100 protein-coding genes and 1 pseudogene (2 of these 101 only partly in view) are annotated in these 115,343 nt (G+C 59.4%); 64 read left to right on the top strand and 37 right to left on the bottom strand.

Going from position 1 to position 115,343, the window contains the following annotated elements; translation table 11 throughout:
* A protein-coding gene (locus AB4N91_RS03290; RefSeq protein ID WP_077749886.1) for an SDR family oxidoreductase crosses the window boundary here: on the top strand, positions 1–659 show its 3' portion. Its footprint begins 100 nt before the window's first position; only the last 659 of its 759 coding nucleotides appear in the window; the start codon falls outside the window, past its left edge; the stop codon is at positions 657–659.
* A 125-nt stretch (positions 660–784) separates the two neighbouring features.
* Here AB4N91_RS03290 and apbC read toward each other — a convergent pair whose 3' ends face one another.
* Complete coding sequence (apbC, locus tag AB4N91_RS03285) at positions 785–1,879, bottom strand: iron-sulfur cluster carrier protein ApbC (RefSeq protein ID WP_010457651.1); 1,095 nt, start codon at positions 1,877–1,879, stop codon at positions 785–787.
* A 326-nt stretch (positions 1,880–2,205) separates the two neighbouring features.
* On the opposite strand from apbC, the gene metG reads away from it, so the two are divergent.
* The 8 genes from metG (at position 2,206) to AB4N91_RS03245 (ending at position 9,014) form a co-directional block, all read left to right on the top strand.
* On the top strand, positions 2,206–4,257 hold the full coding sequence (gene metG / locus AB4N91_RS03280; RefSeq protein WP_010457653.1) for a methionine--tRNA ligase: 2,052 nt from the start codon (positions 2,206–2,208) through the stop codon (positions 4,255–4,257).
* Between the two features lie 143 nt (positions 4,258–4,400).
* On the top strand, positions 4,401–4,970 hold the full coding sequence (locus AB4N91_RS03275) for an electron transport complex protein RnfA (protein ID WP_010457655.1): 570 nt from the start codon (positions 4,401–4,403) through the stop codon (positions 4,968–4,970).
* On the top strand, positions 4,967–5,983 hold the full coding sequence (rsxB, locus tag AB4N91_RS03270) for an electron transport complex subunit RsxB (protein WP_083375854.1): 1,017 nt from the start codon (positions 4,967–4,969) through the stop codon (positions 5,981–5,983). Before AB4N91_RS03275 ends, rsxB begins: the two co-directional genes overlap by 4 nt.
* On the top strand, positions 5,970–6,953 hold the full coding sequence (locus tag AB4N91_RS03265; RefSeq protein WP_460112117.1) for an RnfABCDGE type electron transport complex subunit D: 984 nt from the start codon (positions 5,970–5,972) through the stop codon (positions 6,951–6,953). The genes rsxB and AB4N91_RS03265 overlap by 14 nt, the downstream gene beginning before the upstream one ends.
* Positions 6,950–7,561: an RnfABCDGE type electron transport complex subunit G gene (locus AB4N91_RS03260; protein ID WP_102594580.1), complete on the top strand. Its 612-nt coding sequence runs from the start codon at positions 6,950–6,952 to the stop codon at positions 7,559–7,561. Before AB4N91_RS03265 ends, AB4N91_RS03260 begins: the two co-directional genes overlap by 4 nt.
* Positions 7,554–8,063, top strand: a complete 510-nt coding sequence (locus AB4N91_RS03255; RefSeq protein ID WP_169857908.1) for an Rnf-Nqr domain containing protein — start codon at positions 7,554–7,556, stop codon at positions 8,061–8,063. The genes AB4N91_RS03260 and AB4N91_RS03255 overlap by 8 nt, the downstream gene beginning before the upstream one ends.
* A 25-nt stretch (positions 8,064–8,088) precedes the next feature.
* Positions 8,089–8,727: an endonuclease III gene (gene nth / locus AB4N91_RS03250; protein WP_083375850.1), complete on the top strand. Its 639-nt coding sequence runs from the start codon at positions 8,089–8,091 to the stop codon at positions 8,725–8,727.
* A 107-nt stretch (positions 8,728–8,834) separates the two neighbouring features.
* Complete coding sequence (locus tag AB4N91_RS03245) at positions 8,835–9,014, top strand: PA3496 family putative envelope integrity protein (RefSeq protein WP_010457665.1); 180 nt, start codon at positions 8,835–8,837, stop codon at positions 9,012–9,014.
* Between the two features lie 95 nt (positions 9,015–9,109).
* Here the strand turns inward: AB4N91_RS03245 and AB4N91_RS03240 are convergent, their stop codons facing one another.
* A complete protein-coding gene (locus AB4N91_RS03240; protein ID WP_010457667.1) occupies positions 9,110–9,736 on the bottom strand; it encodes a response regulator transcription factor in 627 nt (208 codons plus the stop codon).
* Positions 9,737–10,334: 598 nt separating this feature from the next.
* Here AB4N91_RS03240 and AB4N91_RS03235 point away from each other — a divergent pair.
* Positions 10,335–10,904, top strand: a complete 570-nt coding sequence (locus tag AB4N91_RS03235; protein ID WP_010457670.1) for a hypothetical protein — start codon at positions 10,335–10,337, stop codon at positions 10,902–10,904.
* A gap of 183 nt (positions 10,905–11,087) precedes the next feature.
* Here the strand turns inward: AB4N91_RS03235 and AB4N91_RS03230 are convergent, their stop codons facing one another.
* Positions 11,088–12,305: an argininosuccinate synthase gene (locus tag AB4N91_RS03230; RefSeq protein ID WP_007898502.1), complete on the bottom strand. Its 1,218-nt coding sequence runs from the start codon at positions 12,303–12,305 to the stop codon at positions 11,088–11,090.
* A 129-nt stretch (positions 12,306–12,434) separates the two neighbouring features.
* The gene (locus AB4N91_RS03225) at positions 12,435–13,343 is read right to left on the bottom strand and encodes a flagellar protein MotY (protein WP_010457676.1); all 909 of its coding nucleotides are present in this window, start codon (positions 13,341–13,343) and stop codon (positions 12,435–12,437) included.
* A gap of 157 nt (positions 13,344–13,500) precedes the next feature.
* On the opposite strand from AB4N91_RS03225, the gene pyrC reads away from it, so the two are divergent.
* Both pyrC and rnt read left to right on the top strand, forming a co-directional pair.
* Positions 13,501–14,547: a dihydroorotase gene (gene pyrC, locus AB4N91_RS03220; protein WP_010457678.1), complete on the top strand. Its 1,047-nt coding sequence runs from the start codon at positions 13,501–13,503 to the stop codon at positions 14,545–14,547.
* Positions 14,544–15,221 carry a ribonuclease T gene (gene rnt, locus AB4N91_RS03215; RefSeq protein ID WP_008155580.1) on the top strand — a complete coding sequence of 226 codons (678 nt, stop codon included), beginning with the start codon at positions 14,544–14,546 and terminating at the stop codon, positions 15,219–15,221. The genes pyrC and rnt overlap by 4 nt, the downstream gene beginning before the upstream one ends.
* A 75-nt stretch (positions 15,222–15,296) precedes the next feature.
* On the opposite strand, the gene AB4N91_RS03210 is transcribed toward rnt, so the two are convergent.
* Positions 15,297–15,899, bottom strand: coding sequence for a peroxiredoxin (locus AB4N91_RS03210; RefSeq protein WP_010457682.1), 603 nt, complete (start codon positions 15,897–15,899; stop codon positions 15,297–15,299).
* Between the two features lie 315 nt (positions 15,900–16,214).
* On the opposite strand from AB4N91_RS03210, the gene AB4N91_RS03205 reads away from it, so the two are divergent.
* Together AB4N91_RS03205 and bfr are read left to right on the top strand one after the other, a co-directional pair.
* Positions 16,215–16,433: a bacterioferritin-associated ferredoxin gene (locus AB4N91_RS03205; RefSeq protein ID WP_007943567.1), complete on the top strand. Its 219-nt coding sequence runs from the start codon at positions 16,215–16,217 to the stop codon at positions 16,431–16,433.
* 199 nt (positions 16,434–16,632) lie between these two features.
* Entirely contained in the window at positions 16,633–17,106 is a 474-nt protein-coding gene (gene bfr / locus AB4N91_RS03200) for a bacterioferritin (protein ID WP_010457685.1), read from the top strand.
* A 221-nt stretch (positions 17,107–17,327) separates the two neighbouring features.
* Here the strand turns inward: bfr and grxD are convergent, their stop codons facing one another.
* The 5 genes from grxD to AB4N91_RS03175 all read right to left on the bottom strand — a co-directional run bounded on the left by grxD (position 17,328) and on the right by AB4N91_RS03175 (position 20,982).
* On the bottom strand, positions 17,328–17,669 hold the full coding sequence (gene grxD / locus AB4N91_RS03195; RefSeq protein ID WP_010457686.1) for a Grx4 family monothiol glutaredoxin: 342 nt from the start codon (positions 17,667–17,669) through the stop codon (positions 17,328–17,330).
* A 97-nt stretch (positions 17,670–17,766) separates the two neighbouring features.
* Entirely contained in the window at positions 17,767–19,875 is a 2,109-nt protein-coding gene (locus AB4N91_RS03190) for a molybdopterin oxidoreductase family protein (RefSeq protein WP_200666909.1), read from the bottom strand.
* Positions 19,876–20,009: 134 nt separating this feature from the next.
* A complete protein-coding gene (locus AB4N91_RS03185) occupies positions 20,010–20,303 on the bottom strand; it encodes a hypothetical protein (RefSeq protein ID WP_077749897.1) in 294 nt (97 codons plus the stop codon).
* Between the two features lie 156 nt (positions 20,304–20,459).
* Positions 20,460–20,795 (bottom strand): hypothetical protein, encoded by a 336-nt coding sequence (locus AB4N91_RS03180; protein WP_138739082.1) that lies wholly within the window; start codon positions 20,793–20,795, stop codon positions 20,460–20,462.
* Entirely contained in the window at positions 20,776–20,982 is a 207-nt protein-coding gene (locus tag AB4N91_RS03175) for a hypothetical protein (RefSeq protein ID WP_010457690.1), read from the bottom strand. Before AB4N91_RS03175 ends, AB4N91_RS03180 begins: the two co-directional genes overlap by 20 nt.
* A gap of 448 nt (positions 20,983–21,430) precedes the next feature.
* On the opposite strand from AB4N91_RS03175, the gene argF reads away from it, so the two are divergent.
* A complete protein-coding gene (gene argF, locus AB4N91_RS03170) occupies positions 21,431–22,351 on the top strand; it encodes an ornithine carbamoyltransferase (protein ID WP_010457691.1) in 921 nt (306 codons plus the stop codon).
* The gene (locus tag AB4N91_RS03165) at positions 22,348–23,457 is read left to right on the top strand and encodes an ABC transporter ATP-binding protein (protein ID WP_010457692.1); all 1,110 of its coding nucleotides are present in this window, start codon (positions 22,348–22,350) and stop codon (positions 23,455–23,457) included. The genes argF and AB4N91_RS03165 overlap by 4 nt, the downstream gene beginning before the upstream one ends.
* A gap of 56 nt (positions 23,458–23,513) precedes the next feature.
* Here AB4N91_RS03165 and AB4N91_RS03160 read toward each other — a convergent pair whose 3' ends face one another.
* Together AB4N91_RS03160 and ybaK are read right to left on the bottom strand one after the other, a co-directional pair.
* A complete protein-coding gene (locus AB4N91_RS03160) occupies positions 23,514–24,296 on the bottom strand; it encodes a PhzF family phenazine biosynthesis protein (protein ID WP_010457693.1) in 783 nt (260 codons plus the stop codon).
* Between the two features lie 15 nt (positions 24,297–24,311).
* Entirely contained in the window at positions 24,312–24,782 is a 471-nt protein-coding gene (ybaK, locus tag AB4N91_RS03155) for a Cys-tRNA(Pro) deacylase (protein WP_010457694.1), read from the bottom strand.
* A gap of 371 nt (positions 24,783–25,153) precedes the next feature.
* Here ybaK and AB4N91_RS03150 point away from each other — a divergent pair, with 371 nt between their 5' ends.
* The 4 genes from AB4N91_RS03150 (at position 25,154) to glpD (ending at position 30,291) form a co-directional block, all read left to right on the top strand.
* Entirely contained in the window at positions 25,154–26,005 is an 852-nt protein-coding gene (locus AB4N91_RS03150) for an MIP/aquaporin family protein (protein ID WP_010457695.1), read from the top strand.
* Between the two features lie 75 nt (positions 26,006–26,080).
* Positions 26,081–27,586 (top strand): glycerol kinase GlpK, encoded by a 1,506-nt coding sequence (glpK, locus tag AB4N91_RS03145; protein ID WP_077749900.1) that lies wholly within the window; start codon positions 26,081–26,083, stop codon positions 27,584–27,586.
* Between the two features lie 94 nt (positions 27,587–27,680).
* A complete protein-coding gene (locus AB4N91_RS03140; RefSeq protein ID WP_010457697.1) occupies positions 27,681–28,436 on the top strand; it encodes a DeoR/GlpR family transcriptional regulator in 756 nt (251 codons plus the stop codon).
* 316 nt (positions 28,437–28,752) lie between these two features.
* Positions 28,753–30,291 (top strand): glycerol-3-phosphate dehydrogenase, encoded by a 1,539-nt coding sequence (gene glpD, locus AB4N91_RS03135; protein ID WP_010457698.1) that lies wholly within the window; start codon positions 28,753–28,755, stop codon positions 30,289–30,291.
* A 61-nt stretch (positions 30,292–30,352) separates the two neighbouring features.
* On the opposite strand, the pseudogene AB4N91_RS03130 reads toward glpD, so the two are convergent.
* Positions 30,353–31,241, bottom strand: a pseudogene (locus tag AB4N91_RS03130) (LysR family transcriptional regulator).
* Positions 31,242–31,346: 105 nt separating this feature from the next.
* Here AB4N91_RS03130 and AB4N91_RS03125 point away from each other — a divergent pair.
* From AB4N91_RS03125 to AB4N91_RS03070, 12 genes are all read left to right on the top strand, one after another.
* Positions 31,347–32,714: an MFS transporter gene (locus tag AB4N91_RS03125; protein WP_200666913.1), complete on the top strand. Its 1,368-nt coding sequence runs from the start codon at positions 31,347–31,349 to the stop codon at positions 32,712–32,714.
* On the top strand, positions 32,695–33,105 hold the full coding sequence (locus AB4N91_RS03120) for a DUF4440 domain-containing protein (RefSeq protein WP_083375845.1): 411 nt from the start codon (positions 32,695–32,697) through the stop codon (positions 33,103–33,105). The genes AB4N91_RS03125 and AB4N91_RS03120 overlap by 20 nt, the downstream gene beginning before the upstream one ends.
* Before the next feature lie 288 nt (positions 33,106–33,393).
* A complete protein-coding gene (locus AB4N91_RS03115; protein ID WP_042933025.1) occupies positions 33,394–34,320 on the top strand; it encodes a glutamate/aspartate ABC transporter substrate-binding protein in 927 nt (308 codons plus the stop codon).
* Positions 34,321–34,512: 192 nt separating this feature from the next.
* On the top strand, positions 34,513–35,259 hold the full coding sequence (locus AB4N91_RS03110) for an amino acid ABC transporter permease (RefSeq protein ID WP_010457703.1): 747 nt from the start codon (positions 34,513–34,515) through the stop codon (positions 35,257–35,259).
* The gene (locus AB4N91_RS03105) at positions 35,259–35,930 is read left to right on the top strand and encodes an amino acid ABC transporter permease (protein ID WP_010457704.1); all 672 of its coding nucleotides are present in this window, start codon (positions 35,259–35,261) and stop codon (positions 35,928–35,930) included. The genes AB4N91_RS03110 and AB4N91_RS03105 overlap by 1 nt, the downstream gene beginning before the upstream one ends.
* Complete coding sequence (locus tag AB4N91_RS03100; protein WP_010457705.1) at positions 35,927–36,661, top strand: amino acid ABC transporter ATP-binding protein; 735 nt, start codon at positions 35,927–35,929, stop codon at positions 36,659–36,661. Before AB4N91_RS03105 ends, AB4N91_RS03100 begins: the two co-directional genes overlap by 4 nt.
* A gap of 161 nt (positions 36,662–36,822) precedes the next feature.
* A complete protein-coding gene (gene aauS / locus AB4N91_RS03095) occupies positions 36,823–38,724 on the top strand; it encodes a two-component sensor histidine kinase AauS (protein ID WP_077749905.1) in 1,902 nt (633 codons plus the stop codon).
* A 44-nt stretch (positions 38,725–38,768) separates the two neighbouring features.
* Positions 38,769–40,049: a two-component response regulator AauR gene (gene aauR, locus AB4N91_RS03090; RefSeq protein ID WP_229801794.1), complete on the top strand. Its 1,281-nt coding sequence runs from the start codon at positions 38,769–38,771 to the stop codon at positions 40,047–40,049.
* A gap of 8 nt (positions 40,050–40,057) precedes the next feature.
* The gene (locus AB4N91_RS03085) at positions 40,058–40,387 is read left to right on the top strand and encodes a GlpM family protein (RefSeq protein ID WP_169857921.1); all 330 of its coding nucleotides are present in this window, start codon (positions 40,058–40,060) and stop codon (positions 40,385–40,387) included.
* A gap of 266 nt (positions 40,388–40,653) precedes the next feature.
* Positions 40,654–41,574, top strand: coding sequence for an arginase (locus AB4N91_RS03080; RefSeq protein WP_460112115.1), 921 nt, complete (start codon positions 40,654–40,656; stop codon positions 41,572–41,574).
* The gene (locus tag AB4N91_RS03075) at positions 41,571–41,945 is read left to right on the top strand and encodes a DMT family transporter (RefSeq protein ID WP_083375843.1); all 375 of its coding nucleotides are present in this window, start codon (positions 41,571–41,573) and stop codon (positions 41,943–41,945) included. The genes AB4N91_RS03080 and AB4N91_RS03075 overlap by 4 nt, the downstream gene beginning before the upstream one ends.
* A 10-nt stretch (positions 41,946–41,955) precedes the next feature.
* Positions 41,956–42,354, top strand: coding sequence for a DMT family transporter (locus AB4N91_RS03070; RefSeq protein WP_010457712.1), 399 nt, complete (start codon positions 41,956–41,958; stop codon positions 42,352–42,354).
* A 154-nt stretch (positions 42,355–42,508) separates the two neighbouring features.
* On the opposite strand, the gene AB4N91_RS03065 is transcribed toward AB4N91_RS03070, so the two are convergent.
* Positions 42,509–43,270, bottom strand: coding sequence for a MipA/OmpV family protein (locus tag AB4N91_RS03065; RefSeq protein WP_145308519.1), 762 nt, complete (start codon positions 43,268–43,270; stop codon positions 42,509–42,511).
* 220 nt (positions 43,271–43,490) lie between these two features.
* Here AB4N91_RS03065 and AB4N91_RS03060 point away from each other — a divergent pair, with 220 nt between their 5' ends.
* The 6 genes from AB4N91_RS03060 to AB4N91_RS03035 all read left to right on the top strand — a co-directional run bounded on the left by AB4N91_RS03060 (position 43,491) and on the right by AB4N91_RS03035 (position 50,915).
* Positions 43,491–44,189, top strand: a complete 699-nt coding sequence (locus AB4N91_RS03060) for an MtnX-like HAD-IB family phosphatase (protein ID WP_010457714.1) — start codon at positions 43,491–43,493, stop codon at positions 44,187–44,189.
* Positions 44,182–45,576: an aspartate aminotransferase family protein gene (locus AB4N91_RS03055; protein ID WP_010457715.1), complete on the top strand. Its 1,395-nt coding sequence runs from the start codon at positions 44,182–44,184 to the stop codon at positions 45,574–45,576. Before AB4N91_RS03060 ends, AB4N91_RS03055 begins: the two co-directional genes overlap by 8 nt.
* The gene (locus tag AB4N91_RS03050; RefSeq protein WP_460112114.1) at positions 45,573–46,466 is read left to right on the top strand and encodes an alpha/beta hydrolase; all 894 of its coding nucleotides are present in this window, start codon (positions 45,573–45,575) and stop codon (positions 46,464–46,466) included. Before AB4N91_RS03055 ends, AB4N91_RS03050 begins: the two co-directional genes overlap by 4 nt.
* Before the next feature lie 174 nt (positions 46,467–46,640).
* Positions 46,641–47,768 carry a GNAT family N-acetyltransferase gene (locus tag AB4N91_RS03045; protein WP_460112113.1) on the top strand — a complete coding sequence of 376 codons (1,128 nt, stop codon included), beginning with the start codon at positions 46,641–46,643 and terminating at the stop codon, positions 47,766–47,768.
* On the top strand, positions 47,765–49,537 hold the full coding sequence (locus AB4N91_RS03040) for a sensor histidine kinase (RefSeq protein WP_460112112.1): 1,773 nt from the start codon (positions 47,765–47,767) through the stop codon (positions 49,535–49,537). Before AB4N91_RS03045 ends, AB4N91_RS03040 begins: the two co-directional genes overlap by 4 nt.
* Entirely contained in the window at positions 49,527–50,915 is a 1,389-nt protein-coding gene (locus tag AB4N91_RS03035) for a sigma-54-dependent transcriptional regulator (RefSeq protein WP_077749832.1), read from the top strand. The genes AB4N91_RS03040 and AB4N91_RS03035 overlap by 11 nt, the downstream gene beginning before the upstream one ends.
* Before the next feature lie 158 nt (positions 50,916–51,073).
* Here the strand turns inward: AB4N91_RS03035 and AB4N91_RS03030 are convergent, their stop codons facing one another.
* The gene (locus AB4N91_RS03030; RefSeq protein WP_083377272.1) at positions 51,074–51,739 is read right to left on the bottom strand and encodes a DsbA family oxidoreductase; all 666 of its coding nucleotides are present in this window, start codon (positions 51,737–51,739) and stop codon (positions 51,074–51,076) included.
* Positions 51,740–52,272: 533 nt separating this feature from the next.
* Between AB4N91_RS03030 and AB4N91_RS03025 the strand changes: the two genes are divergently transcribed.
* Positions 52,273–52,641, top strand: a complete 369-nt coding sequence (locus tag AB4N91_RS03025; protein WP_010457721.1) for a DUF6124 family protein — start codon at positions 52,273–52,275, stop codon at positions 52,639–52,641.
* A gap of 323 nt (positions 52,642–52,964) precedes the next feature.
* Positions 52,965–53,912, top strand: coding sequence for an IS110 family RNA-guided transposase (locus AB4N91_RS03020; protein WP_042932411.1), 948 nt, complete (start codon positions 52,965–52,967; stop codon positions 53,910–53,912).
* A gap of 44 nt (positions 53,913–53,956) precedes the next feature.
* Here AB4N91_RS03020 and AB4N91_RS03015 read toward each other — a convergent pair whose 3' ends face one another.
* Both AB4N91_RS03015 and metE read right to left on the bottom strand, forming a co-directional pair.
* Positions 53,957–54,976, bottom strand: coding sequence for an alpha/beta fold hydrolase (locus AB4N91_RS03015; RefSeq protein ID WP_010457723.1), 1,020 nt, complete (start codon positions 54,974–54,976; stop codon positions 53,957–53,959).
* Between the two features lie 247 nt (positions 54,977–55,223).
* Positions 55,224–57,536: a 5-methyltetrahydropteroyltriglutamate--homocysteine S-methyltransferase gene (gene metE / locus AB4N91_RS03010; protein ID WP_010457724.1), complete on the bottom strand. Its 2,313-nt coding sequence runs from the start codon at positions 57,534–57,536 to the stop codon at positions 55,224–55,226.
* A gap of 107 nt (positions 57,537–57,643) precedes the next feature.
* Here metE and metR point away from each other — a divergent pair, with 107 nt between their 5' ends.
* Positions 57,644–58,561 carry a transcriptional regulator MetR gene (gene metR, locus AB4N91_RS03005; protein ID WP_010457725.1) on the top strand — a complete coding sequence of 306 codons (918 nt, stop codon included), beginning with the start codon at positions 57,644–57,646 and terminating at the stop codon, positions 58,559–58,561.
* Positions 58,562–58,682: 121 nt separating this feature from the next.
* On the opposite strand, the gene AB4N91_RS03000 is transcribed toward metR, so the two are convergent.
* The 4 genes from AB4N91_RS03000 to AB4N91_RS02985 all read right to left on the bottom strand — a co-directional run bounded on the left by AB4N91_RS03000 (position 58,683) and on the right by AB4N91_RS02985 (position 61,867).
* Complete coding sequence (locus AB4N91_RS03000; RefSeq protein ID WP_010457726.1) at positions 58,683–59,180, bottom strand: GNAT family N-acetyltransferase; 498 nt, start codon at positions 59,178–59,180, stop codon at positions 58,683–58,685.
* Positions 59,181–59,182: 2 nt separating this feature from the next.
* A complete protein-coding gene (locus AB4N91_RS02995; RefSeq protein WP_010457727.1) occupies positions 59,183–59,821 on the bottom strand; it encodes a LysE family translocator in 639 nt (212 codons plus the stop codon).
* 24 nt (positions 59,822–59,845) lie between these two features.
* Complete coding sequence (locus tag AB4N91_RS02990; protein WP_460112111.1) at positions 59,846–60,280, bottom strand: NUDIX hydrolase; 435 nt, start codon at positions 60,278–60,280, stop codon at positions 59,846–59,848.
* Between the two features lie 207 nt (positions 60,281–60,487).
* Positions 60,488–61,867, bottom strand: coding sequence for an HD domain-containing phosphohydrolase (locus AB4N91_RS02985; RefSeq protein ID WP_460112110.1), 1,380 nt, complete (start codon positions 61,865–61,867; stop codon positions 60,488–60,490).
* A gap of 259 nt (positions 61,868–62,126) precedes the next feature.
* Here AB4N91_RS02985 and AB4N91_RS02980 point away from each other — a divergent pair, with 259 nt between their 5' ends.
* From AB4N91_RS02980 to AB4N91_RS02960, 5 genes are read left to right on the top strand one after another with little or no spacing between them, the layout of a single operon-like run.
* Positions 62,127–64,421, top strand: a complete 2,295-nt coding sequence (locus AB4N91_RS02980; protein WP_460112109.1) for a putative bifunctional diguanylate cyclase/phosphodiesterase — start codon at positions 62,127–62,129, stop codon at positions 64,419–64,421.
* Positions 64,421–66,295, top strand: a complete 1,875-nt coding sequence (locus AB4N91_RS02975; RefSeq protein WP_083375836.1) for a putative bifunctional diguanylate cyclase/phosphodiesterase — start codon at positions 64,421–64,423, stop codon at positions 66,293–66,295. Before AB4N91_RS02980 ends, AB4N91_RS02975 begins: the two co-directional genes overlap by 1 nt.
* Before the next feature lie 44 nt (positions 66,296–66,339).
* Complete coding sequence (locus AB4N91_RS02970; protein WP_460112108.1) at positions 66,340–67,299, top strand: cytochrome-c peroxidase; 960 nt, start codon at positions 66,340–66,342, stop codon at positions 67,297–67,299.
* Complete coding sequence (locus AB4N91_RS02965) at positions 67,296–69,107, top strand: DAHL domain-containing protein (RefSeq protein WP_460112107.1); 1,812 nt, start codon at positions 67,296–67,298, stop codon at positions 69,105–69,107. The genes AB4N91_RS02970 and AB4N91_RS02965 overlap by 4 nt, the downstream gene beginning before the upstream one ends.
* Positions 69,104–70,510: an ATP-binding protein gene (locus AB4N91_RS02960; RefSeq protein ID WP_010457738.1), complete on the top strand. Its 1,407-nt coding sequence runs from the start codon at positions 69,104–69,106 to the stop codon at positions 70,508–70,510. Before AB4N91_RS02965 ends, AB4N91_RS02960 begins: the two co-directional genes overlap by 4 nt.
* Positions 70,511–70,634: 124 nt before the next feature.
* Here the strand turns inward: AB4N91_RS02960 and AB4N91_RS02955 are convergent, their stop codons facing one another.
* Together AB4N91_RS02955 and AB4N91_RS02950 are read right to left on the bottom strand one after the other, a co-directional pair.
* Entirely contained in the window at positions 70,635–71,960 is a 1,326-nt protein-coding gene (locus tag AB4N91_RS02955) for an APC family permease (RefSeq protein ID WP_077749822.1), read from the bottom strand.
* 223 nt (positions 71,961–72,183) lie between these two features.
* Positions 72,184–73,005 carry a carbon-nitrogen hydrolase family protein gene (locus AB4N91_RS02950; protein ID WP_077749821.1) on the bottom strand — a complete coding sequence of 274 codons (822 nt, stop codon included), beginning with the start codon at positions 73,003–73,005 and terminating at the stop codon, positions 72,184–72,186.
* 124 nt (positions 73,006–73,129) lie between these two features.
* Between AB4N91_RS02950 and AB4N91_RS02945 the strand changes: the two genes are divergently transcribed.
* Both AB4N91_RS02945 and AB4N91_RS02940 read left to right on the top strand, forming a co-directional pair.
* Complete coding sequence (locus tag AB4N91_RS02945) at positions 73,130–73,930, top strand: helix-turn-helix transcriptional regulator (protein WP_059406091.1); 801 nt, start codon at positions 73,130–73,132, stop codon at positions 73,928–73,930.
* Positions 73,931–74,107: 177 nt separating this feature from the next.
* Positions 74,108–75,727, top strand: coding sequence for an FMN-binding glutamate synthase family protein (locus AB4N91_RS02940; protein ID WP_010457746.1), 1,620 nt, complete (start codon positions 74,108–74,110; stop codon positions 75,725–75,727).
* 50 nt (positions 75,728–75,777) lie between these two features.
* Here AB4N91_RS02940 and AB4N91_RS02935 read toward each other — a convergent pair whose 3' ends face one another.
* Positions 75,778–76,152 (bottom strand): GtrA family protein, encoded by a 375-nt coding sequence (locus AB4N91_RS02935; protein ID WP_460112106.1) that lies wholly within the window; start codon positions 76,150–76,152, stop codon positions 75,778–75,780.
* Positions 76,153–76,271: 119 nt separating this feature from the next.
* A complete protein-coding gene (locus tag AB4N91_RS02930) occupies positions 76,272–77,777 on the bottom strand; it encodes a glucosyltransferase domain-containing protein (protein WP_077749814.1) in 1,506 nt (501 codons plus the stop codon).
* Between the two features lie 249 nt (positions 77,778–78,026).
* Between AB4N91_RS02930 and AB4N91_RS02925 the strand changes: the two genes are divergently transcribed.
* Positions 78,027–79,154: an OpgC family protein gene (locus AB4N91_RS02925; RefSeq protein WP_010457751.1), complete on the top strand. Its 1,128-nt coding sequence runs from the start codon at positions 78,027–78,029 to the stop codon at positions 79,152–79,154.
* 111 nt (positions 79,155–79,265) lie between these two features.
* Here AB4N91_RS02925 and AB4N91_RS02920 read toward each other — a convergent pair whose 3' ends face one another.
* Entirely contained in the window at positions 79,266–80,687 is a 1,422-nt protein-coding gene (locus AB4N91_RS02920; protein ID WP_010457753.1) for an amino acid permease, read from the bottom strand.
* A gap of 625 nt (positions 80,688–81,312) precedes the next feature.
* Between AB4N91_RS02920 and AB4N91_RS02915 the strand changes: the two genes are divergently transcribed.
* The 3 genes from AB4N91_RS02915 to AB4N91_RS02905 all read left to right on the top strand — a co-directional run bounded on the left by AB4N91_RS02915 (position 81,313) and on the right by AB4N91_RS02905 (position 90,381).
* Positions 81,313–81,771 carry an REP-associated tyrosine transposase gene (locus AB4N91_RS02915; RefSeq protein WP_221107247.1) on the top strand — a complete coding sequence of 153 codons (459 nt, stop codon included), beginning with the start codon at positions 81,313–81,315 and terminating at the stop codon, positions 81,769–81,771.
* Positions 81,772–82,041: 270 nt separating this feature from the next.
* Positions 82,042–85,158 (top strand): transglycosylase domain-containing protein, encoded by a 3,117-nt coding sequence (locus AB4N91_RS02910; protein WP_460112105.1) that lies wholly within the window; start codon positions 82,042–82,044, stop codon positions 85,156–85,158.
* Between the two features lie 150 nt (positions 85,159–85,308).
* The gene (locus AB4N91_RS02905; protein ID WP_460112104.1) at positions 85,309–90,381 is read left to right on the top strand and encodes an NEL-type E3 ubiquitin ligase domain-containing protein; all 5,073 of its coding nucleotides are present in this window, start codon (positions 85,309–85,311) and stop codon (positions 90,379–90,381) included.
* 43 nt (positions 90,382–90,424) lie between these two features.
* On the opposite strand, the gene AB4N91_RS02900 is transcribed toward AB4N91_RS02905, so the two are convergent.
* From AB4N91_RS02900 to AB4N91_RS02880, 5 genes are all read right to left on the bottom strand, one after another.
* Positions 90,425–91,690 carry a hypothetical protein gene (locus AB4N91_RS02900; protein ID WP_010457759.1) on the bottom strand — a complete coding sequence of 422 codons (1,266 nt, stop codon included), beginning with the start codon at positions 91,688–91,690 and terminating at the stop codon, positions 90,425–90,427.
* The gene (locus AB4N91_RS02895; protein WP_042933024.1) at positions 91,687–92,175 is read right to left on the bottom strand and encodes a CS1 type fimbrial major subunit; all 489 of its coding nucleotides are present in this window, start codon (positions 92,173–92,175) and stop codon (positions 91,687–91,689) included. Before AB4N91_RS02895 ends, AB4N91_RS02900 begins: the two co-directional genes overlap by 4 nt.
* Positions 92,176–92,180: 5 nt before the next feature.
* Entirely contained in the window at positions 92,181–92,921 is a 741-nt protein-coding gene (locus tag AB4N91_RS02890; RefSeq protein WP_311096556.1) for a molecular chaperone, read from the bottom strand.
* A gap of 38 nt (positions 92,922–92,959) precedes the next feature.
* Positions 92,960–95,482 (bottom strand): TcfC E-set like domain-containing protein, encoded by a 2,523-nt coding sequence (locus AB4N91_RS02885; protein WP_077749809.1) that lies wholly within the window; start codon positions 95,480–95,482, stop codon positions 92,960–92,962.
* Between the two features lie 114 nt (positions 95,483–95,596).
* On the bottom strand, positions 95,597–96,088 hold the full coding sequence (locus AB4N91_RS02880; protein ID WP_145308475.1) for a CS1 type fimbrial major subunit: 492 nt from the start codon (positions 96,086–96,088) through the stop codon (positions 95,597–95,599).
* 510 nt (positions 96,089–96,598) lie between these two features.
* Between AB4N91_RS02880 and AB4N91_RS02875 the strand changes: the two genes are divergently transcribed.
* Entirely contained in the window at positions 96,599–97,177 is a 579-nt protein-coding gene (locus AB4N91_RS02875; protein ID WP_010457769.1) for a PadR family transcriptional regulator, read from the top strand.
* Positions 97,174–97,956, top strand: coding sequence for a siderophore-interacting protein (locus AB4N91_RS02870; protein WP_460112103.1), 783 nt, complete (start codon positions 97,174–97,176; stop codon positions 97,954–97,956). Before AB4N91_RS02875 ends, AB4N91_RS02870 begins: the two co-directional genes overlap by 4 nt.
* Positions 97,957–98,129: 173 nt before the next feature.
* On the opposite strand, the gene AB4N91_RS02865 is transcribed toward AB4N91_RS02870, so the two are convergent.
* Both AB4N91_RS02865 and AB4N91_RS02860 read right to left on the bottom strand, forming a co-directional pair.
* A complete protein-coding gene (locus AB4N91_RS02865; RefSeq protein WP_077749807.1) occupies positions 98,130–98,780 on the bottom strand; it encodes a Pr6Pr family membrane protein in 651 nt (216 codons plus the stop codon).
* Between the two features lie 2 nt (positions 98,781–98,782).
* On the bottom strand, positions 98,783–99,013 hold the full coding sequence (locus AB4N91_RS02860) for a VF530 family protein (RefSeq protein WP_007903672.1): 231 nt from the start codon (positions 99,011–99,013) through the stop codon (positions 98,783–98,785).
* 283 nt (positions 99,014–99,296) lie between these two features.
* Between AB4N91_RS02860 and AB4N91_RS02855 the strand changes: the two genes are divergently transcribed.
* The 10 genes from AB4N91_RS02855 (at position 99,297) to cmoB (ending at position 111,739) form a co-directional block, all read left to right on the top strand.
* Complete coding sequence (locus tag AB4N91_RS02855; protein WP_077749806.1) at positions 99,297–100,679, top strand: carbohydrate porin; 1,383 nt, start codon at positions 99,297–99,299, stop codon at positions 100,677–100,679.
* Between the two features lie 210 nt (positions 100,680–100,889).
* Positions 100,890–103,301, top strand: a complete 2,412-nt coding sequence (locus tag AB4N91_RS02850; protein WP_460112102.1) for a glucose/quinate/shikimate family membrane-bound PQQ-dependent dehydrogenase — start codon at positions 100,890–100,892, stop codon at positions 103,299–103,301.
* Positions 103,302–103,787: 486 nt separating this feature from the next.
* Positions 103,788–104,165 (top strand): DUF6124 family protein, encoded by a 378-nt coding sequence (locus AB4N91_RS02845; protein WP_460112101.1) that lies wholly within the window; start codon positions 103,788–103,790, stop codon positions 104,163–104,165.
* Positions 104,166–104,636: 471 nt separating this feature from the next.
* Entirely contained in the window at positions 104,637–105,014 is a 378-nt protein-coding gene (locus AB4N91_RS02840) for a DUF6124 family protein (protein WP_460112100.1), read from the top strand.
* A 741-nt stretch (positions 105,015–105,755) separates the two neighbouring features.
* On the top strand, positions 105,756–108,173 hold the full coding sequence (lon, locus tag AB4N91_RS02835; protein WP_010457788.1) for an endopeptidase La: 2,418 nt from the start codon (positions 105,756–105,758) through the stop codon (positions 108,171–108,173).
* A gap of 158 nt (positions 108,174–108,331) precedes the next feature.
* Entirely contained in the window at positions 108,332–108,805 is a 474-nt protein-coding gene (locus tag AB4N91_RS02830) for a hypothetical protein (protein WP_077749324.1), read from the top strand.
* Positions 108,806–108,932: 127 nt separating this feature from the next.
* The gene (locus tag AB4N91_RS02825; RefSeq protein ID WP_077749325.1) at positions 108,933–109,325 is read left to right on the top strand and encodes a protease inhibitor I42 family protein; all 393 of its coding nucleotides are present in this window, start codon (positions 108,933–108,935) and stop codon (positions 109,323–109,325) included.
* 2 nt (positions 109,326–109,327) lie between these two features.
* Positions 109,328–109,963 (top strand): lysoplasmalogenase, encoded by a 636-nt coding sequence (locus tag AB4N91_RS02820; RefSeq protein ID WP_042933023.1) that lies wholly within the window; start codon positions 109,328–109,330, stop codon positions 109,961–109,963.
* Positions 109,964–110,006: 43 nt separating this feature from the next.
* Complete coding sequence (gene cmoA, locus AB4N91_RS02815) at positions 110,007–110,786, top strand: carboxy-S-adenosyl-L-methionine synthase CmoA (protein WP_460112099.1); 780 nt, start codon at positions 110,007–110,009, stop codon at positions 110,784–110,786.
* Positions 110,783–111,739, top strand: coding sequence for a tRNA 5-methoxyuridine(34)/uridine 5-oxyacetic acid(34) synthase CmoB (cmoB, locus tag AB4N91_RS02810; RefSeq protein ID WP_010457799.1), 957 nt, complete (start codon positions 110,783–110,785; stop codon positions 111,737–111,739). Before cmoA ends, cmoB begins: the two co-directional genes overlap by 4 nt.
* 125 nt (positions 111,740–111,864) lie before the next feature.
* Here cmoB and tadA read toward each other — a convergent pair whose 3' ends face one another.
* From tadA to ptsP, 4 genes are all read right to left on the bottom strand, one after another.
* Entirely contained in the window at positions 111,865–112,362 is a 498-nt protein-coding gene (tadA, locus tag AB4N91_RS02805) for a tRNA adenosine(34) deaminase TadA (protein ID WP_077749326.1), read from the bottom strand.
* Positions 112,362–113,738 carry a multicopper oxidase family protein gene (locus AB4N91_RS02800; protein ID WP_083375818.1) on the bottom strand — a complete coding sequence of 459 codons (1,377 nt, stop codon included), beginning with the start codon at positions 113,736–113,738 and terminating at the stop codon, positions 112,362–112,364. Before AB4N91_RS02800 ends, tadA begins: the two co-directional genes overlap by 1 nt.
* A gap of 123 nt (positions 113,739–113,861) precedes the next feature.
* Positions 113,862–114,152: a PTS transporter subunit EIIB gene (locus tag AB4N91_RS02795; RefSeq protein ID WP_010457805.1), complete on the bottom strand. Its 291-nt coding sequence runs from the start codon at positions 114,150–114,152 to the stop codon at positions 113,862–113,864.
* A 2-nt stretch (positions 114,153–114,154) separates the two neighbouring features.
* Positions 114,155–115,343, bottom strand: partial view of a phosphoenolpyruvate--protein phosphotransferase gene (gene ptsP, locus AB4N91_RS02790; protein WP_169857887.1) — the 3' portion only. It continues 1,346 nt past the right edge of the window; the window shows 1,189 of its 2,535 coding nt (coding positions 1,347–2,535); its start codon lies off the right edge, out of view — the gene reads right to left on this strand; its stop codon occupies positions 114,155–114,157.

The raw sequence follows: 115,343 nt of genomic DNA, 5'->3' as shown, positions 1-115,343 counted from the left end.
TGGTGGACCTGAACCAGGAAAAGCTCGACGACACCGTCGCGGCGTGCAAAGCCAAGGGCGTAGAAGCTCGGGCTTACCTGTGCAACGTTGCCAACGAAGAGCAAGTGACGCACATGGTCGCCCAGGTGGCCGAAGATTTCGGCGCGATTCATGGATTGATCAACAACGCCGGCATCCTGCGCGACGGCCTGCTGCTGAAGGTCAAGGATGGCGAAATGACCAAGATGAGCCTGGCCCAATGGCAGGCGGTCATCGACGTCAACCTGACCGGCGTGTTCCTGTGCACCCGTGAAGTCGCGGCAAAAATGGTCGAGCTGAACAACAGCGGCGCGATCATCAATATCTCCTCGATCTCCCGCGCCGGCAACGTCGGCCAGACCAACTACTCCGCCGCCAAGGCTGGCGTGGCCGCGGCAACCGTGACCTGGGCCAAGGAACTGGCACGTTATGGCATTCGCGTGGCTGGCATTGCACCGGGCTTTATCGAAACCGAGATGACGTTGGGCATGAAGCCTGAAGCGCTGGAGAAGATGACGGCCGGGATTCCGCTCAAGCGCATGGGCAAACCGGAAGAGATCGCCCATTCGGCGGCGTACATTTTCGAGAACGACTACTACACCGGCCGGATTCTGGAAATGGATGGCGGGCTGCGGATCTAAGGCCTCATAGATCAATGTGGGCGCTAGCCTGCTAGCGATTGAGCGGGTTCAGCCAACTTATTTGTTGAATGTGAATCCGCTATCGCTAGCAGGCTAGCTCCCACAGTTAGTTGTGTTTCAGGCCATCAATCGTCGCTGATGGTGATGTTCGGCATCGCCGGCGACACCGCTTCCTGCAACACAATCCGCGCGCCGACGTGGCGGGCGAGTTCCTGGTACACCAGGGCAATCGGGCTGTCAGGTTCGGCGATCACCGTAGGCTTGCCGCCATCGGCCTGTTCGCGGATAGCCATTGCCAGCGGCAACGACGCCAGCAGTTCGACGCCATACTGGTTGGCCAGCTTCACCCCTCCGCCCTCACCAAACAGATGCTCGGCATGCCCGCAGTTGGAGCAGATGTGCACGGCCATGTTTTCCACCACACCGAGCACCGGGATGTTGACCTTGCGGAACATCTCCACGCCCTTGCGTGCGTCCAGCAATGCCAGATCTTGCGGCGTGGTAACGATCACCGCGCCAGCCACCGGGACTTTCTGCGCCAGAGTCAGCTGGATATCACCGGTGCCTGGTGGCATGTCGATGACCAGGTAATCCAGATCGCCCCAGGCGGTTTGCGTGACCAGTTGCAACAATGCGCCGGAAACCATCGGCCCACGCCAGACCATCGGCGTATTGTCGTCGGTCAGGAACGCCATCGACATCACTTCAACGCCATGGGATTCAATCGGCACGAACCATTTCTGATCCTTGACCTTCGGTCGGGTGCCTTCGGGGATGCCGAACATGATGCCCTGGCTCGGACCGTAGATGTCCGCGTCGAGAATCCCGACCTTGGCGCCTTCACGGGCCAGGGCCAGCGCGAGGTTGGCGGCGGTGGTGGACTTGCCCACGCCGCCCTTGCCGGACGCCACGGCGACCACGTTCTTGACGTTGGCCAGGCCCGGGATTTGCGCCTGGGCCTTGTGCGCGGCGATCACGCTGGTGATGTCAACGCGAGCGCTCGTCACGCCGTCGAGGCCTTCGATCGCCATTTGCAACATTTGCGACCAGCCACTCTTGAACAGACCGGCGGCGTAGCCCAGTTCCAGTTGCACGCTGACGCGATCGCCCTGGATGTCGATGCTGCGCACACACCCGGCGCTGACCGGGTCCTGGTTCAGATAAGGGTCGGTGTACTGGCGAAGGACGGCTTCCACCGCTGCGCGATTGACGGCGCTCATGGGCAACTCCGATAGCAAGACTGGAAAATCAGGGGGGTATCCTACGCCGGACATACATTTGTGGCGAGGGAGCTTGCTCCCGCTCGGCTGCGAAGCAGTCGCAATCAGGCAGACGCACTCCTTGCGCCGAAAACGGGTTGGAGGGTTTGGGGCGGCTTCGCCACCCAGCGGGAGCAAGCTCCCTCGCCACAGAAGCATTTTCACGCTCATACTGCCGGTGCACAGGTTTGGGCATTCGATGCAACCGGAAACAGGCTGACGGGGTGAAAAATATGCGCCAGCGCTTTATAGTGGCCGACCTCCGTTTCATCAAGTAGCCGAGCCCCATGTCCGAGCCACGCAAGATCCTCGTCACCAGCGCCCTGCCCTATGCCAATGGTTCGATCCATCTTGGCCACATGCTGGAATACATCCAGACCGATATGTGGGTGCGCTTCCAGAAGCACCGCGGCAACCAATGCATTTATGTCTGCGCCGACGACGCCCATGGTTCGGCCATCATGCTGCGCGCGGAAAAGGAAGGCATCACCCCGGAACAACTGATCGCCAACGTCCAGGCTGAACACAGCGCCGACTTTGCCGAGTTCCTGGTGGACTTCGACAACTTCCACTCCACTCACGCCGAAGAAAACCGTGAGCTGTCGAGCCAGATCTACCTCAAGCTGCGCGACGCCGGGCACATCGCCCAGCGCTCGATCACTCAGTACTTCGACCCCGAAAAGAAAATGTTCCTGGCCGACCGCTTCATCAAGGGCACCTGCCCGAAATGCGGCACTGAAGACCAGTACGGCGACAACTGCGAAAAATGCGGTGCAACCTACGCACCCACCGACCTGAAGGATCCGAAGTCGGCGATCTCTGGTGCCACTCCGGTGCTCAAGGATTCCCAGCACTTCTTCTTCAAGCTGCCGGATTTCCAGGAAATGCTGCAAGCCTGGACCCGCAGCGGCACCCTGCAAGAAGCCGTGGCGAACAAGATCGCCGAATGGCTGGATGCCGGCCTGCAACAGTGGGACATCTCCCGCGATGCGCCGTACTTCGGCTTCGAGATCCCCGACGAGCCAGGCAAATACTTTTACGTCTGGCTGGACGCGCCGATCGGCTACATGGCCAGCTTCAAGAACCTCTGCGCCCGCCGTCCGGAACTGGATTTCGACGCGTTCTGGGGTAAGGACTCCACCGCCGAGCTGTACCACTTCATCGGCAAGGACATCGTCAACTTCCACGCTCTGTTCTGGCCAGCGATGCTCGAAGGCGCCGGTTTCCGCAAGCCGACCGGCATCAACGTGCACGGCTACCTGACCGTCAACGGTCAGAAAATGTCCAAGTCCCGTGGCACCTTCATAAAGGCCCGGACTTACCTGGACCACCTGTCGCCGGAATACCTGCGCTACTACTACGCGGCGAAGCTGAGCCGTGGCGTCGATGACCTGGACCTGAACCTCGAAGATTTCGTGCAGAAGGTCAACTCCGACCTGGTCGGCAAAGTCGTCAACATCGCCAGCCGTTGCGCCGGTTTTATCCACAAGGGCAACGGCGGTGTGCTGGTGGCCGGCAACGCCGCACCGGAACTGACCGAAGCGTTCCTGGCCGCAGCGCCAAGCATTGCCGAGGCCTACGAGGCGCGCGACTTCGCCCGTGCCATGCGCGAGATCATGGGCCTGGCCGACCGTGCCAACGCCTGGATCGCCGACAAGGCACCGTGGTCGCTGAACAAACAGGAAGGCAAGCAGGACGAAGTCCAGGCCATCTGCGCCCTGGGCGTGAACCTGTTCCGCCAACTGGTGATATTCCTCAAACCGGTGCTGCCGCTGCTCGCCGCCGACGCCGAGGCGTTCCTCAACGTCGCGCCGCTGACCTGGAATGACCACGCGACCTTGCTCAGCAACCATCAACTGAACGAGTTCAAGCCGTTGATGACCCGTATCGACCCGGTAAAAGTCCAAGCCATGAGCGATGCATCGAAAGAAGACCTGACCGCCAGCGCAACCGACACCGGCAATGCCGCGCCGGCCGGCAATGGCGAACTGGCCAAGGATCCGCTGTCGCCCGAAATCGATTTCGACGCCTTCGCCGCGATCGACCTGCGCGTTGCCTTGATCGTCAAGGCCGAACACGTGGAAGGTGCCGACAAGCTGCTGCGCCTGACCCTCGACATCGGTGACGAGCAACGCAACGTGTTCTCCGGGATCAAGAGCGCTTACCCGGATCCGTCCAAGCTCAATGGCCGTCTGACCATGATGATCGCCAACCTCAAGCCGCGGAAAATGAAGTTCGGCATCTCCGAAGGCATGGTGATGGCAGCCGGCCCTGGTGGAGAAGAAATCTACCTGCTCAGCCCCGATAGCGGCGCCAAGCCGGGTCAGCGCATCAAGTAAGTTTCTGCGCTAAATCGATCCCACAGTCGTGCCTGGCGCGACTGTGGGATTTTCATATCAGGCCCCACCCTCCGTCCTTCCCGGATAATGCCTAAGCTTTTTAGAACGCTCTGTTAAAAAGCCCTCTTTCTACCGGCACAATCATGACCGAGATGCTGCTTACGCTTATCAGCGCCGCCCTGATCAACAACCTCGTGTTGCACTGGCCGCTGGGCGTCGATCCGCTGCTGGGCAGCGAGCGCGATCAGGTTCATGCATTGGGCATTGCGACGACGTGTCTGATGCTGATGGTCGGCATACTGGGCTACCCGGCTTATCACTGGCTGCTGGTGCCGCTGGAACTGACTTCGCTGCGTCTTTTCGTGTTCCTGCCATTGAGCGTATTGCTGATCGGTCCGCTGCTGAAAGCGCTTTCCCGGTTACTTCCAAAGCTTGCGTTTGATGGCCTCTGGCCGTTGCTGCTGGGCAACGCGGGTGTGCTGGGGCTGGCATTGCTCAACGCTCAGGACGACAAAGGATTCTTCCACGCCACCGCCCTGTGCCTCGGTGCAGGACTGGGGTTCTGGCTGGTGCTCAGCCTGTTCAGCGACTTGCGCCAGCGCACAATCGAAAATGATATTCCCCTGCCCTTTCGCGGCCTGCCGATCGAACTGATCGGTGCCGGACTGATCGCAGTGGCTTTTCTCGGATTCAGCGGGCTGATCAAAACATGAGTCTGATTCAACGCATCGACGCCCTCTTGCCGCAGACCCAATGCGGCAAGTGCGGCCACCCCGGATGCAAGCCTTACGCCGAAGGCATCGCCAGCGGCGAGCCGATCAACAAGTGCCCGCCAGGGGGCAGCGAAACCATCTCGGCGCTGGCCGAGTTGCTGCAAGTGCCGGTGCTGGAACTGGACGTCAGCCGCGGCTCGGCACCGGCGCAGATCGCTTACATCCGCGAAGCCGAATGCATCGGTTGCACCAAATGCATCCAGGCGTGTCCGGTGGATGCCATCGTCGGTGCTGCCAAATTGATGCACACGGTGATCATCGACGAATGCACCGGTTGCGACCTGTGTGTCGCGCCGTGCCCGGTGGATTGCATCGAAATGCGGCCACTGCCCTTGGCCACGGTGCTGCCGATTGTAGGTGGCCTGGCGTTCAGCCTTGAGGAACAACGGGCGCGCACCGCCAAACGCAATCATGCGCGGCGTCGCTTCGAACAGCGCAACGCCCGTTTGCGCCGCGAGGAAGAGCAGAAACTCGCCGAACGTCAGGCCCGCGCTCAACGCGCCACGCCGCAAAACGAAGTGCCGACGCTCGACCCGGTTCAGGCTGCGCTTGAGCGGGTGCGTGCGCAGAAAGCGGCAAACGCCGATGCGGCGTTGAAAAAAGCCAAGATCGACCTGGCGATGAGTCGTGCGCAACTGAACAAGTCGCTCAAGGCGTTCGGGCATCCGCCGACCTTCGAGCAGCAGTCGCAATTGATCGTGCTGCAACAGCAATTCGAGATGGCAGAGCAAGCCTTGGCCAAGCTGGAAAGCAGCGCGCCGCCCATCCCCGCACCGGCACCCGCCGCGCCAGCGAAGGATGCCGAGCTGAAACGGGCGAAGATCCAGCTGGCCATGCGCCGCGCCGAACTCAACAAGGCGCGAACCGGCGAAGCCGCAGCTGAACAGATTGCAGCGCTGGAACGCGCGGTGATGGACGCCGAGCGTCAGGTGGATGCCTATGTCGCCCCTTGAATCGGTGGACGAACGCCTTCAGCAGGCCATGAAGCTGGTGTTGCTGGCCACGGTGCCGGGCATGCTGGCGTTGTTCTGGTTGTATGGCTGGGGCGTGTTGATCAACCTGATTTTGACGGCTGTTACCGCATTGGCGGTTGAAGCTGCGGTGCTGCACCTGCGCAAGCAATCGATCAAGCCAACGTTGAGCGACGGCAGCGCGTTCGTCAGCGCGACGTTGCTGGCCTTGGCCTTGCCGCCTTATTGCCCGTGGTGGCTGACGGTCAGTGCGGCGGCATTCGCCCTGCTCGGTAAACACCTTTATGGCGGGGTTGGCAAAAATCCGTTCAACCCGGCGATGCTTGGTTTTGCCCTGGTGCTGGTTACGTTTCCCCAACAGATGATCCTCTGGCCGTCGGCCCACGGCATGAGTCTGCTCGGTGGCTTGCAACAGGTCTTCGGCTTCGGTCAGGCGCCAGATGCCTGGGCCCAGGCCACGGCGCTGGACAGCCTGCGAATCAACAAAAGCCTGACCATGGATGAACTCTTCGCGAGCAATCCGGCGTTCGGCCATTTCGGCGGACGCGGTGTGGAATGGGTCAACCTGGCCTTTCTCGCTGGCGGCGCGTTTCTTCTGCAACGGCGGGTGTTCACCTGGCATGCACCGGTCGGCATGCTTGCCAGTCTGTTCATCATCAGCCTGTTGTGCTGGAACGGTTCGGGCTCCGACTCCCATGGCTCGCCGCTGTTTCACCTGCTCACCGGCGCGACCATGCTGGGCGCGTTTTTTATTGCCACCGAGCCGGTGTCCGGCGCGAAAAGCCCCGGTGCCCGACTGTTGTTCGGTGCCGGCGTGGGATTACTCACCTACCTGATTCGTACTTGGGGCGGATACCCCGACGGTGTAGCGTTTGCCGTGTTGTTGATGAACCTTGGCGTCCCGGCGCTGGAGCGGTTAGTCGCGTCCAGGCAGGAGCAGATGGCCCCATGAACCGAGCGACGAGCGTTGTGATGCTGGTGTTGCTGGCCGGGTTGGGAATTGGCGTGACGTACGTCGTGCAGCACGCCAGCGAACCGCGTATCAGTGCGCAACAGCGCTTGATCGACAGCCGCAACCTGCTGGACCTGCTACCGCCAGACAGCTACGACAATCAGCCGTTGGACCAGCCACTCGCCCTCGAAAACATCCGGCTGCCCAACAGCACGCTGCTGGGCGGCTATTTGGCGACCAAGGCCAGCCAACCGAGCGCGGTGTTGCTGCGCAGCCAGACCTTGGGCTACGAGGGCTCCATCGAGCTGCTGATCGCCATCGGCGCCAACGGCAAGTTGCTGGGGGTCAAGACCCTCAAGCAATCGGAAACCCCAGCCCTGGGCGGCAAGATCGCCGACTGGCCCAATACCTGGCTTCAGGTGTTTACTGGCAAGTCGCGAAACGACCCCGGCGACACCGGCTGGGCCTTGAAAAAAGACCAGGGTCAATTCGATCAGATAGCGGGCGCGACCATTACTTCACGGGCGGTAATCAGCGCCGTTCATGACGCGTTGCGTTTCTTCGACGAACACCCGCAACAGCTAATCGGGAGCAGTGCGCATGAATAAAACATCGACACTGCGCAACTCTCTGATGCTTGCGCCTCTGATCGGCGCTACGCAGGCCTGGCCGACCGCTCTCGGCCTGTGGCTGATGTTCTTCTTAGTGATCAATGCATATGACCTCAGCATGGCCGCCTTGCGATCACGGCTGATCCCGTCCACCCGCTTGCTTGCCAGCATCCTGTTGGCCGCCACGTTGACCAGTTGCGCGGAACTGGCCGCGCAGGTCGGGTCACTTCAATGGCATCAGCACGCGGGGATCTATGCAGGATTGATCGCCTTGCAATGTGTGGTGCTGGAGCACAATGGTTTTTTCCAGGAACCGCGGCTTGATCGCCTGCGTTTGTGTGGCCTGTTTGGCGCGCTATTGGTGGGGCTAGGCCTGCTGCGCGAGGTGATCGGCAATGGCGGTCTGCACCTGGCCACGCTGGTCCCTGGCGGATTCATTCTCTTGGGACTGCTGATCGCCGCCTGGCAGGCCTGGCACCGACCGACTCCCTCACACTGACCGACTTCGAGGAAACGCACTGTCCATGAATGCCGCAAAACGTCTGGAAATTTTCCGCAGGTTTCACGAAGACAACCCGGAACCGAAGACCGAACTGGCCTATTCCTCGCCGTTCGAATTGCTGATTGCGGTCATTCTGTCCGCCCAGTCGACCGATGTCGGTGTGAACAAGGCCACCGCCAGACTCTATCCGGTGGCCAACACGCCGGCGGCGATCTATGCCTTGGGCGTCGAAGGGCTGTCGGAATACATCAAGACCATCGGCCTGTTCAACAGCAAAGCGAAAAACGTGATCGAAACCTGTCGTTTGCTGGTTGAGCGCCATGGTGGCGAGGTTCCGCAAACCCGAGAGGAACTGGAGGCGCTGCCCGGCGTCGGCCGCAAGACCGCCAACGTGGTGCTCAATACCGCTTTCCGGCAACTGACGATGGCCGTGGATACCCACATTTTCCGAGTCAGCAACCGCACGGGCATTGCACCGGGCAAAAACGTGGTCGAGGTGGAGATGAAGCTGATGAAGTTTGTCCCCAAGCAATACCTGCTCGATTCACACCATTGGCTGATCCTTCATGGACGCTACGTTTGCCTGGCCCGCAAGCCTCGTTGCGGGAGCTGCCGGATCGAAGACCTGTGCGAATACAAGCAAAAGACCTCGGACGATTGAGGCAGTATTAGTTTTATTGATCCATCGATTGAAAAAATCTTTTTTACCCGCCGGGAGTTTGTCGATATAAGGAGCGCCAAAGGCAGTCTTAGCCTGGAGTTAACCTTATGAGCACTGGCAAAGAGCAATTGGACGTAGAAGACGACTTCACACCTGTTGAGACCGATGACGCTGAACCGGTGGTTGAAGTGGCGAAGACCAACCTGAGCAAACGCCGCACCATCGACAATCTGCTGGAGGAGCGTCGACTGCAAAAGCAGTTGGCCGATTACGATTTTGACCTTTGACACCTGAAAGCCTCCCGAAACGGAGGCTTTTTACTGGGTGCTGCCCGCCCCCCGATGAACGCCCTTTCATCACGCCTCGTCAATCGCCAGTGCGCTCATACCAGTCCATTACGTTGAGCGAGTTCGATCAGATCAACCAATGAGCGAGCATTGAGCTTCAACAACAGGCGTGTCTTGTAAGTACTGACCGTTTTATTGCTGAGGAACATGCCATCGGCAATTTCCTTGTTTGTCTTTCCTCGAGCCAACTGTTGCAACACCATCATTTCGCGCCCGGACAGACGATCCACCATATCGGCTTCACTGGCATTCCCGAGACTGGAACGAACGGTATGCAGCGCTTGATTCGGAAAGTAGCTGTAGCCCGAAAGCACGGCCTTTATCGCACTGAGCAATTCAGTGAGATCCTGTTGTTTGCAGACATACCCAGCGGCCCCCGATTGCATGCAACGCATGGAAAAATGCCCGGGGGCCTGAGAGGTCAGGATCAGCACTTTAAGAGGCATCGCTGTTGTGGTCAGACGCGCAATGACTTCCAGCCCGTCCAGCTTCGGTATCCCAATATCCAGAATGACAATATCCGGCATAAGTTCGCGGGCAAGTTGTAACGCATCCACACCGTTATCTGTTTCTGCAATGACTTCGTAGCCATGACGTTCCATCAGCATACGTACCGCAAGACGAATGACGGGGTGATCATCCACGATCAGCACTTTATTCATGGGCAAGTCCAATTTCGCTGTTCGAATTTTTAGAGCCCGCACAATAGCCTAGTCGTTTCATCCGTGGCATGCCGCCCCCCTCGGCCACCCGCAGCGAAAGACATTCCCTACAAACAAGCAGGACATGTCTTACAAAAATCAGACGAATACTGTGTGTCTTAAATTTTATCGCCCCGGCGGCACGGTGCTTTCAAAATTGTTTTTGTATCGATTTACATCAGGAAATCAAAGAAACCAGAGGTTGACCGAAGGATCCGACAGACGCTGACGATTGAGCTACGCTAAAAAACAACCGATATTTTCAGGCGAACATTCACACTCGCTCGTTAAAAATCAAGACGTGACCACTAATCAAATTACAACAACCCTTACACCAGGCAACACTTCAGAAACAGCAATAAACGCCACACTTACCAAAACAACAATAACAAAAATACCCGAGGCGCAAATAATACAGCTACTATGACCCCCGTTAACAAACTCACTAAAAGGACACCACCAAAACAGCAGACCGCCTTCCCGACTCCGGCAACTTACCAACACCCGAAACCTCTCCATAAATTGATCGAGAACAGACAATCTTCCATGAGCAAACAACATGAACAAACTCAAAATAAGAATTTCCAACCCCATGACAATCATTGCGATATTTGCAACACTGTCTGAAACTTCGGCTGCTATCTCCCTTCCATTTCTCGACAATAAGGAACGAGAGATCTATATCTGGTTCCTTATCAGCTTTCCCTTTTATTTGCTCTTCCTATTCTTCGCCACACTCAACTTCAACTATCGATCGCTTTATGCGCCCTCTGATTTTGAGAAAGGCAAGCATTTCATCAAGGCCATGACCGATGCCGATCACGCGCAAGTCAATACACCCGAGCATTTGATTGAGCACCCCTTACGCTCATCGGTGTTGCTAAAGGATCTGCACATCGTCGATGCACGATGGATGAGCAACAAAATGGACTTCAACACTTTGATGGAAAAGATCCAGCAACCACAGGAAAACCCTGCGCGCGTGATCGTGTTCCTAACCTGTACTGATTCAGAGGCGTTACTGAAGGAAGGCGCACACAAGCATTCGAAACAAACAAAGAAACGCAACAGCACTACGTTCTGGGTTGCCTACAATTTGAGCTCACATGGCATGACGACGATGGCTTGAACGCCAATAGCAGAAGACCGATTGCGACGGGCAGTCGGAGAGTAAAGCAGACGAAAGCTTATTTGTAACAACAACAAGAAAGTTGATACATGATACCCGGTAGGAAAAATCCCTCTTTCAGAAATGTGGCCTTGTCACTGACAAGGCCACATTTCCATTACCGTCGTTGCAGCTTCAAAGATCTCAGAAAAGCTTCCGGCCTTTGTTTGCAGCAATGCGCATGCGCAAGGCGTTGAGCTTGATGAAGCCCGCTGCGTCGGCCTGGTTATAGGCGCCGCCGTCTTCTTCGAAGGTCGCGATGTTGGCATCGAACAACGATTCGTCGGACTTGCGACCGGTGACGATCACATTGCCCTTGTACAGCTTCAGGCGCACAACGCCGTTCACGTGTGCCTGGGACGCATCGATCATCTGCTGCAGCATCAGACGCTCAGGGCTCCACCAGTAACCGGTGTAGATCAGGCTGGCGTATTTAGGCATCAGCTCGTCTTTGAGGTGAGCCACTTCGCGGTCCAGAGTGATCGATTCGATCGCACGGTGAGCGCGCAGCATGATGGTGCCGCCAGGAGTTTCGTAGCAACCACGGGACTTCATGCCCACGTAACGGTTCTCGACGATGTCGAGACGGCCGATACCGTGTTCGCCACCGATACGGTTCAGGGTCGCCAGCACGGTGGCCGGGGTCATTTCGACGCCGTCCAGTGCCACGATGTCGCCGTTGCGGTAGGTCAGTTCCAGGTACTGCGCCTTGTCAGGAGCCTTCTCCGGGGAGACGGTCCATTTCCACATGTCTTCTTCGTGCTCGGTCCAGGTGTCTTCCAGCACGCCGCCTTCATAGGAAATGTGCAGCAGGTTGGCATCCATCGAGTACGGGGACTTTTTCTTGCCGTGGCGCTCGATCGGGATATTGTGCTTTTCAGCATAATCCATCAGCTTTTCACGGGAGAGCAGGTCCCATTCGCGCCAAGGGGCGATCACTTTCACGCCAGGCTTCAGTGCGTAGGCGCCCAGTTCGAAACGAACCTGGTCGTTACCCTTGCCGGTGGCGCCGTGGGAAATGGCGTCAGCGCCGGTTTCGTTGGCGATTTCGATCAGGCGTTTGGCGATCAACGGGCGAGCGATGGAAGTACCCAGCAGGTACTCGCCTTCGTAAACGGTGTTGGCGCGGAACATCGGGAAAACGAAATCGCGCACGAATTCTTCGCGCAGATCGTCGATGTAGATCTCTTTCACGCCCATGGCCTGAGCCTTGGCGCGTGCAGGTTCAACCTCTTCGCCCTGACCCAGGTCAGCGGTAAAGGTCACCACTTCACAGTTATAAGTATCCTGCAGCCACTTGAGGATCACCGAAGTGTCCAGGCCGCCGGAATACGCCAGAACGACCTTGTTTACGTCCGCCATGCCATCACTCCACGGGGTTCTACGGAAAGCCGTGAAGTCTACCGGTCATACGGAATAATTTACAGAGGCGCGACAGCTTATGACGACGAAGCGACAGATTCTGTCGAGCGAGCGACGAATTCAGCAAACTCAGGATGTCGCCGAAGAGCTTCCCGGCGTCGTGGTTTGAGGCGCGACTTTCTCGGTCGGTGCCACCCGCTCCAGGCGAACCGCAACCCGGCGATTCTTCGCGCGGTTGGTGGCGCTGGTGTTCGGCGCCACAGGGTAGCGCTCACCGTGGAAACGCAGGGTGATCTGCGATTCCTGGATGCCATTGGCCTTGAAATAGTCCATCACCGCCAACGCCCGGCGGCGTGACAGCTCGCGGTTGGTCAGGCGATTGCCGCTGTTGTCGGAGTGCCCGTCGAGTTCGATGTGATTGACCGTCGGATCCGCTTTCATGAACTCCAGCATCACCTGCAACTGCGCCTTGGCTTGCGAATCAAGATCAACGCCTTCACCCGGGAAACCGATCTCGGACTGTTTGACCTGCTCGAAATTCTTCGGCAGCAGTTTCGCCACGCAACCCTGGTAGTCGTTGAAGGCCTTGCTGAACTTGACCGGCAACAGGCGCACTTCAGAGACGCGGCCATCACCAGAGGAATGCCGGATGACCGGACTGCGGCCGTCCATCAACCCGCTGATCAGGCGACCGGCCTGAACTTGCGAACTGTTGAACAACACGTTGCCGCTGCCGATTCTCACCGATCCCAGATTGATGTCGCCACGTCCCGGTTGCCACGGCGCAGCCGCCGCCAGCAGGGTTGCTGAACCGCCACCGATCATCGCGTTGTAGGCTTTCAGACGAAACGTCGCCTGCTCGCCGGCTCGGCGCACGAATTCACCCGAACCGAAATCGGTAATCGGTTGAGTCAGGCGGCATTCGAACTTGTCACCTTCGACCGTCCACTCGATGCTCTCCAGACGTGTCTGGAAAGTGAGCGCCATCGCAGGGAGGCTGGCAAACACACTGAGCAAGGCTAAATAACGCTGGCGCACGGGAGGCTCCACTGGCTTCTACAACAAAAAGACCGACACACATATTTACGGCATACCTGTTGGATATCGGAAGCTTCCTGCAAAACTTGATAGCGAGTGCCTGAGAGAGTCTTTTCCGGTAGCATTCCCCAGAGTTTGACCCGCCTGGAATCCCCTCATGTCCGACCGCCTGACCCTGCTGCGTCCCGACGACTGGCATATTCATCTTCGCGATGGTGCTGTGTTGACCAATACCGTTGCGGATGTCGCGCGCACCTTTGGTCGCGCCATCATCATGCCCAACCTGGTACCTCCGGTGCGTAACGCCGCTGAAGCCGACGGCTATCGCCAGCGGATTCTCGCTGCACGTCCGGCCGGCAGTCGTTTCGAACCGTTGATGGTGCTGTACCTGACCGACCGCACCCAGCCCGACGAAATTCGCGAGGCCAAGGCCAGCGGTTTCGTTTACGCCGCCAAGCTGTACCCGGCCGGCGCGACCACCAACTCGGACTCGGGTGTCACCAGTATCGACAAGATCTTCCCTGCACTTGAGGCCATGGCCGACGTCGGGATGCCCTTGCTGATTCACGGTGAAGTCACCCGCGGCGATGTCGATGTGTTCGACCGCGAAAAAATCTTCATCGATGAGCATATGCGTCGTGTGGTCGAGCGTTTCCCGACGCTCAAAGTGGTGTTTGAACACATCACCACCGCGGACGCCGTGCAGTTCGTCAACGAGGCTTCGGCCAACGTTGGCGCGACCATCACCGTGCATCACCTGCTGTACAACCGCAATCACATGCTGGTGGGCGGGATTCGGCCGCACTTCTATTGCCTGCCGATCCTCAAGCGCAACACCCACCAGGAAGCCCTGCTCGACGCAGCCACCAGCGGCAGCAACAAGTTCTTCCTCGGCACCGACTCGGCGCCTCACGCCCAGCACGCCAAAGAAGCGGCCTGCGGCTGTGCCGGTTGCTACACCGCTTATGCGGCGATCGAGATGTACGCCGAAGCCTTTGAACAACGCAACGCGCTGGACAAGCTTGAAGCCTTCGCCAGCCTCAACGGCCCGCGCTTCTATGGCCTGCCGGTGAACACCGATCGCATCACCCTGGTCCGCGATGAGTGGACCGCCCCAACCAGCCTGCCATTTGGCGAGCTGACCGTAATCCCGCTGCGCGCCGGTGAAAAACTGCGCTGGCGCCTGCTGGAGGAACACGCGTGAGTGAAGACCATTTCGACGACGAACAGGACGGTCAAGGCGGCGGAGGTGGTTCGCGCCACCCCATGGCTGAGCGCTTCCGTGGGTACCTGCCAGTTGTTGTCGACGTTGAAACCGGTGGTTTCAACTCTGCCACTGACGCCCTGCTGGAAATCGCCGCGACCACGATCGCCATGGATGAAAAAGGCTTTGTGTATCCCGATCACACCTATTTCTTCCGCGTCGAACCTTTTGAAGGCGCGAACATTGAAGCCGCGGCGCTGGAATTCACCGGGATCAAACTCGATCACCCGCTGCGTATGGCGGTGAGCGAAGAAACGGCCCTGACCGATATCTTCCGTGGTATCCGCAAGGCCCTGAAAGCCAACGGCTGCAAACGGGCAATTCTGGTTGGGCACAACAGCAGCTTTGACCTGGGTTTCCTCAACGCCGCTGTCGCACGCCTGGACATGAAACGTAACCCGTTTCACCCATTCTCCAGTTTCGATACCGCGACCCTCGCTGGCCTGGCTTACGGTCAAACCGTACTGGCCAAGGCTTGCCAGGCGGCGGACATCGACTTCGACGGTCGTGAGGCTCACTCGGCGCGCTACGACACCGAAAAGACGGCCGAGCTTTTCTGCGGCATCGTCAATCGCTGGAAACAAATGGGCGGCTGGGAAGACTTCAACGACTGATCCCGGTCGCTGAATTTCTCCCGACCATAAAAAAACCGGCCTCAGTGGCCGGTTTTTTTATGCCTCGAACGTGCCTTACAGCGCAGCAGCGTTCTCGGTCAGGTAAGCCGCGACGCCTTCGGTCGAAGCAGTCATGCCTTTGTCGCCTTTTTTCCAGTTGGCAGGGCAGACTTCGCCGTGCTCTTCGTGGAATTGCAGCGCGTCGACCAGACGGATCAGCTCTTCCATGTTACGGCCCAGCGGCAGGTCGTTGATGATCTGCGAACGGACAACGCCTTTGTCGTCGATCAGGAACGCGCCACGGAAAGCCACGCCGCCTTCGGACTCAACGTCGTAGGCCTTGGCGATTTCGTGCTTCATGTCGGCAGCCATGGTGTAACGAACCTGGCCAATACCGCCATTGTTCACCGGGGTGTTGCGCCATGCGTTGTGGGTGAAGTGCGAATCGATCGACACCGCGACCACTTCAACGTTGCGCGCCTTGAAGTCAGCCATGCGGTTGTCCAGAGCGATCAGCTCGGACGGGCAAACGAAGGTGAAGTCCAGTGGGTAGAAGAACACCAGGCCGTATTTGCCTTTGATGGCCGAGGACAAGGTGTAGCTGTCAACGATTTCGCCATTGCCGAGGACGGCAGGTACGGTGAAGTCCGGGGCTTGTTTGCCTACGAGTACGCTCATTGAATATCTCCTGGTCTATATATCGTGAAGAACTGGGTTCGTGTCAGCCTGCCACCCTCAGGCGACAGCCCTGTGACACGCCCCCCTTCGCAAGGACCGACCATCATACACGGCGTTTTTGGGCTGTCCTCAACGGTTTTTCAACCGCGCGTCAAATTGGTCGTCGCGACAGGTGATGGCAGAAGCCCGGATGAAAACCGTTCGTCAGTCATACTCGCTTATAACGCGAAGCTTTCAGAAAGCACTTTGACAATCATTCTCGTTAACATTAAGATCCATCGCAACTGAGTCACCACCAGCGACGGTTCTTAGCTTATGTATGTCTGCCTCTGCACTGGCGTCACCGACGGTCAAATCCGCGATGCAATCTATGAAGGTTGCTGCAGCTACAAAGAAGTCCGCCAGGCCACTGGCGTAGCCAGCCAATGCGGTAAATGCGCCTGCCTTGCCAAGGAAGTGGTGCGTGAAACCCTGACCAAATTGCAATCGGCCCAGGCTGCGATTCCTTTCCCTGTAGAATTTACTGCCGCGTAACTACCCTATTCCAAAGAACCGGACTTGATGTCCGGTTTTTTTATGTCTGAAAATCAACTGCTTACGCTCCAGACGCGGAACACAAACATTCTTATTCCGATTAATTTTCATTTAAGTTTCAATAACTTAGGTTTGACAGTCTTAGTTGTGCGGCTCAAACTCCGCCTTATTGACAGCTAATACAGGGCAGGACCCCATCATGAAAGGCGACATTACAGTCATCCAGCATCTCAACAAGATCCTTGCCAATGAGCTGGTCGCGATCAATCAATATTTTCTGCATGCGCGCATGTACGAAGATTGGGGTCTGAACAAGCTCGGCAAGCACGAATACCACGAATCCATCGACGAGATGAAACACGCGGACAAGCTGATCAAGCGCATCCTGTTCCTCGAAGGCCTGCCGAACGTCCAGGACCTGGGCAAGCTGCAGATCGGCGAACACACCCAGGAGATGCTCGAATGCGATCTGCGTATTGAGAAAACTGGTCATGCCGACCTCAAGGTTGCCATCGCTCATTGCGAAACCGTGGGTGACTTCGGTAGCCGTGAATTGCTCGAAGATATCCTTGAGTCCGAAGAAGAACACATCGACTGGCTGGAAACTCAACTGGGCCTGATCGATAAAATCGGTCTTGAGAACTATCTGCAATCGCAGATGGGCGAAGAGTAAGTTAGCGCCCGCTAAACTCGAGACAATAAAAAGCCCCGCACTCTTTTATAGAGGCGGGGCTTTTTAATGCCCTTTGTCTCGTCCTGAACAAGGTTTGCACCTGTTTCAGGACGAAACATCTGCAGGAGCGAAGCTTGCTCGCGAAAGCGGTAGTCCAGTCAACTTATGTGCTGAATGTTGTACCGCTTTCGCGAGCAAGCTTCGCGCCTACAGGTACCGGGTCAGGCTTCGGTCTTGTTCGCAGCAGCCGCTTCAACGGCAGCCTTGATCGTGGCCTGCAGCGAACCATCAGCCGACATTTCAGTCATGATGTCGCTACCGCCGACCAGCTCACCACCGACCCACAGTTGCGGGAAGGTTGGCCAGTTGGCGTATTTTGGCAGGTTGGCGCGGATTTCCGGGTTCTGCAGGATGTCCACGTAAGCAAACTTTTCACCACATGCCATCACGGCCTGCGCGGCTTTCGCGGAGAAGCCACACTGCGGGGCATTCGGCGAACCTTTCATGTAAAGCAGAATGGTGTTGTTAGCAATCTGCTCTTTAATCGTTTCGATGATATCCATGGAGCACCTCGGCTGAACTTTCCGACTCAGAGGTCGGCACGGTGGCGCATTGTAACGGAAACCCGAGCGCCATGCTCGGTCTCCCCGACAGACACAATCAAGCCGCCGCCACCGTCACCGGAACACCGTTCAACGCAGCATTCCCCGACAACTCGTCGAGCTGACATTCATCGGTCAGGTCGTTGGCGCTGGAGCCCGGTTGACTACTGGCGATCGTCATCTGCACGCCGGGCCGTGCATGCCCCCAACCGTGAGGAAGACTGACCACGCCTTTCATCATGTCCAGGCTGGCGAGCACTTCCACTTCGATCACACCGACCCGCGAACTGACCCGCACGCGCTGCCCGTCACCGAGTCCACGACTGGCCAGGTCATCCGGGTGCATCAACAATTGATGGCGCGGCTTGCCCTTCACCAGACGGTGATAGTTGTGCATCCACGAGTTGTTGCTGCGCACATGGCGACGACCAATCATCAGCAATTCGTCGGCAGCCGGTGCTTGCAGCGCGGCGAAACGGGCAAGGTCAGCGAGAATCGCAGCCGGCGCGGCCTGGACTCGCTGGTTGGCGGTTTTCAGGCGTGGCGCCAGGTTCGATTTGAGCGCGCCCAGATCGACGCCGTGCGGGTGATCGAACAGCGTCGCCAACGAAAGCTTGTGCGCCGAGGCATCGCCATAAAGCCCCATCCGCAGCCCACGATCGATCATCTGCGCCGGTGCAATGGTCGGTTTCAGCTCCTTGCCGGTCTTCGCCGCAAAAGCCTGGGCCAGTCCGACAAAGATCTCCCAGTCATGCAATGCACCTTCGGGCTTGCCCAGGATCGCCCGGTTGAAACGGGTGACATTGCGCACCGCGAACATGTTGAACGTGGTGTCGTAGTGGTCGTTTTCCAGTGCCGAAGTCGACGGCAGGATCAGGTCGGCATAGCGCGTGGTTTCATTGATGTACAGGTCGATGCTGACCATGAACTCCAGACCGTCCAGCGCCTGTTCCAGTTGCCGGCCATTGGGTGTGGACAGCACCGGATTGCCGGCCACGGTGATCAGCGCACGAACCTGCCCTTCCCCGCCCGTCAGCATCTCTTCCGCCAGGGCCGACACCGGCAACTCACCGCCGTACTCGGGACGCCCGGACACCCGGCTCTGCCACAGATTGAAATGCCCACCCGACGTCGAAGCCACCAGATCCACCGCAGGTTCAGTGCACAAGGCACCGCCGACGCGGTCGAGGTTGCCGGTGACCAGGTTGATCAGTTGCACCAGCCAATGACACAGCGTGCCGAAGGCTTGGGTCGAGACGCCCATCCGGCCATAGCAGACCGCTGTCGGCGCCGCCGCGAAATCACGGGCCAACTGACGAATCTGTTCTGCCGGCACCGCGCACAAGGGGCTCATCGTGTCGGCAGTGAATGTGCTGATCTCCTGACGGACTTCATCCAGACCGTCGACCGGCAAATGGCTGTCGCGGGTCAGACCTTCTGCGAACAAGGTATTGAGCAACCCGAACAACAGCGCCGCATCGCCACCGGGGCGCACGAACAGATGCTGATCGGCTATCGCTGCCGTTTCGCTGCGGCGCGGATCGACCACCACCACTTTGCCGCCCCTGGCCTGAATCGCCTTCAGGCGCTTCTCCACATCGGGCACGGTCATGATGCTGCCGTTGGAGGCCAGGGGATTGCCCCCGAGGATCAACATGAAATCGGTGTGGTCGATGTCCGGAATCGGCAGCAGCAAGCCGTGGCCGTACATCAAATGGCTGGTCAAGTGATGAGGCAACTGATCGACCGAGGTCGCGGAAAACCGGTTGCGGGTTTTCAGCAGGCCCAGGAAATAATTGCTGTGGGTCATCAAGCCATAGTTGTGCACGCTGGGGTTGCCTTGATAAACCGCCACCGCATTCTGCCCGTGATGCTCCTGAATCGCCGCCAGGCGTTCAGCGACCAGGCTGAAGGCGTCTTCCCACTCGATAGGTTGCCATTCGCTGCCCACTCGCAGCATCGGCTGACGCAGGCGATCCGGATCGTTCTGGATGTCTTGCAGGGCAACCGCCTTGGGGCAGATGTGCCCACGACTGAACGTATCCAGCGGGTCACCCTTGATTGAGGTGATCTGCACGCCATTGCCTTCGACCTCGGAGGTCTCGATGGTCAGGCCGCAGATGGCTTCACACAGGTGGCAGGCACGGTGATGGAGAGTCTTGGTCATGGCCAGTCTCTGTTTTGTTCTGGGCGGGCAATATCAGCCGCGGGAACAAAACTATGGCGCCTGACCCGCGACTGCGCCAGCGACGTTCGTCTTGTGAATCGACGACCATCAGGCTAGCCGATGGCCGTGCACGATCAATTCGGCGGCAACCTGGGCGGCGGCGCCTGCAACTGGATCTCTTGAATGGTTTCGATCTGTTCCTGGGCGATATGTACGCCGGTGAGCTCGCCGATCAGTCGCCAGTGTTCGTCGAGCCCGGTACTAATGGTTGCCATGCGATCGATCATGCGTCGACCGGCTGCTTTGGTCACTTCGTCTTCACTGCGCATCAATTCGAAGGACATCGACGTCATGGAAGCGGTGAGGTGGGTCAAGGAGCGGGCCGTGAGGCCGAGTAAATCCATTAAAAGCTGTTCTTTCGATTCCATTCCGAAGGCTTCCTGCGTCACTCGTGAGTTAGTTATAACCCAGCACTTTGTATTAGCAAACGTTTCATCCAGAACACGGTGACAACCGGCGCCTTGAACAACAGACAAGACACGAAACGACCTCGTCAAAACCTGCGTTCGACCACACAGACAGGCTCACTGAGGCTGAGAAATCTTCGACGCCTTCTTTTTGAGCGGTGAGGCCAAGGCCGTCCAGATTCCGCCGACCGCCAGCCAAAGCATCACGCCGGACCCGATCAGGATGATAGCTTTCTGGTTTGCCAGGATGCCCAGCTGATGAGGCTCGGCTTGATAGACCTGCAACGCGATATCAATGACGCTCACCACTGTGAACCACGCGACCACCAGGGCAGCTCCATGCTTCAGGTCCGGCGTCGATCGCGCGAGTAGCGAAGCTCCCAGGTAGATTCCAATTGCGACCAATCCTCCCACTACCAAAAACTGGGTCGAATCAATCTGCAATCGCGTCATCCCTGAAATTCTTCACGCCGATAAAAGCGCCGACGATGGCGCCCACCACTGCGCTCGGAACGCCTGGATAAATCGTGCTTGCGATAATCGCGAAGCCCATGACCGTAGAAATGACAGCCATATCGAAGGCCGGCGAAACACGACGAAGGCGCGTCAGACCAGTGTGTCCGGGTTTATTGATCGCCATACAGCGCTCCCTCCCTGGGAGTGTTTGACTTTACGCAGTCGAGAATCCGCAATGAGGCGGATAATACCTGAGCGCAATCCGAAACCCGGCACCTGAAAACGTAACAGCAAACAACTCCGCGAGCTTGTAAGGGGCCCGGAGGGCGCTGTTCAGCGGGTCTTCCATTCTTCGCCGGATATCGAGCCAGATCACGGCAGTTATTGCAATCGAGCTTCGGCACCGTGTACAAATGCTGCTCACAAACTCGCAACGCGGATCGCGTTGTATCGCTTGAAACATGTTGGAAACCGTAAAAAAAGCCTCCTATTGGAAAAACGCGACATTTAATGTCAATATCGCGCCTCCCCCTATTTCGTCGCCCCGTGCGGCTTACGCCGCAGGTCTCGCCCGTTTTTCAGTTAAACAAGGCTTTGAGTATCTGCGGTCTGTTGCAAAAAGGTAGTCAATGATGAGCGCAAGGCACTTTCTCTCCCTGATGGATTGCACGCCCGAAGAGCTGGTCAGCGTGATCCGTCGAGGCGTTGAGCTCAAAGACCTGCGTAACCGCGGCGTACTGTTCGAGCCTCTGAAAAACCGCGTGCTCGGGATGATTTTCGAGAAGTCCTCGACCCGTACCCGCATTTCGTTCGAAGCCGGCATGATCCAGCTCGGCGGCCAGGCCATCTTCCTGTCGCCGCGCGACACGCAACTGGGCCGCGGCGAGCCGATCGGCGACTGCGCCATCGTGATGTCGAGCATGCTCGACGCCGTGATGATCCGCACCTTTGCCCACAGCACCCTGACCGAATTTGCCGCCAATTCCCGCGTTCCCGTGATCAACGGCCTGTCCGATGACCTGCATCCGTGCCAGTTGCTGGCCGACATGCAGACGTTCCTCGAACATCGCGGCTCGATTCAGGGTAAGACCGTGGCCTGGATCGGCGACGGCAACAACATGTGCAACAGCTATATAGAAGCGGCGATCCAGTTCGACTTCCAGTTGCGCATCGCCTGCCCTGAAGGGTTTGAACCCAACCCGCAGTTCGTGGCCATGGCCGGCGATCGCGTGACCATTGTCCGCGATCCGAAGGATGCCGTGCGCGGCGCCCATCTGGTGAGCACCGATGTCTGGACCTCCATGGGCCAGGAAGAAGAAACCGCCAAGCGCCTGAAGCTGTTCGCGCCGTTCCAGGTGACTCGCGCCCTGCTCGACCTGGCGGCCGAGGATGTGCTGTTCATGCACTGCCTGCCGGCCCACCGTGGCGAGGAAATCAGCCTCGACGTGCTTGATGACAAGCGCTCGGTCGCCTGGGACCAGGCGGAAAACCGCCTTCACGCACAAAAGGCCCTGCTCGAGTTCCTCGTCGAGCCGGCGTATCACCACGCATGAGCCCTCCATTACTGCTTAACCTGCGCAACCTCGCCTGCGGCTATCAAGACCAGCGCGTCGTGCAGAACCTCAACTTGCATTTGAATGCCGGTGACATCGGTTGCCTGCTGGGCTCCTCGGGCTGCGGCAAGACCACCACGCTACGGGCGATTGCCGGTTTCGAACCGGTGCAGGAAGGTGAAATCACCCTCGCAGGCGAGACCATCTCCCGCGCCGGTTTCACCCTTGCCCCGGAGAAACGCCGGATCGGCATGGTGTTCCAGGACTACGCGCTGTTTCCGCATTTGAGCGTGGCCGAGAACATCGCCTTCGGGATCCGCAAGCACCCGCAAAAGGATCGTGTCACCGAAGAGTTGCTGGAGCTGGTCAACCTGAAAAACCTCGGCAAGCGCTTTCCGCACGAGTTGTCCGGTGGTCAGCAGCAGCGTGTCGCACTGGCCCGCGCACTGGCACCGGAACCGCAATTGCTGTTGCTCGACGAACCATTCTCCAACCTCGATGGCGAACTGCGACGCAAGCTCAGCCATGAGGTGCGCGACATTCTCAAGGCCCGTGGCACCAGCGCGATTCTGGTGACCCACGACCAGGAAGAAGCCTTCGCAGTGAGCGATCATGTCGGGGTGTTCAAAGAAGGTCGGCTGGAACAATGGGACACGCCCTACAACCTGTATCACGAACCACTGACGCCGTTTGTGGCCAGCTTCATTGGCCAGGGTTATTTCATTCGCGGCCAGCTGAGCAGCCCCGAGTCGGTGCAGACCGAGTTGGGTGAGTTGCGCGGCAATCGTGCCTACACCTGGCCCGTGGGCGGTGCGGTGGATGTGTTGCTGCGTCCGGACGATATCGTTTATGCACCCGACAGCGGTTTAAAGGCGCGGATTGTCGGCAAGTCGTTCCAGGGGGCCTCGACGTTGTACCGTTTGCAGCTGCCGACCGGGGCGCAACTGGAGTCGATTTTCCCGAGCCATGCCGATCATCAAGTCGGTGCCGAAGTGGGTATTCGAGTCGCGGCTGAACACCTGGTGTTGTTCCAGGCATCGGGCAGCACGGCTGCGCAGATTCCAGTGGTAGAGTCCGGTGTCCGGCGCTACAGCACCGCCAGCTAATACACACGGACAAAAAATGTGGGAGCGTGGCTGCTCACTCCCACATCAAATTTGGGTTAACCGAGAATGAGTGTTCCGCTCGCAACCAGCGTCGCATTCCCGCCAATCTTCACCCGGTCCCCTTCCAGTCGGCAGAACAACGCCCCGCCTCGCTTCGAGCACTGATAAGCGCTGAGACTCGTCTTGCCCAACCGCTTCGACCAATACGGAATCAAGCTGCAATGGGTCGAACCGGTCACCGGGTCTTCATTGATGCCGATTGCCGGGGCAAAGTACCGGGACACGAAATCATGCTGACTCCCCTTGGCGGTGACGATTGCACCCGGCCACGGCAGCTTGGCCAGGGCGATCATGTCTGGCTGGCAGTTGAGCACGGCCTGCTCGGACTCCAACACCACGAACAACTCGTTGGAACCCAGAACATCGACCACTTCGACGCCCAAGGCGCGCTCGACATCCAGGGTCACGCCCACTTCAGATGGCACGACGGCCGGAAAATCCAGCCACAAGCGCCCGTCCTCGCGGCTTACGCTCAACGGGCCGGACTTGCAGATGAAGTCCAGGCGCTCGACCGGCTCCTTATAGATGTCAAACAACACATGCGCGCTGGCCAGGGTCGCATGGCCGCACAATGGCACTTCGGTCGTCGGGGTAAACCAGCGAATGTGCCAACCCTGCCCTTCACGCACCACGAAGGCGGTTTCGGCGAGGTTATGTTCGGCGGCAATCTTCTGCATCAACTCATCGGCTAGCCACGCCTCGAGCCGATACACCATGGCCGGGTTACCACTGAACGGACGATCACTGAACGCATCGACTTGATGAAATTCAAGCTGCATAACCTTCTCCCTGATTCAGGCGCGGCCGATATCGGCAAACTTGGCCTGAGTGTGTTCGGCCAGCACCGCCGGCGCCAATTCAACCTCAAGACCGCGCCGGCCGGCGCTGACGAAGATGGTCGCAAAGGGCTGAGCGGAGTTATCGATAAACGTGCGCAAGCGCTTCTTCTGCCCTAACGGACTGATCCCGCCCAACAGATAACCCGTCGCGCGCTGCGCAGCGGCAGGATCGGCCATTTCGGCTTTTTTCACGCCCGCCGCGTGAGCCAGATGCTTCAAGTCCAAAGTTCCGACGACCGGCACCACCGCTACCAGCAACTCACCTTTCTCACTGGCTGCCAGCAATGTCTTGAACACCTGCGCCGGGTCGAGTCCCAGCTTCTCCGCGGCCTCCAGCCCATAGGACGCAGCCTTTGGATCATGTTCATAACTGTGCACGCGATGTTCGGCTCGAACTTTTTTCAACAAATCCAATGCGGGGGTCATGGCAGCTCCAGAGTGGGCGGCAGTAGAAAAATCCTGCGCTGGATTCTAGGACATTGGTCGGCAAAAGGCTCTATTGCGCCACTGTTTCAGCGGCTTGACGGCACAGGCTGCCGTTCGTCCGTGCCTGGCCGGACGCGTGAACAATACGATCATTCACATGACTAATAGTTGAATTGTGACCGACAGTTCACTTTCGACCTTTGACAGCAGCGTTTCTTGTCTATATTTTTTCGAATCTGAATACTGTACGAATGTGTCATCGCAGCACCCCAGTAGCAGGCCGAGAACAGGATGGGGATTCTGCCTCGGTGGAAAACGCGCTTTGGCCATGATGAAAGAAGCGCCAGACAACAACAAAAACGAGGTTTTCAATGACAACTGCTTTACAACAACCGTCGCTCTCAAGCCAATGCATGGCCGAGTTTCTGGGCACTGCACTGCTTATCTTTTTCGGCACCGGTTGTGTTGCCGCTCTCAAGGTCGCGGGTGCCAGCTTTGGCCTGTGGGAAATCAGCATCATCTGGGGCGTCGGCGTGAGCATGGCGATCTACCTGACCGCCGGGGTTTCCGGGGCTCACCTCAATCCCGCCGTGAGCATCGCACTGAGCATTTTCGCCGACTTCGAAAAACGCAAACTGCCGTTCTATATCCTCGCTCAAATTGCTGGCGCGTTCTGCGGCGCATTTTTGGTCTACACGCTGTACAGCAATCTATTCTTCGATTTCGAACAAACTCACCATATGGTCCGTGGCACCCAGGCGAGCCTCGAATTGGCGTCGGTGTTCTCCACCTTCCCTAACCCGGCCCTGTCCACCGCCCAGGCTTTCCTGGTGGAAGTCATCATCACCGCCATCCTGATGGGCGTGATCATGTCCCTGACCGATGACAACAATGGCCTGCCAAAAGGGCCGCTGGCACCGCTGCTGATTGGCTTGCTGATCGCCGTGATTGGCAGCTCGATGGGCCCGCTGACCGGTTTCGCGATGAACCCGGCGCGTGATTTCGGTCCGAAGCTGATGACTTTCTTCACCGGCTGGGGTGAAATTTCCCTCACCGGCGGCCGCGATATCCCGTATTTCCTGATTCCGATTTTTGCACCGATTGTCGGTGCCTGCCTCGGCGCTGCCGCGTATCGCGGGCTGATTGCCCGTCATCTGCCCAGCGCCACACCTGCTACACAGGACGTAACACCGGCCATTGACGGCAAACCAAGAACTTCTTGATACCGTAGGCGCGTGATCCTGCCCATAAGATCACGCGCCGGACCTCTCTTCCTTTTTTCGTCCAAGGCAATCGACATGACCGACATTCAGAATAAGAACTACATCATTGCCCTCGATCAGGGTACGACCAGCTCCCGCGCGATCATTTTCGACCGCGACGCGAACGTGGTCTGCACCGCCCAGCGCGAATTCGTCCAGCATTACCCGCAAGCCGGTTGGGTCGAACACGACCCGATGGAAATCTTCGCCACCCAAAGCGCCGTGATGGTCGAAGCCCTGGCTCAAGCCGGCCTGCATCACGACCAGGTCGCGGCCATCGGCATCACCAACCAGCGCGAAACCACCGTGGTCTGGGACAAGACCACCGGCCGCCCGATCTACAACGCGATCGTCTGGCAGTGCCGCCGCAGCACCGAGATTTGCCAGCAGCTCAAACGCGACGGCCACGAGCAATACATCAGCGAGACCACCGGCCTGGTCACCGACCCGTACTTCTCCGGCACCAAGCTCAAGTGGATCCTCGACAACGTCGAAGGCAGCCGCGAGCGTGCGCGCAACGGCGAACTGCTGTTCGGCACCGTCGACAGCTGGCTGATCTGGAAATTTACCGGCGGCAAGGTCCACGTCACCGACTACACCAACGCCTCGCGCACCATGCTCTTCAACATCCACACGCTTGAGTGGGACACGAAGATGCTGGAGATACTGGATATTCCGCGCGAGATGCTGCCGGAAGTTAAATCTTCGTCCGAAATCTACGGCCACACCAAAAGCGGCATCGCCATCGGCGGCATCGCTGGCGACCAGCAGGCCGCCCTGTTCGGCCAGATGTGCGTCGAGCCGGGCCAGGCGAAAAACACCTACGGCACCGGCTGCTTCCTGCTGATGAACACGGGCGACAAAGCCGTGAAGTCCAAGCACGGCATGCTCACCACCATCGCCTGCGGCCCACGTGGCGAAGTGGCTTACGCGCTCGAAGGCGCAGTGTTCAACGGTGGTTCGACCGTTCAGTGGTTGCGTGACGAACTGAAGATCATCAACGACGCCCACGACACCGAATACTTCGCCAACAAGGTCAAGGACAGCAACGGCGTGTACCTGGTGCCAGCCTTCACCGGCCTCGGCGCGCCTTACTGGGACCCGTATGCCCGTGGCGCCCTGTTCGGTCTGACCCGCGGCGTGCGTGTGGATCACATTATTCGTGCAGCCCTGGAGTCGATTGCCTACCAGACCCGCGACGTGCTGGACGCCATGCAACAGGATTCCGGCGAACGTCTGAAATCCCTGCGCGTGGACGGCGGCGCGGTTGCGAACAACTTCCTGATGCAGTTCCAGGCCGACATCCTCGGCACTCAGGTCGAGCGTCCGCAAATGCGCGAAACCACTGCACTGGGCGCCGCTTACCTGGCCGGCCTGGCGTGTGGCTTCTGGGGCAGCCTGGATGAGCTACGCGGCAAGGCGGTGATCGAACGCGAATTCGAACCGACCCTGGACGAAACCGCCAAGGAAAAACTCTACGCCGGCTGGAAAAAAGCCGTCAGCCGCACCCGCGACTGGGAACCACATGAAGGCGCTGAATAAGCCAACCTGAGTACTCGTATCGGTATGTAACTGGTAGGGAGCAGATTCCTGCGGCATCATGGGCAAATTTTGCACGGCAGCCAAAGGAAGCCCCATGAATCTGCCTCCCCGTCAGCAGCAAATCCTCGAACTGGTCCGCGAACGCGGCTATGTCAGCATCGAGGAAATGGCTACGCTGTTCGTCGTTACACCGCAAACCATCCGCCGCGATATCAATCAGCTCGCGGAAGCCAATTTGTTGCGTCGCTACCATGGCGGCGCAGCCTACGATTCCAGTGTCGAGAACACCGCCTACGCCATGCGCGCCGACCAGATGCGCGATGAGAAGCAGCGTATCGGTGAAGCCATTGCGGCTCAGATCCCGGATCACGCCTCGCTGTTCATCAATATCGGGACTACCACCGAATCGATTGCCCGGGCGCTGCTCAACCACAACCACTTGAAAATCATCACCAACAACCTGCACGTGGCCTCGATGCTCAGCGCCAAGGACGACTTCGACGTTCTGCTGACGGGCGGCAATGTGCGGCGCGACGGTGGCGTGGTCGGCCAGGCGAGTGTCGATTTCATCAACCAGTTCAAAGTCGACTTTGCCTTGGTCGGCATCAGCGGTATCGATGAAGACGGCAGCCTGCTGGACTTCGATTATCAGGAAGTGCGGGTATCCCAGGCGATCATCGCCAACGCCCGGAAGGTCATTCTGGCGGCTGACTCCAGCAAATTCGGGCGCAACGCCATGATTCGCCTGGGGCCGATCAGCCTGATTGATTGCCTGGTCACCGACCAACAACCTTCGCCGGCGCTGGCGCAACTGCTGAGTCAGCACAAGATTCGGCTGGAAGTCGTTTAACCCTCTCCAAACAGCGCGCTCCCTTGTGGCGAGGGAGCTTGCTCCCGCTGGGCTGCGAAGCAGCCCTGAAACCGGTAATCGTTGTATTTCAGGAAGAGCGTGTCGTCTGATTTGCGTCTGCTGAGCAAGCTCCCTCGCCACAAAAGCCTCCACCCCCCTCATTTAATGTTCGTATATTTTCCTTTTTCGGTCCTTCGATCAGTATTTTCAATCGAAGTTGACTGGCTGTGGGCGGCTTTATGGGCTACCATTTTCGCAAATGAACATTAATGTTCGAATTCCAATACAGAAAATCAAAAGAGCCCGAGGCCAGCCGATGCCCACTTCTACCTTGCCTACGCCCCCTCTCGCTGAGGTCTACGACATCGCCGTCATCGGTGGTGGGATCAATGGCGTTGGGATCGCAGCGGATGCCGCCGGTCGCGGCCTTTCGGTGTTCCTTTGCGAAAAAGATGACCTGGCCAGCCACACTTCGTCGGCCAGCAGCAAGCTGATCCACGGCGGCTTGCGCTACCTCGAACATTACGAATTCCGCCTGGTACGCGAAGCCCTCGCCGAACGCGAAGTGCTGCTGGCCAAGGCGCCGCACATCGTCAAGCAGATGCGCTTCGTGTTGCCGCACCGTCCGCACCTGCGTCCAGCCTGGATGATCCGCGCCGGCCTGTTCCTGTATGACAACCTCGGCAAGCGGGAAAAACTCGAAGGCTCGAAAAGCCTGAAGTTCGGTCCGGACAGCCCGCTGAAAAGCGAAATCACCAAAGGCTTCGAATACTCCGATTGCTGGGTCGACGATGCGCGCCTGGTGGTGCTGAACGCCATGGCCGCCCGCGAGAAAGGCGCCCACGTTCACACCCAGACCCGCTGCGTCAGTGCCCGTCGTACCAAGGGCCTGTGGCATCTGCACCTGGAGCGCGCCGACGGCAGCCTGTTTTCGATCCGCGCCAAAGCGCTGGTGAACGCCGCCGGCCCTTGGGTCGCCAAGTTCATTCGTGATGACCTGAAGATGGAATCGCCCTACGGCATTCGCCTGATTCAGGGCAGCCACCTGATCGTGCCAAAACTGTATGAAGGCGAACACGCGCACATTCTGCAAAACGAAGATCAGCGCATCGTCTTCACCATTCCGTACCTCAATCACTTCACCCTGATCGGCACCACCGACCGCGAGTACACCGGCGATCCGGCCAAAGTGGCGATCACCGAAGGCGAAACCGATTACCTGCTGAAAGTGGTCAACGCCCACTTCAAGAAGCAGATCAGCCGCGACGATATCCTGCACAGCTATTCCGGTGTCCGTCCGCTGTGCAACGACGAATCCGACAACCCGTCAGCCGTCACCCGCGACTACACCCTGGCGCTCTCGGGCACTGGCGAAGAAGCGCCGTTGCTGTCGGTGTTCGGCGGCAAGTTGACCACCTACCGCAAACTGGCCGAGTCGGCGCTGGCACAATTGGCGCCGTACTTCACGCACATCAAGCCAAGCTGGACTGCCAGCGCCACCCTGCCGGGCGGCGAAGACATGACCACCCCGCAGGCGCTGAGCTCGCTGATTCGCGACAAGTTCGACTGGGTTCCGACTGAAATCTCACGCCGCTGGGCAACCACCTATGGCAGCCGCACCTGGCGCATGATGGAAGGCGTGCAGAACCTCAACGACCTGGGCGACCACATCGGCGGCGGTCTCTACACCCGCGAAGTCGATTACCTGTGCAGCGAAGAGTGGGCAACCACCGCCCATGACATTCTGTGGCGCCGCAGCAAATTGGGCTTGTTCACTACCCCGGCGGAACAGCAGAAACTGGTGGATTACCTGAGCAAGGTCGAGCAGAACCGCAGCAAGATCGAAGCGGCCTGATCGCCATCCGTTTAAATGAAAGCCCCTGAATCCGACGATTCAGGGGCTTTTTTGCAGGCGCTCATTGCGCCAGATGCAGCAACAGGAAATCAATGAACGCCCTCGTTTTGTGGGGCAAATGAGGGCTGTTGGGAAACACCACGTTGACGGACTGCGAAGGCAGCGAATAGTCGGGCAACAGGCGAATCAGCCGCTCGCTGGCGATGTCGTCCTTGACCATCCAGGCGGGCAGCACCGAGACGCCCAGCGACGACAACGTCATGGAGCGAATGGCCGTGGGAAGAGTTGGATTCAAACTGATTGATCCCGTTGATCTCGACAGCCCCTGATTGCGGATGACGCAACGTCCACTGGGTCGGTGCCTGCAGGTTGCTGTTGGCGATCCACGGCACCGAGTTCAGGTCCTGAGGCGTTTGCACCGGGTGACGGGCAAGAAACGTCTGCGTAGCCACCAGGACAATTTCATAATCCGCCAGCTTACGGCTCTTGAAAGCCGAGTCTGCCAAGTTGCCCAGACGAATAACCAGGTCTAACTTTTCCGCCACCAGATCATTGAGTGAAGAATTAAAGTCATAGCAAAGTTTTATTTCCGGATAGCGCTCTATAAATTGCGGTATCAACGGAAGGATATAAGCCTCGCCGTATTCTATGGTGGAACTGAACCGCAACTTGCCGGTGACACGATTATGACCTTTCAATACATTATCGAAGGCACTATCGATGTCCGCGACAATACCTTTGAACGATTCATAAAAATCCTGACCTATTTCCGTGAGGGAGATATTTCGGGTATTTCGAATCAACAACGTCGCGGACAGCACATCCTCCAGCGCCTTGACATGCAGGCTGGCCATGGCCTTGCTGATATTCAGGTAATTGGCGGCCTTGGTGTAAGAACCAAAATCGACCACCGCCAGAAATGTCTGTACCCGATTAAGATGAGTGTGCATAGCAATAGAGCTCACTGTTCAATCCCGTCAAACATTGTTTCAAGGATAGTCGTATCGACAGTTCAAGTCCATCGCCCCTATGCTTTGTGACAAAGGGGAAACAACATGACCTATCGCTACAAAGTTGCACTGATATTTCTCATCGGCTTTTTTATAGACTGCATTAACATCTTTATATCGGCGGTCGCACTACCGACTCTATCGGCGGCGCTGCACGTTAGTACTTCAGACGTTGCCTGGGTGGCTAACGCTTATATTCTGGGGCTGACACTGATCATCCCGGTCAGCACCTGGCTGGCCGGTCGTTTTGGCAGTCGGGAAATCCTCACCGCCTCGATGATCGTGTTCACAGCCTCCGTGTGGATGTGCGGGCTGGCCGACAGTTTCAACGAGCTGGTGATCTGGCGCTTCGTCCAGGGGATGGGCGGCGGTCTGTTGATTCCAGTCGGCCAGGCACTGACTTTCAACCTGTTCAAGGGTGAGCAGCGGGCGAAAATATCCACGTTGGTCATGGCTGTTGCTCTGATAGCGCCCGCCATTTCACCGACCATCGGCGGCATCATCGTCGACAGCAGTTCCTGGCGCTGGGTGTTCTACAGCAACATCCCGTTCTCGCTGATCGCGGCTTTGCTGTCCTGGTTCTGGATCAACGAAGCGCGGCCGACAAGTTTGCCCCGGCCCGACATCAAGGGTTTGCTGCTGGTCAGCGCCGCACTCGGCAGCCTGTTGATGGGCATGTCGTTGTATGGCGGCGACGCTCCGGCCTGGGTGGCCGCCCTCTTCGTCACGGCCGGCGTTACGTTTGTCCTGCTGTACGGGCTGCACTACCGCCGCTGCAAAAACCCGATCATTGAACTGAGCCTGCTCAAAAGCAAAAAACTCAGCACCTCCATCTTTATCTATTACGCGATTCCCGGTGTGTTCACGGGGGTCAACCTGATGAGCATCTTCTTCCTGCAAAACACCCTGCACTTCAGCGCCCGACTGACAGGGATGTTCATGATCCTCTACGCCATCGGCGCGTTCATCGCGATGCTGATCTGTGGCCGGACCTACAACCGGATGGGCGCCAAGCGGTTGTTTGCCCTCGGCATGCTGTTGCACAGCGCCGGCATCGCCACCCTGTTATTGGTCAACGATCCCTCGGACCTCTGGGTAATAGTCATCGCCTACAGCTTGATGGGGATTGGCGGTGGCATCGGTGCCAACACCGCACAAACCACATCGCTGATGGACTTCGAGGGCAATGACACGCACAAGGCCAGTGTCATCTGGAACATCAACCGACAGATGTCATTCAGCATCGGTGCCGCCCTGTTCCTGATGGTTTTCAACCTGCTCTTGAAGCACTTCGATACCACCCAGGCCTATCACGCGACCTTCGCCATCGCCTCGCTGGTGGGCCTGTTTCCACTCTTTCAACTGAGTCAGTTGAACACTCAAAAGGACTGTCATGCACAACGAAATAGTTGAACTGGCGCACCACAGCGTTCATCACGTGCACGAGTTGATTCAAACCCTGTTCTCCGATGCAAATGGTCAGGGACAGGCCATGCTCGAGCCGCTGATGTCGGCATTCGCCGAGGACTTCAGCATGGTCACCACCTCGGCCGCCATCGTCAGCCGGGCGACGGTCGAACAGATGTTCAAGGGTGCAATCGGCGCCAAGCCAGGTCTGGAGATCATCATCAGCGACCTGCAAACGGTCTGGCAGGAAGGCCACAGCGTGGCGATCCGCTACAAGGAAACCCATCGCCTCGACCAGCGCGAAAGCTCAAGGGTTTCGGTGGCGATCATTGGCCTGCATCACCACAACGCCCAGTGGATCTACCTGCATGAAACGCCGCTAAGCCAGGAAAGCTGATTTTTCGATGATCAGCTGGCAGCCCCAAACACTATTCGGTTTTCCGAACACGACCTGTCGGTCGATTCGGTTAACCGGATTATCCCCCACAAAAAAAGAACGCCATAAATATTTAATCCCTTTATAAATCAATAACTTGATTTAACTCGCCTGGCCTGGCACGAGTCATGCTCTACACTCTTGGACGAATGTCTCTTGTGCACCCACTTCAGGAGCCGTCAGGCATTCGAAGCACAAAAAGGGCCGATGAACTGGCTCCATAAAAAAAACAATGTCGAGGAAAATTTGATGCGCATCGTTCCCCATATCCTGGGCGCAGCCATTGCTGCCGCTCTGATTAGCACTCCAGTTTTCGCTGCCGAACTCACCGGCACACTGAAGAAGATCAAAGAGTCCGGTGTGATCACCCTCGGGCATCGTGACGCTTCCATCCCGTTTTCCTATATCGCTGATGCTTCCGGCAAACCGGTCGGCTACTCCCACGATATCCAGCTGAAAATCGTCGAAGCCATCAAGAAAGACCTGGACATGCCCAACCTCCAGGTCAAATACAACCTCGTGACCTCGCAAACCCGTATCCCGCTGGTGCAGAACGGCACCGTGGACGTCGAGTGCGGTTCCACCACCAACAACGTGGAGCGTCAGCAGCAAGTTGCCTTCTCCGTCGGCATTTTCGAAATCGGTACGCGTCTTCTCTCCAAGAAAGACTCCGCGTACAAGGACTTCGGCGACCTGAAAGGCAAAAACGTCGTGACTACCGCGGGCACCACGTCCGAGCGCATCCTCAAGTCGATGAACGCCGACAAGCAGATGGGCATGAACGTCATCTCCGCCAAAGACCATGGCGAATCCTTCCAGATGCTGGAAACCGGCCGCGCCGTGGCTTTCATGATGGACGACGCCTTGCTGGCCGGTGAAGCAGCCAAAGCCAAGAAGGCGGATGACTGGGCCGTGACCGGTACTCCACAGTCCTACGAGATCTACGGCTGCATGGTTCGCAAAGGCGACGAGCCGTTCAAGAAGGCGGTGGATGACGCCATCAAGGCGACCTACGCTTCGGGCGAGATCAACAAGATCTACGAAAAATGGTTCATGCAGCCAATCCCGCCTAAAGGCCTGAACCTGAACTTCCCGATGAGCGACGAGCTCAAGGCCCTGATCGCCAATCCGACCGATAAAGCGGCTGACGACAAGCCTGTAGAAAAAAAGTCCTGAATTCTGACTAACCTTATCTCCTGAGAGGGCCACTGCCCTTTCAGGGGATAGTCACTCCCTGCTGGCATTTTTGGAAACACTCGAACCGGTGGTTGTCGAGCCGTTCGTGTGTGCCTGACCATCAGAGTCGGGCGGGAACGGAGCTTCCCCAGGCGGGCACTTGTACATCGAACGATCTGAGGGGAGACCCTAATGAATTACAACTGGGACTGGAGCGTGTTCTTCAAGTCCACCGGCGTGGGCAGTGAGATTTATCTCGACTGGTACCTCTCCGGTTTGGGCTGGACCATTGCCATCGCCGTCGCCGCCTGGATCATCGCGCTGCTGTTGGGCTCGATTCTGGGTGTCATGCGCACCGTGCCGAATCGCATCGTATCGGGCATCGCGACCTGCTACGTCGAACTCTTCCGTAATGTGCCGCTGCTGGTTCAGCTGTTCATCTGGTACTTCCTGGTGCCCGATCTGCTGCCGCAAAACCTGCAGGACTGGTACAAACAGGACCTGAACCCGACCACCTCGGCTTTCCTCAGCGTCGTCGTTTGCCTGGGCCTGTTCACCGCTGCTCGTGTATGCGAACAAGTGCGTACCGGCATCCAGGCGCTGCCTCGTGGCCAGGAAGCCGCCGCTCGCGCCATGGGTTTCAAACTGCCGCAGATCTACTGGAACGTGCTGCTGCCCCAGGCCTACCGGATCATCATTCCGCCGCTGACCTCGGAATTCCTGAACGTGTTCAAGAACTCCTCCGTGGCGTCGCTGATCGGCCTGATGGAGTTGCTCGCGCAGACCAAACAGACCGCCGAGTTCTCCGCCAACCTGTTCGAAGCGTTCACCCTGGCCACCCTGATCTACTTCACCCTGAACATGAGCCTGATGCTGCTGATGCGTGGGGTCGAGAAGAAAGTCGCCGTACCGGGCCTGATCTCCGTAGGGGGTAAATGATGGAATTCGACTTCTCGGGTATCGTTCCGTCCCTGCCGGGCTTGTGGAACGGCATGGTCATGACCCTGCAACTGATGGCGCTGGGCGTCGTCGGCGGGATCATCCTCGGCACCATCCTTGCGCTGTGCCGTCTGTCCCACAGCAAACTGCTGTCGAACCTGGCTGGCGCCTACGTCAACTATTTCCGTTCGATCCCGCTGCTGCTGGTCATCACCTGGTTCTACCTGGCGGTGCCGTTCGTGCTGCGCTGGATCACCGGCGAAGACACCCCGATCGGCGCGTTCGCCTCCTGCATCGTGGCCTTCATGATGTTCGAAGCGGCGTACTTCTGCGAAATCGTCCGGGCCGGCGTGCAGTCGATTCCCAAGGGCCAGATGGGTGCTGCCCAGGCTTTGGGCATGACGTATGGCCAGATGATGCGTTTGATCATCCTGCCGCAAGCGTTCCGCAAGATGACCCCGCTGCTGCTGCAACAGAGCATCATCCTGTTCCAGGACACTTCGCTGGTCTACGCGGTCGGCCTGGTGGACTTCCTCAATGCTTCCCGTGCCAGTGGCGACATCATCGGTCGCTCCAATGAGTTCCTGATCTTTGCAGGTCTCACGTACTTCACAATCAGCTTTGCCGCCTCGCTGCTGGTCAAGCGTCTGCAAAAAAGGTTTGCCGTATGATCTCTATCAAGCAAGTCAACAAGTGGTATGGCGACTTCCAGGTACTGACTGATTGCAGCACCGAGGTCAAAAAAGGCGAAGTGATCGTGGTGTGCGGGCCGTCCGGTTCCGGCAAATCCACCCTGATCAAATGCGTCAACGCCCTGGAACCGTTCCAGAAAGGCGACGTGGTGGTCGATGGCACGTCCATCGCCGACCCGAAGACCAACCTGCCGAAACTGCGTTCGCGCGTCGGCATGGTGTTCCAGCATTTCGAACTGTTCCCGCACCTGACCATCACCGAAAACCTGACCATTGCGCAGATCAAGGTGTTGGGCCGCAGCAAGGAAGAAGCCACCAAGAAAGGCCTGCAACTGCTTGAGCGCGTTGGCCTCTCGGCTCACGCCCACAAGCACCCGGGCCAGCTCTCCGGTGGCCAGCAACAGCGTGTGGCAATTGCCCGTGCGCTGGCGATGGACCCGATCGTCATGCTGTTCGACGAACCGACCTCGGCGCTGGACCCTGAAATGGTCAACGAAGTGCTCGACGTGATGGTGCAACTGGCCCACGAAGGCATGACCATGATGTGCGTGACCCACGAAATGGGCTTTGCCCGCAAAGTGGCGGATCGCGTGATTTTCATGGACCAGGGCAAAATCATCGAAGACTGCAAGAAAGAGGACTTCTTCGGCGATATCACCCACCGCGCCGAGCGTACACAGCACTTCCTTAACAAGATTCTGCAGCACTAAGTTCTACCACCGCCCCCCTGTGGGAGCGAGCCTGCTCGCGAAGACGGCTTAACAGTCAACATCGACATTGGCTGATCCACCGCCTTCGCGAGCAGGCCCGCTCCCACAAGGGTCCGCGGCGATTTACAAGTAAGTGTTGTGGTTGACCCAAGGCATCTGTGATGAAATGCGACCCCACTCTCTATCGCGCTGCGCCGCCATCACTCGCCGTGAAACCCCGTCTGATTCGCCATCTGTTCCTGCCCCCCCTGGTCATCGCCCTGATGATCGGATTGGGTTACCTCGGCTTCTGGGTCAGTGAGCACTACGGGATTCGCAGCCTCAGCGAGAACGGCCAGCGTCAGCTCGAACTGCACGCCCGCGCCGTCGAGAGCGAGATCAGCAAGTACACCTACCTGCCCAGCCTGCTGGAACTTGAATCCAGTGTTTCAAAACTGCTGGCCGACCCGTCACCGGAACACCGGCAGACGGTCAATGATTACCTCGAAGGCCTGAACCGGCGCAGCCGCAGTCGGGCCATCTACGTGATGGACACCACCGGCCGCGTCATGGCCACCAGCAACTGGCGCGATGTCGACAGTTACCTGGGCGAAGACCTGTCCTTTCGCGCCTATTTCCAGAACGCCGTGCGCGGTCAACCGGGGCGCTTCTACGGGATCGGCAGCACCAACGGCGAACCCGGTTACTACCTGGCCCACGGCCTGGAAGAACACGGCAAGATCATCGGCGTCGCGGTGGTCAAAGTCCGCCTGGAAGCCATGGAAGAACGCTGGCAGCGTGCGCGCCTCGAAGCCTTTGTCAGCGACGAGAACGGCATCATCATTCTGTCCAGCGATCCGGCACGACGGCTCAAATCGGTGGTTCCGTTGAGCGAAGAAACCAAGGAAAAACTGGCCCGCAGCCTGCAGTACTACTGGTTCCCGCTGAACGAATTGCAGCCACTGGCCCGGGAAAAACTGGCCGAAGGTGAAGAAAAACTGACCTTCCCCGCCAACAGTGAAGTGGAGTCAGACGAAGAGGACATCAGCTACCTCTCGCAGACCCGCCCCCTGAGCGACACCCCGTGGAACTTCACCCTGCTCACGCCGCTCCAGGATTTGCGCCGTGAAGCGATCAATCAAGGGATTCTGGTGGCAGTGGCGTTTGCCCTGGTGGCGTTCCTGCTGATTGCCTGGAACGAGCGGCGCAAGGTGATCGCCACCCGCCTCGCCGCCCGTGAAGCCCTGCAGCAAGCCAACAATCAACTGGAGCGTCGGATTACCGAACGCACCACGGATCTGCGCGCCAGCAACGAACGCCTCAAGGGGCAGATCCGCGAACGGCGTCAGGCTGAAGAGACGTTGCGCCGCGCCCAGGATGAGCTGGTGCAGGCCGGAAAACTCGCCGCCATCGGCCAGATGTCGACCAGCATCGCCCACGAACTGAACCAGCCGCTGGCGGCGCTGCGCACCTTGTCCGGCAATACCGTGCGCTTTCTCGAGCGCGGTCAACTGGACGTGGCCAGCACCAACCTGAAGACCATCAACGAATTGATCGACCGCATGGGCCGGATCACCGCCAGCCTGCGCTCCTTCGCCCGTCGCGGTGACGACAAGGGCCAGGCGTGCCTTGGCAAAGCGGTAGATGCCGCGTTGCAACTGCTGGGAGGTCGCGTGGAAAGTGTCCATCTGCAACTGCATCGTGACTTCAAAGACGTGCAGGTGCAGATCGACCAGACCCGTCTCGAGCAGATCCTGGTCAACCTGATCGGCAATGCCCTCGATGCCATGCAGGCGCAACCGCTGCCCGAGCTGTGGCTGGAAGGCGAAGCATTTGATGGCAAATATCGCCTGCGCGTGCGCGACAACGGCCACGGTATCGACGCCGAAGCACGCAAGCATTTGTTCGAACCGTTCTTCACCACCAAACCCGGCGAACAAGGCCTGGGCCTGGGCCTGACACTTTCCGCCAGTCTGGCCGCCGCCACCGGCGGGCACCTGGGTGTCGAACACCCGGCCAGCGGTGGCACCACCTTCGTCCTCAGTTTACCGTTGGTAAGCCCCACTCACGCCGAGCCAATATGAACAACGACCTTAGTGTGCTGATCGTCGAAGACGACCCCCATGTGCTGCTCGGCTGCCAACAGGCGCTGACCCTGGAAGACATTCCCTGCGTGGGCGTGGGCAGCGCCGAAGAAGCGCTGGAGCGGGTTGGCGACAATTTTGCCGGCATCGTCATCAGCGACATCCGTCTGCCGGGCATCGACGGCCTGGAACTGCTGACCCGGCTCAAGGCGCGCGATCGCAGCTTGCCGGTGGTGCTGATCACCGGCCACGGCGACATCTCAATGGCCGTCGGCGCAATGCAGAAAGGCGCCTATGACTTCATGGAGAAACCTTTCTCCCCGGAACGCCTGGTGGACGTCGCCCGCCGCGCGCTGGAGCAACGCAGCCTGGCCCGGGAAGTGTCTTCGTTGCGCCGGCAACTGGCGGAGCGCGATTCCCTCGAAGGCCGCATCATCGGCCGCTCGCCGGCCATGCAGAACCTGCGCGAACTGATCGCCAACGTCGCCGATACCTCGGCCAACGTGCTGATCGAAGGCGAAACCGGCACCGGCAAGGAATTGGTTGCGCGCTGCCTGCACGACTTCAGTCGCCGCCACACCAAGCAATTCGTCGCGCTGAACTGCGGCGGCCTGCCGGAGAACCTGTTCGAAAGCGAGATCTTCGGCCATGAAGCCAACGCGTTCACCGGCGCCGGTAAACGACGGATCGGCAAGATCGAACACGCCGACGGCGGCACGCTGTTCCTGGATGAAGTCGAAAGCATGCCCCTGCCCTTGCAGATCAAACTGCTGCGGGTGTTGCAGGAGCGCACCCTCGAACGCCTGGGTTCGAACCAGAGCGTGGCCGTGGATTGCCGGGTGATTGCCGCGACCAAGTCCGACCTCGACGAGTCGAGCAAGGCCGGCGAGTTTCGTAGCGACCTGTATTACCGCTTGAACGTGGTGACCCTCGAATTGCCGCCGTTGCGCGAACGTCGCGAAGACATCCTGCAACTGTTCGAACACTTCCTGCAGCAGTCGTCCCTGCGCTTCGACCGCGCCGTGCCGGAACTGGACAACCAGACCCTGTCGAACCTGATGAGCCACGACTGGCCGGGCAACGTGCGCGAACTGCGCAACGTCGCCGAGCGTTTTGCCCTTGGCCTGCCGGCCTTCAAGAAATCCGGCACCAGTGGCAGTAATCAGGGTCTGGCCTTCGCCGAAGCAGTGGAAGCGTTCGAACGCAACCTGCTCAGCGACGCCTTGCAACGCAGCGGCGGCAACCTGACCCAGGCCAGCCTGGAACTGGGAATGGCCAAGACCACGCTGTTCGACAAAGTGAAGAAATACGGGCTGAGCCACTGATGGACCTGATCCTCAAAGCAGCGCTGGGGGCGGCGGTGGTCGTCATCCTCGCGGCACTGGCCAAGACCCGAAACTATTACATCGCAGGCCTGGTGCCGCTGTTTCCGACCTTTGCGCTGATTGCGCATTACATCGTCGGCAAGGGGCGTTCGCTGGAGGATTTAAAGACCACCATCGTGTTCGGGATGTGGTCGATCATTCCGTACTTCGTTTACCTGGCGACGTTGTACGTGATGGTCGACCGGATGCGGCTTGAAGCGTCGCTCGCCATCGCGGCAGTGGCGTGGCTGATGGCGGCCACCGTCCTCGTCACCGTCTGGGTCCGCCTCCACGCTTGACCATCCCCCCTGTAGCGAGGGAGCTTGCTCCCGCTGGGTTGCGAAGCAACCCCATTACCTGCAATCGAGTTTCAGCAGAGAAACCTCCTTGACCGCTTAGGGGCTGCATCGCAGCCCAGCGGGAGCAAGCTCCCTCGCCACAATGAATTTCAGTGCAGCAGACGGCTGGCCCGCCCCTTGCATTTACCCTCAAAAGCCCCCTCGGCCGGCGTTCATGATGGATGAAGCCGGTGTCTGGGAGGGTCTGCCAAGGGTGAATTGCGACCTTGAACATTTTAGATCTCGACCACAGCCTGACGGCCCAGGCGCCCATCTCGCGGCTGCTGGAAAGCGGCCGTGCCCAACGCCTCGACTTGCTCGACCTCGGTCCGAAACTGCGGCTGTGGTCCAGCGAACGGACCTGGCGGCGGTTCGCCGAACGCTTGCAGCAACGGCCCCGGCACAGCGGCCCGCAACCGGAAATCTTCTTCGTCGGTTCCGGTGATTACCACCATCTGACCCCGGCGTTTCTGACTGATTTGCCGGAGCCGGCAAGCCTGATCTACTTCGACAACCACCCCGACTGGGTCCGCTTCGCCCCCCGTCGGCATTGCGGTTCGTGGGTCAATCAGGCACTGAAACTGCCGAACATCCAGCGCATCGTCACCCTCGGCCCGTGCAGCGACGACCTGCAGAATCCACAGCTCAAGGGCGGCAATGTCCGGGCGCTCAAACGCGGCGTGTTGCAGCTGTTTCCGTGGCAGCGCCCGCCCTCGAAAGTGTGGGGCCGGGTCGGTGACGGCGCTGGCCATCGACAGCAGGAAAACCTGCTGCACTGGCGCAATCTGGCGGAGCTCGACTGGCCGGTGTTTCTCGAACAGATGATCGCCAGCCTGCCCACCCGCGCAGTGTGGATCACCCTCGACAAGGATGTATTGGCCTGCGAAGACGCGGCGACCAATTGGGACCAGGGCGGCATGCGCTTGAGCCACTTGCTGCAAGCCATCAGAGCCTTGGCGGCCAGCAAGCGAATCCTCGGCATCGACATCTGCGGTGAGTACGCCCGACCGGCCTTCAGCAACGCCCTCAAGCGCTGGGAAGCCAAATCGGACCAGCCCCCGGCCGAACGCTGGAGCGAAGCGGATCTGCTGCGCAACGCGACGACCAACCAGGCGTTGATCGATCTGTTCGAGGAGTTGTTTCCATGACCTTCACCGTGATTGTGCTGGTGGCGTTTTCCATTGTGCTGGACGTCATCGGCCAGCTCTGTTTCAAGCTTGGCCTGGATCGTTTACCGGCGCTCGAAGGCGGGTTTCGCCTGAATGCGTTCTGGGGCCAGGTATTCAACGCGCCGCTGCTGTGGTGCGGGATCGGCGCCTACGTAATCGAATTTTTCGTCTGGCTCGAAGCCCTGTCCCGGGCGCCGCTGAGCCTGTTGTTTCCAGCGGCGGCGCTGGCGTACTGCGGCGTGGTGCTGGCCGGCAAACTGATCCTCGGCGAGACCGTCAGCCGGCGGCGCTGGCTCGGCACTTTAGTGATTACGGCGGGCGTGATGCTCGTGTGTGTCACCCATGCATGAGGCAAAAGCGATGATCAGGAACAAGACCGACTGGCTGCATGAACGCCTCGGTACGGTGGTGCTGTGGGCGTTATTGATCGGTTTTGAAAGCGCCGGCCAGATCGCCACCAAGGTCGGTGGAGATCAGCTGGGGCAGATGGATTTCAACCTGCAATGGCTGCTGGCTGTGGCGGTCAATCCCGGGGTGTGGTTTGCGATTGCCTGCTACATCGGCGCGTTTTTCGTGTGGATGCTGATCTTGCGGCGCAGCAGTCTGTCCCTGGCGTTCCCGCTGAGTTCGCTGGTGTTTGTCGGGGTGTTGCTCGGTTCGTGGCTGGGGCTGGGCGAGCAGATCAGCGTGCTGCACTGGGTGGGGGTGGCGGTGATCATGGGGGGGATTGCGTTGCTGGCCGAAGGCGAAGAAACCTGAAAATCACCGCAATTCCTGTGGCGAGGGAGCTTGCTCCCGTTCGGCTGCGCAGCAGTCGTAAAACAGGCTGGCGAGGTATTTCTGGAAGAATGACTTGCCAAGTTTGGGGGCCGCTTCGCGACCCAGCGGGAGCAAGCTCCCTCGCCACAAGTGCTTAGTTGAATTTGTAGGCCAGTGCCGCCTGCACTTCCCCTTGGTTGGTCTCACCGAGCTCTTTGACAAGGCTGCTGTCCGCCGCAGAACCCGTCAGGTGAATCCAGCTCGCGCTGGTCAACAACGACCACTGCGGCGCCAGCGGAAACTCGAAACTCTGAGTCAACGCCACATTCTGCAAACCACCGCCCGCGTTGTACGGCCGAATCCCTGAGGCTTGTGATTCATTGGCACTGACGCCGAAGAACGTCTGACTCTGCCGCGCATCCGCAAAATGCGCGGTCAGACCGGAGCTGCCAATCACCCCGCCACCCAGTGGATAACCCACCTCCCCGCCAACACGCCCCAACACCCCGCCCTGGCCGCCGCGCCCTCCAACCGCTTGCCCGACCGAGGCAAACACCCGCCAGAAATCAGCCGGCGCGTACTGCACAAAACCGCCCACCTCGCCCATGTCCGGCACATCGCGCAACCCCTGCAGTTCGCCGTTGGACGTGCGCCCCGGCAGGTAATTCACGAACGGTCCGGCGCTGAAACCCTTGGTGTTCAACGCGTCCCAGGTCAGCCCGTCGTCCGTACTGAGGCTGACATTGCCCCAATCCAGATCGAGGTAAGGCACAGGCCGGGTTTCGTAGCGGCTACCGGTCGGATCGTGGGGCTGATAGCTGAGGCCCGCCCCCGCCTCACCGGTGATGCCGTCCGCTGAAACGCTGGCCGAAAGGCAAGTCAGCGCGGCAAATAGAACAACAGTAATCCTCGACATGAGGCCATTCCTTGAACTGGATGTGCGCGCATCAATCCCCGAATCGCCCCTCTCGCGCAAGCACTCATGTTGTTTGTAGCGACCTACAAAAATTGTAGCTTCACCGCCATCCACACCCGCCTGAACCCCAGCCCCGCTGGGCCAAACCCGGTTGGCACAGTCCCTGCTCTACCCCCTTGGCAAGCGCAAACAGCGCCTCCTGCCAAGATAGGTACAACAGATGATTGACTGGCATATCGTGTGTGATTTCGACGGGACCATCACCCGCACCGACGTGATCGACAGCATCCTCCAACGGTTCGCCGACCCGAGCTGGGAAGCGATCGAAAACGAGTGGCTGGCGGGTGACATCGGTTCCCGTGAATGCCTCAGCCGCCAGCTCTCGCTGGTCAAGGCCACACCGGGCGAACTGCTCGGGTTCTTCGACACCATCGAGATCGACCCGGACTTCCCTGACTTCGTCGACCACGTCATCGGCCTCGGCGCTTCGCTTGAAGTGGTCAGCGACGGCATCGAGCAAGGCATTGCACGGATCCTGGCGCGCCACTACGTCAGCCTTTTGCCGATCCTCGCCAACCGCCTGCGGCAGCTCGACCACCAGAGCTGGCGCATCGACTTCCCTCACGCAAGCGATGCCTGCCGCGCCGCGTCCGGCAACTGCAAATGCAAATCCACCCCCAGCGCCAAACGGGTGCTGGTGATCGGCGACGGTCAGTCCGACATGTGCGTGGCCGCCACCGCCGATTTCGTATTCGCCAAGGATCGCCTGGCCGAGCATTGCGAGCGCAACGGCATCGCCTACGCCCGCTTCGACAGCTTCGCCGATCTGCCTGCGTTGCTCGCCCTGCTGCCAAGCGCCAGCGCCGCCAACGCCACCTCTTTCAACGTAGAAACACAGGAACGCTTCCACCATGTCTGATATTCGAATCGCCACACCTGAAGACCAGGTCCTTCTGGATAAAGAAGCCAAGTACTGCTCCTACGGCGACACCGTTCACTACATCGATCCGCCGCGCATTTTCAGCCGCTGCGAAGGTTCCTACGTCTGGGACACCGAAGACCAGGCCTACCTCGACCTGCAAATGTGGTACTCGGCGGTCAACTTCGGTTATGCCAACCCGCGCCTGAACAATGCGCTGAAACAGCAAATAGACACCCTGCCGCAGATTGCCAGCCAGTACCTGCACAAGGGCAAGATCGAGCTCTCGGAAATGATCGCCGTGGACGCGAAAAAGAAGTTCGGCCTCGACGGCCGGGTGCACTTCAACGTCGGCGGTTCGCAGTCCATCGAGGACTCGCTGAAAGTCGTGCGTAACGCCACCAATGGCAAAAGCCTGATGTTCGCCTTCGAGGGCGGTTACCACGGTCGCACCCTCGGTGCGTCGTCGATCACCTCCAGCTACCGCTATCGCCGCCGCTACGGCCACTTCGGCGAGCGCGCCAATTTCATCCCGTTCCCGTATCACTTCCGTGGCCCGAAAGGCATGACCAAGGAAGAGTACGGCAGCCATTGCGTGCAGCAATTCGCCCGCCTGTTCGAGACCGAATACAACGGCGTCTGGGACCCGAAAGTCGGCCAGAGCGAATACGCCGCGTTCTACGTCGAGCCGATCCAGGGCACCGGCGGCTACGTGATTCCGCCGATGAATTTCTACAGCGAACTCAAGCATGTGCTGGACCAGCACGGCATTTTAATGGTGGTCGATGAAATCCAGATGGGCTTCTGGCGCACCGGCAAGCTGTGGTCGATTGAGCACTTCGATGTCAAACCGGACGTCATCGTCTTCGGTAAAGCCTTGACCAACGGTCTCAACCCATTGGGCGGCATCTGGGCCAGGGAAGAGCTGATCAACCCGAAAATCTTCCCGCCAGGCTCGACCCACTCGACCTTCGCCTCCAATCCGCTGGGCACGGCGGTCGGCCTGGAAATGTTCAAGATGACCAGCGAAGTCGATTACGGCAAGAGGGTCATGAACAAGGGCAAATACTTCCTCGAAGGCTTGAAAGACTTGCAGAAACGCTACCCGATCATCGGCGACGTCGATGGCCTGGGCCTGGCACTGCGTTGTGAAATCTGCGGGCCGGACGGCTTTACGCCAGACAAGGCAACGCTCGACTTCATGGTCGAAGAAGGCATGAAAGGTGACATCGAAATTGACGGCAAACGCCTGGGCCTGATCCTCGATGTGGGCGGTTACTACAAGAACGTGATCACCCTCGCGCCGTCGCTGGAAATCAGCTACCCGGAGATCGACCTCGGCATCGCGCTGCTCGACCGTCTGCTTGATCGGGCGATGAAACGATGAACCCCTCTTTTTCAAGGGCAGACGAGATCGACATGGGCGAAGGCAGCGCCGGTTTCGTTCTCGGCAACGGCGAGGTCGCGGTGTTGTTGATCCACGGCCTCACCGGCACGCCGACCGAATTGCGACGGGTCGCGATGGGCCTGGCCAAGGCCGGCTGCACGGTCTATGTGCCGACCCTGGCCGGCCACTGCGGGGACAACGCCGACCTGCAAGCCACCGGTTGGCACGACTGGTACGAGAGCGCGCGCAACACCTTCGTTGGTGTGCGACGCAAGCATGAGCATGTGTTCGTCGGTGGCTTGTCGATGGGCGCGGTGCTGGCGATGTACCTGGCGGCCGAGCATCCGGGGCAGATCAAAGGCTTGCTGCTGTATTCGACCACCCTGCGCTACGACGGCTGGAACATGCCTTGGGTCGCCAAACTGAGCAGCCTGGTGATGTCGATTCCGTTTGGCGTGCACCTGTGCCGCTTCAACGAAAAATCACCGTTCGGCATCAAGGACGAACGCTTGCGCGCCATTGTCGAACGGCAGATGAAGGCCGGTGAAAGCGCCAATGCCGGATTGCTGACCATGTCCGGCGTGAGTGTCCGGGAACTGCATCGATTGGTGGCCGCGGTGAAAAAGCGCATGCCGCAGATCACCACCCAGGCGCTGGTGCTGCACTCACGGGAAGACGACATCACCAGCCGCTGGAACGCCGACTATGTCGAACGCAAACTCGGCGGCCCGGTAGTGAAAGTCCTGCTCGACAATTGCTATCACATGATCACCGTCGACCTGCAATACCGTCGGGTCGTGGAGCTGAGCGCGGACTTCATCCAGCACCAGTTCATGCAACAAGTCACCGCCCCGCAACCCATGCGCCAGGACTATCGGCAACTGGCCTGAACACATTTGAAGAAGCTACGCATGCCCACCCTGTTACCCACCATGGCAGCCGTCCCCCAACCCCTGTAGGAGCGAGCCTGCTCGCGATGCACTCAAAAGCGCCGCGTTTCTCCTGTAACCCCACGTTATCGTTAACGACCATCGCGAGCAGGCTCGCTCCTACAAGGAAACGATGTGATCACTGCCCTTGCCTATTCAACCATCGAAGCCATCGACCGCAGTGCCTGGAATGCCTGTTTCCCCGGCGAACTGGAGGACTGGGATTATTACCGGGCCGTTGAACAGGCAGGCATTGCGGATTTCCGGTGGCGCTATCTGGCGCTGTACGAAGACAAGGTGTTGGTCGCGGCGGCAGTGGCATTCACCACCGCGTATTCGCTGGACACCACGGTTCAGGGACCGGGTAAACGCGTCACCGAACAGTTGCGCCGCTGGTGGCCGGGGCTGTTGGACGTCCGCTTGTACGCCCTCGGTTCGCCGGTGGCCGAGCAATGCCATGTGGGGACCACACGCCAGATCGACCCCGCACAGCGTCCGGCCTTGCTTGAGCAATTGTTAATCCTGGCGCGCAACGACGCCGACCAGGCCGGAATCGGACTGCTGGCAGTCAAGGACGCGTCCCATCGCGATCCACAGTGGTTGCAGGTGTGCCAGGCGGCCGGTCTGCAAAGCATGCCCAGCCTGCCCAGCGCCGAACTGCCGATCCGTTTTGGCTCCGTGGACGCTTACCTCGGCACGCTCGGCAAATCCACCCGTAAAGACCTGCGCCGCACGTTGCGCGGGCAAGGTCCGCGCATCGAATGGCGGCGCACTGTGGAAGACCTGCTCCCACACATGATGGCACTTTACGAAGCCACCCTTTCACGCAGCGACCTGACCTTTGAACGCTTGCCATCGGAGTACTTCCGCCAGGTCCTCGAATACCTCGATGAACGCGCCGCGTGCGTGCTGTACTGGGTCGGCGATGAGCTGGTAGCGTTCAACCTCGTGCTGCTGGACGAGCAACGCCTGGTCGACAAATTCTTCGCCCATGACCTGACCCGGACCCGCGAGCACAATCTGTACGTGCGCAGCTGGCTGGCCAATGTCGACTACTGTATTGAACACGGCATCCCGATCTACGCGTGCGGTCAGGCCGGCTATGCCAGTAAGCTGCGCCTGGGTTGCTCGTTCACCGGCAACACCGTGTTTTTCCGCCATCGCAACCGAGTGCTCGACAGTCTGTTGCGACTGGTGAAAATGTTCATTCGACCGGACCGCTCCGACCCTGCCATGGCTGCTGCATTAAGCGAAACTTCATGATCAAAAACCGCCCCGCCACCGCCCGACCTTTCGCCCTCTCCGGCTGGAGCCTGCAGCGCAAACTGGTGTTGGCGTTCTGGCTGGTCAGCGTGATTCCGACCATGATCGCCGCAGAACTGGCGGCCACCACCCTGTCGCAGATTTTCGACAGCAACGTGCGGATCTGGCTGCAGGAATCGACCCAGATCGTCGAGGACGAGATCACCGAGATCCGCCGGGATAACGCCCGGGCCGCGCAGTTGTTCCTGCGCTACACCCGCCCGCCGACGGACCGTTTGTCGAGCAAACACGACAAACTGACCACCGACATCGCCGATTCCATGGGTATCGACGTGGTGGCGCTGGTGCGCAACAGCGATCACAAAGTGGTGTTCAGCACCGCCGCCGATGACATCGTCCGGCAGATCAGCACCGAGTCCAAGGCGTTGTTGCAGACCCTGCAAGTCGGCGGCATCCCCACCGGCACGGTGGTCTCGACCTTCGAGACCGATCAGGACGGCGTCGACTACAAACTGGTGATCGCCACCTACCTGGACAGCAGTTTCCTCACCAGCGTCGCCGATGTGCACTCGCTCGACCTGCGCCTGTACCTGGCCAAGGCCGATGACTTCTCGGAGATCTTTTCCACCCAGCGCTTCGAAGATCACCCGGCGGCGGTACCGGAAAAAATCGAACAGACCCTGCGCAACACCAAGCAGCCGATTGAACAATTCACCAATCGCTACAGCGGCATCTACCGGCCGATCCTCAATGAAAGCGGTGAGCTGCAAGGCGTGATTTTCAGCGGTCTGCTGCGCCACACCAGCCTGGTCGGGCTGGTGAACCAGAGCAACCTGTTCATCCTGATTTTCCTGCTCAGCTCGGCGGCGTCCCTGGCGGTCGGCTGGATTGTTTCGCAACGCCTGACCAAGCCGTTGCGCGGGTTGTCCAAGGGCGTGCAAGCGGTGATTGCCGGGGATTACCGCCAACGCCTGGCGGTCACCGGCGGCGACGAACTGGCGGAATTGAGCAGCACCTTCAACCACATGAGCGAACGCCTCGGCGAGTTGCAGCACCTGGAATCGCAACTGCGCCGCCGCGACCGTCTGCATGCCCTGGGTGAAGTCGCCATGGGCCTGGCCCATGAAATCCGCAACCCGCTGGGCATCATCAAGACCGCCACGCAACTGCTGCACCGGCGCGCCGATTTGCCCGAGACCGACAAGCGTCACCTGGAATACGTGGTCAGCGAAGTCAGCCGCATCAACGACCTGATCACCGATTTTCTCGACTTCGCCAAACCCAGCGCGCCGATGCGTTCGACCCAGGCGGCGCGGCCGCTGGTGGATGACCTGGTCGGCTTCTGCGCCCCGGAGCTGGCCAGCCATAACATCGATGTGCACATCGACGATCAGGCCCCCGGCGCGACCCTTCATGTCGACGCGCGGCAACTCAAGCAGGCCGGCCTGAACCTGATCGTCAACGCCATCGACGCCATGCCCGACGGTGGACGGCTGACCGTGGCGATCAGCAGCGAATCGCCGTACACCGTAATCAGCATCAGCGACACCGGCCAGGGCATCGAACCGGATATGCTCGAACGGATCTTCACGCCGTTCGTCACCACCAAGGCTTCGGGTACCGGCCTGGGGCTGGCGAAGGTGTTCTCGATCATGGAAGGTCATGAAGGGCGCATCGAATGCGTCAGTGAAAAAGATGCCGGGACCACCTTCACGCTGTACATTCCGGCCAACGGTGAAGACTTCGACGAGGGCAGCGATGACACATAACGTACTGGTGGTGGACGACGAGCCCAAGCTCTGCGACCTGCTGGCATCGGCCCTGGGTCAGAACGGCATCCAGGTGTTCACCGCCGGCAACGGCTTGCACGCGCTCAAGGTGCTGGAGTGCGAGGACATCGACCTGGTGATCAGCGACTGGCGCATGCCCGGCATGGACGGCCCGCAGTTGCTGGCGGAAATCAAAAGCCGTTTTCCGCAGCTGCCGGTGATCGTCATGACCGCCTACAGCACGGTGAAAAACGCCGTGCAGTCGATGCGCAACGGCGCTTTCGACTACATCGCCAAGCCGTTCGACATCGACGAACTGGACATCACCGTCAGCAAGGCCCTGCAATTTCGCGACATCCTCAAAGACAACCAGCGCATGCGCGCCGAGCTCGATGAGCATCAGCAGATCGACAGCCTGATCGGCGACAGCCCGAGTTTTCGCCGGGTACTGCACGCCATCGATTCCGTGCGCGAAAGCAACGCGACGATTCTGCTGACCGGCGAAAGCGGCACCGGCAAGGAAATGGTCGCCCGGGCGATCCACAAACACGGTAACCGCGCTGACAAACCGTTTGTGGCGGTGAACTGTGCGGCGATCCCGGAAGGGTTGCTGGAAAGCGAAATGTTCGGTCACCGCAAAGGCGCGTTTACCGGCGCCGTGGCGGATCGCGTCGGGCGCTTCATGCAGGCTGACAAAGGCACGTTGTTCCTTGATGAAATCGGCGAAATGCCGCTGGCCTTGCAGGCGAAAATCCTCCGGGCCTTGCAGGAACGGGTGATCGAGCCGGTGGGCGATCCGCGCGAGCGCAAGGTCGATGTGCGGGTGATTGCCGCGACCAACAAGAACCTGCTGGACGCGGTGGCCAACAAGGAGTTTCGCGAGGACCTTTATTACCGCCTCAATGTGTTCCCGATTCCCTTGCCGGCCCTGCGCGAACGTGTGGAAGACATCGCGCCGCTGGCCCGGCATTTTGCTCACACCCTGGGCGCCACGGCAGGCAAGCGTTTTACCGGATTCAGCGCGGAAGCCTTGCAGGCCATGGCCCATTATTCGTGGCCAGGGAATATTCGTGAGCTGCAGAACTGCGTGGAACGAGCGACGATTGTCGCGTCGGGGGCGGTGATTGAAGAGGAAGATTTGCCGGCGTATCTGTTTGCCTCAAATGCCGGCACCAGCGGTGCGCTGGTCACCGAAGGCAGCGTGCCGGCGGATCTGGAAGCGGCGTTGGCGGAGGTCGAGAAGGCTTACATTCTGGCGGCGCTGGCGCAGAGCAATGGTGTACAGGCTGCGGCGGCGCAGTTGATCGGGATCTCCGAGCGCAGCTTCTGGTATCGCCTGAAGAAACTGGGCATCCACGTCGACAAAATCGTCAGGTAACCGCTCCCCCCTGTGGCGAGGGAGCTTGCTCCCGCTCGGCTGCGCAGCAGTCGTAAATCCAGCGAATGCGGTCTGCCTGGCTACAACGGTGCTGACATTGGGGCCGCTTCGCAGCCCAGCGGGAGCAAGCTCCCTCGCCACAGACGCACTCCCGGTAATTAGCTCACGGTCCCGCCCTTCGATTCGCTCATGATCTGCCGAATCGCCCCGACAAAGGTTTCGACCGGCTGCCCGCCCGTCACCGCGTACTGCCCGTTGAACACCACCGTCGGCACCGAACTCACCCCGCGCGCCAGCCACAACTTCTCTTCTTTGAGCACCTCTGTGGCGAATTCATCGGACGCCAGAATCGCCTCCGCCCGCTGCCGATCCAGCCCCACGCTTTCAGCCATCAGCGCCAACTGCTTGTGATCCGACGGATTGCCGCCCTCAGTGAAATACGCCTTGAACAGCGCTTCCTTCAGATTGAACTGCAACCCTTCCAACCCCGCCCAAAACAACAACCGATGCGCATCAAAGGTGTTGTAGATGCGGCTGTTGCCATCAGTGCGAAACGCGAACCCGACCTCGGCGCCACGGGCGCGGATCATCTCGCGGTTCTTCTGCGACTGCTCCGGGGTCGAGCCGTACTTTTCAGTGATGTGTTCGGTGATGTTCTGCCCTTCCGGCCCCATTTTCGGGTTCAGTTCGAACGGCTGGAAACGGATCTCTGCCTGGACCTCATCGCCCAGTAAATCCAGGGCCCGGGTCAGGCCATACAGACCGACCACGCACCATGGGCAGGACACGTCGCTGACGAAATCGATTTTCAGGGGGGTACTCATCATTCACCTCGCAGGCTTGGATCGCGCGGAAAGTTGGAACAATACACCCGAAGACTGGCGCGCGCAGGTCCCTTGTAGGAGTGAGCCTGCTCGCGATTGCGGTCTGACATTCAACATTGATGTTGACTGATACACCGCCATCGCGAGCAGGCTCACTCCTACAGGGATCGGGGGTGTTTGGGAGGGGGTGTTTAGTTCTGTTTAAGGTTACTTCCTGAAAGCTACAGCGCCTTGCGCCGTCGCCTACAACAACGTCAGAATCCGCTGGCTTGTGCGCCTGGGTGACCGTCGGTAACTTGGTTCGTGTCACTGATTCCCAGTGATCGGGTTTAGTAGCCCGGCTAATACGCTTACGGTTGCACAAGTGTCATCCAGTCAGGTTTTCACCTGCACTTGATGGTAGCTGTGCGCATGGCGCCCTCGGGCGCGCCGGGTTTTGGGCGTATTTACCGGTCTACTAACTTGCGCACAGCTGCCACCCCTCCGTTTAGTAGCGAGACAGGTTGCGGCTCTACTATTAGGAAAAATACCCCATGTTCAAAATTACTCCGAACCCACCGGAAACCGACGACGTCTCCCCCTACGAAACCCCAGACTCCAAAAAACTCAACGAAGCCGCCGACCGCGCCCTCGATTTCTACCTCAAACCGGTCATTCCCAAAGACACCCCACGCAAACCCAGCACCATCTACACCATCGCCCCCGACATCGATCAAGAAACCCTGCTGGCCAACGCCTGCGAATCCCTGGCGTCAGCGAGCGTGATGCTGAGTGATTTCGCCGGGTTGCTGGAAGGCCCGCAGCGCAACACTGTGCTCGGCATTCAGCAGTCCGTCATGCTGGGTGAACTGGCGGTGAACCGGATGCTGGATAACTTCGTTCCACCAAGCGCCGCGACCTGATTGGCTGACAAGGTTCCACTAACGAAGAAGATCCAACTGTGGGAGCGAGCCTGCTCGCGATGGCGGTGTGACATTCAGCATTGATGTTGACTGACACACAGCCATCGCGAGCAGGCTCGCTTGTATGGTAGGACTTGAAGGGAGGAGGAGGGACAAGGCTCGATTCTGACTGTTGACGCAGTACAGACTGTGGGAGATTTCGCCCCTCCTCCTTTCACCCAAGCGCCGATAAAGAATGCATCTGGCTAGACCGACGATAGGAACAAGCCTGCGCCTCTGGGTGAGCCCTTCAAGTGCTCAAACCTTATCTCGGAGGAAATCCTATGGCAATGCCGGTCTCTCTATCAAAACCGATCGTGGGCGTGGATGTCGCCAAGAATGAACTGGTGATTTATCAGGCTGATAACGATTTGCTTAAAGAGATTCCCAACACTAAAACATCCATCAAGCAGTGGCTGAATACGTTGCCGGGGACGGTGGCTATTGCCATTGAGGCGACCAACATCTATCACCTGGACTTTGCTGATCTGGCCTATGAGGCCGGATGTGCGATTTACATGGTGGGAGGCTATGAACTCAAACATTATCGCGAAGGCGTGAAAATCCGCGCCAAAACCGACGCGCTGGACGCCAAGTTGCTGGCCCGTTACCTGAAGAACGAAGCCGAGGAGTTGCGCCCTTGGACCCCTCCATCACCGCTGTACCGCCAGCTCCTGAGCCTCTTCCGCCGCCGGGCTGCCTTGGTCCAGGCTAGGGTTGGCCTGGTGCAGAGTTGGTCGAATGAGCCGCTGCTGAAAGCGGCTTTTGCAGAACAAGTGAAGTCCATGCAGCAGCTTGAAACGCTGATCGAAAAGACGATCAACGATCAGCTCAAAGAAGCCGGTTTACTCGGTCAACTGAAACGTTGCCTGAAAGTTGAAGGCATTGGATTTTTGACTGGGGCTCGCTTGATAACTGCATTTCAGCGCGGGGATTTTAGAAACGCGGATGCGTTTATCGCCTTCCTGGGCATGGATTTACGGGTGTCTAAATCAGGACAGAAGGACGGTCGCCGCAGTTTGACCAAGCGCGGTGACCCCGAGGCCCGCCGGCTTCTGCACAATGCAGCGATGTCGGCTAGCCGTACGAAAGCCTGGAAAGGGTTTTACGAAGCCCAAAGAGCCCGGGGCTTCAGCACCACTGAGGCGCTGGTGATGCTGGCTCGCAAGCTTGCGCGGGTGGCATTCGCCTTGCTGAAAGGGCAAAGCGAATATCAGTCAAAGGTCAGTTGAGGGTTTCCCCTCAACCATAGAATCTCCCACATTGGTACTGGGTACTACAGGAGGTTCGGAGTGGGCACCGGATCGATCTGTGCCCAATGCGAAGTGTCTTCGCGGTGGGCCTGCAGATACGGCAACACCGCCGCCAGCAACGGCGCCTTGAACGCTTCCTGGAATCGATGCGCCAACCCCGGAATCAGCTTCAACTGACTGCCACGAATATGCGCCGCCAGATGGACGCCATGCATCACCGGCAACAGCGGATCCGCCGTGCCGTGAACCACCAGCGTCGGCACGCGCAACTGATTAAGCAGCGCCACACGACTGCGCTCGGCGAGGATCGCCATGATCTGGCGCTTCACGCCCTCCGGGTTGAACGCCCGGTCATAGGACAACGCCGCCTGATGCAGCAACGCTTGCCGATCATCACTGACGGTCGGGCTGCCCAGCGCTGCCAGCAAATCGGCCTGCTGTTCCAGCGCCACTTCGCGATTCGGCGCGCTGCGCCGCGACAACAACTGCACCAACGCCGCACTCGGCGCCGGCAAGCCTTCGGCCCCGGAACTGGTCATGATCAGGGTCAGGCTCTCGACCCGTTGCGGCGCCATCGCCGCCATGTGCTGGGCAATCATCCCGCCCATGCTCGCGCCCAGGACGTGAAACTGCTCAACCTTCAACGCATCCATCAGGCCAAAGGCGTCGTCCGCCATGTCGGTCAAGGTGTACGGCGCCGCCACCGGCAGACCGAGTTTGTAGCGCAGCACTTCGAAGGTCAGGTTGGCGTCGGCGGGCGTTTGCCGCCAGGTCGAGAGGCCGACGTCGCGATTGTCATAACGAATCACCCTAAAACCCTGCTGACACAGCGCGACCACCACCTCGTCAGGCCAGTGAATCAACTGCCCGCCCAGGCCCATCACCAGCAACAACGCCGGGTCGGACGCACGGCCGATGCTCTGGTACGCCAGGCTCACCTGCGCCAGATCGGCCTGTTGGGTGGGAACATTGACATCGCAACGAGACGCCGCCAAAGACGGCAGGCCAAACAACAGCAAGGCCAGAAAAATGAATGCACGCATGAAAAAACACCGAAACGCAGAACCCCAGTAGAGCGCGAGTCTGATGAAGTTTGATCAAGCGCGCTGCCACAGTTACGTGACAGTTTGATGAAGATTGCCGAGCGGTCATTTTCGGGACCGCGTTATCGTTCATCGCGAGCAGGCTCACTCCCACAGGATCGATGTCGTACACAATATTTGTGATCGACCTAGATCCAATGTGGGAGCGAGCCTGCTCGCGATGGCGTCCGAACAGACGCTACATCGGCTAAGCCAACTGACTGCGCAACTGCCTTGCCGCCGCCACCATATTGACCAACGCCGCCTCGGTCTCCGGCCACGCCCGGGTCTTCAGCCCGCAATCCGGGTTCACCCACAACCGCTCGGCCGGAATGCGCTTCACGGCTTTACTCATCAACTTGACCATCTCAGCCGTGTCCGGCACCCGTGGCGAGTGGATGTCGTAGACGCCCGGCCCGATGTCGTTCGGGTAGTCGAACGCTTCGAAGGCTTCCAGCAATTCCATGTCCGATCGCGAGGTTTCGATGGTGATCACGTCGGCATCCATCGCCGCGATGGACTCGATCACGTCGTTGAATTCGCTGTAGCACATGTGGGTGTGGATCTGGGTTTCGTCGCGCACACCGGAAGCGCTCAAGCGGAAGGCTTCCACCGCCCAGTCCAGGTATTCCTGCCATTGCGCCCGACGCAGCGGCAAGCCTTCGCGGAACGCGGCTTCGTCGATCTGCACGATCTTGATGCCGGCACTTTCCAGGTCGACCACTTCATCACGCAGGGCCAACGCCAACTGCTGCGCCTGGATTTTGCGCGAGACGTCTTCGCGCGGGAACGACCACATCAGCATGGTCACGGGACCGGTGAGCATGCCTTTCATGACCTTGTCGGTCAGGCTTTGCGCATAGGTGATCCAGTCGACGGTCATGGCGTTCGGACGGCTCAGGTCGCCGTAGATGATCGCCGGTTTGACGCAGCGCGAACCGTAGCTCTGCACCCAGCCGAAACGGGTGAACAGGTAGCCGTCCAGTTGCTCGGCGAAGTACTCGACCATGTCGTTGCGCTCGGCTTCACCGTGCACCAGCACGTCCAGGCCCAGGCGTTCCTGGACTTGCACCGCGTGACGGATTTCGCTGTGCATGGCATCGGTGTAATCGTTGGCCGACAGCTTGCCTTGCTTGAACGCCTGGCGGGCCAGACGGATCGAACCGGTCTGCGGAAACGAGCCGATGGTGGTGGTCGGGAATGCCGGCAGTTTCAGCCGAGCGCGTTGCTGCTCGATGCGCTTGGCGAACGGCGAGTGACGTTGGCTGTCCGCTGCGCTGATCGCATTGATGCGTGCCTGCACGTGGGCTTTATGGATACGCGGCGACTCGGCGCGGCTCGTCTGAATCACTCGGCTCTGGGCCAGAGCCGCTTGTACTTTGGGTGATTGCGGGTCGTTCAGGGCATCGCGCAGTACGGCGATTTCACCGCACTTCTGCACGGCGAAGGCCAGCCAGCTTTTCAGTTCAGGATCGAGTTTGTCTTCCCGTTCCAGGTCCACCGGGCTGTGCAGCAGCGAGCAGGAACTGCTGACCCACAGGTTGTCGCCAAAGCGCTCTTGCGCCGGTTGCAGTTGCGCGAGCACTTGCTCCAGTTCGCAACGCCAGACGTTGCGACCGTTGACCAGGCCCACCGAAAGAATCTTGTAGGTCGGCAGACGGTCCAGCACCTGACCGAGTTGATCCGGCGCCCGCACCGCGTCGATGTGCAGGCCTTGCACCGGCAGGCCGACTGCCAGGCCGAGGTTGTCTTCCAGGCCACTGAAGTAGGTCGCCACGAGCTTTTTCAGCGGCGAGTATTGAAGGATGTGGTAAGCGCGCTCGAAAGCGTTTTTCCAGGCTTGTGGCAGGTCGAGGGTCAGGATCGGTTCGTCGATCTGCACCCATTCCACGCCTTGGGCGGCGAGGCGGCCGAGGATTTCACCGTAGATCGGCAGCAGGCGTTCGAGCAGGTCGAGCTTGTCGAAGTCGTTGCCTTTGGCCTTGCCCAGCCACAGGTACGTCAGCGGGCCGATGATGACGGGTTTGACGTTGTGGCCGAGGGCCTTGGCTTCGTCGACCTCGTCGAACAACTGTTCCCAGCTCAGTTTGAACTGTTGGTCAGCTGTGAATTCCGGGACCAGGTAGTGGTAGTTGGTGTCGAACCACTTGGTCAGCTCCTGGGCATATTGGGCCTGGGTGTGTTCGCCACCGCAGCAGGCCGCCGTGGCGCCTCGGGCCATGGCGAACAGGGTGTCGAGGGTCGGCAGGCCGCGCGCATCCTTGGCGCTGTCGAAACGCTCGGGGATCACGCCGAAGGTCAGGGAATGGGTCAGCACCTGGTCGTACCAGGCGAAGTCGCCGACGGGCAGCAGGTCGATGCCGGCGTCTTTCTGCAACTGCCAGTGGGTGGCGCGCAGTTGGCGGCCGACGCTTTTCAGCGCGTCCTGATCGAGGTCGCCCTTCCAGTAGGATTCGAGGGCTTTTTTCAGTTCGCGGTCAGCGCCGATGCGCGGAAAACCAAGTGTGTGGGCCAGAGCCATGGTGAATTTCTCCCTGTAAAAGATGGCGCTATTGTCGACAGCCAACCCAACATGAGACAAACTCAACCTTTTCGTGTTGATCACAAGTTTTCCTCATGGAGCCCCCGGTGCTTGAAATCCGCCACCTGAAGACCCTGCACGCCTTGCGCGAAGCCGACAGCCTGGTCGATGCCGCCGACCGTCTGCACCTGACCCAATCGGCCCTGTCCCACCAGTTCAAGGAACTGGAGGAGCGCATGGGCATGCCGTTGTTCGTGCGCAAGACCAAACCGGTGCGGTTCACCAGCGCCGGGTTGCGCCTGCTGCAACTGGCCGACGCCACCCTGCCGCTGCTGCGCGGTGCCGAACGCGATATCGCGCGGTTGGCGGGCGGCACCGCAGGCCGTTTGCACATGGCAATCGAGTGCCACAGTTGCTTCCAGTGGCTGATGCCGACCATCGATCAGTTCCGCGATGCCTGGCCGGAAGTCGAGCTGGACCTGGCTTCGGGCTTCTCCTTCGCCCCGCTGCCGGCCCTGGCCCGTGGCGATCTGGATTTGGTGGTGACCTCCGATCCGCTGGAACTGGCCGGGATCACCTACGTGCCGCTGTTCACCTATGAAGCGATGCTCGCGGTGGCCAATCAGCACCGTTTGGCGAACAAGGCCTACATCGTGCCGGAAGACCTGCTCACGGAAACGCTGATCACCTACCCGGTGGAACGCGACCGGCTGGACATCTTCACCCGTTTCCTGGAACCGGCCGACATCGAACCGGCGCAGGTCCGCACCTCGGAACTGACGGTGATGATGATGCAGTTGGTCGCCAGCGGACGCGGCGTCTGCGGCATGCCCCATTGGGCGCTGCATGAATACAGCTCGCGGGGTTACGTGAAGGCCAAGCGGCTGGGCGAGAAAGGATTGTTTGCGACGCTGTATGCGGGGATTCGTGCGGACATGCTGGATGCGCCGTACATGCGCGACTTCTTGCTGACGGCCAAGGACACATCGTTCTCGACACTCGACGGCGTCAGCGCAGTCCGCTGACACACCGCAACCGCTGTAGGAGCGAGACTTGCCCGCGAAAGCGGTGTATCAGCCAAGTAGATATCGACTGTCACGACGCCTTCGCGGGCAAGCCTCGCTCCTACAGGGGTTTGTGGTGGGTTTAGAGCTCGCGCCACATGTGGATTTTGTCGAAGTAGTCTTCGCCGACGCGCACCGCCATGGGTTCGAGGCCGAACTGTACGAAGCCGCAACGCTGGTACAGGTTGAACGCCGCCTCATTGCCGGCGGTGACGGTCAGCTGGATCAGCCGCAGGCCTTTATGGTTCTGCGCTTCATCCAGCGCGGCTTGCACCAGTTGCTGACCCAACCCGCGCTGCCGGACTTTGCCGGACACATACATGCCAAATAACGTCGCCTTGTGCCGGGCCTTTTCCCGGGGTTCGAAGGCCAGGCCGACGATGCCTGACAACGCGCCGTCCTCGAACGCCCCGAACACCACATCCAGCTTGCTGGTCAGGCGCGACTCCCACCAACTCAGCGGCATCGTCGCGCGTTCGCGCACACTCGAAGTGAAGGCCTGTGGATGCAGGTCGTAGGCTTCCAGCATCAGCGCCCGATAGTCCAGCGCATGGCTGGCATCCAGTCGTTCAATCCACATGATCAGGCCGTCCGTCGTTGCTCAAGCATCAGCCGTACCGCCAGCGCGGACAGGACAAACCCCATGAAATAACGCTGCAGCGCCAGCCAGGTCGGGTTGTTGACGAACCACGACGCGATGCCTGCCGCGAAGATCGCGATCAGCAGGTTGACGCAGAAACTGACGCTGATCTGGGTCAGGCCCAGCACGATGCTCTGGGTGAACACCGAGCCATGCTCAGGCGTGATGAACTGTGGAAACACCGACAGGTAAAACACCGCGATCTTCGGGTTCAGCGCGCTGGTGAGAAACCCCATGGTGATCAGTTTGCGCGACGAGTCCGGCGGCAACTGCTGCGCTTCGAAGGGTGAACGTGCGCCGGGTTTGACCGCCTGCCAGGCCAGCCACAACAGATACAGCGCGCCGGCCCATTTCAACACTTCGTAGGCCATCGGCACGGCCAGGAAGACCGCGGTCAAACCTGCCGCAGCGGCGAACAAGTGCACGAAGAATCCCGCCACCACGCCGAGCAACGAAGTCACGCCGGCCTTGCGCCCCTGGCAGATCGAACGGGAGATCAGATAGATCATGTTCGGCCCCGGCGTCAGCACCATCAGCAACGCGGCAGCGGCGAAAATCAGCAAGTCTTGAAGTGGGATCATGGGGCAGTCCTAGTCCGTGGATGATCAGGCGATTGCAGTCAGCGAAGCTCGATAAAACGGCAGGATCAGGTCCCGTGTCAATGGCGCCAACGAGAGATCGCCGTCGGTGGCCGGATCAATCCAGCGCACCTCTTCAATCTCCGCGGCGGGCGAGACGTCTGAATCGATGGTCAGCAGAAAGAGTTCAGCCTGGACGACAAAACCCGGCTCGTTGGCCGCCGGTGCCGAAAAGGGCCCCAGGTAGGTGGCGTGCGCGGGGTCGATGACCAGTCCAAGCTCTTCTTCCAGCTCACGGGCCAGGGCGTGAACCGGTTGTTCATGGGCCTCGATCTTGCCGCCGGGTTGCATGAAGGCTTCGGTGCCGCGTTTGCGGACCAACAGCGTGCGACCGTCAGGGCCGATCAGCAGGGCCGCGGCGATGCGGATGGTGCGGGGGGAAGGGGCGGATGAAAGCGTCATGGATCTGAGTGTGCCTTGAGTGAAAGGCGCAAAGGATCACATGGGTGTCGCGCCGGCGTCACGGGGGAAAATAGCGGTCTAGCCCTTTGTGGGAGCGAGCCTGCTCGCGATAGCGGTCTTTCAGTCGACATCCAGGGTGAATGTCAGGCCGTCTTCGCGAGCAGGCTCGCTCCCACAGGGGTCAGTGTTGAGTCTTCCAAAGGGGGATCAGGGCTGAGCTTGAACCACCAGCGGCGCTTCGAGGATTGCGGCTTCCACTTCCTCCGGCACTTTCACAAAAACGCTGTATTTCGCCCCTTCCATCGCTTCGAACGCGATCAGTTTCTCCACCAGCGGCCCGCTCAGCACCTTCCCCGCATTGAGCAACAGCATGCCGTTATCGGCATTGAGGTTGCGCGCCAGAATCATGCCGGTCGCCAGGTCCCGGGTCGTCAGTACCTTGACCGTCGGATCGGCCAGTGACACATCGCTCTGGTAGGCGGCGCAGACCTGAATGAAGTCCTCCACCAGATCAGGATCGTAGAGACGACCGGCGTACTGGCGGATATAGACCAGGGCTTCATCGCTGTTCATCTGGCGCTCAAGGATCAGCCCACGCTGCAACTCGATGAAATCCACCGCCAGTTTCAGCCACCGCGCCCCGAGCGGAATCGCCTCGCCCTTGAGCCGGTCGGGGAAACCGGTGCCATCCCAGCGCTCCTGATGGTGAAGGATCAGGCGCGCCGCATCCTTCATCGGATCGAGGGTCATCAGCAACGATTCGCTCTGCTTCGGATAACCGCGATAGCGTTCCTGATCGTTGTGGTGCAGCAAATCCGCAGGCGCGGTCATCATGCTGTCGGTCCAGCTCAGCTTGCCGATGTTGTAAAGCGCCGCGGCCATGGTCAGGTCGCGGGTACTGCCCTCGTCCAGGCCATGGAGTTTGCAGTACACCCGCACCAGTTCGATGATCTGCCGGTTCGTCTGCTTGGCCGGTGGCAAACGCAGGTTGGCCAGCAGCGAGAACACCTCGGTGCCGGTGACATAGCTGTGTTTGAGCTCTTCGTAGGCCAGGTCGAGCATGTCGGCCGTCTGCTGCAGCTCGGCGGTGCGGGACGCGACGTGTTTCTCCAGGGTCGCGTTGAGCAACCTCAATTCTTCGTTTTGCTCCCAGGTCTCCTGCACCAGATGCAGGCGTTCGCGCTCGGAACGCTGGTAGGCGAGGGATTGTCGCAACGTCAGCAGCAATTCCTCATCGTGCCAGGGTTTGCTGATGTATCGGTCAATCTGCCCGTCGTTGATTGCTTTGACGATCATCGTCAGGTCGGCATAACCGGTCAGCAAAATGCGCAGCGTGTCGGGATGGCGCTGGTGAATGTGCGCCAGCAGCGTGGCGCCGTCCATGTTAGGCATGCGCGCATCGCTCATCACCAGGTCGACGGGCTGTTTCGCCATGATATCCAGGGCTTGCTCCCCGCTGGTGGCCAGCAATACTTCGTAGGGCTGGCCGCGCAAGAGCCGGCGCAGACTGTTGAGGATAGACTCCTCGTCGTCGACCAGCAGAATCGTGGGTTTATCGGCAAAAGTAGTGGGGAGTTGCTCTTCCATGGCATTACCTCAAGCAAAACGGGCGTCGTCGCGTCAATCATCAGCCAGAACATTCCGTTTCTGGCGCTGCCTGAGCTACAGGCTAGATGATTTCCAGCGACGCCTCTGGAAATGATTCGTTTCAGGCGACCGGGCGAAGTGCTGCACAGGCGACTATGCTCAGTTCACTCGGATCCACTTTATGCGCTTGGCCACGTGATCAGGGAAAGGATGCCCCTATGAGCACACCGCACCACCACATTGCCACCGCTCCCGGCGTATGCCTATGAATACGCTGCTGGCACGAACCAACCGTCGGATACTTATCGTCGACGACACCGCGTCTATTCATGCGGACTTCATCAAGATCCTCAGCCAGCCATCGCCCGAAGACGACGACCTGATCAGCGCCGAAAAAGCCCTGTTCGGGACGCAAGCGACGGCAACCCTGCAAAGTTTCATGCTCGATTCGGCGTTTCAGGGGCTGGAAGCACTGGACAAGGTTGAACGAGCGCTGGCCAACGACCTGCCCTATGCGATGGCTTTCATCGACATGCGCATGCCGCCGGGCTGGGACGGCCTGGAAACCATCGAACGGCTGTGGCAGGTCGATCCCAAGCTGCAAGTGGCGCTCTGTACCGCTTATTCCGACTATTCCTGGGAAGACATCGATGAACGCCTGGAACTGGGCGATCGCCTGCTGATCCTGAAAAAACCATTCGATGCCATCGAAATCCGTCAGCTGGCCAGCGCCCTGACCGCCAAATGGCAAATGACCGAAGACGCCGAACTGAAGATGTCGTTGCTGGAACAGGCCGTGGAAGAACGCACCCGGGAGCTGTCCGACGCCAACATCATCGTGCAGAACAGCCCGACCATTCTGTATCGCCTGCGGGGCGAACCGTCGTTTCCGCTGATGTACATCTCCCACAACATCACCAAGTACGGTCATGTCGCGGCGAATCTGGTCGCCTCGGCCAACTGGGCCCGGGAGTTGATCCATCCCGACGACCAGCCGAAAGTCGACACGGCCATGGCCCGAGTGCTGGATCGCCATGCGGGCGGCGCGTCCATCGAGTTTCGGATGCGCACCGGCGACGGTGCCTGGCGCTGGGTCGAAAACCGCTATATTCCGGTGCGAGACGCCGAAGGACGTTTACTGGAAGTCGAAGGCATCATCATCGACGTCACTGAACGCAAGGTCGCCGAGGAGAAAATCGCCCTGCTGGCCCGCACCGACGGGCTGACGGGGCTGGCCAACCGTGCCACCTTGATCGAGCGCCTGCATCAGGCCTTCGCCGCTGCGCGCCGGGGTGCAACACCGTTCGCGATGTTCTACCTGGACCTTGACCACTTCAAACGCATCAACGATACCCTCGGTCATCCGGTGGGCGATCTGTTGCTGCAGGAAGTGGCCCGGCGCATCAAAGCCTGTGTGCGCGAAAACGACGTGGTCGCCCGCCTCGGCGGCGACGAGTTTGCCATCCTGCAACTGGACGTCAGCGACCCGACCCAGTCCGCGTCCCTGGCGGCCAAGGTCCGCGACGCATTGGTGCTGCCCTACTCCCTGGACGGCAATGACGTGCGGGTGTCGGTCAGCATCGGCATCAGTAGCTATTCGCCGCGCATCACCAGCGCCGACGGCTTGCTCAGCCAGGCTGACATGGCGCTGTATCGCTCCAAGGAAAAGGGCCGCAATCAGTATCACTTCCACTCCGAGGAGATCAATCAGGAGGTGGTCGAGCGCATGACCATCGCCAGCGAACTGCGCACGGCCATCGACCATGAAGAACTCGAACTCAGATACTGGCCGGAAGTCGACCTGAGCAGCGGCAAGATCCTCGGCATGGAAGCTCAGGTCTGCTGGAACCACCCCGAGCGCGGCCTGCTGGAAGCGTCGGCGTTCCTGCCGGCCGCGGAAAAAACCGGCGCCATCATCCCCCTCGGGCACTGGGTGCTGGATCGCGCCTGCCAGCAAATGCGTCTGTGGCGCGACGAAGGCATGGCGCCCCCGGTGATTGCCATCAAACTTTCCCTGGCCCAACTGAAAAGCGGGCCCGAACTGATCTATGACGTACTGCGCACCACCGCGCGCTGGGAATTGTGCGCCTGGGACCTGCGCTTCGATGTCACCGAAGCCACCCTGGCCCAGACCAAATGGACCCACAACGACGTGCTGCCACGCCTGCGCGAGCTGGGGGTGAAGATCGCCATCGACGACTTCGGCACCGAATACTCCTCGTTCGACTACCTCAAGACCTACCAGGTCAATCACCTGAAACTCGCCCAGGCTTTCATCGACACCGCTGCCCGCGACCCGGCAAGTGCCAACACGTTGCGCGCAATCATCAATTTCGCTCGAGAAGTAGGGATCGGAATCATCGCCGAAGGTGTCGAAACCCAGGAACAGCGTAGTTCGCTGATGGCCACAGGCTCGCCAATGAACGCACAGGGTTACTTTTTCAGTAAAGCGGTCAGCAGCCAACAAGCCGCCCAGTTGCTCAAAGCCGGCAGCATCGTGCCCGCAAGCCACGGACCGATCCTGGACAACCCGCACGCCACGGAGGACAAGTGATGAAAACGTCGTCCGTCCGGACCAACCGGCGCATCCTGATTATCGACGACACGCCTTCGATTCATGAGGATTTTCGCAAGATCCTCGGCCCTGACTCTGAAGATGAGCAGACCCTGGCCGGCACGGAAGAGGCGCTGTTCGGCACGCAACAACCGGCCCGGCTGACCTTCCAGCTCGATTCCGCCTACCAGGGCCAGGAAGCCCTTGAGCTGGTCCAGCGGGCCCAGGCCGAAGGTCGCCCCTACGCCATGGCGTTCACCGACATGCGCATGCCGCCGGGTTGGGACGGGCTGGAAACCATCGAACAGCTCTGGAAGATCGACCCGCACCTGCAAATCGCGCTGTGCACCGCCTATTCGGATTACAGCTGGGAGGACATGGCTGAACGGCTGGAGTTCGGCGACCAGTTACTGGTGTTGAAAAAACCCTTCGACAGTCTGGAAATCCGCCAGATGGCCAGCGCCCTGACCTGGAAATGGCAGATGACCCAGGACGCGGAGACAAAAGTGCAAAGCCTGGAGCAAACCATCGAGGCGCGGGTCCACGAACTGCTCAAGGTGTCCCACCTGTTGCAATACGACGTACTGACCGAGCTGCCCAACAGCACGTTGCTCGGAGATCGACTGAACCAGTCCCTGGCGTTGTCGCGCCGCCATGACAAGCAGCTGGCGGTGATGTTCCTGGGTCTTGATCGCTTCAAGCGCATCAACAATGCCCTGGGCCATCCGGCCGGTGACGAGATGCTCAAACGGGTCGGGCAAAACCTGGTGTCCACGGTGCGCGAATCCGATTCGGTGTTTCGCTACGGCGCTGATGAGTTCGTGGTGATCCTCGCTGACATCCGCCATCCCCAGCAGACCAAAGGCATCGCCGAAAAACTCTTGAACGCCATTGGCACGACCCAGCACATCGCCGGCCATGACCTGAGCGTAACCGCCAGCCTGGGCATCAGCATCTACCCCGATGATGGCTTCGATGCGATCGCGCTGATCAAGAAAGCCGAAACCGCGATGCGTCACGTCAAGGAAAGCGGCCCCAACGACTTCCGCTTTTTCATTGAAGAAATGAACCAGCGCGCCCGGGACCAGCAGACCATCGAGTCGGGCATTCGCCTGGCATTGGAGCGGGACGAATTTGTCCTGCATTACCAGCCCAAGCTCGACCTGGGCACCGGTGAGGTAGTCGGCGCAGAGGCCTTGATTCGCTGGCAGAAACCGGGGCATGGCTGGGTCTACCCGTCGGACTTCATTGGCGTGGCCGAAGACAGCGGCTTGATCGTACCGTTGAGCAAATGGGTGCTGGCCCAGGCCTGTCGGCAAGCCTGCGCCTGGCAGGCGGCGGGGCTGCCGAGGCTGTGCATGTCGGTGAATGTGTCGGCCATCGACTTTCGCCAACGAGGCTTTGTCGAAGGCATTGAACAGGTTCTGAAACAAACCGGTCTGGACCCGTCATTGCTGGAGCTGGAAATCACCGAAGGCGTGCTGATGCAGAACGTCGATGCCACGGTCACCGCCCTGAACCGGATCAAGGCCATGGGGGTGCGGCTTGCCATCGACGACTTCGGCACCGGTTATTCCAGCCTGAGTTACCTGCGGCGTTTTCCCATCGACGTGCTGAAAATCGATCAGTCGTTCATTCGTGGCCTGAGCCGTGACATCAACGACGCAGCGCTGGTCAGCGCCATCATCAGCCTGGGCAAGAGCCTGAAACTGACCATCATCGCCGAAGGGGTGGAAACCCTCGAACAACTGGATTTCCTCAAGGCCCATCAGTGCGAGGAAGGCCAGGGCTACTACTTCAGCAAAGCCGTGGCGCCGGATGACTTCGTGCACTACCTGACGTCGGTGAAATCCCCTCCCCCTGCCGCCACATGACCGATAAGCAGCGACACACGGGCTATCCGCCAAGGAATTACAGGATGTCGCCATTTCTCTACCGCTTGCTCTTGATGCCTCTGCTCGGAGTCTGTCTGACGGCCAGCGGCGCGCCACTGGACGAACCGCTCAAACCGCTGCCGGCCGTGCCGCAGCAAAACCCTCTGCGTGTCGAACTCGGTCGCCAGTTGTTCAACGAGCCACGTTTATCGGTCAACGGCAGCCTCTCGTGTGCCAGTTGCCATCGCCTGGAAAGCGGTGGCGCCGATAACAAGGCGTTTTCCATCGGTTTCAACGGCCAGCCAGTGGCAGTCAATACTCCGAGCGTGTTTAACGCCAGCCTGAACTTCCGGCAATTCTGGAACGGCCGCGCCGACACCCTTGAAACCCAGGTCCACGCCGTGGTGCAAAGCCCCAGTGAGATGGGCAGCAACTGGGAATACGTGGTGCAGACGCTGTCCGCCGACGCCGCTTATCGAACCGCTTTCGGCAACGCCTACCCGGATGGCGTGACCATGATCAATGTGCAAAACGCCCTGGCAACCTACGAGCGCACGTTGATCAGTGCCAACTCGCGTTTCGACCAATACTTGCTGGGCGACACCGACATTCTCACCCGCGAGGAGAAGTACGGTTACCAACGCTTCAAGGCGTACGGCTGTATCGCCTGCCATCAGGGAATCAATATCGGCGGCAACATGTTCCAGAAATTCGGGGTGATGGGCGATTACTTCAAGACACGAGGCAACCCGACCGACACCGACCTGGGCCGCTATCTGCTGACCAAGGACGAAGAGGACCGCTACGTGTTCAAGGTCCCGAGCCTGAGGAACGTCGCCGTGACCGCGCCGTACTTTCACGACGGCTCGGCCAAAACCCTCGAAGACGCCGTGGAGGTGATGTTCTCATTTCAACTGGGACGCATCCCCTCTGTCGAGGACAAGGTGCTGATCATCAAATTCCTCAAGACCCTGACCGGTGAATGGGAGGGCAAACCATTATGAAAATATCCCGCCGACGCAGTGTGGCACTCCTCGGTATCATGGCCCTGATACTGGCCTCGACACTGCTGTTTCTGTACCTCAAATCCAACTCCAATAAGACGTCGACCTACACCGAATCCCGGGATCTGATTTCCCGGATGAAACAGCTGAATGCGCAGTGGGAAACGGAAATCCTCAAGGCCAGGATTGCGATCAACCACAACTACGATCCGCTGGTCACACCGCTGACCGAGATGACGCGCCTGTGGGAACGGTTCGACACAATGTCGTCGAATCACAGCCGCAACACCTCGGCCGTCTGGTTGACCAGCCATGATGCGTACCTGAGCGCCTTCGAGGAAAAGATCCGGCTGGTTGAGCAGTTCAAGTCTCACAATGCTGTGTTGCGCAACTCACTGGCGTTTCTGCCGACCGCCGAAGACGACATTCAGGAACCCCTCGCCCAGTTGCAGGACGGCGACAAACTGCAACTGCAGAACATCGCCAACGACACCTATGACCTGGTACTCAGCACCATGGAGTTCGCCATGGTTACCTCTGACGACAAGGCCGCCGAAATCCTGGTGGGATTGAGCAAACTGAAAGTGAACAAACTGCGACTGCCGGAGGAGTTCCACAGTCCACTGGATGTGCTCAATAACCATATTGAGCTGATTCTGCGTGAGCAACCGGTGGTCAACCGCTTGCTGGAAAACATCGAGGCGATTCCCGTGGCCGAGCGGCTCGACGGCATCACCGATCTGCTGAACAACGATCAGCAGCGCACCGATGCGGTCGACCAGCGTTATCACTTTTACATGCTGGTGTTTTCGGTGCTGCTGGTGCTGTTGCTGGTGTACCTGGCGATTCACTTGATGCGCAGTTTCACCGTGATCAATCGCGTCAACAAGGCCCTGAAAACCGCCAATGATGACCTCGAAAAACGGGTCGAAGAACGCACCCGCGAACTCAAGGATACCCAGAGCGAACTGCTGGACACCGCGCGCCAGGCCGGCATGGCGGAAATCGCCACCAATGTGTTGCACAACGTCGGCAACGTACTCAACAGCGTGAACATCTCCGCCGACCTGGTCAGCCGCAAACTGCGCAGCAGCAAGGCCCAGGGGCTGGGCAAGGCGATGCAGCTGATTAACGAGCATCAAGGCGACCTCGGGGCCTTTCTGACCCAGGACGCGAAAGGCAAATTGCTGCCCGGCTATCTGAATCAACTGGTCGACGCCATCGCGCTCGAACAACAAAGCATGACCGACGAACTCGCCCAACTGACCAAAAGCGTCGACCACATCAAGGACATCGTCGCCACCCAGCAGTCCTACGCTGGCGCCAACAGCCTGATGGAACCGCTGCACATCAGTGAACTGCTGGAAGACGCCCTGCGCATGAACTCCGGTGCCCTGACCCGGCACCACGTCACCGTGGTCAAGGAGTACAACGAGGTGCCGCAGGTCATGGGCGACAAACACCGGTTGCTGCTGATCCTGATCAACCTCATCAGCAATGCCAAATACGCCATGTCCGACCTCAGTAATCGTCCGCGACAAATGACCCTGGGGGTGAAAATCGTCGAAGACTCCACCCTGCAAATCAGCGTCAAGGATGATGGCGAAGGCATCGCGCCGGAGAACATGACGCGCATCTTTGCCCACGGTTTTACCACCCGCAAGGAAGGCCACGGTTTTGGTCTGCACAGCTGCGCACTCGCGGCGATAGAGATGAACGGCCATCTCAGCGCCCACAGTGACGGGCCCGGCAAGGGCGCGCAGTTCACCTTGCAGATTCCGCTGAAAACCGTCCCGGAGGAGGCATGAGTGAGCATTCGAACCGACGCATTCTGTTGATCGACGACACACCGTCGATTCATGACGACTTTCGCAAGATCCTCACCCCGGTTCCGGTGGAGCACCTGGAACTGGACGAGATGGAAGCCACGCTGTTTGGCCGTGAAATCAAAACCACCACGGCCCTGTTCGAACTGGATTCGGCGTATGGCGGCCAGGAAGGCCTGGGCAAACTCACTCAGGCCTTGCAGGAAAGCCGGCCCTACGCCCTCGCGTTCGTCGACATGCGCATGCCTGAAGGCTGGGACGGCGCGCAAACCATCGAACATCTGTGGCAGGAAGATCCGCACCTGCAAGTGGTGGTGTGTACCGCGTATTCCGACTATTCCTGGGATGAGCTGTTGGACCGACTGCAAGCCCATGATCGGTTGCTGATCCTGAAAAAACCGTTCGACAACATCGAAGTCCAGCAGATGGCCAACACCCTGCTGACCAAATGGGAGATGACCGAACGCGCCTCCGTGCAGATGAGCCATCTGGAGCATCTGGTGGACCAGCGCACCACGCAGTTCAAACAGGCCAGCGAGGCGTTGCAGCGGGAAATCGACGAGCGCAAACAGCTTGAATCGCAACTGGTGCAATCGGAAAAACTCGCGTCCCTGGGGCAATTGGCGGCCGGCGTTGCCCATGAAATCAACAACCCCATCGGCTTTATTTCTTCCAACCTTGGCAGTCTTGATGGCTACTTCAAGCAACTGCAAGACATGCTCGATGCCTATCGCGAGGCCGAAGAGGCGATTGCTTCAAATGAGGTGATCGAGCGGCTTGGTCAGTTACGGGAACGCATCGAACTGGAATTTCTGCGCGAGGACATTCCATTGCTGATCAAGGAATCCAAGGAGGGCATCAACCGGGTGGGGCAGATCGTCAAGGACCTGAAGGACTTCTCCCGGGTGGATTCCAACCAGGAATGGCAGTGGACCAATCTGCAACAGGGCATCGAGTCGACCTTGAACATCGTCGCCAATGAACTCAAGTACAAGGCCGATGTGCTGAAGGAGTATCAGCCATTGCCCGACATCGAGTGCCTGCCATCGCAAATCAACCAGGTGATCATGAACCTGATCGTCAACGCGTCCCAGGCGATGGGCCCACAGCGGGGCACCATCACCCTGCGCACCGGGTTTGAGGGTGAACGGGTGTGGATTGAGGTGGCCGACACCGGCTCCGGTATTGCGCCGGACAGCCTGCAGAAAATCTTTGATCCGTTCTTCACCACCAAACCGGTGGGCCAGGGGACAGGGCTTGGGTTGTCCTTGTCCTATGGCATCGTTAAGAAGCACCGGGGGGATATTTCGGTGCGCAGTGAAGTGGGCGTGGGCAGCACGTTCCGAGTCGAACTGCCCGTGCACCAGACACACTCAGCCACCTGAACACCGTAATAGATGCAGGAGTGAGCCTGCTCGCAATGGCGGTATGTCAGTCGCCCTTGATGTTGACTGACATGGCCCTATCGCGAGCAGGCTCACTCCTACAGGGGGGGTGCAGCGTCCGAGGTCAGGTGGCTTCCTGGAAATCCATCTCCGGTGGCTGGCGGCGGAAGCCACCGGTCAGCACCGCCAGGTACACCACTCCAATCGCCAGCCAGCTCAGGCCCAGGTAGATCGCCAGGTGATCGAGGCTGACCATCAGCCACAAATCTGCCGCCAGGCCAATGAACGGGAATAACAGGAACAGCACGAACTCGCGCAGCCCTTTCTTTTCCCCTCCTATCCAGTAATGAAAGATCACCGACAAATTCACCAGACTGAACGCCAGGAACGCGCCGAAGTTGATGAACGAAGTCGAGGTGGTGACGTCCAGTTTCAGCGCCAGCAACGCGACCACGGCGCACAACAGGATGCTGTTGACCGGTGTGCCAAAGCGCTCATGCAAGCTGCCGAAAAATGATTTAGGCAGCACGCCGTCGCGGCCCATGGCGAACAACAGACGCGAACCACTGGCCTGAGCCGACAGGCCCGAGGCGAACTGGCCGACGATCAGGCCGATCAGGAAGATCGTCACGAACAGGTCGCCACCGATGTTGCGGGCGATTTCATAAGCGGCCGAGTCGACGCTGTCGAACTGGAACGAGGGATGGGCGATCTGCACGAAGTACGAGACGCTGACGAAGATCAGGCCGCCGATCAGGGTAATCAACATGATCGCCCGCGGGATGGTGCGGCGTGGGTCGCGGGTTTCTTCGGTCAGGGTGCTGACCGCGTCGAACCCGAGGAACGAGTAACAAGCGATGGCCGCGCCACTCATGATCAGCGGCATCTGCATGTCGCCGTTGAAGAACGGCTTGATCGACCACAACGGCGTGCTCGCATCGCCCCCGACGTAGTGGATGCACAGCGCGACGAAGGCGATCAGCACCAGGAACTGCACCAGCATCAGCAAGGCATTGATGCCGTTGGCCAGTTTCAGGCCGACGATGTTGATCGCGCTGGTGATGCCGATGAACGCCAGCACCCAGATCCACTGCGGCACGGCCGGGAACGCGGAATTGAGGTAGGCCGCACCGATCAGCCAGATCGCCATCGGCAGGAACAGATAGTCGAGCAGCACCGCCCAACCGGCGATGAACCCCAGCTTCGGGCTGATGGCCTTGCGGACATAGCTGTAGGCGGAACCGGCGACGGGGAATGCCGAGGCCATTCGGCCGTAGCTCATCGCGGTGAAAAACATCGCCACCAACGCCGCCAGATACGCGGCCGGGACCATGCCGGCGGTGGATTGAGCGAGGATGCCAAAGGTGCCGAGCACAATGATCGGCGTCATGTAGGCGATGCCGAACAGCACCACCGAACCCAATGACAGGGTGCGTTGCAAACGAGCCATGAGCGACTACTCCGAATTTATTAGATTTATGGCAGAGCCGAGTTCGGCGCTAAATTTCGGGTGTTTCGTTGTTGTTTTGGGTGATCGGTCAAACAGGTGTGTTGTCTGTCAGGACCTCTTCGCGAGCAGGCTCGCTCCCACAGGGGATCTGCAGTGGACACAAACTCAATGTGGGAGCGAGCCTGCTCGCGAAAGGGGCACTCGGAGCAATGCAACATCCGGATCAGCGCGAAGGAATCAGCAACTCCCGCACACCGGAAGCCTGCTCGACAATCTCACCCGGCAACTTCAGCCGCTGGTCATCCAGATACCGGTAATCCTTGCGTGCCGCCTCCAGCCGGCTGAAATCCAGCTCAACCGCAAACTGCCCTTCATCGCGTCCGGCCTCGAACAACAACGTGCCGAGCGGATCCACCAGCGCACTGCCACCGGCAAACACCAATCCGTCATCACTCTCTTTGACCCGATTGACCATCAGCGCAAAGGCCTGGTTTTCCTGGGCCCGGGCCATGATCGCGGTGCGGTGAGTGGGGCCGTAAGGGTCCATGTTGCCGTTGGTGACGATCAGCAATTCGGCGCCCAGTTGCGCCAGGGCGCGGGCAGTTTCCGGGAATTCGATGTCGTAGCAGATCAGCAGACCGACGCGCACGCCGTTCCACTCGCAAGTGGCGTAACGGTCGCCCGCCTCGAACACGCCGCGATCCGACGCCCACAGATGGGTCTTGCGGTATTTCAGGGCGATGCCTTCGGGGGTAATCAGCAGCGTGGTGTTGTAGAAGCGGCCGTTGTCGTTCTCGGCCATGCCGATCACCACGGCGATGTTGCGTTCGCGGGCAGCCGCCACGACGGCGCTGACCGTCGGCCCGTCCAGCGGTTCGGCGGTCTGGGCCACGGTGTCGGCAGTCGGAAAGCCCATCAGGTGGGTTTCCGGGAAGACGATCAGTTGCGTATCCGCGTGGCAGGCAGCGATGGCCGCCAGGGCCCGTTCGAGGTTGTACGCTGTGCCGTTGTCACGGCCCGCCAACTGGGCGAGTTCGACTTTCATGGGTATTCCTTGTTTTGGGCCGAGCGGCAGAAAGATTGCCCGGTCTGTGTCTGTGCGCCAGTATGCGCAGCAAGCCACCGGCCGGGGAATCACGCCGCTGGGGTAACCCGATAGGGGTAGAGGCATGACACTTTCGTTAGACGACATCGCGTGGCACCGCTCGGTCGGGCAACTGATCGACGCCCTCGACAAGCCCAACTTCTGGACGCAGCTGGTGCGCCTGCTGGATCAGTACGTGACCTTCGACAGTTGGGTGGCACTGCTTTTCAGCGCTGACCAGCACCCGCAGGTCTTCGCCGAGTGCCCGGGCGAGGACGGCAGCCCCGATCAGTTGTTTCAGGATTACCTGCGCGGGCTCTATCTGCTTGATCCGTTCTACATCGCCTGCCGCGAGCAATCGCGCACCGGCCTCTATCGGCTGTCGGAAGTGGCACCGGAGCACTTCGAGCTGACCGAGTATTACCAACGATACTTTCGTCTGAATGTGGTGGCCGACGAAATCCAGTTCAATTGCCAGCTCGAAGGGGACCGCACCTTGTGCCTGTCATTGGGCAGCAAGCAGCGTTTCAGCGGTCAGCAGATTGCCTTGCTGTCGCTGATCCAGCCGTGGGTGCTCGGCCTGTTGCGCCAGCGCCTGCCCTACGAAATCAACGAAGTCGTGGCTCTCGCACCAGCACCGATCCAGGGCGATTGGCGCGTGCAGCTGGAAGCCTCGGTGCAACAACTCAAGGGCGCGCAACTGACCGCCCGGGAACTGGATGTAGGGCGCTTGATGCTCAGCGGTTGCTCCAGTAAAGAAATCGCCCGTAAGCTGGAAATCTCTGTTGAAACCGTGAAAGTCCACAAGAAACACATGTACAGCAAGCTGGGGATCAAATCCCAGTCCGAGCTGTTTTCGATATTTCTCCAGGCGCAAAATGCCTGATTGCAACGCGGAGTGCTTTTTACTGTGGGAGCGAGCCTGCTCGCGATTGCGGTCTTTCATTCAGCATTGATGTCGACTGAACCACCGTAATCGCGAGCAGGCTCACTCCCACAGGGATCTGTGTGTATCCATGCACCTGCTGCGTTGAAATTATTGAGTCCGAACCAAGGAACCCGTATGAGCCTGTCACTCCTGAGCCGCTACGCCTTCTTTGCTGCCTGTGTGATTTTCACCCTCGCCAGCCTGCCTTTCCTGGAACACGACTGGCTCTGGCCAATCACCGCCGTGACGGGCGTCCTGAGTCTGGTGGGCCTGTTCGATCTGCTGCAAAGCCCTCACGCGGTGCGGCGCAACTACCCGATCCTGGGCAATATTCGCTATCTGGTGGAGGGCATTCGCCCGGAGATCCGCCAGTACCTGCTCGAATCCGACAGCGACGCCCTGCCCTTCTCCCGGGCCCAGCGCTCGCTGGTCTATTCCCGGGCCAAGAATGAAAGCGCCGACAAACCCTTCGGCACGCTGATCGATGTGTACCAATCGGGTTTCGAATTCATCGGCCACTCGATGCGCCCGGCGCCGTTAAGCGACCCGAGCAATTTCCGCGTCATCGTCGGCGGCCCACAGTGCACCCAGCCGTACTCGGCCTCGGTGTTCAACATCTCGGCCATGAGCTTCGGCTCGCTCAGCGCCAACGCCATTCGCGCATTGAACCAAGGCGCCAAACTCGGCAACTTCGCCCATGACACCGGCGAAGGCAGCATCAGTGCGTATCACCGGGAAAACGGCGGCGACCTGACCTGGGAACTGGGCAGTGGCTACTTTGGTTGCCGTACCGCTGATGGGCGCTTCGATCCTGAACGCTTCGCCGCACAAGCGCAGACGCCGCAAGTGCGGATGATCGAAATCAAGATGTCGCAAGGGGCCAAACCCGGGCATGGCGGCATCCTGCCCAAGCACAAAGTCACCAAGGAAATCGCCGAAACCCGCGGCATCCTGATGGGCGAAGATTGCATCTCGCCGTCTCGGCACAGCGCATTTTCCACGCCGATCGAACTGATGCAGTTCATCCAGCAGTTGCGTGAACTGTCCGGCGGCAAACCGGTGGGCTTCAAGTTCTGCCTCGGTCACCCTTGGGAATTCATGGGTATCGCCAAGGCCATGCTGGAAACCGGCATCCTCCCGGACTTCATCGTGGTCGACGGCAAAGAAGGCGGCACCGGCGCCGCGCCCGTAGAGTTCACCGACCACATCGGCGTGCCGATGCGCGAGGGCCTGCTGTTCGTGCACAACACCCTGGTGGGCCTGAACCTGCGGGACAAAATCAAACTCGGTGCCAGCGGCAAGATCGTCAGTGCCTTCGACATCGCCAGCGTCCTGGCCATCGGCGCCGACTGGGCCAACTCGGCGCGCGGCTTCATGTTTGCCATCGGCTGCATCCAGTCGCAGAGCTGCCACACCAACAAATGCCCGACCGGCGTCGCCACTCAAGACACCCTGCGCCAGCGTGCGCTGGTGGTTCCGGACAAAGCCCAGCGGGTCTACAACTTCCACCGCAACACACTCAAGGCCCTGGCGGAAATGCTCGCGGCGGCCGGCCTCGATCATCCGTCACAACTGTCGGCCAAGCATCTGGTACGGCGCATGTCGGCGACCGAGATCAAGTTGTTCTCGCAGTTGCATGTGTTCTTGAAGCCGGGGGAATTGCTCACCGGTGAAGTGAATGGCGAGTTTTATTCACGGATGTGGCAGATGGCGCGGGCGGACAGTTTTGAGCCTAATGAGGTGGTTGCTGCGTAAAGATCGCTCTGCATGCCAGCCTTACGGACAGGCTGGCATCAGCGACACGTTCACGCTTCGCGCTCGCCATACAGGACAAATCTCGAGAAGAAAAACCCGCAAACCAGACTCAACAGCGAGAACGACCCTACGGTCACCAGCCCGTGGATTTTCCAGACATCAGCGTAATGTCCGACAACGAAACTCATGCCCCCCATGAAAAACACATACAGCAGATAACGAAGTACCGACGCCCCGGCCTCAAACGTGTAGAGCGCATGCACATAGAATGAGAACGTCGCGGCCACACAAAACGCCGAAAAATTACTGGCGGCCTGACTCAGGTCGGCCGCGATGGTGAGTACGTAAAATATCTGCCAATGGATCAACGTATTGGCTACGCCAACAACCGCATACGTGGAGAACTCTTTCCATAAGGCTTTCATGTTCGGTCCTTGAACTGTCGTTGTTTCAGGTGCGGCTCAAACCTAAAGTCGAGGACAGGTGCGCGTCTACTGTAAGAACTAACAGGTAGCGCGGCATTCCAGACCAATGGTCACGGGGTTCACCACTGGAGAGAGCGGACCCGGGCGGGTTCTTTCATGACAATAAAGCCGTAGTCCCCCAGCAGATAAATCCGATAAAACAGACTGTCCACCAGCGGTGGATACCCCTGATAACCCACCAGCGTCGCGTTACGCCGTTCCTTTTCCCTGACCACATTAGTGATACCTGTTTTCGGCAGATTTTCCGCGAGCATGTAGAAATCGATGTTCAACAAGTAATGCAAAACCGGCATCTGCTTGAACGACCCGGCGGCCCCCACCAGCCAGTGATCGGAGTACGTCACCGACATATAAATGCGCTTGGCTTCGCGCAACGCCGGGCGCGAAGCAATGTCGGCACTCAAGGCGTACAGCGCATTCGTCGCGAAGGTTTTTTGTAACGTCAGCACCCGTCCATACGCGAAGGAAAGCGAAAGCATCGCCAACAATGGAACCAGCAACAGCAGCGGCAGCTTTCCGTGCACCGACGCCAGCGCCAGATGGCTCAGGTAGAACAGCAATACGAGCACGACAGCAAAGCCCATCAAGGTGCGGGCGCCTTCATTGAAGTCGCGGAAAAACAATGAGACGCCCGGCACCAGCACCATCAGGACGGGCAAGATCAACAGGCACAGCAGGCCGATCATGGTTTTGTTCAGCCCAGTACCGGCACGCTCCAGCACGCGCTGTCCCACGCGCACGGCACCGAACAGGGCGCACAGCAACAGCGCGGCGAATACCCAGGCAAAGCCGCCATGGAACAGCAGCACGATTTTTTCCAGCACCCAGCCCGCGCTGGTTTCAATTTGCTGCAACGGCGCCGCTGCCCCGTTCAACAATGAGGTGCGCTTCTGAGTCATGAAGGAATAGGCGGTGGCGTAATAGATCAACCCTGCCAGACCCACCTGTACAACTTTGCAGCCGATCAATCGCCACCACGCAGGCCATGCCAATGGGTCGTCCGTGCGCCGCAGCAACTCCATACAACACAGACCGAGAAACACATTAAAGCTGACCTGATAAAGCCCGATGGCCAAGGCGATCAGCGCGGCCGGTATCAGCAGGTGCTGAACGCGAGAAGGGCTTTGGAAGGTAATCGCGTAGATCACCGCCACCAGGCTGAGCGCCATGCTCGGTCCGTCGTATTGGTACGACAGGTTTTGCAGGAAGAACGGGTTGTACCAAAGCGGCAGCACCACCAGGCAATGGGCGAACGTCGGTTCGGGGAAATAGTGAAACGTCAGCCGGGTCAGGGCCCAGCTCATCGCCAGCGTGGCGATCAACAGCGGCAGCGGGAAGATGTTCGGCGCGGCGCCGCTGAAGGTCAGCAGGTTGTAGAACCACTGCGCGAACAGCCGGCCGTCCTCCGCCCAGCCGGTACCCGCGGCCAGGGCACGCCAGTTGTCATCGATGTAGGGATAATCCGCGAGGATCAGCGGCAGGATGTACACCAGCGTCGCGAAAAGAAACAACAACCAGACTTGACGGCCGGTGAGTTCTTTGTCGAGCCATTCGCTGATCTGCATGCCGGCGCCTCAAGGGAATTCCGCCTTCAATCAATAAAGCTTTGAACCTCGACGGTCGTCAGAGATCGCCGACCTGCGTGTCTTTTAGACAGGCGGTTGTCGCCTCGGCAGTGCACAGAGACACTCCGTAATATCCGCACTTTGCAATTGCCGCCGAATCCCTGCACCCTGCGCGCCGCCAATGTGCAGCGCGCAACCTTTTGTGTCGCCGGCGCTCCTACTTCAAACCCCGTTCCAGAGCCCGCAGCCATGACGACTGAACGCGATCACCGGATCGACTTTTTCCGAGGCCTGGCGCTGATCTTCATTTTCTGGGATCACGTGCCCCACAACCCGCTGGGTCAAATCACTCTGCGTAACGTCGGCTTCAGCGATGCCGCCGAAGTCTTCGTGTTCCTCGCCGGTTACGCGGCGGTCCTGGCCTACGGCAAGATCCTGGCCCGCGACGGTTACCTGATTGCCTGCGTGAAAATCCTGCGCCGCGCCTGGGTGCTGTATGTGGTGCATATTTTCCTGCTGGCGATGCTGATGGGCATCGTGTTCTTCGCCAACAGCCATGTGGAGACCCGAGATCTGGTGGAGGAGATGGGCATGCACCACTTCATCAGCAATCCGCAGCAAGCCTTGATCGATGAGTTGCTGTTGCGCTTCAAACCGAACCTGATGGACCCATTACCGCTCTACATCGTGCTGCTGGCCGGTTTGCCGCTGGTGCTGCCGATATTTGTGCGCAAACCATGGGTGGTGGTGGCGATGTCGTTTGCGGTGTACCTGACGGTGCCGTTGTTCGGCTGGAATCTGGCGGCCATCAAGGACGGCGTGTGGTACTTCAACCCCGTCGCTTGGCAACTGTTGTTCGTACTCGGCGGTGCCGCTGCGATTCACACGCAGCGCCCACGCTTGCCCGACAGGCGCCCGTTGCTGCGCCAGCCATTGTTTGTGAGTGCGGCGTTATACGCAGGCGTCGCCGGTGTACTGACCGTATTGTGGCGGTGGCCGCAACTGCATGATGCGATGGTTCCGACCAGCCTGAGCAATCTGTTGTACCCGATCAGCAAGACCGACCTGTCGCCGGTGCGACTGCTGCACTTCCTGGCGCTGGCGTATGTCACGGCGAAACTGTTGCCGGACACTGGCTGGACGCAGAACTGGCTAGCCCGGCAATGCAGTCGCATGGGCCGTTATTCGCTGGAAGTGTTCTGCCTCGGGGTGTTGCTCGCGCCGCTGGCAGACATGATCAATGCCCTGACCGACGATGCGTTTGCCATGCAAATCTTCACCGCGCTGGTGGGTGCAGGATTGATGGGGTTGTTGGGGGTTTGGCTGGATTTCAACAAGCGCCTGACCGCACCGATTCAACCGGTCGCCGTCCATTAAGAAACTCCGCGCCTTTGTGGCGAGCCAGCTCGCTCGCCACCGGAGATTTCGTCAGCCAATAAAAAGGCCCCGGCCAATGGACCGGGGCTTTTGCGTTTCAGGCGTTACGACTTACGCAGCCGAACGCACCGCACCCTGCGACACATTGGTCGGTTGCAGCTTGAACACGTAGAACAACACCGTCAGCAGCACCAGGAACGCCGGGCCGACGTACAGCGCCACGCGGGTTTCCGGGAAGTAAGCCATCAGGCCGACCACCAACACCAGGAACGCCAGCGCCAGGTACGAGCTGACCGGGTACAGCCACATCTTGTATTTCAGACCGGCACGTTCGCTGGCACTCAGGCCTTTGCGGAACTTGAGCTGGGCCAGCAGGATCATCACCCAGGTCCAGATCGCGCCGAAAGTGGCAATCGCCGTCACCCAGACGAAGACTTTTTCCGGGACCATGTAGTTGAGCAGCACGCCCAGCAACAGCACGAAGATCGACAACAGCAACGCGCGACGGGGCACGCCGTTGCTCGATGTGGTGGCAAAACCGGCCGGGGCCTGGCCATTCTGCGCCAGGCTGTAAAGCATGCGCCCGGTGCTGAAGATGCCACCATTGCAGGACGACAGCGCCGCGGTGATCACCACGAAGTTGATGATGCCGGCCGCGGTCTTGATCCCCAGGCGTTCGAACGTCATCACGAACGGACTGCCCTGGGTGCCGATTTCGTTCCACGGGTAGATCGACAGGATCACGAACAACGCGCCGACGTAGAACAGCAGAATCCGCCAGAACACCGAGCCGATCGCGTTGGGAATGGTCTTCTGCGGGTTCTTCGCTTCACCGGCGGTCAGGCCGATCATCTCGACACCGAGGTAGGCGAACATCACCATCTGCAGCGACATCAATACGCCTTGCACGCCGTTGGGCATGAAGCCGCCGTGGGCCCAGAGATTGGAAATCCCCAGCGCCACGCCGTCATTGCCGAAACCGAACGCGATCACGCCGATACCGCCGATCACCATCGCAATGATGGTGACGATCTTGATCAGGGCGAACCAGAACTCGAATTCACCGAAGGCTTTCACCGCGATCAGGTTGATCGAACCCATGCTGATCAACGCGGCGAGTGCCCAGATCCAGCGCGGCACATCAGGGAACCAGACGCCCATGTACACCGCCACGGCGGTGATTTCCGCGACACAGGTCACAAGCCACAGGAACCAGTAATTCCAGCCTGTCAGGAAGCCCGCCAAGGGGCCGAGGTAGTCTTGAGCGTAACGGCTGAAGGAGCCGGCGACCGGGTTGTGCACGGCCATCTCACCGAGGGCGCGCATGATCACCAGGATCGCCAGACCGCCGATGATGTAGGACAGCATGATGGCGGGGCCGGCCATTTCGATGGCCTTGGCCGAACCGAGGAACAGACCGACGCCGATACACGCTCCGAGCGCCATCAAGCGGATATGCCGTTCGCCGAGTTCGCGTTTAAGCGGGCCGCCCTGAGCGGTCTCGCCATGGGGCAGATGATTGCCGACTGGCATAGGGGTACAACCTCGTCTTGTTATTGGATATGACCACCGAGTAACAAAGCGCTGACCGGTAAGCCATTGCTTCTGAGAAACCGGGCCTGCTTCGTGAGCAAACCCGTCTTGCAGGACAACACCGGCAAGATCAGCGGGGCGTGCAGTATAAAAAGCTTCGTACAGGGTTTTTCACTCTATAAACCACAACATTCAGCCAGAACTCTCGGGAAAAGCCCGGTTAGCGGAGGGGCATTACCTGACTTTTGTAGGATCTTTCACCAACTGAAACGCCGCCGAGTATTGCACAGCATTGGTGCATCGTCATGCCCCTGGCCGGGCCTTATTTGCTATTCGACGTGTCTAGGAAGGGCATTTCAGGCAGGCACTAGCCTGTGGCGAGGGAGCTTGCTCCCGCTCGGCTGCGCAGCAGTCGCAAAACCTGTGATCGCGGTTCTACTGAAAGACCGAGATGGCAAATTCGGGTCTGCTTCGCAGCCCAGCGGGAGCAAGCTCCCTCGCCACAAAGCAGTGTTTACGAGTGAATCCTTCAAGAGTTCCGGAAATTTCAGTCAACAAATGCAGCTACATGTAGGCAGATCAGCGATTAGGGTTAGCGGGATCCACTCCAAAAGGAAGCAACGGAATGCATCCACACCCGAACTCACACCGGCTACGCCATGGACGTTTTTCAGAACAAGGTCGGGCCTATCTCCTCACCGCCGTTGTGCATCAACGACTTCCTCTGTTCGATGATTGGCAATTGGGACGCCTGCTAGTCGCCGAGTTGAGACGAGCTCATGATCAGGAGTGGGTCAACTCTATTGCCTGGGTGATCATGCCTGACCATTTCCACTGGTTGGTGCAGCTGGAGCAACGCTCTTTGATGCGGGTCATGCAAGCCATCAAATCCCGCAGTACGCTCACTATCAACCGGGCTTTGAACAGTGCAGGCGCATTCTGGCAAAGCGGCTTCCATGATCGAGCGATCCGCGACGGGGAAGAACTGCTGCCGTTTGCCCGTTACATCGTCGCAAATCCCTTGCGCGCAGGGCTTGTGGATAAAATCGGTGACTACCCTTTATGGGACGCCTGCTGGCTCTGAAACCCCAAATTGAAACTACCTGTCCCAATGTGGCGAGGGAGCTTGCTCCCGCTCGGCTGCGCAGCAGTCGCAAAACCTGTGATCGCGGTTCTGCTGAAAGACCGAGATGGCAAATTCGGGTCTGCTTCGCAGCCCAGCGGGAGCAAGCTCCCTCGCCACAGGGAATGGGGAATATTTGAGATCTGTGCGTCCACAATTTCTTCACCATCGCCAACCACCGACTAAGCTTCAGACAAGTCAGATCAATCTGCGTGAATGGATCAGTCGACTATGGGCGCGTTATGGCAAACCGATACGAGTAAAACTGTGGTCCCGACTGAACGTGTGGATGAAGCGCCTATTCCTGAAAAACCCCCTGGCAGTCGCACAAAGCATGGCTGGGGGGCGTTTTGGTTGTTGCTGATTATTATCCTGATTGTCTTGGGGCTTGCCGCTGCCAAGGAAATGCGTACCTCGAAGTTTCAATCCCGCGAGGTCAGCAAATTCGCCGCCTCCCTGAGTTACGAAATGAAACCCGGCCCCAGCGACGCGATTCGTTATCCAGGCGCAGGCCCTTTCGACTTGCGTCTGGGCTACAGCTCGCTGGGTGAGTTTCTGCCGCGATTGCTCAAGCGTGACTACGTCATTGCGTCGCAAACCCGCTTCTCTGAAAAGCTGATGAACTACACCGACAAGGGCTTTTTCGTGCCTTACGCGGAGAAAATACAGGCTGGACTGTCGATCACCGATTGCCGTGCGGCGCCGCTGTACCAGTACAAATACCCCCAACAACTGTATTCAAGCTTTGAGTCGATTCCGCCCGTGGTGGTCAGCAGCCTGCTGTTTATTGAAAACCGCTTTTTGCTCGATCCTCGTCAGCCCCTGGCCAACCCCGCCGTGGACTGGCCACGGTTCGGCATGGCGATCTGGTCCCAGGTTGCCAAGCTGCTGCATATACCAGGGCAGTCGGCGGGCGGCAGTACGCTGGCGACGCAACTGGAGAAATACCGGCACTCGCCCGATGGCCTGACGGTGTCAGGCGCGGAAAAGATCCGACAGATGATTTCCGCCACCGTGCGTGCTTATCAAGCGGGGCCGGAAACCTTGCAGGTCCGGCAAAATGTGGTGCGCGATTACCTCAATAGCGTGCCGCTGTCGGCGGTACCGGGACACGGTGAAGTGCATGGCATGGCCGAAGGGTTGCGCGTCTGGTATGGCGCCGACTTCAACAGGGCCAACGAACGGCTGGCCAGCACCGACACGGACCCCAAGAGCATGGCCGAAAAAGGCCTGGCGCTGCGTGAAATGCTCTCGCTGATGATCGCCCAGCGCCGCCCTTCTCATTACCTGACCAAGGGTCATGATGAACTGGCCGACCTCACCGACAGCCACATCCGCCTGCTGGCGGCGAATGGCGTGATCGACGCACCCTTCGCCGCCGCCGCCCTGGCCAGCCAGGTGACCTACCGCGACTGGCAGACCCAGCCGACCATCCAGCCGATTGAAACCAACAAAGGCATCAGCGTGGCGCGCAGCCGTCTGGGCGGGTTGCTCAATCGTCCGCTGTACGATCTCGACCGCCTCGACCTTTCCGCCACCAGCACCCTGCAAGGTGAATTGCAAAGCCAGGCTACCGAGTATCTCAAGCGCCTGGCCGACCCGGCGTTCGCCACACAAATCGGACTGATGGGCGAACGCTTGCTCACCCCCACCAGCACCACTCAGGTGCGCTACAGCTTCACATTGTTTGAGCTGACACCGGACGGCGCGCGTGTGCGGGTACAGACCGACAGCACCGACCAGCCGTTCGACATCAATGAAGGCAGCAAGCTGGAACTGGGCTCTACCGCGAAAATGCGCGTGCTCACCACCTACCTGCAAATCATGGCCGAACTGCACGATAAATATGCCGAAATGACCGTCCCGGAACTGAAGAAAGTCGACATCCCCGATCAGGATCGCCTGAGTCGCTGGGCCATCGACTACCTGATTGAGAACAAGGACCGCAACCTGCCGGCCATGCTCGGTGCCGCGCTGGATCGTAAATATTCGGCCAGCCCCGGCGAAGCCTTTTTCACCGGCGGCGGGCTGCACACCTTCGTCAACTTCCGCAAGGAAGACAACGGTCGCATTCCGACCCTGCGTGATGCGTTGCGTGAGTCGATCAACCTGCCGTTCATTCGCCTGATGCGTGACCTGGTGCGCTACACCACGTACTCCGGCCCCAACAACAGCGCCGAATTGCTCAAGGACGATCGCGACCCGCGGCGTCAGGAATACCTGGCCAGTTTCGCCGACCGCGAAGGGACTTCGTTCCTGCTCAAGTTCTGGAAGAAATACAAAAACAAGGACACCCAGGCGCGGCTCGACACCTTCCTGGACAGCATGCGTCCGACGCCGATTCGCCTGGCGGCGGTGCACCGCTATTTGCTGCCCCAGGCCAGCCAGGAAAGCTTCAATGCCTTCGTGCGCGCGCACCTCAAAGGCGCCAAGCTCACCGAAAAACTCACCGACGAACGCCTGCAACGGCTCTACGAAAATTACAGCCCCGGCGCCTACGACTTGCCGGATCAGGGTTTCATCGCCAAGGTTCACCCGCTGGACCTGTGGCTCATGGGCTACCTGCTGAACAACCCGGATGCCAAGTGGAGCCAGATCGTCAAAGCCAGCCAGTTCGAGCGTCAGGAAGTCTACAGCTGGCTGTTCAAGAGTCGTCACAAGGGCGCCCGCGACAGCCGTATTCGCACCATGCTGGAAATCGAAGCGTTCCTGGACATTCATCAGCGCTGGCAGAAAGTCGGTTACCCGTTCGATCACCTGGTACCGTCGCTGGCCACCGCCATCGGCAGTTCCGGCGATCGCCCGGCCGCCTTGGGCGAGTTGATCGGCACCATCCTCAACGATGGTGTGCGCATGCCGACATTGCGCATCGACACCCTGCATTTCGCGGCGAACACCCCGTACGAAACCAAACTGATCAATGACCCGGTCGCCGGCAAACGGGTAATGCCGTCCGAAGTGGCCACGGCCATGCGCGAGGCGTTGTCGCAGGTTGTGGATGCCGGTACAGCCAAACGGGTGTCCGGCAGTTTCATCACCCCCGATGGCAAACCCCTGGCGATGGGCGGCAAGACCGGGACCGGGGACAACCGCATCGAAGCCATTGGTTCCGGCGGGCGGATCCTGAGTTCGAAGTCGATCAACCGCACCGCCACTTTCGTGTTCTATATCGGTGACAGCCACTTCGGTACGTTGACTGCCTTCGTGCCCGGGCGCACCGCCGAGGCCTTCAAGTTCACCTCGGCGCTGCCCGTGCAAGTGCTCAAAGGCATGGCACCGATTCTCACGCCCTATCTGCAACCGGGTGCGCATACACAATGCCTGCCGGTGGAGGTCGCACGGCGCTGAAAAAAGGCGGTAATTACCTATTTTCGGCATTGGTAATTCCAATGTTTATGGGCGGCTGACACTGATTAAGCAGCGGTAATTCAGGCTTTTACTTTGAGCCTCGGGCGTTAGGCTGGTCATTCCACTTAACGCTCAAGGTTTATTAAAAGCATGACTGACTTACACGGACGTATATCAGCGCGACCGACACGGGGGGCGGATGACAATAAAGGTCGCCACTACGATTTCATCAAAAGCCGTATCCACCCCACGTTCAAGGACGCATCACTGCGACGGATCCGGGAACTGAGCCTCACGCAAACGGCTTCAGGGTATTGGGTACAGAGCACCAAGGGTTTCGATCACTCCCCGCTACAACACGCCAACCTCGACCTCTGGTCCGCTCAAAACACTGTCGACCGGGTCATGGACAAGGTCCAAGGTATTTACGAATTCGCCGAGCCGTTGCTGACCAGGGCGTTGCTGGAACAATTCGGTGTCGACGTCGATGTAAAGACCACTTACCTGCACCTTTATCTACCCAAACAGCTTCCCTGGTATGCCAGCAACCTCAACGGCGTGGTGACCCGCACCGTTTCGCTGCTGGACGCGGCCTTGCATAACTTCGCGAGCCGCGAAACCTGCGAGGCGGACTCGAACTTCATCAGCCAGCCCGATGCCCGCGGGCATTTCGACACCCTGGCGATCAAACGCAAAATGTCCATCGCCCAGTTCCAGACCCTGTGTCGCACGCTGGACATTGGCGCGCGCTACACGAAATACCTCGAAGAACAATTGCGGCCCAGGGATGGCCTCGCCCAAGTGGTTTTGAAACACAAGATCATCGAGAACGAGAAAGCCGCGTTTAAAGCCGCCGCCAGGCTGGCCGTCCTGAAGGGCGACATCGACGCCGATGCCGGTGACCTGATCCTGATGATGCTCGATGGCCAGCGCAACCTCACCCGCAAAGGCCGAATCATGCAGTTCGCCAAACTGTCCATGCTCGACAGCCTGCTGACCGGCATCGTCTTGATTACGCCGGATCTGAACCGGGTCCATAAGGTAGTGCCGATCTTCGCGTATGTCCCACAAGACCCCGAGCACCCGCTGAAAGAGTACCCCTCGACCCTCGCGCTGATGAAAGAACTGACGCGTCAGCTGCGCGACAACGCTGTCATCTCCTCCACCGGCATGACCTACCAGCAATTCTTCAGCCGGTTCGTCGATCAATCCGATCGGGGGCATTTTTTCGGCGGGCTGCAACAACGCCTGTTCCAAGTGAAATGGCATCGCAAAGAGCCGCTTGACCCGAGGCCGAGCTGGCGCGAAGAGGCTATCACTGCCCCTCGTCTGCAGTTCAACACCGCACCGATCAGCGGCGAACTCTGGCAGTACCTGTTCGAGCAAAAGCTCAACAAGGTCCTCAATGACGCCCGTCACATCGCCGTGTCCACCGCCGATGCCGATACCCATGCACGATGGGCCTGGTGGGAGAACTTCAAGAAAATCGTCTCGGACATCTTCAACATCGCCCTGATGGTCGTCACGCCGTTCGTGCCCGGACTGGGCCAGCTGATGATGGGCTACATGGCTTATCAGATGGCCAGCGACGCCATCGAAGGCCTCGTCGACATGACCCAGGGACTGTGGACTGAAGCCACCGAACACATTGTCGGCCTGGTCACCGATGTTCTTCAGCTGGAAGCGTTCGCCGCCGGTGCGCAGATCGGTGCGCTGGCACGCCTGAAACTGTCGCCGCTGATCGAAGGCATGAAACCGGTCACCCTGCCCAATGGCGAATCCCGGTTGTGGCACCCCGACCTCAAACCTTATGAATGGCCGGATGTGCAGTTATCGCCGGACTCCAGACCTGACGCGCTGGGGCTGCACGCTCACGAGGGCGAGGCTGTTCTGCCGCTGGATGACAAGCACTACGCCGTGCAAAAGGATCCGCAAACCGGCAACTACCGGGTCAAACACCCGCATCGCGACAATGCTTACCTGCCCGAGTTGAAACACAACGGCCTCGGCGCGTGGACCCATGAAGCCGAGAACCCGCGAGCCTGGGATCGTCCGACGTTGATGCGCCGTCTCGGCCACACCGTGGAGGGCTTCAGCGACGCGGAACTCGAAGCCGTTCGCATCGCCAGCGGTACCGACGACGGTGCGCTGCGCCGGATGTACGTCGACAACACGGCCCCGCCACCGTTACTCGATGACAGCCTCACCCGCTTGAACATCCAGCGCCAGACCCGCCAGGCCATCGAGCGAATTCGTTCAGGCCAGCCTCTGGATCCCTCCTCCTACTGGTTTGAACCGCTGGCGACTTACCTGGACGGCTGGCCCGCGGACAAAGCCCTGAAGGTCTACGAAAACGCCGACATGAGCGGCCGGTTCCGCCAGTACGGCAATGCCGACGCGACGGCCGAACAGACCCTCTCCACCAGTTTGTCCAACCTCATGAGCGAGCAATTTGCGCCAGACCTTGTCGAGTTTCTCAACGAAGAAGAACTGCACGCCGTGCTCGGTCGGTCCACCGCCCAACGTGAACGGGTGCAAGCCTTGCGCGATCGCCTGGCGGACGAAGCCGATCGGCTGACCCCAGATATCATCAATCAGCTTTACCAAGGGGCCCAGGCGTTCGACGATCCGCCGCTGCGACTCATGCGCCACACCTTTCCCGAGTTGCCGTCCCGTGCCGCCGCGACGCTGCTGAACACCACTGACGCTGCCGACCTCAAGCGCATGACCCAAACGCAACGACTGCCCTTGAGCCTCAAGAGCCGCGCCCGTGAGGCGGCCTTCGAAGCCCGGACCAACCACGCCTATGAAGGCTTCCAGGACGGCGCGCAGTGGGTGGCGCAAACCGAAAGCCTGGTGCTGAACGCCTTGAGGATTCATACCGACACGTTCGCGCAATTGCGCATCGAGGTTCGTGAAGGCAACGATGCCGGTCCCTTGCGTAGCCGTGTAGGGGCCGAAGACGCGTCGATGGTCCGGGTGCTGGTCAAGGACGATGGCAACCGGTTCGAAGTCTGGGACGGTGACAACCGAAAACTGCACGACGCCACTGACTTTTACGAAGCCGTTCTCAACGCCCTGCCGAAAAACAAACTGGCGCAGTTGGGTTATCGGCCAGGCCAGGGGGGGTTCTTCAAGCAATGGGTGATGGCCAAGACCGAGACACCGGCGCAGCGCCGCACGGCGCTCGCCGCCCCGCCGATCCGTCCGCTGGCTGACCATGAAGACATGATCCTGTTGCGCGGTCCCGGCTTCTCCACCGTCGCCCCCACGCTCACCCAACGGGTGCAGGACATTTACCCTCACTTCAACGACCGCGAGGTCAATACCTTCGTTCGATCCCTCGGTTCGCAGGAGCAAGGGCACCAGACACTGACCCGACTGGACCGCGAACTGGACGACCTGCGAGTGCTGTTGAATCGCTGGCGCTACCAGCAGCCGGATAGCTGGGGTCCGGATCAGCGCGGGTTCGTCAGCAGTGGCGGGTTGCACATTGCCGAACGCTTTATCGACTGTTTCAAACGCAAGCCCACGGTTTTTGGTGAACGCAGCATCACGGCCGACGGCGGGTATGCGCTGGACCTGTCCACAGAATTCCAGGTGCTCGACCTCGAACGCTGGTGGAAGGAACTGCCGGATATCAAACACTACCTCGATCAGATCAGCACCTTGAATCTGGACCGCACGACCTTTTCCGAAACCACCTCCGGCCTCTTGGGCGCCTTCCCTCATCTGCGACAACTGAGCGCCCGTAGCTGCGGCCTGACGCGACTTCCCGACACCATCGGCAAGATGCACCACCTGCGCACGTTGCGACTGATGAACAACGACATCACGTTGACCCCCTCCGCTGTCGAGCAACTGCGAAATCTGACCCGCCTGGAAACCCTCAGGCTCGATGACAACGCGAAGCTGGGCCTGCTCCCGGACGTCGGACGCATGCCCAGGCTGAGAATCCTGAGCTTGAGCAACACGGGCGCCACCACCTGGCCCGACGGCCTGTTCGGGCCCTCCAACAAACGTCGACCGCGCGGCTTCTTTCTGGATATGCAGGAGAACCCGATCAGGGTCATTCCGAAAGTCGTGCCCGGCTCGGAAGATGCCTTCCTCCTGGCCCGGACCCGCTTGTACGAAGAGCAGCTCTCGGACGCCAACCTGATCACCTTCAAGGCGTATCGACGGTCAGTCGGCCTCGCGCCCGAGCAGGTCTACATCGACGCGGCGCGTGACGCGATAGAACTGTGGCCGATGCAAGACGATTCGGTCTGGTGGAGTGCCGAGGTCTCAGGGCTGGGGACCTTCCGCGAGGAAGCCTGGCACGAATTGATGACCGAGCCCGGCGCCAAGGATTTCTTTGCATTGATCCAGAAGCAGACCCGTTCGGCCGATTACAAGGCCGGTGGTGAATTGCGCCAACAACTCAGCAGCCGGGTATGGCGCATGATTGAAGCCATCGACCTGGACACCGAGCTGCGCAAGGATCTGTTCGAAATGGCCAGGGCGCCTACCACCTGTGCCGATGCCGGGGCCCAGGTGTTCAACCACATGGGCATCAAGGTGCTCGCCTCCGAAGCCTATGCCTTGTCGACGTCCAACGCCGTACTTGAAAGCAAACTGGTGAACCTGGCCAGAGGTGCCGCTCGGCTCGCGCGCGTGGATGACATTGCCCGTGCCGATTTCGGCAGCCGCCCGGGCAATCCGGATGAGGTCGAGGTGTACCTTGCCTACGAAACCGGCCTGGCTCAACGCCTCGGTCTACCGTGGCAATCGGAGACGATGCTGTTTCGCACCATCGCCGGTGTGAACGCCAAAACCCTCGACACCGCCTTCGAGACGGTGATGTCGATGGAGGCCGGCGATGGGTTGGTCAACGACATGATCGAACAGCCGTTCTGGCAGAAATACCTGCAGGACACTTATCCGAACGAATTCCGGCGCAATACCCGGTTTTACGAAACCAAGAGCGACGTGCTCGATGAGTTACGCGAAGTCCAACACACCTGGGCCAGTTCCAAGGGCCAGCAAATTGCACAACGACGCGCCCTCAAACAGCGTCTGCAAGACCTCGCCCGGCGCCTGAATATCGATGACAGTGTGGTGTTGACGGACCAGGACATGACCGATGAGGTCTACGGCCAATTGCTGCACGACATGGGTTACGAAGAAAAAGAGCTGAGCAGAAAACTCACCCGCGCAGCGCTGCAAAAAGACGCACAGCCGTAATCGGCAACCCCTGATGCATCGGGTGATGTATCAGGGGTCACGCTTAACCCACTTCCGAATCCCAAACCACCGTGACAGTGCCCGAGTACGTTCTGGCGACACCGGGCTTGATCATTTCCTCGACCTCATCCTGCGCAATCTCGAAGTGCAACGTGCCCGGTTTGCGATCGACATAAAAGCGCGGCTGGAACAGCTCGGTACCACTGCCGTCGCGCCGTAACAGCCGACGGCTGACCGGTTGATCGGTGGCATCCACCAAGCCATTGGGCAGGGTCACGCTGACGTCGAGCGGCACGACATGGCCTGAAGCCGGGTCGCGCACCGAGCAGCGGTTGCCATCGGTGCTGTACTGGCAGTCCAGGCTCATCTTGAAGCGACTCGATGAAGACACATTGAACGTCTGATCACGAAACAGCCGTGTGGGCTTGCGCCCTTGGGTCAGCCAGGCTTGCCAGCCGCCCTGCGGCACCAGTTCAACGCGATTGCCACCGGGTGGAATCTCGACCTTGAGAGTGTGCCGAACATCCAGAGAGAAGTTGAGGGTCAGTTGGTTGTCACTGGGGATCATGACATCGCCCATGTCGAAGTCCTGACGCGGACCGACGGTGTACGGCATGGTGCCGGTGTATTTGCCCGTCTTCATGGTCAGGGGGTTAGGCGTGCGCAGCTCATAAGCGAACACGAAGTACAGGTAGCGAAAGGAAAGCGGAATATCGAACCTCGCCGTCTTGCTGCACACGCCCACTCCTCTGGCGACTCGCCAGAAACTGTTGTAGCCCGAGGGCCCTGCCGAGTGCCAACCCACACTTGAACAGGGTATAGGCGCATAGGCCCAACCGCCACCTACCCACAAGTCATCCCACCAACCTCCTCCGGTCAGTTCAGTGACAGGGCGAGGAATTGCGGCTTCGTGCCCGATCCCGCCGATACGAATGGAAAGCACCTCGGTATCACCCGACTCGTGGGTGACCACCACCTCTCTCCAGTCCGAGGGAACGCGGGCCATTCCTCCTTGCCGCGGGTCCGCATGGTTGGCCAGGATTGGCGCATTCGCCGTGAAGGAAATAGGCGCAATAAGGCTGAACAGCTTATAGGGCGCACAGGCCTGTGGAATCTGCCGGCAAAAACCTTCGGACGGGGTCATGTTGACGAACACGTTATTATTCGGATTCGAGGAATCCGGCTCGAATACCGCTTCGATGTCCATCACTGCGGCCTGTATGGGCAGGGCAAACACCGCACACAGCAGGCTGGCCGATGCAGCCCCCTTCAACGTCCGGGCTGATCGCTTATTCAATAAATTCATCATTTGGGCAACACCGCGTTGAAGACCATGTTGACGCTTCCAAAATAGTTGCCGGGTTTGTAAACCCCATCGGCGGGTGGCACAGGCAGCACTTCCAGTAAAACCCGCTTGCCCTGCGCGGCGTCGACCAGCGAAACCACCTCGCGGCTTTCCCCCTCGCTCAACAACTTTTCGTTGAACAGCACGCGCAATCCAATGTCATGGGCCTGCGTTCCGTTAGACAAGTAAGGCCGGCCCTCAAGGCGGGCTTCGATGGAGCCGGCTTCGCTCTTCACATCGAAATACTTGCGCAAGCCGCCCAGGGTCGAGGTCGTCAGATTCCATGGCAATGACTGTTCACGGTGAATCCAGCCGGGGTCTGCGGGAATGACGTAGAACGCCTGGCTCGGGATCGTCACGAATACTTCAAAGTGCTGCACTTCGCGGGCCGCGAACGCACCATGGCAGGCCATCGCCGACACCATCAGGACCGTCAGTTGTCTGAACATAGTCATCAGCCCTTCACATCGAGTTTCTTGCGGCTCTCGCCTTCAACCAGCGTGAAGCGGTACTCGCGGCCAGCCTGTTTCTCGAACTCGAAATGGCGGCCGGCCAGAACATGATGCTTGGTGGTCGGCTGGCAGTCCTGGTCGTTCTTGACCGAGCAATCCTTGAACTCATCGATCACCACCACGGTGTTGCCGGTATTGCGGATCCGGTACCTGGCCGCCTCGTTTTCGATCACGCTGACGTAACGCGGGTCCTTGGGGCGAACGAAAAACACCGCGCCATACCCGGCCAGCACCGTGACCCCGGCGGACAGGGCTTTCCTGTACTGCTCACGCTCCTCGCCGGAGACGGCGAATTCGTCTTCCTTCTCGGGCACCACCGGTATGAAACGCACACGGAAATAGCGCTCTTTATCGCGCTCGCCCATGTACAGCAACCGCGTGCCCTGCATGCCACTGGCGGGCACGATCAGTCGCGCCGGGCTGGCCATCAAGCCATCCCGGGAATTGCCCTCGGCATTGGATTTGAGCGGCACCTCCCGCGACTTGCCATCGGCGTCGTAGAGAATTTCAAGGATGTTGACCTTGACGAAAGCGGTGCTGTCGCCGCCGTTATAGACGCGTTTCAAAAAGGTACTTTTGTCGCCGTCCAGGTAGTCGTAGACCGTGCCGATATTGATGTTCGGCCCGGCGTGTGCCGTCTGGGTGAACAAACAAAAACCAATCAGTGCCAACCGACGTTTCATCGTCATTTACCTCATAAAAAAATGCGGGGTGCCGGGCATCAGCCTGCCGTCGGCGTCTCAAGCGTCAGGTCCGCCAGCGTGTCCGGCGTGCAACGCAAATCACCAATCATCAGCACGTTGTTTTCCGTGTGGCCACGGCTCGGGTCGAGGCGGAACTGGCACAGCAACTGGTTGCCGTGGCGCACTTCCAGGGTCGGTGAACCGGCGTTCATTTCCATGGAGAAGAAGCCGTCCACTTCACTGACCCCGCGACTGGCGTGGTTGATGATGTGATGGCCCTTGAGCGGGTTGCCCTGGGGGTCGATCAGGCGACCGAGGACAGTGAGGGTTCGCATCACGCGAATCTGGCGATAGTCCACGCCGCCCTTGTTCAGGTGATAACTGGAACGGGCCGGCTGGATGGTCGCGGCAGGCACGTGATTGCCTTCGAAATCGAAACTGACGGAGCTGCTTTTGTAAGCCGTGATCGGCACAAAATTGCGTCCGGGCTTGAGGACTGCGCTGCCGCCGCTCAGATCGTCGGCGCGTAAAGTGATGTCGTCGATGTCCGACTCGACATCGATGATCATGCCCGCGCCATTGCGGTGGTATTGGCTGGTCACGATCATCTTTTGCCCGCCGACCGCCACGGTGCTGTCGAGGTTGAGGCCGCCGGTGAGGTCGTTGTTGTAGGACGAGCGCTGGATAAATCCGTCGCCGTTGACCCGGTCCGATTGCATCGTCGCCAGCGCATTCAAACCGAGGCCATAGGTGTCGGTGATGGCCGTGGCGGAAACGCTTTGCAGCAGGTGGTCCTGCAAGTCTTTGCGGTAAGTGATCGAGGCATTGTTATCACGCCCGCCATCGCGATCGGTGCGGGTGCCGATGCTGCCGGAGAGCTGCTCTCCCGGGCCACCCAGCGCCACGCTCACGCTCAGGTCAAGGCCGCGATTTCGATCATTGCCCGAACTGAAGCTGCCCGGCCTGTCGAACAGCGACAGGCGCCAATTGGCGTCGCTGCCGAACAGTTGCGTGCGTTGAGTCCAGCCCAGATCCACGCCGACCCCTTCGGTGTTGCCTTCGCTGTGGGACACCCGGGCATTGACCGAACTTTTGCTGGTGAGGCGATGATTGAGTGACAAGGACGAGTTGCTGGTCTGGCCGATAAATACATTGCGCTGCCGCACGCGCGTGCCGTCGGGCAAGGTGTCGTAGAGCCGGGTGGTGTCGAGCCAGCTGCGGTTATGGCTGGCGACGAGGCTGCCGCTGCCGTAGGAATAAAGCCCCTGCACGTCGAAACCGGTGCCGTAGTCCTGAGTCTTGTAGACGTTGGCGAAGACGCTGGCGTTGTTGACGATGGCCCAGTCGACCGACGTGCCATATTGCAGGGTGTCTTTCACTTGCCGACCCGACAGGCCGAGGATCACCCGCGGGTGCAGCAGGAAGTTGAAGGCGGCGCCGGCAGTCATGTCGCCATCGGCCTGCTCATCCCAGTTGCTGAGCATTTTCGATTCACGCCCGGCAAACAGGTTGTAGCGCCAGCGCTCGTCATGATTGCGCCAGTTGTTGGGTTTGTAGACCAGCTCCTGCGTGCTGGAGGTGATCTGGCCGTCTTCGATCAGCCGCACTTCCACTTCATAGATGCCGCCGGGCAATGGCCGCGTATCGAGGGTCTGCAAACCAGCCGGTATCGCCTGAGTATTGATCAGCAAACCGTCGCGATAGATTTCCACCGAGCCCTGGCGATTGGCCGTGACGTAGATCGGGTAGACCGCCGGTTTCGGGTTATTGATGGCCAGGCTGTCGGAGCTGCCGTACATGACGCCGAGCGCGGTGTCAGGGCTGGCGCCGAAGGAGCGCGGCTGGCGCGTCAGGCCTTCCGAGGTGGGCGTGAACAAGCCCAGGCGCAGGAAGTTGCCTTCCAGTTCACGCTGGGTAAAGAGCTCATGCACGGCGTGATAGAGCTGATTGTCCACACCGCCCAGGCGGGACAACTGCATGTTCACCGCCTGGGTCCAGTTGCCCAGGCTGCTGCTCGCTTCCAGACCGTATCGACCACCGAGGTCCTGGTTCTGGCCGCCATTGAGGTTCAGCTGGTTGCGCACGATCAACCCGGTGCTGCCGTCTTCGGGCTGGTTGTAATAGCGCTGCACCTGATCATCGTGCTCGGCGTTTTCCGTAAGGATCGACACCAGCGAGTTTTCCAGGCTGTAGTGCACGGCCAGCAGTTGTTCGGGGCAATTGGCTTGGCAGGCGCCCAGCACCACGCCATGTTTGAGGTAGTTGGCCCAGATGTCGCGCTCGCTGGCTTTGATCGTGCTATCGCTGACATCGGTGAAGTCAACGAGGGTGATGCGATCGTCGCGGGTCAGCACAACCATCGCCTCACCGAGAAACTGCTGATCAAGTTCCACGCGCACCGCCAGCGGCACATCAAAGAAGTGCTCTTCGAACTCGCTCGGTAATCCCTTGGCTTGCGCAAGCAGACTTCGGGGTGTGTGGCCGTTGTCCGCTGGCGCAGCCAGGGCAGTCGCACAAAAACATAGGGCAAGCGCCGTCGCGATGGGAGTCATCGGGAACATGAACGAAATACTCTGAAGATAAATTCGTTGAAACCCGATCGACAGGCACAACCTCCCTGGCGATCGGTGAACGTTGCCAAGTAAGACAGAACTTACTTACAGCACGCGTTTGCTTCAGATGCGCGGAATGGCATCAAAGATGACGACCGGGTTGGCGGTGTAGATCCCCACCTGACTGTTGCCCGGCTTCTCTGCGGTAATCACCAGGTCGGCGCGCATGCCGCCGTTGGACTCGGTGTCGCCGACCACTTCCTGAGAATCAGCGGTCAACTCCGTGCCATTGAAGGTATAGGTCAGAGGAATGTTCAAGGCTGGATTACCGTTGAACAGCGGAGTAGGACCGCCCACGACATAAGCGCCGACCGAGCCGTTGGTGTGTTGAATATCATAGGTGCCACGGACTTCCGTCAGGGTGCCGGAGCCGACGACATACTGCATTTTCTCGTCTTTACCGAAGTCTTTGTCTACAGGCTGAGCGTGGAAGACCTTGCTCGGAATATCAGCGGTAATGTTGATGGAGGTGCGCGATTCTTCCGCCGCGAACGCCATCGAAGTGCTCAGGGCCAGGAGGGTCATGGGAACGGCGATTGCAAACGTCTTGAACATTATTGAGTACCTGTATTTTTTCAAAGGATTGGGCCGAGGAAAGTCTGGAAAGCCGACATCTCTCCATACGGTGATGGCGATTTCAATTAACTTTCGACGCCGAAGAATGATCGTCCAATCCCTTGAGAAAGTAAGTACGCAACTTCCCAAGAACATGTAGTAACAATGGCGTTCGAATAATAGGAAAAACATTGAAAAAACGCCAACTCGATTGTTTTACCCTCAGAGAAAGACTACACACAGTTCTAACTGGAAAAGCACACAGATACGAACTAGTTAAATTCCGTCAGACGAAGACTACTTATCTTGCGACAGTGGAATAATTATCAATCGATGAACTTTCTTGATTAGTTCAATTGCTCTAAAAGAGCAACCGATACCGCATTCCTCATCGCTGATCGCGTCTGGACCTCAAGCGGTGGCCGGGAACGACCGTTGGTCAAGAACGCTTGCGTCTGTCTAAAGATATATCTTAAGTTGTATCTAAACACGACGAGAGAAGACGCAGAAATGAGAGACCATCATTCCCATCGCGACCACAGCGACAGCCGCGACGGCTTCGAGAAACGCCCAGGCCCCGGCCGTGAACGCGGTGGCCGCGGCCCCCGGGTGTTCGCCCCCGGCGACCTGAAACTGCTGCTGTTGGCGTTGATCGCGGAGCAGCCCTGCCACGGCTATGACCTGATCCGCCAGATCGAAAGCATGTTCGACGGCGCCTACTGCCCCAGCCCCGGTGTGATCTACCCGACCCTGACCTTTCTCGAAGAAAGCGAAATGATCCTGGGCGATGCCGAGGGCGGCAAAAAACGCTACACCATCACCGACGCCGGACGTCTGTCCTTGACCGAACAGGCTATTGCACTGGACGGCGTGCGAATGCGCATCGAGGTCAGCAAGCGCTCGTTGCGCGGCCATGATCGCCCCGCCGAGATCCACGAGGCGGTGCACAACTTGCGTCACGCCCTGCAAATGCATCACGGCCGCTGGAGCCCGGAAGAAATCCTGCGGGTTCGCGACCTGCTCAACAACACCGCCAAAGCCATCGTCGATGGCCCTGCCGTTCAACCCGTCCAGGAGAAAGCCGAATGACTGAAGTTGTGCACACCATTCACCGTGTCATGCACGAGATCAAACGCCGTCGTCTGCAAGTGCTGCGGGTGGTTGACCTGACCCCGCGGATGCGTCGGATCACCCTGGGCGGACCGGAGCTGGCCGGCTTCGTCAGCCTGGGCACGGACGACCACGTCAAACTGCTGTTCCCGCAAAACGCGGCCGAACACGCCGCACTGGAAACCCTGGTGCTCGGCGCCGGCAAAGACAACGGGCCGATGCCGGCGATGCGCGACTACACGCCGCGTCGCTACGACCTCGACACCCTGGAACTGGACATCGATTTTGTCCTGCATGGCGACGGCCCCGCCTCGACCTGGGCCGAGCAGGCCACGCCCGGCCAGTTCCTGCACATCGGCGGGCCGCGTGGCTCGATGATCGTGCCGGACATGTTCGACAGCTATTTGCTGATCGGTGACGAAACCGCCCTGCCCGCCATCGCCCGCCGGCTCGAAGGTCTGGCGGCCAATCGTCGTGCACTGGTAATTGTGGAAGTGGAGAACGGCGCCGAGCAGCAACGCCTGGAAAGCGCCGCGCAGGTCAATGTGATCTGGGTCTTGCGCGAGGGTGGCAAAGACAACTTGCTGACCACCGTGAAGCAGCTGCAAGTGCCGAGCGGCAACCTGTATGCGTGGGTGGCGACCGAGACCAAGGTGTCACGGCAGATTCTTCGTGTGCTGCTTGATGAGCACGGTTTGAATGAACAATTCGTCAAGGCCGTGGGGTACTGGCGGGCGGAGGGCAGCGACGAGGAATAACTGCAACTCGATAGTGTGGCGAGGGAGCTTGCTCCCGTTCGGCTGCGAAGCAGTCGTAAAATCAGCCTGCGTGGTGACTCAGTTAAAACCCGGTTGCAGGTTTAAGCACTGCTGCGCAGCGCGGCGGGAGCAAGCTCCCTCGCCACAAAAGTCCTTCACATCACCTTCAGTATTCACCGACCGCGCCACCGGTCCAATGCGATCATTATTAGAGCAATCACCACAAACCCCGCCAACAATCCACCCGCATTCAAAAACACCTGTGGATAACCCAAGGTGCCGACGTCAATGAACGGATAGGGATAAACCGCCAACTCATGCCCCCTCAGCAATGAATAGGCGAAATACACCAGCGGATAGATCACCCACAACCCGAGATGCCGCAGGCGCAACGTGCCCTTGGGCACGCACCACCACCAATACGCCAGGAACAGCAGCGGCATGACGTCGTGCATCAACTCATCGGCCAGAAACTGCCAGCCTTCGGGATGCCACAAATGGCGCAACAACAGGCTGTACGCCAGACCGACGACCACGATGCTCACGGCAATGGCGCTACTGACCCACGGCTGCAAAAACCAGCGTCGCGCCGCCGACTCGCGAGAGGTCCACTCACATGTCAGCACCACCGCCACCAACGTATTGGTCAGCACGGTGAAATAGCTGAAAAAGCTCAGCAGCCCACCGATCAAGCTCGCTTCCAGTGTCCAGCGCGAGTACAGAATCAGGTACAGCTGAATGGCCAGTCCGGCCCAGCCCAGCACAGCGGCCACTGCCACAAAACGACGCCTCGCGGCAGAACCTGGCGTCGATAGAAAGCCCATGTTCAGAGCGGGCGCTTGGTGCGCATCAACTTCACATACAAGCGTTCGACCTTCTCCCGCGCCCATGGGGTTTTACGCAGGAAGGTCAGGCTCGACTTGATGCTCGGGTCACTCTTGAAACAGCGGATATCAATGCGCTCGGCCAGCCCCGACCATTCGTAATGTTCCACCAGGGCGTTGAGGATTTGCTCCAGCGTCACGCCGTGCAGCGGGTTGTTGTTCTGTTCGGTCATGCCGGGCCTTTGAGCGATGAAGGGGATTGGAAGCCGCGCACCTTAGCCGAGGGTGTCGCCGGGTGGAAGCGCTCTGTGCGCTCTCTGGTAAATGTAGGTGAACTTGAACCGATCGCTGTCCGGCACTGTTACCGAATACGAAATAATTCATGTCACGAAAAGCGCTTTCTCTATTTGTAACAGAACATTATCCTTGCGCCCGTCAAGCTGAAACGCTTCATCCAGGCGCGACATAGTGCCGCTTTCAGTTCACCCCCCAGAAAAGATCAAGAATTCCTTCTCTATGCCTGATTTCCCAACTCCGCGAGACAGCGCTGTCTGCATCGCTATTGCCAGTCGAAAAGCCCTGAACCTGATCGGTGGTTTCACTGCTTTTGGCCTGGCTACCTGCACCCAGGCCGCGCCCGCCTTCGATAGCGAATCGCCCTGGATGCTCGGTGACTGGAATGGCACGCGCACCGAACTTTCGGAAAAAGGCTACGACTTCAAAGTCGATTACACCGGCGAAATGGGCAGCAATCTGCACGGCGGCTACGACCACGATCGCACCGCACGCTACAGCGACCAGTTCGGTTTCGGCACGCACCTGGACTTGCAGAAAATCCTCGGCTGGGACGACGCTGAATTTCAGCTGACCGTCACCGAGCGCAATGGCAACAACATCAGCAACGACCGGATCAACGATCCGCGTGTCGGCGGTTTCACTTCGGCGCAGGAAGTCTGGGGCCGTGGGCAAACCTGGCGCCTGACGCAGATGTGGTACCAGCAGAAATTTTTCGACCAGAAACTCGACATCAAAGTCGGCCGTTTCGGCGAAGGCGAAGACTTCAACAGCTTCCCATGCGACTTCCAGAACCTGGCGTTTTGCGGCTCGCAGGTCGGTAACTGGGTCGGCGGCATCTGGTACAACTGGCCCGTCAGCCAGTGGGCAATGCGGGTGAAATATCACCTGACGCCGGAGCTCTACGCGCAAATCGGTGCGTATGAGCAAAACCCGTCGAACCTTGATCGCGGCAACGGCTTCAAGCTCAGCGGCAGCGGCACCCAGGGCGCGATTCTGCCGGTCGAACTGGTGTGGTCACCGACACTCAACGGCCTGCCGGGCGAATACCGCGCCGGTTATTACTACAGCAACGCCAAGGCCACGGATGCCTACAAGGACAGCAATGGTCAGCCGGCAGCCCTGAGCGGCGAGGCTTACCGCAGCGCATCGAGCAAGCACGGCGTGTGGCTGGGTGTGCAGCAGCAGATCACCAGCCGAGCCAGCGACAATTCGCGCGGCCTGAGCGTGTTCGCCAACGGCACAATGCACGACAAGAAGACCAACGCCATCGACAACTATGTCCAGGCCGGCGTCGTCTACAAAGGCCTGTTCGATGCGCGCGCCAAGGACGACATCGGCTTTGCCCTCGCCCGGGTTCACGTCAACCCGGCCTATCGCAAGAACGCCGAAGCGACCAACCAGGCCCGCGTCGTCTATGACTACGACGATCCCTCGTTCCTGCCGCCCCAGGACACCGAATACAGCGCCGAACTCTATTACGGCGTGCACGTCACGAACTGGCTGACCGTGCGCCCGAACCTGCAATACATCCGCCACCCCGGTGGCGTGGACAAGGTCGATGACGCGCTGATTGGCGGGATAAAAATCACCTCGTCCTTTTAAGACACACACAAAACCTGTGGGAGCGAGCCTGCTCGCGAAGGGCCGTCAGCCTGAACATCAATGCCGACTGTCCCATCGCTTTCGCGAGCAGGCTCGCTCCTGCAGGGAACGCACCAACCGAACCTTTTTTATCTGAACCATGCCCGCACAGGATCGTCATCTACAGTGAACTTGCGCGGGACTACTTGAAACGTCACGGAGAACCACACTATGAGCACTGATGGTGCTTTGAGTCGAAGCCGTCTACTGCCGACCCTGCTCGGCATTCTGCTTCTGCTAATGGGCCTGGCCATGCTGGCCGGCGGGATCAAGCTGAGCCTGCTCGGCGGCTCGTTGTATTACCTGCTGGCCGGTATCGGCCTGACGCTGACCGGCGTGCTGCTGATCCTGGCCCGCCGCGCTGCACTGGGCCTCTACGCACTGGTGCTGTTTGCCAGTACCGTGTGGGCCTTGTGGGAAGTCGGCTTCGATTGGTGGCAACTGGTGCCGCGTCTGGCGATGCTGTTTGCGCTGGGCCTCGTCATGTTGCTGCCGTGGTTCCGCCGTCCGTTGCTGATCACCGGCCCTGCGCCGATGGGCACTGGCGCACTGAGCGTGGCAGTGGTACTCGCGGGCGTTGCCGCACTGGCCAGCCAGTTCACCAACCCGGGTGAAATCAAAGGCGAACTGGACCGCGACAGCGTGCCCGGCATGACCAACACCGCCCCGGCCATGCCCGACGGTGACTGGAATTCCTACGGTCGTAGCGCTCATGGTGATCGTTACTCTCCACTGGCGCAGATCACCCCGCAGAACGTGAACAAGCTCGTTCCCGCCTGGACCTATCGCACCGGCGACCTGCCGGGGCCGAACGATCCGGGTGAAACCACCGCCGAAAACACCCCGCTGAAAGTCAACGGCATGCTCTACGTGTGCACGCCGCACAGCCAGGTGATCGCGCTGGACCCGGACACCGGCAAGGAAATCTGGCGTTTCGATCCGAAGCTCTCCACGCAAAACGCGGCGAACTTCAAGGGTTGGGCGCACATGACATGCCGTGGCGTGACCTATCACGATGACGCCGTCTACGCGTCCGAGCAAAGCCCGACCGGCACCGCCAGCCCTGCGCCGGTCAGCACCGTCTGCCCACGCCGGATCTTCCTGCCGACCGCCGACACCCGCCTGATCGCCCTCGACGCCGACACCGGCAAAATGTGCGAAGACTTCGGCGACAAAGGCCAGGTCGACTTGACTGCCAACATCGGCGGCTTCAATGCCGGCGGTTACTACTCCACCTCGCCTCCAGCGGTCACTAAAGACCTGGTGGTGATCGGCGGCCACGTCACCGACAACGTTTCCACCGACGAGCCCAGCGGCGTCATCCGCGCGTTCGACGTGCACACCGGCAAACTGGTGTGGAACTGGGACAGCGGCAACCCGGACGACACCACGCCGATTGCCGAAGGCCAGGTCTACACGCGCAACTCGCCGAACATGTGGTCCATGTTCGCCGTCGACGAAAAGCTCGGCATGCTTTACCTGCCGATGGGCAACCAGACCCCGGACCAGTTCGGTGGCGATCGCACCCCTGAGTCGGAACTGCACGCCGCCGGCCTGACCGCCCTCGACATCGCAACCGGCCAGGTGCGCTGGCACATGCAGTTCACCCACCATGACCTGTGGGACATGGACGTCGGTGGCCAGCCTACCCTGATGGACCTGAAAACCGCTGACGGCGTGAAGCCAGCGGTACTCGCTTCGACCAAGCAAGGCAGCATTTACGTGCTGGACCGCAGCACCGGCAAGCCGATTGTGCCGATCAACGAAGTGCCGGTGCCCCAAGGCGCTGTCGCTGGTGATCACACCTCGCCGACCCAACCCAAATCCGACCTCAACCTGATGCCGCCACCGCTGCAAGAGCGCGACATGTGGGGCGTGACCCCGTTCGACCAACTGATCTGCCGGATCGACTTCAAATCCATGCGCTACGACGGCCCGTTCACGCCGCCATCGCTGCAGGGTTCGATCGTTTATCCCGGCAACTTCGGCGTGTTCGACTGGGGCGGCATCGCGGTTGACCCGGTGCGTCAGATCGCTTTCGTGAACCCGAGCTACATGGCGTTCAAATCGAAAATGATCCCGGCCGCCGAAATCGCCGCCCAAGGCCCGCGTAAAAGCGAAACCGAAGGCGTGCAGCCGAACAAAGGCGCGCCTTACGGCGTCGTCCTCGAAGCCCTGCTCTCGCCAATGGGCCTGCCGTGCCAGGCACCGGCCTGGGGTTATGTGGCCGCGGTCGACCTGACCACCCAAAAAACCATCTGGAAACACAAAAACGGCACCGTGCGCGACAGCTCACCGGTTCCGATCCCGCTGAGCATGGGCGTGCCTAGCCTGGGCGGCACCTTCACCACCGCTGGCGGCGTCGGCTTCCTGAGCGGCACCCTCGACCAGTACCTGCGCGCCTACGACGTGAAAAACGGCAAGCAACTGTGGGAAGGCCGCCTGCCTGCCGGCGCTCAAACCACGCCAATGACCTACACCGGCAAGGACGGCAAGCAATACGTGCTCGTCGTTGCGGGCGGTCATGGGTCGCTGGGCACCAAGCAAGGTGACTATGTGATTGCGTACAAACTGTCCGAATAAGGTTTAGCGGCGGTTGAAGGAAAGGCGACTCCTGCGAGGGGGTCGCCTTTTTTTGCATCGCTGCACATCAAAATGTAGGAGTGAGCCTGCTCGCGATAGCGGACTGTCAGCCACCCAGGATGTTGAATGTTAAACAGCTATCGCGAGCAGGCTCGCTCCCACATTGGGTCGTGTCGGGCCTGAATTTTTTTGCCAGCGTCCTACAGCCGTGACTTTTATGGAGGAGGATTCCGACAAGTTCTGGCGGTTGTTGTGTCAGAAGCCCGTTCGATAGGCTTTCGGGGTCGCTGCAAATTCAGCGGCCGGGTTTGGTCGCCCGGGTTTAGAATGGCGCACTTTTCGTGCTTGCTTCATGGCGAGCTGTGCGTGGGAGGGCTCCGGCCCTGCCGGGTTCCATTCCCTGGTCGACCAACCTGCGTATGGTTCGCCACCCAACTGCTTGGTCGCAGTCGTGGCGAACTTCCAGTCCCCGAATGGAGCTTCACCATGTTCAAAGAAACCCCGAATCCCCCGCAAACCGACGACGTTTCCCCCTACGAATCCCTCGACTCCAAAAAACTCCACGATGCCGCCGAGCGCGCATTGGATCACTACCTCAACCCAGCAGCCCTCAAATCCCCTGCTACCCGCAAACCCAGCACGATGTTTTTGATTGCCCCGGATATCAAGGACGAAGACCTGCTGGCCCACACCTGCGAGTCATTGGCCCAGGCCAGCGTGATGGCGAGCGACTTCGCGGACTATCTGGAAGGCCCGCACCGGCACAAGGCGATGGCGATTCAGCAGATCGTGATGCTGGCGGAACTGGCGGCGAACCGGATGCTCGATAACGTCGCCGTACCCAAACCTGCGCCACACTGCTGATCCCCCGGTGTGAACTGTTTCCTGTGGGAGCGAGCCTGCTCGCGAAAGCGGTGAGTCAGACGACTTCAATGTCGAATGTTAAACAGCCTTCGCGAGCAGGCTCGCTCCCACATTGGGTCGTGTCGGGCCTGAATTTATTTGCCAGCGTCCTACAGCCGTGACTTTTATGGAGGAGGATTCCGACAAGTTCTGGCGGTTGTCTTGTCGGAAGCCAGGGGGATAGGCTTTCGGAGTCGCTGCACATCAGCGACCGGGCGTCGCGGCCTGAATCAGCTTACTTGGTGCATAATCACCCGCCTCAACCGACCAGCCTTCTGTGCGTGTCGTTTGGTCTTATGGTGGCTGTGCGCGGGATACCCTCGGGTATGCCGGGTTTCCAAGTAGCTCGGTCCGCGAACCTGCGTACAGCTGCCACCTACCATCGCGTCGCGGCGATCAGTGGCGGCTCCATTACTTACTTGGAGCTTCACCATGTTCAAAGAAACCCCGAATCCCCCGCAAACCGACGACGTTTCCCCCTACGAATCCCTCGACTCCAAAAAACTCCACGATGCCGCCGAGCGCGCATTGGATCACTACCTCAACCCAGCAGCCCTCAAATCCCCTGCTACCCGCAAACCCAGCACGATGTTTTTGATTGCTCCGGATATCAAGGACGAAGACCTGCTCGCCCACACCTGCGAGTCATTGGCCCAGGCCAGCGTGATGGCGAGCGACTTCACGGACTATCTGGAAGGCCCGCACCGGCACAAGGCAATGGCGATTCAGCAGATCGTGATGCTGGCCGAACTGGCGGCGAACCGGATGCTCGATAACGTCGCCATCACAAAACCTGCGCCACACAACTGATCCCCTGTAGGAGCGAGGCTTGCCCGCGAAGGCGGTGTGTCATTCAACATCAATGTCGTCTGACACTCCGCCATCGCGAGCAGGCTCACTCCTACAGTGGAATGTGTGTACCTGCAAGAGATTGGTCGGCTGTCAGGCCGCCTTCGCGAGCAGGCTCGCTCCCACATTTGGATTGCGTACATCTGTCAGAGATTGGTCGGCTGTCAGGCCGCCTTCGCGGGCAAGCCTCGCTCCTACAAGAATTCAGCGTACAGCTTTTGATTCTCACCACTCATCAGGCCGAGCGTTAGCTCGCCTGCAGCTCTTGATCTTGATCCACCCGCCCCTTTCGGGAGGCTGAGTGGAGGTGTTCATCCGGGGAGTGGCGCGCAGCGCCGTTCGACGCAGTCGAACACGCTGCATGTAGGTCGTCGCGAAGCAGACCGGAGGGCAGTGTCCCCGGATGGATACCGGAGCGAAGGTACGCCGAGCCTTAGCGAGGGGCCGGACGCTTGGGGCGAGACTTTTTGGTTCCTTTTGTGGCGTTTGACAAAAGGGACTCGCCGTAAGGGCGAAACCATAAGTGGCCGTTGCCGCAGAAACGGATATGTACCCAACCCCCAAGAACATGGTCGGCCCAAAGGCCGCCAAGTCAAAAGCACCTGTCCAAACCCTGAACACACACCCAGAAATATCCTGCCCCATTGAAACCACCCCCCACCTGCCCCATCTAAGACCCATACCCCATTGCGCAGGTGCCCCATGAGCGACCAGCAAGAATTCCCTGAAGACCCGAGCGAATACGCCGACCCAGAGAACGCCGAACACCATTCCACCGGCAAAGGCCTCGCCCTGCCCGGCCAGAACCTGCCGGACAAGGTCTACATCATCCCGATCCACAACCGCCCGTTCTTCCCGGCCCAAGTGCTGCCGGTCATCGTCAATGAAGAACCGTGGGCTGAAACGCTGGATCTTGTGAGTAAATCCGATCACCACTCCCTGGCCCTGTTCTACATGGACACGCCCCAGGAAGATCCGCGCCATTTCGACACCTCGGCCCTGCCGCTGTACGGCACCCTGGTCAAGGTGCACCACGCCAGTCGCGAAAACGGCAAACTGCAATTCGTCGCCCAAGGCCTGACCCGCGTGCGCATCCGCACCTGGCTCAAACACCATCGCCCGCCGTATCTGGTGGAAGTCGAATACCCGCACCAGCCCACCGAGCCGACCGACGAGGTCAAGGCCTACGGCATGGCGCTGATCAACGCGATCAAGGAACTGCTGCCGCTCAACCCGCTGTACAGCGAAGAGCTGAAAAACTACCTCAACCGCTTCAGCCCCAACGATCCCTCGCCGCTGACCGACTTCGCCGCCGCCCTGACCTCGGCCACCGGCAGCGAGCTGCAAGAAGTGCTCGACTGCGTGCCTATGCTCAAGCGCATGGAAAAAGTCCTGCCGATGCTGCGCAAGGAAGTCGAAGTTGCACGGCTGCAGAAAGAGATTTCCGCCGAAGTTAACCGCAAGATCGGCGAGCATCAGCGCGAATTCTTCCTCAAGGAACAACTCAAGGTCATCCAGCAAGAGCTGGGCCTGACCAAAGACGACCGCAGCGCCGACATCGAACAGTTCGAGCAGCGTCTGGAAGGCAAGGTGCTGTCGAGCCAGGCACAGAAACGCATCGAAGAGGAAATGAACAAGCTGTCGATCCTCGAAACCGGCTCGCCGGAATACGCCGTCACCCGCAACTACCTCGACTGGGCGACTTCAGTGCCGTGGGGCGTGTACGGCGAGGACAAACTCGACCTCAAGCACGCGCGCAAGGTCTTGGACAAACACCACGCCGGCCTCGACGACATCAAGGACCGCATCCTCGAATTCCTTGCGGTCGGTGCTTATAAAGGCGAGATCAGCGGCTCCATCGTCTTGCTGGTCGGCCCGCCGGGCGTGGGTAAAACCAGTGTCGGCAAATCCATCGCCGAATCCCTCGGCCGACCGTTCTACCGCTTCAGCCTCGGCGGCATGCGCGACGAAGCCGAGATCAAGGGCCACCGCCGCACCTACATCGGCGCGCAACCGGGCAAACTCGTGCAAGCGTTGAAAGACGTCGAAGTGATGAACCCGGTGATCATGCTCGACGAAATCGACAAGATGGGCCAAAGCTACCAGGGCGACCCGGCCTCGGCGCTGCTGGAAACGCTGGACCCGGAACAGAACGTCGAATTTCTCGACCACTATCTCGACCTGCGGATGGACCTGTCGAAAGTGCTGTTCATCTGCACCGCCAACACCCTGGATTCGATTCCCGGCCCATTGCTGGACCGGATGGAAGTGATTCGCCTGTCGGGTTACATCACCGAAGAAAAAATCGCCATCGCCAAGCGTCACCTGTGGCCCAAGCAGCTGGAAAAGGCCGGCGTGTCCAAAGGCAGCTTGAGCATCAGCGACAGCGCGCTCAAAGCCCTGATCGACGGTTATGCCCGTGAAGCCGGGGTGCGCCACTTGGAAAAACAGCTGGGCAAACTGGTGCGCAAAGCCGTGGTGAAGTTGATCGACGAGCCGAAAGCGGTGATCAAAATCGGGCCGAAAGACCTGGAAGCCTCGCTCGGCCATCCGGTGTTCCGCAACGAGCAAGTGCTGTCCGGCACCGGCGTGATCACCGGGCTGGCCTGGACCAGCATGGGCGGCGCAACATTGCCGATCGAAGCCACGCGCATCCACACGCTCAACCGTGGCTTCAAACTCACCGGGCAACTGGGCGACGTGATGAAAGAGTCGGCGGAAATCGCCTACAGCTATGTCAGCTCGAATCTGAAGTCGTTTGGCGGTGATCCGAAATTCTTCGACGAAGCCTTCGTCCACCTGCACGTCCCGGAAGGCGCCACCCCGAAAGACGGCCCGAGCGCCGGCGTGACCATGGCCAGCGCCCTGCTCTCGCTCGCCCGAAACCAGGCGCCGAAAAAAGGCATCGCCATGACCGGCGAACTCACGCTGACCGGGCATGTACTACCGATTGGCGGGGTGCGTGAGAAGGTGATTGCGGCGCGGCGCCAGAAAATCTTCGAATTGATCCTGCCGGAGCCGAACCGTGGCAGCTTTGACGAACTGCCGGACTATCTGAAGGAAGGGATTACCGTGCACTTTGCCAAGCGCTTTGCGGATGTGGCGAAGATTTTGTTCTGAATGAGTGTTCGCCATCATGCCTGCACTGCAGGTGTGCTGGCGAACCACTCTTATTCCTAATAAAGCTAAGTAACTGTCAGACATGACAGTTACCTCCTATTGAATTGCTCGCCAAACTTCCCACTCGAGAATGGCTCATCATCAAAAGGAATTAGCACATGACAGATAAAATCAGCCCCTCTACCGAAGAACTGTTCGCCTTGGATGGCAACATGAGGTTCATGGGGCCCGGTCGGCTTGAGTTCAGATCGAATGATCTGGAGATTCGACTTTTAATCCTGAACGAAACGACGATTGGTTTTTATCAGAACCGGAACCGTCCTGCCGAAAAGCACCTGTCGTTTACTTTCAGCAAAGACATTAAAAGTGGCACTCACGAACTTGCGCAAGCGGGCCCCTTCCTCGCGGCGAATTTCCATGAAGTGCTTAACAATCAACTGGGCATGCAATCCCCCGAGCATTACAAAGCAACCAAAGGCACGGTAAACCTGGTTCTTTTGGACAGCTCGCCTGATCAAACCAGTCATATTGTCACTGGTTTCAATCTAACTCTGGAATCGTCGACTACCGGTAAAAGCATTGATCTTTCCGGAGAATTTCAAAGCCACATGACTTACACCACGGCGAAATAGGCCTGACTGCACCTCTACGGGCGCTGAACAGGTACCAGAAGATCGCGCCCGTAGTCCCTTCCGTCACAATTTGTCTCATCTTCAGTTATGCTCGCCGTTCGTCGTGAATGCCGGAGCCACTGAACTTATGTCCCCCACTCGCCTGTTTGTCCCCCTCGCCCTCACCTTGCTGGCCGCTTGCGCCACGCAACCGAAACAGAACGTGACCGTGGAAAAACAAGGCGAATGCCCGGTGCAAATGCGCAATGGACAAAACCTCATCCTGACCCTGCCAAGCAACCCGACCACGGGTTATCGCTGGTCGATCCAGGATTCGGCTGGTGGCGTGCTGCATGCGCTCAGCCCCGAGGTGTACAGCAACCCTGAAGACGCCGGGATCGTCGGCAGCGCCGGGATTTCGACCTGGCGCTTCCAGGCATTTGCCACCGGTACAGGCCGCTTGCGCCTGACCTATTCACAGCCATGGGCCCCGGAAGTGCCGGCCGTGAAAACCTTCGATTGCGCGATTGCGGTCAACTGATCGTGGGCTGGCTGATTCTGGCGCTGATGGGCGCAGTGACCTTTCTGTATGGCTTGAGCGTGCACGCTGCGCTGCTGTGCCTGCTGGTCAAACCGTTGCCGGTCTTGGCGCTGCTCGGTTGGCTGCACGACGCACCGCCCACTGAGTATCGGCGCTGGATCAGCCTTGGATTGATTTTTTCCCTGCTCGGCGATGTGTTGCTGGCGTGGCCGGGGGATTTGTTTGTGTTTGGCCTTGGGGCATTTCTGGTCGCCCACCTGGCGTATCTGAAAGCTTACTTGAGCGATTGCCGGCGGTTGGCGTTGTTGCCCTTGGTGATTGCCTTGGGGGTTGGCGCGGTGCTGCTGGGGATTTTGATTTCCCACGGGCTGGGCCCACTGTTGATTCCGGTTATCGTCTACGGTTTGGCCATCAGTGCGATGCTCTGGCGGGCGCTGGCCCGGCTCGGGACCGACGTGCCGAAACGATCGGCGCTGCTGGCGGCGGGTGGCGCGGTGGCGTTTGTGTTTTCCGATAGCGTGATTGGCATCAGTCGCTTTGCGGTGCCATTCAATGCGGCGCCCTACGTGATCATTCTCAGTTACTGGCTGGGGCAATGGGGGATTGCGGCGTCTGCGTTTGGACCGAAACCGCGTTGAATTCGTCAGACAACCCGAGCATCCCCCCGTCAATTTGGCTAAAATGCCGGCCTTTTCCACCTACGCCGCTGGAACCGCCGTGAGCAAAGAACCCGATCGCCTTTTCGCCCAGCCTTTGGCCCAGGTGCCCGACTTCGCCTTTAACGAGGACGTGGTGCGGGTGTTCCCGGACATGATCAAGCGCTCGGTGCCGGGTTATCCGACCATCGTCGAGAACCTCGGCGTGCTCGCCGCGCAATTCGCCCAGCAAAACAGCGTGCTCTACGACCTCGGCTCGTCCCTGGGCGCCGTGACTCAAGCATTGCGCCGCCACGTGCGCACCGACGGTTGCCGCGTGATCGCTGTGGATAACTCCGCCGCGATGGTCGAGCGCTGCCGTGAATACCTCAACGGTCAAGACTCGATGTTCCAGGAGTTGCTGCCCGTGGAAGTGATCGAAGGTGACATCCTCGCCCTCGAATTCCAGCCCGCCTCGGTGGTGGCACTGAACTTCACTCTGCAATTCATCGCCCCGGACCAGCGCACCGCGTTGCTTTCGCGCATCCGCCAATCGCTGCTGCCTGGCGGTGCGTTGATCCTCTCGGAGAAGCTGCGCTTCAACGACCTCGAAGAACATGCGTTGCTCACTGATTTGCACGTCGCGTTCAAACGCGCCAACGGCTACAGCGAACTGGAAATCGCCCAGAAGCGCAGCGCCATCGAAAACGTCATGAAGCCCGACAGCCTCGAAGAACACCGCGAGCGCCTGTTGGCGGCCGGGTTCTCGAAAGTCGTGCCGTGGTTCCAGTGTCTTAACTTTGCCTCGTTGATTGCCTTGCCATGATTGATCTGTCCCCCCTCGCCCGCCGTCTGGCCGGCACGCCGCTGGCCGAATGGGCCAACACCCTGCAAGCGCAACTCGACAAGAAAATGGAAAAGGGCCACGGCGACCTGGAGCGCTGGCAAAGTGCGCTGGATGCGTTGCCTAAGATTCAGCCGAGTGAAGTCGACTTGTTGAACGGTCTGACACTGGACACCGATTGCGACCCTGAGACCCGCGCGCAAATGCGCACCGCGTTGATGGGGTTGTCGCCATGGCGCAAAGGACCGTTTGACCTGTTTGGTGTGCACGTCGACACGGAATGGCGTTCGGACTGGAAATGGTCGCGGGTCGCGCCGCACCTGGACCTCAAGGGCAAACGCATCCTCGATGTGGGTTGCGGCAATGGTTACTACATGTGGCGCATGCTCGGTGCTGGCGCCGACAGCGTGATCGGCGTCGACCCGAACTGGCTGTTCTTCTGCCAGTTCCAGGCGGTGCAGCGTTACTTGTCAGAACCCAATGCCTGGCACCTGCCGTTCCCTTTCGAAGACCTGCCACCGAACATGGAAGGCTTCGACACGGTGTTTTCCATGGGCGTGTTCTACCACCGCCGTTCGCCGATCGAGCATTTGCTGGCGCTGAAGGATTGCCTGGTCAAGGGCGGCGAGTTGGTGCTGGAGACGTTGGTGATCGAAGGCGATCAACAGCAGGTGCTGGTGCCGGAAGACCGTTATGCGCAGATGCGCAACGTGTGGTTCCTGCCGTCGGTGCCGGCGCTGGAGTTGTGGTTGCGACGTGCCGGGTTTACGGATGTTCGCTGCGTTGACGTCAGCGTGACCACGGTCGAGGAACAGCGCGGGACGGAGTGGATGAAGTATCAGTCGTTGAGCGACTTCCTGGATCCGGACGATCACAGCAAAACGATTGAAGGACTGCCGGCGCCGATGCGTGCCGTCATCGTGGCCCGTAAGTAAATCTATCAAACACCGCATAACCCTGTAGGAGTGAGCCTGCTCGCGATGGCGGTCTGACAGTCACATCAATATTGACTGTCAGACCGCCATCGCGAGCAGGCTCACTCCTACATTGGGCTTTGTGTTTATTCAGTAGGCTTTGCGCGTCTAGCCTTGAAAAACTCGCTGAGTACCGCCCCGCATTCCTCCGCCAACACCCCGCCCTCAAACAACACCCGGTGGTTCAAGAAGCCCTGGGTAAAAAACTGCCCCTGACTCTGCACAATCCCGGCCTTGGGCTCCAGCGCGCCATACACCACCCGCGCAATCCGTGAATGCACGATCAGCCCTGCGCACATGCTGCACGGTTCAAGGGTTACGTACAGCGTGCTGCCTGGCAGACGATAGTTGCTGGCGGCCAAGGCTGCGGCGCGGATTGCGACCATTTCGGCGTGGGCACTCGGGTCGTTGCCGCTGATCGGGCAATTGAATCCGCGACCGATGATCTCGCCGTTCTGCACCAACACGGCGCCCACGGGCACCTCACCCAGCGCCGCGCCTTGTGCGGCCAAGGCCAGGGCTTCGCGCATGAAGTCGCGGTCACGGCTGCGGTCGATGATCGCGGCGGGACGTATCTGACGCATCAAGCCACCTCGATAGCGGCCATCAGGCCGGTTTCCATGTGATCGATCACATGGCAATGGAACATCCACACGCCGGGGTTATCCGCCACCAGCGCCACTCGTGCGCGCTCGTTCTTGCCCAACAGGTAGGTGTCGGTGAAGTACGGGATCACCTTGTGCCGGTTCGAGGCGATGACCTTGAAGCTCATGCCGTGCAGGTGAATCGGGTGCTGATACTGAGTCATGTTCTTCAATTCGAAAATGTAGCTCTTGCCCTTTTCGAGCTTGGCAATCGGGCGGTCGGCGCAGGTCTTGTCCGTGATGTCCCAGGCCTTGCCGTTAATCTGCCACAGGCTCGGCGGCTTGCCGTTGTCGACGTTGACCGACACCGAGCCCACCCATTCGAAATTGAAGTTGAGTTTCTCGGCATTGGCCAGGTCGGGCTCGGCCACCGGGTTGGCCGGCAGGGCAGCGGGCCATTCGGTGGGTGCATCGGTGTTGGCCACCGAGCGCAACGTGCCCAGGCGAACCGGGCCGTTGCGCAGGGACAGTTCTTCACCGGCGGGCGGCGCCTTGATCGCCAGGCAGATACGCATGCCCGGGCCGAGCCAGTATTCCTTGCCCAGCGGGCGCGGCTCCACCGGATTGCCATCCAGCGCGTAGATCTGCGCTTCGACGCCAGGAATATTGAGGCGATAGGTCAGGGTGTTATCGAGGTTGAGCAGGCGCACGCGGGTGATTTGCCCGGCGGGCAAGTCGATCACCGCTTGCGAGACACCGTTGATGGTCGACAGCCGTCCCGCCGTGCCACCACGGGCGGCTTCGCGAGGAATGCTGAAGGCCACGAAAGCCCCCTCTTCATCGACGTGCCAGCTCTTGAGGCTCAGGGTTTTTTCGTATTTGAAACCGGTGGGCTCACGCTCTTCGACGATCAGCGGGCCGACAAGGCCGCGGCCGAGCTCTTCGCTGCTGTTCACGTGCGGGTGATACCAGTAACTGCCCGCGTCTGGCACACGGAATTTGTAGTCGAAGTACTCCCCAGGCAGCACCGGCAATTGCGAAACGTACGGGACACCGTCCATTTCCAGCGGCAGGCGGATGCCGTGCCAGTGAATGGTGGTCGCCACCGGCAGATGGTTGATGAAACGCACCCGCAACCATTCACCCTGACGAACCCGCAACTCGGTGCCCGGTGCCGAAGGGCCGAACGCCCAGGCTTCGGTCTTGTGCCCGGCGACCAGTTCGACGTCCAGCGGTGCGGCGATCAGCTCATAGTCATGACCGGCGTCAGCATCAGCCATCTTGCCCAGCCAGTACCGCGACGCGCCCCCCGCTCCGACACCAACGACAACAAGACCGGCCAGGCCACCGAGGATTTGGCGACGGGTAAAGGACATGAACTCAACTACCTCACGTATCAGCGACAGGCCCGAGGGCCTGTAAAAGGCGAATACGATACACCTGCGGATGAGAAACAGTAAGGGCGACCGAGGGCCGCACATCCCCCTGAAGGGAATCGGTTATGGCTGCAGGCCGGTAATCAGATGCACCACCCCGTCGTCCAGCATCATGACGCCCGGCACACCTGCCACACTCAATGCCTGCCGATCCATCCGCGCCACATCCCGCAACGCCACCCGGACCCGGGTCAACGCTACAGGCTGCTGAGACTTGAGGTTATCCACGCCACCCAGTGCGTCCACGACATTCGCTGGCAACCCGGACACCGGCTGAACAACTGCCTTCGGCTCCTCCGCCACCAGATCCGGCGTCAACGCTTTCCAGAACGCCCGCTGCATTTTCTCGAACATGTTCAGTTCTCCAGAACCAGTGAAGTATCGACCGTCGCCTCGTGATACAGGCGCAATGCCTCGCGTACCTGTCCGGCACTTTCCAGGCCCAGCACTTGCTGGGCAATGGCCTGACAGTCCATCAGGTCCAGCTCACGAACCGCTGCCTTGATCGACGGAATCAACGGCACACTCACCGACAGTTCATCCACCCCGAGCCCCAGCAACAGCGGAACGGCCAGCGTCTCGGAGGCCATGGCGCCGCACACACCAACCCATTTGCCGTGGGCGTGCGCGGCCTTTACGGTGCTGGCAATCAAGCGCAGCACCGCAGGATGAAAGCTGTCGGCCTGACTGGCCAGCCGCGGGTGATCGCGGTCCATGGCCAGGGTGTATTGCGTGAGGTCGTTGGTGCCAATGGAAAAGAAATCCACCTCGGGTGCAAACAGGTCCGCCATCAGTGCCGCCGCCGGCACTTCGATCATGATGCCCAGCCTGGGCAGTTCCGTGAGGCCCAAAACCAGCGCCTCTTCTTCGAGCAGTTGCCGAGCCAGGCGCAACTCCGCCAGCTGCGTAACCATCGGCAGCATGATGTGCAGGCGAGCGAGCCCGGCACTGCCAAGGATGGCCTTGAACTGATCGCGCAACAGCTGCGGGCGCTCCAGGCACAAACGAATCCCGCGCATGCCGAGGAAGGGGTTGGTTTCGCTGTCCATCGGCACGTAGGCCAGCGGTTTGTCACCGCCGACGTCCAGGGTGCGCACCACCAGATTGCGCGTCGGCCCGAGTACTTGGGCGATGGCGTTGTAGGTAGACGCCTGCTCGTCATGGCTCGGCGCATGGTTGCGATCCAGATAGAGAAACTCCGAACGGAGCAAACCGACGCCCTCGCCTCCCAGTGCCATGGCCTGCTCGGCTTCCGCCAGCGAAGCGATGTTGGCCGTCACTTCAAAATGGTGACCGTCGCGGGTGCAGGCGGCCAGTGTTGCGTGCGCCAACTCATGCTGCCGGCGTTGCTGTTGAAGCTGGCGCTTGGCTTGCAGCTGTTCGATGGCCTGCAGATCCGGATCCAGCTGCAATTCGCCCTTGTCGGCATCGAGCAACACCTGGGTTCCATTGACCAGCGCCATCACTTGTACCGGCAGTCCGCAGATCGCCGGCAAACCGAACGCCCGGGCGAGGATCGCGACGTGGCTGGTGGCACCGCCACCC

Source organism: Pseudomonas sp. H3_D04 (assembly GCF_054669175.1).
Note: the sequence above shows the minus strand (reverse complement) of the source record. Positions and strands in the feature narration are given on the sequence as shown.

Coding starts and splice junctions, on each gene's coding strand:
- apbC (WP_010457651.1), bottom strand. CDS start 1,879: ATGAGCGCCGTCAATCGCGCAGCGGTGGAAGCCGTCCTTCGCCAGTAC.
- metG (WP_010457653.1), top strand. CDS start 2,206: ATGTCCGAGCCACGCAAGATCCTCGTCACCAGCGCCCTGCCCTATGCC.
- AB4N91_RS03275 (WP_010457655.1), top strand. CDS start 4,401: ATGACCGAGATGCTGCTTACGCTTATCAGCGCCGCCCTGATCAACAAC.
- rsxB (WP_083375854.1), top strand. CDS start 4,967: ATGAGTCTGATTCAACGCATCGACGCCCTCTTGCCGCAGACCCAATGC.
- AB4N91_RS03265 (WP_460112117.1), top strand. CDS start 5,970: ATGTCGCCCCTTGAATCGGTGGACGAACGCCTTCAGCAGGCCATGAAG.
- AB4N91_RS03260 (WP_102594580.1), top strand. CDS start 6,950: ATGAACCGAGCGACGAGCGTTGTGATGCTGGTGTTGCTGGCCGGGTTG.
- AB4N91_RS03255 (WP_169857908.1), top strand. CDS start 7,554: ATGAATAAAACATCGACACTGCGCAACTCTCTGATGCTTGCGCCTCTG.
- nth (WP_083375850.1), top strand. CDS start 8,089: ATGAATGCCGCAAAACGTCTGGAAATTTTCCGCAGGTTTCACGAAGAC.
- AB4N91_RS03245 (WP_010457665.1), top strand. CDS start 8,835: ATGAGCACTGGCAAAGAGCAATTGGACGTAGAAGACGACTTCACACCT.
- AB4N91_RS03240 (WP_010457667.1), bottom strand. CDS start 9,736: ATGAATAAAGTGCTGATCGTGGATGATCACCCCGTCATTCGTCTTGCG.
- AB4N91_RS03235 (WP_010457670.1), top strand. CDS start 10,335: ATGAACAAACTCAAAATAAGAATTTCCAACCCCATGACAATCATTGCG.
- AB4N91_RS03230 (WP_007898502.1), bottom strand. CDS start 12,305: ATGGCGGACGTAAACAAGGTCGTTCTGGCGTATTCCGGCGGCCTGGAC.
- pyrC (WP_010457678.1), top strand. CDS start 13,501: ATGTCCGACCGCCTGACCCTGCTGCGTCCCGACGACTGGCATATTCAT.
- AB4N91_RS03210 (WP_010457682.1), bottom strand. CDS start 15,899: ATGAGCGTACTCGTAGGCAAACAAGCCCCGGACTTCACCGTACCTGCC.
- AB4N91_RS03205 (WP_007943567.1), top strand. CDS start 16,215: ATGTATGTCTGCCTCTGCACTGGCGTCACCGACGGTCAAATCCGCGAT.
- bfr (WP_010457685.1), top strand. CDS start 16,633: ATGAAAGGCGACATTACAGTCATCCAGCATCTCAACAAGATCCTTGCC.
- grxD (WP_010457686.1), bottom strand. CDS start 17,669: ATGGATATCATCGAAACGATTAAAGAGCAGATTGCTAACAACACCATT.
- AB4N91_RS03190 (WP_200666909.1), bottom strand. CDS start 19,875: ATGACCAAGACTCTCCATCACCGTGCCTGCCACCTGTGTGAAGCCATC.
- AB4N91_RS03185 (WP_077749897.1), bottom strand. CDS start 20,303: ATGGAATCGAAAGAACAGCTTTTAATGGATTTACTCGGCCTCACGGCC.
- AB4N91_RS03180 (WP_138739082.1), bottom strand. CDS start 20,795: ATGACGCGATTGCAGATTGATTCGACCCAGTTTTTGGTAGTGGGAGGA.
- AB4N91_RS03175 (WP_010457690.1), bottom strand. CDS start 20,982: ATGGCGATCAATAAACCCGGACACACTGGTCTGACGCGCCTTCGTCGT.
- argF (WP_010457691.1), top strand. CDS start 21,431: ATGAGCGCAAGGCACTTTCTCTCCCTGATGGATTGCACGCCCGAAGAG.
- AB4N91_RS03165 (WP_010457692.1), top strand. CDS start 22,348: ATGAGCCCTCCATTACTGCTTAACCTGCGCAACCTCGCCTGCGGCTAT.
- AB4N91_RS03160 (WP_010457693.1), bottom strand. CDS start 24,296: ATGCAGCTTGAATTTCATCAAGTCGATGCGTTCAGTGATCGTCCGTTC.
- ybaK (WP_010457694.1), bottom strand. CDS start 24,782: ATGACCCCCGCATTGGATTTGTTGAAAAAAGTTCGAGCCGAACATCGC.
- AB4N91_RS03150 (WP_010457695.1), top strand. CDS start 25,154: ATGACAACTGCTTTACAACAACCGTCGCTCTCAAGCCAATGCATGGCC.
- glpK (WP_077749900.1), top strand. CDS start 26,081: ATGACCGACATTCAGAATAAGAACTACATCATTGCCCTCGATCAGGGT.
- AB4N91_RS03140 (WP_010457697.1), top strand. CDS start 27,681: ATGAATCTGCCTCCCCGTCAGCAGCAAATCCTCGAACTGGTCCGCGAA.
- glpD (WP_010457698.1), top strand. CDS start 28,753: ATGCCCACTTCTACCTTGCCTACGCCCCCTCTCGCTGAGGTCTACGAC.
- AB4N91_RS03125 (WP_200666913.1), top strand. CDS start 31,347: ATGACCTATCGCTACAAAGTTGCACTGATATTTCTCATCGGCTTTTTT.
- AB4N91_RS03120 (WP_083375845.1), top strand. CDS start 32,695: ATGCACAACGAAATAGTTGAACTGGCGCACCACAGCGTTCATCACGTG.
- AB4N91_RS03115 (WP_042933025.1), top strand. CDS start 33,394: ATGCGCATCGTTCCCCATATCCTGGGCGCAGCCATTGCTGCCGCTCTG.
- AB4N91_RS03110 (WP_010457703.1), top strand. CDS start 34,513: ATGAATTACAACTGGGACTGGAGCGTGTTCTTCAAGTCCACCGGCGTG.
- AB4N91_RS03105 (WP_010457704.1), top strand. CDS start 35,259: ATGGAATTCGACTTCTCGGGTATCGTTCCGTCCCTGCCGGGCTTGTGG.
- AB4N91_RS03100 (WP_010457705.1), top strand. CDS start 35,927: ATGATCTCTATCAAGCAAGTCAACAAGTGGTATGGCGACTTCCAGGTA.
- aauS (WP_077749905.1), top strand. CDS start 36,823: ATGAAATGCGACCCCACTCTCTATCGCGCTGCGCCGCCATCACTCGCC.
- AB4N91_RS03075 (WP_083375843.1), top strand. CDS start 41,571: ATGACCTTCACCGTGATTGTGCTGGTGGCGTTTTCCATTGTGCTGGAC.
- AB4N91_RS03070 (WP_010457712.1), top strand. CDS start 41,956: ATGATCAGGAACAAGACCGACTGGCTGCATGAACGCCTCGGTACGGTG.
- AB4N91_RS03065 (WP_145308519.1), bottom strand. CDS start 43,270: ATGTCGAGGATTACTGTTGTTCTATTTGCCGCGCTGACTTGCCTTTCG.
- AB4N91_RS03060 (WP_010457714.1), top strand. CDS start 43,491: ATGATTGACTGGCATATCGTGTGTGATTTCGACGGGACCATCACCCGC.
- AB4N91_RS03055 (WP_010457715.1), top strand. CDS start 44,182: ATGTCTGATATTCGAATCGCCACACCTGAAGACCAGGTCCTTCTGGAT.
- AB4N91_RS03050 (WP_460112114.1), top strand. CDS start 45,573: ATGAACCCCTCTTTTTCAAGGGCAGACGAGATCGACATGGGCGAAGGC.
- AB4N91_RS03040 (WP_460112112.1), top strand. CDS start 47,765: ATGATCAAAAACCGCCCCGCCACCGCCCGACCTTTCGCCCTCTCCGGC.
- AB4N91_RS03035 (WP_077749832.1), top strand. CDS start 49,527: ATGACACATAACGTACTGGTGGTGGACGACGAGCCCAAGCTCTGCGAC.
- AB4N91_RS03030 (WP_083377272.1), bottom strand. CDS start 51,739: ATGAGTACCCCCCTGAAAATCGATTTCGTCAGCGACGTGTCCTGCCCA.
- AB4N91_RS03025 (WP_010457721.1), top strand. CDS start 52,273: ATGTTCAAAATTACTCCGAACCCACCGGAAACCGACGACGTCTCCCCC.
- AB4N91_RS03020 (WP_042932411.1), top strand. CDS start 52,965: ATGGCAATGCCGGTCTCTCTATCAAAACCGATCGTGGGCGTGGATGTC.
- AB4N91_RS03015 (WP_010457723.1), bottom strand. CDS start 54,976: ATGCGTGCATTCATTTTTCTGGCCTTGCTGTTGTTTGGCCTGCCGTCT.
- metE (WP_010457724.1), bottom strand. CDS start 57,536: ATGGCTCTGGCCCACACACTTGGTTTTCCGCGCATCGGCGCTGACCGC.
- AB4N91_RS03000 (WP_010457726.1), bottom strand. CDS start 59,180: ATGTGGATTGAACGACTGGATGCCAGCCATGCGCTGGACTATCGGGCG.
- AB4N91_RS02995 (WP_010457727.1), bottom strand. CDS start 59,821: ATGATCCCACTTCAAGACTTGCTGATTTTCGCCGCTGCCGCGTTGCTG.
- AB4N91_RS02990 (WP_460112111.1), bottom strand. CDS start 60,280: ATGACGCTTTCATCCGCCCCTTCCCCCCGCACCATCCGCATCGCCGCG.
- AB4N91_RS02985 (WP_460112110.1), bottom strand. CDS start 61,867: ATGGAAGAGCAACTCCCCACTACTTTTGCCGATAAACCCACGATTCTG.
- AB4N91_RS02980 (WP_460112109.1), top strand. CDS start 62,127: ATGCCTATGAATACGCTGCTGGCACGAACCAACCGTCGGATACTTATC.
- AB4N91_RS02975 (WP_083375836.1), top strand. CDS start 64,421: ATGAAAACGTCGTCCGTCCGGACCAACCGGCGCATCCTGATTATCGAC.
- AB4N91_RS02970 (WP_460112108.1), top strand. CDS start 66,340: ATGTCGCCATTTCTCTACCGCTTGCTCTTGATGCCTCTGCTCGGAGTC.
- AB4N91_RS02965 (WP_460112107.1), top strand. CDS start 67,296: ATGAAAATATCCCGCCGACGCAGTGTGGCACTCCTCGGTATCATGGCC.
- AB4N91_RS02960 (WP_010457738.1), top strand. CDS start 69,104: ATGAGTGAGCATTCGAACCGACGCATTCTGTTGATCGACGACACACCG.
- AB4N91_RS02955 (WP_077749822.1), bottom strand. CDS start 71,960: ATGGCTCGTTTGCAACGCACCCTGTCATTGGGTTCGGTGGTGCTGTTC.
- AB4N91_RS02950 (WP_077749821.1), bottom strand. CDS start 73,005: ATGAAAGTCGAACTCGCCCAGTTGGCGGGCCGTGACAACGGCACAGCG.
- AB4N91_RS02945 (WP_059406091.1), top strand. CDS start 73,130: ATGACACTTTCGTTAGACGACATCGCGTGGCACCGCTCGGTCGGGCAA.
- AB4N91_RS02940 (WP_010457746.1), top strand. CDS start 74,108: ATGAGCCTGTCACTCCTGAGCCGCTACGCCTTCTTTGCTGCCTGTGTG.
- AB4N91_RS02935 (WP_460112106.1), bottom strand. CDS start 76,152: ATGAAAGCCTTATGGAAAGAGTTCTCCACGTATGCGGTTGTTGGCGTA.
- AB4N91_RS02930 (WP_077749814.1), bottom strand. CDS start 77,777: ATGCAGATCAGCGAATGGCTCGACAAAGAACTCACCGGCCGTCAAGTC.
- AB4N91_RS02925 (WP_010457751.1), top strand. CDS start 78,027: ATGACGACTGAACGCGATCACCGGATCGACTTTTTCCGAGGCCTGGCG.
- AB4N91_RS02920 (WP_010457753.1), bottom strand. CDS start 80,687: ATGCCAGTCGGCAATCATCTGCCCCATGGCGAGACCGCTCAGGGCGGC.
- AB4N91_RS02915 (WP_221107247.1), top strand. CDS start 81,313: ATGCATCCACACCCGAACTCACACCGGCTACGCCATGGACGTTTTTCA.
- AB4N91_RS02910 (WP_460112105.1), top strand. CDS start 82,042: ATGGGCGCGTTATGGCAAACCGATACGAGTAAAACTGTGGTCCCGACT.
- AB4N91_RS02905 (WP_460112104.1), top strand. CDS start 85,309: ATGACTGACTTACACGGACGTATATCAGCGCGACCGACACGGGGGGCG.
- AB4N91_RS02900 (WP_010457759.1), bottom strand. CDS start 91,690: ATGATGAATTTATTGAATAAGCGATCAGCCCGGACGTTGAAGGGGGCT.
- AB4N91_RS02895 (WP_042933024.1), bottom strand. CDS start 92,175: ATGTTCAGACAACTGACGGTCCTGATGGTGTCGGCGATGGCCTGCCAT.
- AB4N91_RS02890 (WP_311096556.1), bottom strand. CDS start 92,921: ATGAAACGTCGGTTGGCACTGATTGGTTTTTGTTTGTTCACCCAGACG.
- AB4N91_RS02885 (WP_077749809.1), bottom strand. CDS start 95,482: ATGTTCCCGATGACTCCCATCGCGACGGCGCTTGCCCTATGTTTTTGT.
- AB4N91_RS02880 (WP_145308475.1), bottom strand. CDS start 96,088: ATGTTCAAGACGTTTGCAATCGCCGTTCCCATGACCCTCCTGGCCCTG.
- AB4N91_RS02875 (WP_010457769.1), top strand. CDS start 96,599: ATGAGAGACCATCATTCCCATCGCGACCACAGCGACAGCCGCGACGGC.
- AB4N91_RS02870 (WP_460112103.1), top strand. CDS start 97,174: ATGACTGAAGTTGTGCACACCATTCACCGTGTCATGCACGAGATCAAA.
- AB4N91_RS02865 (WP_077749807.1), bottom strand. CDS start 98,780: ATGGGCTTTCTATCGACGCCAGGTTCTGCCGCGAGGCGTCGTTTTGTG.
- AB4N91_RS02860 (WP_007903672.1), bottom strand. CDS start 99,013: ATGACCGAACAGAACAACAACCCGCTGCACGGCGTGACGCTGGAGCAA.
- AB4N91_RS02855 (WP_077749806.1), top strand. CDS start 99,297: ATGCCTGATTTCCCAACTCCGCGAGACAGCGCTGTCTGCATCGCTATT.
- AB4N91_RS02850 (WP_460112102.1), top strand. CDS start 100,890: ATGAGCACTGATGGTGCTTTGAGTCGAAGCCGTCTACTGCCGACCCTG.
- AB4N91_RS02845 (WP_460112101.1), top strand. CDS start 103,788: ATGTTCAAAGAAACCCCGAATCCCCCGCAAACCGACGACGTTTCCCCC.
- AB4N91_RS02840 (WP_460112100.1), top strand. CDS start 104,637: ATGTTCAAAGAAACCCCGAATCCCCCGCAAACCGACGACGTTTCCCCC.
- lon (WP_010457788.1), top strand. CDS start 105,756: ATGAGCGACCAGCAAGAATTCCCTGAAGACCCGAGCGAATACGCCGAC.
- AB4N91_RS02830 (WP_077749324.1), top strand. CDS start 108,332: ATGACAGATAAAATCAGCCCCTCTACCGAAGAACTGTTCGCCTTGGAT.
- AB4N91_RS02825 (WP_077749325.1), top strand. CDS start 108,933: ATGTCCCCCACTCGCCTGTTTGTCCCCCTCGCCCTCACCTTGCTGGCC.
- cmoA (WP_460112099.1), top strand. CDS start 110,007: ATGCCGGCCTTTTCCACCTACGCCGCTGGAACCGCCGTGAGCAAAGAA.
- cmoB (WP_010457799.1), top strand. CDS start 110,783: ATGATTGATCTGTCCCCCCTCGCCCGCCGTCTGGCCGGCACGCCGCTG.
- tadA (WP_077749326.1), bottom strand. CDS start 112,362: ATGCGTCAGATACGTCCCGCCGCGATCATCGACCGCAGCCGTGACCGC.
- AB4N91_RS02800 (WP_083375818.1), bottom strand. CDS start 113,738: ATGTCCTTTACCCGTCGCCAAATCCTCGGTGGCCTGGCCGGTCTTGTT.
- AB4N91_RS02795 (WP_010457805.1), bottom strand. CDS start 114,152: ATGTTCGAGAAAATGCAGCGGGCGTTCTGGAAAGCGTTGACGCCGGAT.